The 115,343-nt window shown below is 72.4% G+C and carries 91 protein-coding genes and 6 pseudogenes (1 of these 97 running past the window's edge); 52 read left to right on the forward strand and 45 right to left on the reverse strand.

Annotation, left to right across the window (positions count from 1 at the left end):
* Positions 1-255: 255 nt before the first annotated feature.
* From ABGA99_RS06335 to ABGA99_RS06345, 3 genes are all read right to left on the reverse strand, one after another.
* Positions 256-420, reverse strand: coding sequence for a hypothetical protein (locus ABGA99_RS06335; RefSeq protein ID WP_347576334.1), 165 nt, complete (start codon positions 418-420; stop codon positions 256-258).
* A gap of 757 nt (positions 421-1,177) precedes the next feature.
* Positions 1,178-1,393, reverse strand: coding sequence for a hypothetical protein (locus ABGA99_RS06340; RefSeq protein ID WP_347576333.1), 216 nt, complete (start codon positions 1,391-1,393; stop codon positions 1,178-1,180).
* A 60-nt stretch (positions 1,394-1,453) separates the two neighbouring features.
* Complete coding sequence (locus tag ABGA99_RS06345) at positions 1,454-1,993, reverse strand: hypothetical protein (RefSeq protein WP_347576332.1); 540 nt, start codon at positions 1,991-1,993, stop codon at positions 1,454-1,456.
* Between the two features lie 25 nt (positions 1,994-2,018).
* Here ABGA99_RS06345 and ABGA99_RS06350 point away from each other — a divergent pair, with 25 nt between their 5' ends.
* The 3 genes from ABGA99_RS06350 (at position 2,019) to ABGA99_RS06360 (ending at position 5,888) form a co-directional block, all read left to right on the forward strand.
* Positions 2,019-4,397 (forward strand): SGNH/GDSL hydrolase family protein, encoded by a 2,379-nt coding sequence (locus tag ABGA99_RS06350; protein ID WP_347576331.1) that lies wholly within the window; start codon positions 2,019-2,021, stop codon positions 4,395-4,397.
* A 313-nt stretch (positions 4,398-4,710) separates the two neighbouring features.
* Complete coding sequence (locus tag ABGA99_RS06355; RefSeq protein ID WP_347582343.1) at positions 4,711-5,085, forward strand: transposase family protein; 375 nt, start codon at positions 4,711-4,713, stop codon at positions 5,083-5,085.
* Positions 5,082-5,888: an ISAs1 family transposase gene (locus ABGA99_RS06360; protein WP_347576329.1), complete on the forward strand. Its 807-nt coding sequence runs from the start codon at positions 5,082-5,084 to the stop codon at positions 5,886-5,888. The genes ABGA99_RS06355 and ABGA99_RS06360 overlap by 4 nt, the downstream gene beginning before the upstream one ends.
* 34 nt (positions 5,889-5,922) lie before the next feature.
* Here the strand turns inward: ABGA99_RS06360 and ABGA99_RS06365 are convergent.
* Both ABGA99_RS06365 and ABGA99_RS06370 read right to left on the reverse strand, forming a co-directional pair.
* Positions 5,923-6,407 (reverse strand): annotated as a pseudogene (locus ABGA99_RS06365) (transposase); the annotation flags it as partial.
* A gap of 120 nt (positions 6,408-6,527) precedes the next feature.
* Positions 6,528-9,299, reverse strand: coding sequence for an AAA family ATPase (locus ABGA99_RS06370; protein ID WP_347576328.1), 2,772 nt, complete (start codon positions 9,297-9,299; stop codon positions 6,528-6,530).
* A 192-nt stretch (positions 9,300-9,491) separates the two neighbouring features.
* On the opposite strand from ABGA99_RS06370, the gene ABGA99_RS06375 reads away from it, so the two are divergent.
* On the forward strand, positions 9,492-10,037 hold the full coding sequence (locus tag ABGA99_RS06375; protein ID WP_347576327.1) for a transposase: 546 nt from the start codon (positions 9,492-9,494) through the stop codon (positions 10,035-10,037).
* Positions 10,038-10,480: 443 nt separating this feature from the next.
* Here ABGA99_RS06375 and ABGA99_RS06380 read toward each other — a convergent pair whose 3' ends face one another.
* Positions 10,481-13,111 carry a BTAD domain-containing putative transcriptional regulator gene (locus tag ABGA99_RS06380; protein WP_347576326.1) on the reverse strand — a complete coding sequence of 877 codons (2,631 nt, stop codon included), beginning with the start codon at positions 13,109-13,111 and terminating at the stop codon, positions 10,481-10,483.
* A gap of 619 nt (positions 13,112-13,730) precedes the next feature.
* On the opposite strand from ABGA99_RS06380, the gene ABGA99_RS06385 reads away from it, so the two are divergent.
* Positions 13,731-14,321: an ROK family protein gene (locus ABGA99_RS06385; protein ID WP_347576325.1), complete on the forward strand. Its 591-nt coding sequence runs from the start codon at positions 13,731-13,733 to the stop codon at positions 14,319-14,321.
* Between the two features lie 20 nt (positions 14,322-14,341).
* On the opposite strand, the pseudogene ABGA99_RS06390 reads toward ABGA99_RS06385, so the two are convergent.
* Together ABGA99_RS06390 and ABGA99_RS06395 are read right to left on the reverse strand one after the other, a co-directional pair.
* Positions 14,342-14,772: pseudogene (locus ABGA99_RS06390) on the reverse strand (type II 3-dehydroquinate dehydratase).
* Positions 14,754-15,062 (reverse strand): hypothetical protein, encoded by a 309-nt coding sequence (locus ABGA99_RS06395; protein ID WP_347576324.1) that lies wholly within the window; start codon positions 15,060-15,062, stop codon positions 14,754-14,756. The pseudogene ABGA99_RS06390 and the gene ABGA99_RS06395 overlap by 19 nt, the downstream one beginning before the upstream one ends.
* Before the next feature lie 193 nt (positions 15,063-15,255).
* On the opposite strand from ABGA99_RS06395, the gene ABGA99_RS06400 reads away from it, so the two are divergent.
* Both ABGA99_RS06400 and ABGA99_RS06405 read left to right on the forward strand, forming a co-directional pair.
* The gene (locus tag ABGA99_RS06400) at positions 15,256-15,657 is read left to right on the forward strand and encodes an SRPBCC family protein (protein ID WP_347576323.1); all 402 of its coding nucleotides are present in this window, start codon (positions 15,256-15,258) and stop codon (positions 15,655-15,657) included.
* Between the two features lie 47 nt (positions 15,658-15,704).
* The gene (locus tag ABGA99_RS06405) at positions 15,705-16,991 is read left to right on the forward strand and encodes an acyltransferase (RefSeq protein WP_347576322.1); all 1,287 of its coding nucleotides are present in this window, start codon (positions 15,705-15,707) and stop codon (positions 16,989-16,991) included.
* 546 nt (positions 16,992-17,537) lie between these two features.
* Here ABGA99_RS06405 and ABGA99_RS06410 read toward each other — a convergent pair.
* From ABGA99_RS06410 to ABGA99_RS06420, 3 genes are read right to left on the reverse strand one after another with little or no spacing between them, the layout of a single operon-like run.
* Entirely contained in the window at positions 17,538-17,666 is a 129-nt protein-coding gene (locus ABGA99_RS06410) for a hypothetical protein (protein ID WP_347576321.1), read from the reverse strand.
* A gap of 39 nt (positions 17,667-17,705) precedes the next feature.
* Positions 17,706-19,859 carry an alpha-galactosidase gene (locus tag ABGA99_RS06415; RefSeq protein WP_347582281.1) on the reverse strand — a complete coding sequence of 718 codons (2,154 nt, stop codon included), beginning with the start codon at positions 19,857-19,859 and terminating at the stop codon, positions 17,706-17,708.
* 33 nt (positions 19,860-19,892) lie between these two features.
* The gene (locus tag ABGA99_RS06420; RefSeq protein ID WP_347576319.1) at positions 19,893-21,116 is read right to left on the reverse strand and encodes an ROK family protein; all 1,224 of its coding nucleotides are present in this window, start codon (positions 21,114-21,116) and stop codon (positions 19,893-19,895) included.
* Between the two features lie 142 nt (positions 21,117-21,258).
* On the opposite strand from ABGA99_RS06420, the gene ABGA99_RS06425 reads away from it, so the two are divergent.
* From ABGA99_RS06425 to ABGA99_RS06440, 4 genes are all read left to right on the forward strand, one after another.
* Positions 21,259-22,515 carry an extracellular solute-binding protein gene (locus ABGA99_RS06425; protein WP_347576318.1) on the forward strand — a complete coding sequence of 419 codons (1,257 nt, stop codon included), beginning with the start codon at positions 21,259-21,261 and terminating at the stop codon, positions 22,513-22,515.
* 158 nt (positions 22,516-22,673) lie between these two features.
* A complete protein-coding gene (locus tag ABGA99_RS06430) occupies positions 22,674-23,510 on the forward strand; it encodes a sugar ABC transporter permease (protein ID WP_347576317.1) in 837 nt (278 codons plus the stop codon).
* Positions 23,507-24,334: a carbohydrate ABC transporter permease gene (locus ABGA99_RS06435; protein WP_347576316.1), complete on the forward strand. Its 828-nt coding sequence runs from the start codon at positions 23,507-23,509 to the stop codon at positions 24,332-24,334. Before ABGA99_RS06430 ends, ABGA99_RS06435 begins: the two co-directional genes overlap by 4 nt.
* Positions 24,335-24,465: 131 nt before the next feature.
* Positions 24,466-26,841: an Ig domain-containing protein gene (locus tag ABGA99_RS06440; RefSeq protein ID WP_347576315.1), complete on the forward strand. Its 2,376-nt coding sequence runs from the start codon at positions 24,466-24,468 to the stop codon at positions 26,839-26,841.
* Positions 26,842-27,082: 241 nt separating this feature from the next.
* On the opposite strand, the gene ABGA99_RS06445 is transcribed toward ABGA99_RS06440, so the two are convergent.
* The 4 genes from ABGA99_RS06445 to ABGA99_RS06460 all read right to left on the reverse strand — a co-directional run bounded on the left by ABGA99_RS06445 (position 27,083) and on the right by ABGA99_RS06460 (position 31,336).
* Positions 27,083-28,576: a helix-turn-helix domain-containing protein gene (locus tag ABGA99_RS06445; RefSeq protein WP_347576314.1), complete on the reverse strand. Its 1,494-nt coding sequence runs from the start codon at positions 28,574-28,576 to the stop codon at positions 27,083-27,085.
* A 4-nt stretch (positions 28,577-28,580) separates the two neighbouring features.
* On the reverse strand, positions 28,581-29,375 hold the full coding sequence (locus ABGA99_RS06450) for an SAM-dependent methyltransferase (RefSeq protein ID WP_347576313.1): 795 nt from the start codon (positions 29,373-29,375) through the stop codon (positions 28,581-28,583).
* Complete coding sequence (locus ABGA99_RS06455) at positions 29,372-30,217, reverse strand: helix-turn-helix transcriptional regulator (protein ID WP_347576312.1); 846 nt, start codon at positions 30,215-30,217, stop codon at positions 29,372-29,374. The genes ABGA99_RS06450 and ABGA99_RS06455 overlap by 4 nt, the downstream gene beginning before the upstream one ends.
* A 720-nt stretch (positions 30,218-30,937) precedes the next feature.
* Positions 30,938-31,336 (reverse strand): transposase, encoded by a 399-nt coding sequence (locus ABGA99_RS06460; protein WP_347576311.1) that lies wholly within the window; start codon positions 31,334-31,336, stop codon positions 30,938-30,940.
* Between the two features lie 322 nt (positions 31,337-31,658).
* On the opposite strand from ABGA99_RS06460, the gene ABGA99_RS06465 reads away from it, so the two are divergent.
* The 9 genes from ABGA99_RS06465 to ABGA99_RS06505 all read left to right on the forward strand — a co-directional run bounded on the left by ABGA99_RS06465 (position 31,659) and on the right by ABGA99_RS06505 (position 43,533).
* The gene (locus tag ABGA99_RS06465; protein ID WP_347576310.1) at positions 31,659-31,901 is read left to right on the forward strand and encodes a hypothetical protein; all 243 of its coding nucleotides are present in this window, start codon (positions 31,659-31,661) and stop codon (positions 31,899-31,901) included.
* 10 nt (positions 31,902-31,911) lie between these two features.
* On the forward strand, positions 31,912-32,304 hold the full coding sequence (locus ABGA99_RS06470) for a hypothetical protein (RefSeq protein WP_347576309.1): 393 nt from the start codon (positions 31,912-31,914) through the stop codon (positions 32,302-32,304).
* Complete coding sequence (locus ABGA99_RS06475; RefSeq protein ID WP_347576308.1) at positions 32,298-32,948, forward strand: hypothetical protein; 651 nt, start codon at positions 32,298-32,300, stop codon at positions 32,946-32,948. Before ABGA99_RS06470 ends, ABGA99_RS06475 begins: the two co-directional genes overlap by 7 nt.
* Before the next feature lie 16 nt (positions 32,949-32,964).
* The gene (locus tag ABGA99_RS06480; protein ID WP_347582282.1) at positions 32,965-35,535 is read left to right on the forward strand and encodes a TIGR02677 family protein; all 2,571 of its coding nucleotides are present in this window, start codon (positions 32,965-32,967) and stop codon (positions 35,533-35,535) included.
* Positions 35,532-36,779 carry a TIGR02678 family protein gene (locus ABGA99_RS06485; protein ID WP_347576306.1) on the forward strand — a complete coding sequence of 416 codons (1,248 nt, stop codon included), beginning with the start codon at positions 35,532-35,534 and terminating at the stop codon, positions 36,777-36,779. Before ABGA99_RS06480 ends, ABGA99_RS06485 begins: the two co-directional genes overlap by 4 nt.
* Positions 36,776-40,933: a TIGR02680 family protein gene (locus tag ABGA99_RS06490; RefSeq protein ID WP_347576305.1), complete on the forward strand. Its 4,158-nt coding sequence runs from the start codon at positions 36,776-36,778 to the stop codon at positions 40,931-40,933. The genes ABGA99_RS06485 and ABGA99_RS06490 overlap by 4 nt, the downstream gene beginning before the upstream one ends.
* Positions 40,930-42,204 carry a TIGR02679 family protein gene (locus ABGA99_RS06495; RefSeq protein ID WP_347576304.1) on the forward strand — a complete coding sequence of 425 codons (1,275 nt, stop codon included), beginning with the start codon at positions 40,930-40,932 and terminating at the stop codon, positions 42,202-42,204. The genes ABGA99_RS06490 and ABGA99_RS06495 overlap by 4 nt, the downstream gene beginning before the upstream one ends.
* A gap of 179 nt (positions 42,205-42,383) precedes the next feature.
* Complete coding sequence (locus tag ABGA99_RS06500) at positions 42,384-42,527, forward strand: hypothetical protein (protein ID WP_347576303.1); 144 nt, start codon at positions 42,384-42,386, stop codon at positions 42,525-42,527.
* A gap of 91 nt (positions 42,528-42,618) precedes the next feature.
* The gene (locus ABGA99_RS06505; protein WP_347576302.1) at positions 42,619-43,533 is read left to right on the forward strand and encodes an NAD-dependent epimerase/dehydratase family protein; all 915 of its coding nucleotides are present in this window, start codon (positions 42,619-42,621) and stop codon (positions 43,531-43,533) included.
* Between the two features lie 24 nt (positions 43,534-43,557).
* Here the strand turns inward: ABGA99_RS06505 and ABGA99_RS06510 are convergent, their stop codons facing one another.
* The 4 genes from ABGA99_RS06510 to ABGA99_RS06525 are packed head-to-tail and all read right to left on the reverse strand — an operon-like array spanning position 43,558 to position 46,126.
* On the reverse strand, positions 43,558-44,136 hold the full coding sequence (locus ABGA99_RS06510; RefSeq protein WP_347576301.1) for a hypothetical protein: 579 nt from the start codon (positions 44,134-44,136) through the stop codon (positions 43,558-43,560).
* A 17-nt stretch (positions 44,137-44,153) separates the two neighbouring features.
* Positions 44,154-45,068, reverse strand: a complete 915-nt coding sequence (gene htpX, locus ABGA99_RS06515) for a zinc metalloprotease HtpX (protein WP_347576300.1) — start codon at positions 45,066-45,068, stop codon at positions 44,154-44,156.
* A gap of 6 nt (positions 45,069-45,074) precedes the next feature.
* Positions 45,075-45,353, reverse strand: a complete 279-nt coding sequence (locus ABGA99_RS06520; RefSeq protein WP_347576299.1) for a hypothetical protein — start codon at positions 45,351-45,353, stop codon at positions 45,075-45,077.
* Complete coding sequence (locus ABGA99_RS06525; RefSeq protein WP_347576298.1) at positions 45,350-46,126, reverse strand: PspA/IM30 family protein; 777 nt, start codon at positions 46,124-46,126, stop codon at positions 45,350-45,352. The genes ABGA99_RS06520 and ABGA99_RS06525 overlap by 4 nt, the downstream gene beginning before the upstream one ends.
* 479 nt (positions 46,127-46,605) lie before the next feature.
* On the opposite strand from ABGA99_RS06525, the gene ABGA99_RS06530 reads away from it, so the two are divergent.
* Complete coding sequence (locus ABGA99_RS06530) at positions 46,606-47,412, forward strand: alpha/beta hydrolase (RefSeq protein WP_347582283.1); 807 nt, start codon at positions 46,606-46,608, stop codon at positions 47,410-47,412.
* 87 nt (positions 47,413-47,499) lie between these two features.
* Here ABGA99_RS06530 and ABGA99_RS06535 read toward each other — a convergent pair whose 3' ends face one another.
* Positions 47,500-48,060, reverse strand: a complete 561-nt coding sequence (locus tag ABGA99_RS06535; protein ID WP_347576296.1) for a hypothetical protein — start codon at positions 48,058-48,060, stop codon at positions 47,500-47,502.
* Between the two features lie 620 nt (positions 48,061-48,680).
* Here ABGA99_RS06535 and ABGA99_RS06540 point away from each other — a divergent pair.
* Positions 48,681-50,369 carry a carbohydrate-binding module family 20 domain-containing protein gene (locus ABGA99_RS06540; RefSeq protein WP_347582284.1) on the forward strand — a complete coding sequence of 563 codons (1,689 nt, stop codon included), beginning with the start codon at positions 48,681-48,683 and terminating at the stop codon, positions 50,367-50,369.
* Between the two features lie 77 nt (positions 50,370-50,446).
* Here ABGA99_RS06540 and ABGA99_RS06545 read toward each other — a convergent pair whose 3' ends face one another.
* Positions 50,447-52,015: a DUF4246 domain-containing protein gene (locus tag ABGA99_RS06545; protein WP_347582285.1), complete on the reverse strand. Its 1,569-nt coding sequence runs from the start codon at positions 52,013-52,015 to the stop codon at positions 50,447-50,449.
* Between the two features lie 180 nt (positions 52,016-52,195).
* On the opposite strand from ABGA99_RS06545, the gene ABGA99_RS06550 reads away from it, so the two are divergent.
* A complete protein-coding gene (locus tag ABGA99_RS06550; RefSeq protein ID WP_347576293.1) occupies positions 52,196-52,630 on the forward strand; it encodes a DUF5959 family protein in 435 nt (144 codons plus the stop codon).
* Positions 52,631-52,689: 59 nt separating this feature from the next.
* On the opposite strand, the gene ABGA99_RS06555 is transcribed toward ABGA99_RS06550, so the two are convergent.
* Positions 52,690-53,454 carry a LysM peptidoglycan-binding domain-containing M23 family metallopeptidase gene (locus tag ABGA99_RS06555; RefSeq protein WP_347582286.1) on the reverse strand — a complete coding sequence of 255 codons (765 nt, stop codon included), beginning with the start codon at positions 53,452-53,454 and terminating at the stop codon, positions 52,690-52,692.
* Positions 53,455-54,073: 619 nt separating this feature from the next.
* On the opposite strand from ABGA99_RS06555, the gene ABGA99_RS06560 reads away from it, so the two are divergent.
* Positions 54,074-55,441: an MBL fold metallo-hydrolase gene (locus tag ABGA99_RS06560; RefSeq protein ID WP_347582287.1), complete on the forward strand. Its 1,368-nt coding sequence runs from the start codon at positions 54,074-54,076 to the stop codon at positions 55,439-55,441.
* 76 nt (positions 55,442-55,517) lie between these two features.
* Entirely contained in the window at positions 55,518-56,264 is a 747-nt protein-coding gene (locus ABGA99_RS06565; protein WP_347576290.1) for a sulfite exporter TauE/SafE family protein, read from the forward strand.
* An 18-nt stretch (positions 56,265-56,282) separates the two neighbouring features.
* On the opposite strand, the gene ABGA99_RS06570 is transcribed toward ABGA99_RS06565, so the two are convergent.
* Positions 56,283-56,570, reverse strand: a complete 288-nt coding sequence (locus ABGA99_RS06570; protein ID WP_347576289.1) for a metal-sensitive transcriptional regulator — start codon at positions 56,568-56,570, stop codon at positions 56,283-56,285.
* A gap of 84 nt (positions 56,571-56,654) precedes the next feature.
* On the opposite strand from ABGA99_RS06570, the gene ABGA99_RS06575 reads away from it, so the two are divergent.
* Positions 56,655-57,236, forward strand: coding sequence for a rhodanese-like domain-containing protein (locus ABGA99_RS06575; RefSeq protein ID WP_347576288.1), 582 nt, complete (start codon positions 56,655-56,657; stop codon positions 57,234-57,236).
* 11 nt (positions 57,237-57,247) lie between these two features.
* Here the strand turns inward: ABGA99_RS06575 and ABGA99_RS06580 are convergent, their stop codons facing one another.
* Both ABGA99_RS06580 and ABGA99_RS06585 read right to left on the reverse strand, forming a co-directional pair.
* A complete protein-coding gene (locus ABGA99_RS06580) occupies positions 57,248-57,907 on the reverse strand; it encodes a response regulator transcription factor (RefSeq protein WP_347582288.1) in 660 nt (219 codons plus the stop codon).
* A gap of 31 nt (positions 57,908-57,938) precedes the next feature.
* Positions 57,939-58,217: pseudogene (locus ABGA99_RS06585) on the reverse strand (two-component sensor histidine kinase); the annotation flags it as partial.
* A 259-nt stretch (positions 58,218-58,476) separates the two neighbouring features.
* On the opposite strand from ABGA99_RS06585, the gene ABGA99_RS06590 reads away from it, so the two are divergent.
* Entirely contained in the window at positions 58,477-59,700 is a 1,224-nt protein-coding gene (locus ABGA99_RS06590) for a hypothetical protein (RefSeq protein ID WP_347582289.1), read from the forward strand.
* Between the two features lie 25 nt (positions 59,701-59,725).
* On the opposite strand, the gene ABGA99_RS06595 is transcribed toward ABGA99_RS06590, so the two are convergent.
* A complete protein-coding gene (locus tag ABGA99_RS06595) occupies positions 59,726-60,733 on the reverse strand; it encodes a hypothetical protein (protein ID WP_347582290.1) in 1,008 nt (335 codons plus the stop codon).
* A 223-nt stretch (positions 60,734-60,956) separates the two neighbouring features.
* Positions 60,957-64,061 carry a BTAD domain-containing putative transcriptional regulator gene (locus ABGA99_RS06600; protein WP_347582291.1) on the reverse strand — a complete coding sequence of 1,035 codons (3,105 nt, stop codon included), beginning with the start codon at positions 64,059-64,061 and terminating at the stop codon, positions 60,957-60,959.
* 189 nt (positions 64,062-64,250) lie between these two features.
* On the opposite strand from ABGA99_RS06600, the gene ABGA99_RS06605 reads away from it, so the two are divergent.
* The 3 genes from ABGA99_RS06605 (at position 64,251) to ABGA99_RS06615 (ending at position 69,157) form a co-directional block, all read left to right on the forward strand.
* On the forward strand, positions 64,251-65,357 hold the full coding sequence (locus ABGA99_RS06605; RefSeq protein WP_347582292.1) for a helix-turn-helix domain-containing protein: 1,107 nt from the start codon (positions 64,251-64,253) through the stop codon (positions 65,355-65,357).
* Between the two features lie 435 nt (positions 65,358-65,792).
* Complete coding sequence (locus tag ABGA99_RS06610) at positions 65,793-66,644, forward strand: SAM-dependent methyltransferase (protein ID WP_347576282.1); 852 nt, start codon at positions 65,793-65,795, stop codon at positions 66,642-66,644.
* 272 nt (positions 66,645-66,916) lie between these two features.
* Complete coding sequence (locus ABGA99_RS06615; RefSeq protein ID WP_347582344.1) at positions 66,917-69,157, forward strand: glycosyl hydrolase; 2,241 nt, start codon at positions 66,917-66,919, stop codon at positions 69,155-69,157.
* 125 nt (positions 69,158-69,282) lie between these two features.
* On the opposite strand, the gene ABGA99_RS06620 is transcribed toward ABGA99_RS06615, so the two are convergent.
* The 4 genes and pseudogenes from ABGA99_RS06620 to ABGA99_RS06635 all read right to left on the reverse strand — a co-directional run.
* On the reverse strand, positions 69,283-70,491 hold the full coding sequence (locus tag ABGA99_RS06620) for an FAD-dependent oxidoreductase (protein ID WP_347576280.1): 1,209 nt from the start codon (positions 70,489-70,491) through the stop codon (positions 69,283-69,285).
* Positions 70,488-71,849 carry an FAD-dependent oxidoreductase gene (locus tag ABGA99_RS06625; protein ID WP_347582293.1) on the reverse strand — a complete coding sequence of 454 codons (1,362 nt, stop codon included), beginning with the start codon at positions 71,847-71,849 and terminating at the stop codon, positions 70,488-70,490. Before ABGA99_RS06625 ends, ABGA99_RS06620 begins: the two co-directional genes overlap by 4 nt.
* A gap of 113 nt (positions 71,850-71,962) precedes the next feature.
* Complete coding sequence (locus ABGA99_RS06630) at positions 71,963-74,143, reverse strand: molybdopterin oxidoreductase family protein (RefSeq protein WP_347582294.1); 2,181 nt, start codon at positions 74,141-74,143, stop codon at positions 71,963-71,965.
* A 131-nt stretch (positions 74,144-74,274) separates the two neighbouring features.
* Positions 74,275-74,493, reverse strand: a pseudogene (locus tag ABGA99_RS06635) (hypothetical protein); the annotation flags it as partial.
* Between the two features lie 151 nt (positions 74,494-74,644).
* Between ABGA99_RS06635 and ABGA99_RS06640 the strand changes: the two are divergent.
* The 11 genes from ABGA99_RS06640 to ABGA99_RS06690 all read left to right on the forward strand — a co-directional run bounded on the left by ABGA99_RS06640 (position 74,645) and on the right by ABGA99_RS06690 (position 86,893).
* On the forward strand, positions 74,645-75,490 hold the full coding sequence (locus ABGA99_RS06640; protein WP_347582295.1) for an IclR family transcriptional regulator: 846 nt from the start codon (positions 74,645-74,647) through the stop codon (positions 75,488-75,490).
* 200 nt (positions 75,491-75,690) lie between these two features.
* Positions 75,691-76,434 (forward strand): aspartate/glutamate racemase family protein, encoded by a 744-nt coding sequence (locus ABGA99_RS06645; RefSeq protein ID WP_347582296.1) that lies wholly within the window; start codon positions 75,691-75,693, stop codon positions 76,432-76,434.
* Between the two features lie 64 nt (positions 76,435-76,498).
* A complete protein-coding gene (locus ABGA99_RS06650) occupies positions 76,499-77,482 on the forward strand; it encodes a membrane dipeptidase (protein WP_347576275.1) in 984 nt (327 codons plus the stop codon).
* 94 nt (positions 77,483-77,576) lie between these two features.
* On the forward strand, positions 77,577-79,325 hold the full coding sequence (locus tag ABGA99_RS06655) for an NAD(P)/FAD-dependent oxidoreductase (protein WP_347582297.1): 1,749 nt from the start codon (positions 77,577-77,579) through the stop codon (positions 79,323-79,325).
* Positions 79,322-81,013, forward strand: a complete 1,692-nt coding sequence (locus ABGA99_RS06660; protein ID WP_347582298.1) for an ABC transporter substrate-binding protein — start codon at positions 79,322-79,324, stop codon at positions 81,011-81,013. The genes ABGA99_RS06655 and ABGA99_RS06660 overlap by 4 nt, the downstream gene beginning before the upstream one ends.
* A 50-nt stretch (positions 81,014-81,063) precedes the next feature.
* Entirely contained in the window at positions 81,064-82,080 is a 1,017-nt protein-coding gene (locus tag ABGA99_RS06665; protein WP_347582299.1) for an ABC transporter permease, read from the forward strand.
* The gene (locus tag ABGA99_RS06670; RefSeq protein ID WP_347576271.1) at positions 82,074-83,021 is read left to right on the forward strand and encodes an ABC transporter permease; all 948 of its coding nucleotides are present in this window, start codon (positions 82,074-82,076) and stop codon (positions 83,019-83,021) included. Before ABGA99_RS06665 ends, ABGA99_RS06670 begins: the two co-directional genes overlap by 7 nt.
* 12 nt (positions 83,022-83,033) lie before the next feature.
* Positions 83,034-84,038: an ABC transporter ATP-binding protein gene (locus ABGA99_RS06675; RefSeq protein ID WP_347576270.1), complete on the forward strand. Its 1,005-nt coding sequence runs from the start codon at positions 83,034-83,036 to the stop codon at positions 84,036-84,038.
* A complete protein-coding gene (locus ABGA99_RS06680; RefSeq protein ID WP_347582300.1) occupies positions 84,035-85,087 on the forward strand; it encodes an oligopeptide/dipeptide ABC transporter ATP-binding protein in 1,053 nt (350 codons plus the stop codon). The genes ABGA99_RS06675 and ABGA99_RS06680 overlap by 4 nt, the downstream gene beginning before the upstream one ends.
* On the forward strand, positions 85,084-86,568 hold the full coding sequence (locus ABGA99_RS06685) for an aldehyde dehydrogenase family protein (protein ID WP_347582301.1): 1,485 nt from the start codon (positions 85,084-85,086) through the stop codon (positions 86,566-86,568). The genes ABGA99_RS06680 and ABGA99_RS06685 overlap by 4 nt, the downstream gene beginning before the upstream one ends.
* Before the next feature lie 34 nt (positions 86,569-86,602).
* Positions 86,603-86,893, forward strand: a complete 291-nt coding sequence (locus ABGA99_RS06690) for a muconolactone Delta-isomerase family protein (protein ID WP_018839378.1) — start codon at positions 86,603-86,605, stop codon at positions 86,891-86,893.
* A gap of 24 nt (positions 86,894-86,917) precedes the next feature.
* Here the strand turns inward: ABGA99_RS06690 and ABGA99_RS06695 are convergent.
* From ABGA99_RS06695 to ABGA99_RS06705, 3 genes and pseudogenes are all read right to left on the reverse strand, one after another.
* Positions 86,918-87,085, reverse strand: a pseudogene (locus tag ABGA99_RS06695) (DUF397 domain-containing protein); the annotation flags it as partial.
* Positions 87,086-88,684: 1,599 nt separating this feature from the next.
* Complete coding sequence (locus ABGA99_RS06700) at positions 88,685-88,915, reverse strand: hypothetical protein (protein WP_347582302.1); 231 nt, start codon at positions 88,913-88,915, stop codon at positions 88,685-88,687.
* 314 nt (positions 88,916-89,229) lie between these two features.
* Positions 89,230-89,403 carry a hypothetical protein gene (locus ABGA99_RS06705; protein WP_347576266.1) on the reverse strand — a complete coding sequence of 58 codons (174 nt, stop codon included), beginning with the start codon at positions 89,401-89,403 and terminating at the stop codon, positions 89,230-89,232.
* A 249-nt stretch (positions 89,404-89,652) separates the two neighbouring features.
* On the opposite strand from ABGA99_RS06705, the gene ABGA99_RS06710 reads away from it, so the two are divergent.
* Positions 89,653-89,850: a hypothetical protein gene (locus ABGA99_RS06710; protein ID WP_347582303.1), complete on the forward strand. Its 198-nt coding sequence runs from the start codon at positions 89,653-89,655 to the stop codon at positions 89,848-89,850.
* Positions 89,851-89,861: 11 nt separating this feature from the next.
* On the opposite strand, the gene ABGA99_RS06715 is transcribed toward ABGA99_RS06710, so the two are convergent.
* From ABGA99_RS06715 to ABGA99_RS06730, 4 genes are all read right to left on the reverse strand, one after another.
* Positions 89,862-90,113, reverse strand: a complete 252-nt coding sequence (locus ABGA99_RS06715) for a DUF397 domain-containing protein (RefSeq protein ID WP_347582304.1) — start codon at positions 90,111-90,113, stop codon at positions 89,862-89,864.
* Positions 90,110-90,964 carry a helix-turn-helix transcriptional regulator gene (locus ABGA99_RS06720; protein ID WP_347582305.1) on the reverse strand — a complete coding sequence of 285 codons (855 nt, stop codon included), beginning with the start codon at positions 90,962-90,964 and terminating at the stop codon, positions 90,110-90,112. Before ABGA99_RS06720 ends, ABGA99_RS06715 begins: the two co-directional genes overlap by 4 nt.
* A 151-nt stretch (positions 90,965-91,115) precedes the next feature.
* Positions 91,116-93,599, reverse strand: coding sequence for an ABC transporter permease (locus ABGA99_RS06725; RefSeq protein WP_347582306.1), 2,484 nt, complete (start codon positions 93,597-93,599; stop codon positions 91,116-91,118).
* On the reverse strand, positions 93,596-94,402 hold the full coding sequence (locus ABGA99_RS06730; protein ID WP_347576261.1) for an ABC transporter ATP-binding protein: 807 nt from the start codon (positions 94,400-94,402) through the stop codon (positions 93,596-93,598). Before ABGA99_RS06730 ends, ABGA99_RS06725 begins: the two co-directional genes overlap by 4 nt.
* A gap of 568 nt (positions 94,403-94,970) precedes the next feature.
* Between ABGA99_RS06730 and ABGA99_RS06735 the strand changes: the two genes are divergently transcribed.
* The 3 genes from ABGA99_RS06735 (at position 94,971) to ABGA99_RS06745 (ending at position 98,476) form a co-directional block, all read left to right on the forward strand.
* A complete protein-coding gene (locus ABGA99_RS06735; protein ID WP_347576473.1) occupies positions 94,971-96,515 on the forward strand; it encodes a histidine kinase in 1,545 nt (514 codons plus the stop codon).
* A gap of 196 nt (positions 96,516-96,711) precedes the next feature.
* Positions 96,712-97,170, forward strand: a complete 459-nt coding sequence (locus ABGA99_RS06740; RefSeq protein ID WP_101426320.1) for an Rrf2 family transcriptional regulator — start codon at positions 96,712-96,714, stop codon at positions 97,168-97,170.
* Positions 97,171-97,249: 79 nt separating this feature from the next.
* Entirely contained in the window at positions 97,250-98,476 is a 1,227-nt protein-coding gene (locus ABGA99_RS06745) for a hypothetical protein (RefSeq protein ID WP_347576260.1), read from the forward strand.
* A 70-nt stretch (positions 98,477-98,546) separates the two neighbouring features.
* Here the strand turns inward: ABGA99_RS06745 and ABGA99_RS06750 are convergent, their stop codons facing one another.
* Positions 98,547-99,389, reverse strand: a complete 843-nt coding sequence (locus ABGA99_RS06750) for an NAD(P)H-binding protein (protein ID WP_347576259.1) — start codon at positions 99,387-99,389, stop codon at positions 98,547-98,549.
* 197 nt (positions 99,390-99,586) lie between these two features.
* Here ABGA99_RS06750 and ABGA99_RS06755 point away from each other — a divergent pair, with 197 nt between their 5' ends.
* Together ABGA99_RS06755 and ABGA99_RS06760 are read left to right on the forward strand one after the other, a co-directional pair.
* Entirely contained in the window at positions 99,587-100,435 is an 849-nt protein-coding gene (locus tag ABGA99_RS06755; protein ID WP_347576258.1) for an ABC transporter ATP-binding protein, read from the forward strand.
* A 3-nt stretch (positions 100,436-100,438) separates the two neighbouring features.
* Complete coding sequence (locus ABGA99_RS06760; RefSeq protein WP_347582307.1) at positions 100,439-101,773, forward strand: FtsX-like permease family protein; 1,335 nt, start codon at positions 100,439-100,441, stop codon at positions 101,771-101,773.
* A gap of 156 nt (positions 101,774-101,929) precedes the next feature.
* Here the strand turns inward: ABGA99_RS06760 and ABGA99_RS06765 are convergent, their stop codons facing one another.
* The 3 genes from ABGA99_RS06765 to ABGA99_RS06775 all read right to left on the reverse strand — a co-directional run bounded on the left by ABGA99_RS06765 (position 101,930) and on the right by ABGA99_RS06775 (position 105,076).
* A complete protein-coding gene (locus tag ABGA99_RS06765; RefSeq protein ID WP_347582308.1) occupies positions 101,930-102,691 on the reverse strand; it encodes a MerR family transcriptional regulator in 762 nt (253 codons plus the stop codon).
* 81 nt (positions 102,692-102,772) lie between these two features.
* The gene (locus tag ABGA99_RS06770; RefSeq protein ID WP_347576255.1) at positions 102,773-103,540 is read right to left on the reverse strand and encodes a PIG-L deacetylase family protein; all 768 of its coding nucleotides are present in this window, start codon (positions 103,538-103,540) and stop codon (positions 102,773-102,775) included.
* A gap of 156 nt (positions 103,541-103,696) precedes the next feature.
* Positions 103,697-105,076 (reverse strand): glycoside hydrolase family 18 protein, encoded by a 1,380-nt coding sequence (locus ABGA99_RS06775; RefSeq protein ID WP_347582309.1) that lies wholly within the window; start codon positions 105,074-105,076, stop codon positions 103,697-103,699.
* Between the two features lie 181 nt (positions 105,077-105,257).
* Between ABGA99_RS06775 and mgtE the strand changes: the two genes are divergently transcribed.
* From mgtE to ABGA99_RS06800, 5 genes and pseudogenes are all read left to right on the forward strand, one after another.
* A complete protein-coding gene (gene mgtE / locus ABGA99_RS06780; RefSeq protein ID WP_347576253.1) occupies positions 105,258-106,592 on the forward strand; it encodes a magnesium transporter in 1,335 nt (444 codons plus the stop codon).
* 240 nt (positions 106,593-106,832) lie between these two features.
* Positions 106,833-107,585: a GntR family transcriptional regulator gene (locus ABGA99_RS06785; RefSeq protein ID WP_347576252.1), complete on the forward strand. Its 753-nt coding sequence runs from the start codon at positions 106,833-106,835 to the stop codon at positions 107,583-107,585.
* Positions 107,586-107,780: 195 nt separating this feature from the next.
* On the forward strand, positions 107,781-107,975 hold the full coding sequence (locus tag ABGA99_RS06790; RefSeq protein WP_347576251.1) for a hypothetical protein: 195 nt from the start codon (positions 107,781-107,783) through the stop codon (positions 107,973-107,975).
* A 294-nt stretch (positions 107,976-108,269) separates the two neighbouring features.
* Positions 108,270-108,650 (forward strand): annotated as a pseudogene (locus tag ABGA99_RS06795) (ATP-binding protein); the annotation flags it as partial.
* Between the two features lie 217 nt (positions 108,651-108,867).
* Complete coding sequence (locus ABGA99_RS06800; protein ID WP_347576250.1) at positions 108,868-111,372, forward strand: SpoIIE family protein phosphatase; 2,505 nt, start codon at positions 108,868-108,870, stop codon at positions 111,370-111,372.
* Positions 111,373-111,432: 60 nt separating this feature from the next.
* On the opposite strand, the gene ABGA99_RS06805 is transcribed toward ABGA99_RS06800, so the two are convergent.
* The 3 genes from ABGA99_RS06805 to dacB form a co-directional block, all read right to left on the reverse strand.
* Positions 111,433-112,182 carry a PspA/IM30 family protein gene (locus ABGA99_RS06805; RefSeq protein ID WP_347576249.1) on the reverse strand — a complete coding sequence of 250 codons (750 nt, stop codon included), beginning with the start codon at positions 112,180-112,182 and terminating at the stop codon, positions 111,433-111,435.
* A gap of 93 nt (positions 112,183-112,275) precedes the next feature.
* Positions 112,276-114,399, reverse strand: a complete 2,124-nt coding sequence (locus ABGA99_RS06810) for a TPM domain-containing protein (protein WP_347582310.1) — start codon at positions 114,397-114,399, stop codon at positions 112,276-112,278.
* 520 nt (positions 114,400-114,919) lie between these two features.
* A protein-coding gene (dacB, locus tag ABGA99_RS06815; protein ID WP_347576247.1) for a D-alanyl-D-alanine carboxypeptidase/D-alanyl-D-alanine-endopeptidase crosses the window boundary here: on the reverse strand, positions 114,920-115,343 show its 3' end. 1,085 nt of this gene lie beyond the right edge of the window; the window shows 424 of its 1,509 coding nt (coding positions 1,086-1,509); the start codon falls outside the window, past its right edge — the gene reads right to left on this strand; the stop codon is at positions 114,920-114,922.

Below are 115,343 nucleotides of genomic sequence, written 5' to 3' on the forward strand. Positions count from 1 at the left end.
CTCCACGGCGTCGGGCTGCCTGGTTGTGCAGGTCCGGGTGGCATCGTCGGGTGGTTGAATCCGGTCGGACTTTCCCCACGGCTGGATTCTGGCTGGATCTGGAAGATACCTATGGGGGTATCTTGTGGCTCTGGCATGGCCGTTCACATGGACGCGTTCGGGGGCCTCAAGTACGGGTGGTCGAGAGGGGCATGCTCCATGCCGGAGCTGCCGGGGCGGGGCGATTGCCCGTCCCGGCAGCGCGGCCGCGGTTGGTCAGCCCAGGGCTTGGTAGTTGGTGAATTGTTCGGAGGCCACGGTGATGGCTCCGGGTCCGTCTGTGGTGAAGTCGGCGAAGAATCGGAGTCTGCCGCTGTTCGGGGTGGTGGTCCAGAGGTCGAATGTGCCCTTGTTGTTGGCGTCGGGTGCGGCGGTGAGCATCGGGACTGTGTTCGGGTCGAAGTTGTTGGCGATGAGGATTCTGTGTGTGGCGTCGACCTGGCCCGGCCACGTGGAGGTGTCGGGGTTGATGGCGTCGTAGAGGAATAGTCCGCTTCTGTCATTGTCGAAGCGGACGGTGAGGTCGGGGTGTCCGTCGGTGTTGAAGTCGCCGGCGCGGCCATGGTGATGTCGTCGAGAGTGTTGCTGCCGGTGCTCATGCCGTCGCCGGCGGCGAGGAGGACGGGGTCGCGGAAGGCGTCGAGGTACGCGCTTCCTTCCGGGTCGCCGTAGTAGAGCCACAGGTGCTGGCCGTCATTGACGAGGAGGTCGGGTGGCCGGGCGTGTCGATCTGGCCGTCGTCGTCGGGGTCGAGTGGGCCGTCGACGGTGAGTCGGTGATAGCCATGCACGCGCACCGACAGGGCCTCACAGTCCAGATGCGGCATCGGCTCCCGGGTATCCGGTTCCGGACCACAATTCCGGTCACCTCGGCCCTCCACCGCCGTGACCATCAGCGGGCGCCGGACCTGAGAACACTGTGCTCGCCCGTGAGCTGAGACCTCCACGCGACGTCAATGAGTACCGCGACGCTCCGTCACTACCGAATGTGAGACAGATCCGTTCTATTTACAGTCCCCCTACGCGAGTTACAGTCCCCCTACGCGAGGTTGGAAAAGGCTCAGTCCCGACGTGTGTCACGATGTCGTCGCTGTGTTTGCTATACGTGAGCCCGGGCGCACTTTGTCTTGAGCCATATGTCACGGATGGATGGTGCCTGGAGCGAGCCAGTCGCGAAGTGTGAATTCTGCCCCTTCCGGGAGATCATTGATGAACACCACGGCTAGGCCGCGCTGGGCTCGCGAGCAGCAGACGTAGAACAGGTTGCGTGACCGTCTGGCGCGGTCAGGTTTGTCGGTGCCGGCGAGCATCTTGCCGATGCTGTACCTGCTCCAGGCGCTGCCGTCGACCACCACGAGGACGTTCTCGAATTCGTCGCCCTTGACACCGTGCTGGGTGGAGAACGGGTGAGTTCGTCAATGAAGTGGGTGACGCTGATGACTTCCCGGTAGGGCACGGGGGCGGGTGCCGAGTAGTGCGGCCAGTTCGTTCAGCAGCCGGCGCTCGGTGTTGAGGTGGCGCAGGGCCCCGTGCCCGGTGAGGGCCTCGACACGGCGGAGGTTGGAGCCGATCGAGGATTCGGACAACAGGCGGAAGGTGCCGACCTGGGAACCGTGGGCGACATGCGTGCCGCCGCACAGTTCGCGGGAGAAGTCGCCGATGTCGACGATGCGGACGGTGTCGCCGTACTTCTCGCCGAACAAGGCGATTGCCCCGGCGGCCTCGGCCTCCGCCCGGTCGGCGTACCAGGCCCGTACGTCGGGGTCGTCGAGGATGTGGTCGTTTTCAGCAGCCTCGATGGCGCCGAGCTGGTCGGGGGTGAGAGCAGCGAAGTGAGTGAGGTCGAAGCGCAGCCGGTCGGGTTCGACCAGGGAGCCCTGTTGGCGGGCGCGTGAGCCTGTCGATGACCGTGGTGCTGCGGCAGCCGAGGTGCCGGATGCAACGCTTGACCGCACACCTGTCCCCCTGTAGGAACATCCCATGTCCTACCTCTGGAAGTTAGTGCTAACAGCGGGCGTGGCGCTGGCGCTGGGTGTGCCGGCCGTGACGAGTCCTGCTGCTGCGGAGAGACCCGAGACACCCGAGATATCCGGTGACTGGGTCGGCACCTGGGCGGCGTCCGCGTCCGGCACGGTGCCGGGCGTCGCCACCGGGTACGCGGACCGGACTATCCGGAACGTCGTGCACACAAGCGCGGGCGGGTCGCGGGTAAGGATCAAGCTGACGAACGTGCTGGGCACCGCGCCGGTGCGCATGGGTGACGTGACCGTCGCGGTGGCGGCACGGCCCGACGCACCGGACGCGGTCGCGGGCACGATGCGGTCGCTGACGTTCAGCGGTGCGTCGTCAGTCGTCATCCCGCCGGGTGGCGAGGTGCAGAGCGACCCGGTCTCTCTTGCCGTGCCGGAGGACGGCGACTTGTTGGTGAGTGTGTACACGCCGGAGCCGTCCGGCCCTGTGACTTACCACCAAGTGGCCAACCAGACCTCCTACCTCAGCGGCAGCGGTGACCATGCGGCCGCGGAAGCGGGCGATGCGTTCGCCGAGGAGGTTTCCTTCTGGCCGTATGTCAGCGGCGTCGACGTGGAGGGCAGCGCGACCGGCGCCGTGGTCACGTTCGGCGACTCGATCACCGACGGCAACAACTCGACCCGGAACGCCAACCACCGGTGGCCCGACTACCTCGCGGACCGGCTGATCGCGCGTCCGGGACCGACGGAGCTCGCGGTGCTGAACGCGGGCGTCAGCTCGAACCGGTTGCTGAACAACACCTGGAATCCCAACGCACTGGCCAGGCTGGACAGAGACCTGCTGACCGCGCAGGGCGCGCAGTCGGCGATCGTGCAGCTGGGCATCAACGACATCGGCGGACAGCCGCAGCACAAGGAGCCGTCGGAGATCGTGGCCGCGCTGCGGCAGGTGGCGACGCAGGCGCAGACACGCGGGCTGCGGGTCGTCGGCGGCACGCTCACGCCTTTCGAGGGCTCCAGCAACTACACCGATGAGCTGGAAGGCGTACGAGAGGCGGTCAACGACTTCATCCGCACCGGCGGCGTGTTCGACACAGTGGTCGACTTCGACGCCGCACTCCACGACCCGGCGAACCCGCATCGGCTCCGGCAGGACTTCGACTCGGGTGACCACCTGCACCCCAATGACGCCGGATACCAGGCCATGGCGGCGGCCGTGCCACTGGACCGCCTCGGTGCCAGGGGTCCCGACGGCTGGGTGGGCACGTGGGGGACGGCCATGGCCCGGCCCACCCCCGGCACCGAGCAAGGGCTCGCGAACACCTCGTTCCGCAACGTGGTCCACACCAGCGTGGGCGGCGACCGGGCGCGGGTCCGGCTGTCCAATGTGTACGGAACGGCGCCGGTGCGGATGAGTAGGGTGACGCTGGCGGTGGCGGCCCGTCCGGACGCGCCGGACGCGGTCGGCGGCACCATGCGGACGGCAACGTTCGGCGGTCAGGAGTCGATCACGATCCCGGCCGGTGCGGAGGTGGTCAGCGACCCGGTCTCTCTTGCGGTGCCGGAGGACGGCAACGTGCTCGCGACGGTGTACACGCCCGAGCCGTCCGGGCCGGTGACCGAACATCCCAGGGCGTACCAGACGTCGTTCCTGACCGTCGGCGACCATGCTGCGGACGAGGCGGGCACGGCGTTCACCCAGCAGACCGGCGCGTGGTCGTACGTGACGGGGCTGGAGGTGCAAGCCCGGGAGGTCCGCGGCGCAGTGGTCACCTTCGGCGACTCCATCACCGACGGGGACCGTTCGACGGTCAACGGCGATGTGCGTTGGCCGGATGTGCTGGCGGACCGGCTCGCGGCGGCGCCGGGGTCCACCCGCCTGAGCGTGCTCAACAGCGGGATCAGCGGCAACAGGATTCTCGACAGCGCGGCGGCCGGGGGGATCGGCGGTGAGAACGTGTCCGCCCGGCTGACACGGGACATGCTGACGCCGACGGGTACCCGTACGGCGATCTTCTTCGAGGGCATCAACGACATCGGCAACCTGGCCCACCCGGACCCGGAAGCGTTGATCGACGCGATGCGGCAGAACGTGGCGCGCGCCCACGCGCAGGGGATCCGCGTCGTCGGCGCGACGATCACCCCGTTCCGGGGCTGGCGGTCCTACAACGACGAACGGGAGTCCGTCCGCCAAGCCGTGAACGACGCGATCCGCACCGGCGGCATCTTCGACGCGGTCATCGATTTCGACGCGGCCGTCCGCGACCCGGCCGATCCCCGGCAACTGAACCCGGCCTACGACTCCGGTGACCATCTCCACCCGTCGGACGCCGGCTACCGCGCCATGGGCAACGCCGTCGACCTGCGCCTGCTCCAGCCGTTGCCGTGAAGAAGCTCCTGGTGGACGGGTGCAGGCGCACCTGCCCACCAGGAGCCCGGCGCGGCTGCGCGGTCATGGCCGGATCCAGCGGACGCCGACGCCTGCGGCCGCCTCGTCCCCGAAGCCTGGACAGCTGCTGCCATGCCCTCCCCAAAACCAGGGCTTGATCAAGTTTCGGAGTCGTGTGGCTGGTCCGGACATGACCGGTCGGGGTGCATAGCAAAGCAGGCACGGGCCTCGTGATCATTGGGGTGTCGAAGCTCAACGATCATGAGGTGGCCCGTGCCTGCCGCTGTATCCTCCCCCCATCCCCGCAGTGCTGGTGAAGCTGGGGCCGCTCGATCCAGACCGGGTCGCCGACCTGCGGCCTTACCTGGATCTGGTACCTGATCCGCGTGGGCGGCGGGGCCGCTGGTACTCGCTGACCGCCGTCCTGGTCGTCTGTGCCTGCGCCGCTGTTTCGGGAGCCAGGAGTCTCGACGAACTCGCCGAATGGGCGGCACGTGCTCCGGACACACTCCTGGCGGCCGTCGGCATCCGTCGTCACCCACTTCGTTGGCGGCGTACTCCCTCGCGGACCACGATCGGGCGGGTTCTGGGGGCCGTTGACGGTGACGCCCTGGACCGGGCGGTGGGCGCCTACCTCGCCGGTCTTCATGACGCTCCCCGCGAGCCGCGTCCGGACAGCGGCGCGTGATCGCCGTCGACGGCAAGGCGCTCAAGGGCTCCGCCCGTCTCACCGCCGCCCGCCGGCACCTGCTCTGTGCAGTCACCCACCACCGGGCCGTGACCCTCGCCCAGGCGGAGGTCGGCGCGAAGACGAACGAGACCGCACACTTCCAGCCCCTGCTGGAATCACTGGACCTGGACGGAACCCTCGTCACCTTCGACGCGCTGCACTCGGTCCAGGCGAACGTCACCTGGCTTGTCGAGGTCAAGAAGGCCCACCACATCTCGGTGATCAAGGCCAATCAGCCGACCGCACACCGGCAACTCGCCTCCCTCCCCTGGCGGGACATCACCGTCCAGCACGCCACGACCTCCACCGGCCACGGCCGCCGCGAGTCCCGCTCGATCAAGACCTGCGGCATCGCGGACGAACTCGGCGGGATCGCCTTCCCCCATGCCTGCCTGGCCATCCGTGTCCACCGTCGCCGCAGGCAGACAGGACGACGCGAGAGCCGTGAGACCGTCTACGCCGTCACCAGGCTCGACGCTCACCAGACCACCCCCGCCGACCTGGCCACCGCGATCCGCGGCCACTGGACGGTGGAGAATCTGCACCATGTGAGAGACGTGACCTTCGCCGAGGACGCATCCACCGTCCACACCGGGACCGCACCCCGCGCGAGGGCGACCCTCCGCAACCTCGCCATCGGCCTGCTGAAAACCCTCGGAGCCGACAACATCGCCAAAACCACCCGGGCGATCCGCGACCAACCCCAACGAGCACTCCCGCTCCTGGGCATCACCAACAACCCCGACACCTACGGAACTTGATCAAGCCCTGCCTTACAGGTCGGGGCGGCCTGTTCCTTTCCGAGTGGCAGGCGATCAGCGTGGCATCGAGGTCCAGAACCAGGCCGGGGAGTTCTCGTCCGCCGGCCCGAGCGGCAGGTATGCCCTGGTCGGTCTCGGCGGCCTGCATCCAGGCGACTTCCCGGGCTGAACCGCGGGCCGCTCGCAGCGAAGCGAGTGCAGCCTCGTCGGTATCGGCGAGCAACCGCCAAGCCGTGGGCGTGGAGGCGACCGGACCGAACACCTCACCCTGGTCCCGCAGCACGGCCAGATCCGCGATCGCCTCACCGCCGTCGGCGAGCATCACAGCGAGATCGGTGGCGACCCGGCCCGGATCATGCCCGGTCCCGCGCGGCCGAAGCGGCCTGAGCGCGGCGGAGTACGCGGCGGTCAGCCCGGCGGCATCAGCGAGATCCGCCAGCAACCGTGCTCCGGCATGCCCGACATCCCCGAACCATCCGCACTGACATGGACCTTGGGACGCAACCCGATACCCTGCACGGAGAAAGTGCCCTCGGCCTGGACCGACAGAACCCCTCAGCAAGGTTCATCGTCCCAGTTCAGGAAGGCACTTTCGCGTTTCCTCCCCCAAGCCAGCCGTACCCGAGTGAAACGGCGAGGTTAGCTAGCCACCTCGCTGTGCCAGGTCAGATCGCTGGGGAGTTCCTTGCGGCGATTGATCTTCAGCTTCCGGTACACCCGGGTGAGGTGCTGCTCGACCGTGCTCGCCGTGATGTAGAGCTTCCCGGCTATCTCCCGGTTGGTGTACCCCATGGCGGCCAGGGCCGCGACGCGCCGCTCGGAGCCGGTCAGCACCGCCAGCCTGTCGGTGTCGCCGCCCGCGGAGAGGAGGTCGGCCAGCTCGCTGCTCACCGAGAGCAGCTCCCGGGTCAGCGGCTCGGCCTGGCACATCTTGGTCATGTGCAGTGCCCGGCGAAAGATCATGCGGGCCCGGCGGTTCTCGTCCAGCGCGTGGTACGCCGAGCTCAGGTCGGCCAGGGTGCGTGCCTGCTCGTACCGGTCGCCGCAGCGCTCCAGCAGCTCAACGGCTTCTAACAGGAGTGAGGGCCGGCGGGAGGCCGGACTCATGGCCGCCGTCAGGCGCAGCGCGAGCGCCCGGGAGCGGGTGCCGCCGCTGCCGGGCCGGCTCAGCTGGTCGCTGACCAGGTGGCGCATCTGATCCTGGTTGCCGAGCCGCAACCAGGCCTCGGCCGCGCTGGCGCGCCACTCGACGATGCCCGCCAGGTCCAGCCCCCAGCCGCAGATCAGCTCACCGCAGGTGAGGAAGTCGGCGAGGGCCGCGTGGTAGTGGCGGGTCGCCAGGTGCAGATGGCCGCGGCCGTACAGATAGTGCAGACCGTGCCGGGACTGGAACATGGCGTCGGGCACCGGCTGCGCGAGAAGCGAGGTGGCCTCGTCGAATCGGCCCAGGCGCGAGTAGGCGAGCAGCAGGGTGCCGAGCGGGATGCCGATACCGACACCCCAGCCCCGCAGCGGCAGTTCGGCCAGCGCTGCCTCGCCGTGCCGGGCGGCTCCGGTCAGGTCGCCGCGGCCGATGGCGACCTGTGCCTGGGAGACGAGGATGATCGCCCGCCAGGGCAGGGTGCACCCGCCGGTCTCCCGCTTGATCAGCCGGTCGCACCACTCGATCACGGTGTCCAGGTGGTTCGCGCTGGTGAGGATCCCCAGCGACAGCAGGGCGGACTCGTCGCCCCAGCAGGTGTGCTGCCCCAGGTGCAGATCGCGCAGCGTCCCCTCGGCCCGGGCCACTGCTTCGGCCGACTGGCCGTGGAAGATCAGCGAGGCCAGCATCGCCGAGGACTGCAGCCAGGGGTCGGCCGTCGGCCGCACCGTCCGGCCTTCGCCGGCCGGCGGACCGGCCGGCAGCTGGCGGCGGCGGGCGAGCGTGGGGTAGGTGAACGCCAGCCATTGCTCCACATCGCGCATTTCGGCCGCGGTCTCAGTGGACCGCTCGGCGTGCGACCTGATCAGGCCGAGCAGTTCCGTGGCCTCGTCGCTGCGGCCGTGCCACAACAGGTGCCTGCTGAGGTTGAGTCCCTCCCGCAGTCCCAGGTGGCCGGCACGCAGCGCCTCGGTGAGCCGGGGCAGGTGGCGCCCCACCGAACCCGGGTTGATGGTCCACTCGGTGTGTGCCAGCCGGGCCCGTAAGAGAGCCGCGGTGCCGGGCTCCGTCTGCCCTTCGAGGGCGAGCTCCAGATATGTGGCGGCGCGTTCGAGGTGGTGGACGCGCAGCGCCTGCTCCGCCGCCTCCTGCAGCGCGGGCATCGCCCAGGCGGGCGGCGGAGTGCCCGCGCCGAGCAGATGGCCGGCCACGACGGCCGGCGGTGCCGCCGCGTCCGCGAGGAGCTCGGCGGCCCGGTGGTGCAGTACGGACCGGCCCTCGGCCGGCATCTGCTCCAGGACCGCGGCCTTCGCCGAATCCAGGCGGAACCCGTGGCCGTCGAAGACCCCGGCCTCGGTGAGCTTCTGGCGTACGCCCTCGACCTCCTTGACGTCGGCGTCCAGCAGCTGGTGCGGCTTCACCCAGTCGGTGTCCCGGTCCAGGACAGCCAGGGCCCGCGCCACGTCGAGCATGAACCGGTCGCCGCGCTGGAGGTAGCTGAGCACCGCGAGTTCGTAGCTGCCCATGCCGCCCTGGGCCGCACCGTGGTGATGGATGAGCGATTCGACCAGCAGCGGGTTGCCTCCGGTCGCCTCGTGCAGGTCCGGCGAGAGCCGTTCGGCGGCGGCACTCCCCAGCCGGTGGGCGACGAGTTCCCGCACACCGTCGGAGGAGAGCGGCGCGATGTGGAGATGGCGGAGACGGGGCTGACGGGACAGCTCGGTGTGGAACGGCGAGCGCAGCGCCTGCTGCTCGTCGTTGCCGGTGAGTACGACCATGATCTTGCCGGTGCTGCTGCGCCGGATCAGCTGCTTGAGGAAGTCCAGGGAGAGGGGGTCGGCGTACTCGATGTCGTCGACCGTGATCAATAACAGCCTGTCGCGTGCCACTTCACGTAACAGGAGGCACAGATCGTGGAAGAAGCACGTGAGCCGGGCGGACGACCTGCCAGCGCCGGCCGCTTCCGCCGTGGAGGCGGAGGCGTCGTCGAGCAGCTGTCCTATCTCCTCGGCCTGCGCACCGGGCAGGGGCGCCCCGTGCAGCAGCTGTCCGAGCATGCCCAGGGGGAGGTCACGTTCGGAACGATCACACATGGCGCTGAGCACGAGGGTGCCGCGCCCGCTCTGGCTGTCGGCGAAAGCCTGCAGGAGGGCGGTTCTGCCGGTGGCGTGCGGCCCCGTCAGCAGGGCGACCTGCCCCTGACCGGAGGAGGATCTTCGGGCCAGCTCTTCGAGGAGGGACAACTGTTGATGACGCTCAACCAGAATCATGTGAGCTCCCCCATTAGCGTCAAACACCTCGTGCCAAACGACTGCTGCAGGAACCTCGGGGACTTTAGCATGCAAACGTTCAGCGCCCGTTGCCCTTCACCCATTGATCGGCAATCGCGCCGTAACTGATTCCTATAGCCCGACTCTGGAGGGGATCTCGGTGTTTCCCGGTGCGACGTGTGATCAACGGGCATGCTCAACGGCACGACGGCGATATGGGTGCGGGATCGGCTGGGCGGGCTATGGCACGACGAGGATTTCGCCGGCTGGTACCCGCGTGACGGCCGTCCGGGTCTCTCGCCCGCCCGGTTGGCCACCGTGTGTGTGCTTCAGTTCTTGCTCGGTCTGTCGGGCCGGCAGGCGGCCGAGGCGGTCCGCTGGCGTATCGATTTCACGTACGTGCTGGCCTGCCTGAAGGAGGCCGGTCTGGTGCGCGAGCGCACCACCCAGCGCACCGACTCCGCTCCCGTCCTGGCTGCGGTCCGCGACCTGACCCGGCTGGAGCCCGCACCCAGTGCACCACCTCCCGTGAAAGCACCCGCGCCGTGGGCTTCCCCCCGCGAGAACTCCCGACCTGCAACTACGCGTCCGCACCGAGCAACAGACACCCGAGTGGAAGCCCCGTTACGCGGGCCGCTCCGAAGTGGAGGGCACGTCAACGAGTTCGCCCACGGCCACGGTATGCGCCGGGTGCCGCTACCGAGGACAGGGAAAAGGCCCACATCCAGCACGTCCTAACCGCCAACGCCATCAACATCGAGCGCCTCAGCGGCCTCCCACCGACCGAGGGAGCACCCCGGCCATGCCGACCGACCGCTTTCCAGACTCACCTCGATCAGCACGAGATCCGCCGGCCGAAGTTCCGTCGCACCCTGGGCACCTGACTTCGGCAACTCCAAGATCCCCGACAGGGCCGAGTTGAGAAGCCGTTGTCGTATCGATCACGGTGAGTTGTGGGTTCGAGTGCGGCGCCTCCTGTACAGCTCGTGGGTGTCGAAGTCCATGAGTAACACGAGGCGCCGCAACCAGCTGAAACCCCTGAACAGTTACCTCGCGCACGGGTATAGGGGGGTCTGCGGGGACGCCGCCGACCGGCCAGTTCCGGCCAGGGTCGTGGGCAGGAGTCGACCGAGAAGTGATCGTGTCACCGGGTGCCCGGGCAGGGGAGGGGGCGGCAGCAATTACCGGTGAGTGGACGTGAGGTTCCAGGCGTCGCTGTCCGGCGGGACGCGATATTCACCGTATGCAGGCGCCGTGAGCTGCTCCTTCTCCGTATGAAATTCCGGACGGTCTGTCTCATTTTGCCGCAGCCACGCGGCGACCCGTTGCCGCTTGGAGTTCTGAATCGCCCGGGGGATCTGGGAATGGGTGATTCCGCGGATCACGGAGTTCCGGAAAGCGTATACCGGCTCACCCTCGGTCCCCTGGCAGCTCGTCTCTCCCAGCAAGCCGACGCGTTCCAGCTCCGCGAGCCTGCGCCGGACATCCTCCAGGGTTAGTTCGCCGACCGCCGCCACCGCAGCCGCGACCACGCCCGCGTCGAACATGGCGACGTCCTGGAGCACCTCCTTGTCCCGTTCCGCCAGCGCATCCAGGCGTGCCGCGACCAGGTTGTACACCCGCTGCGGCACCGGCAGTTCGGTTTCCCCGCCCCCGGAGCGGACCGTACGGTACGAACTGAGCCCCGGCGCCGAGCGCTCCCACCACAGGGAGACGCCCTCGCGCAGGATGCGGGCGTACTCGACGGCGAACTGCGGGTGGCCCCCGATGGCCGTCAGCAGATCGGTCGTCAGCACATCGGATGTACGGGTGTGGCTCCCCGGCCGGCTGTCCTGCAACGGCAGACTCAGCTGGGCGTCGAAGAGTTCGGCGGCGTCCGCCTCCGGGAGGGGATCGACGGTGAGGACGTGCGATCTGAGCCGCCGCCGGCCCCAGTTCGGCCGCCGGGCCTGGAGCTCCGGCCGGGCGGTCGCGACGACCAGCACCGGCACCGTCCCCGAACTCACCACCTCTTCCACGAAATCCAGCAGGCTGTCGTCGGCCCACTGCAGGTCCTCAAGGACCACCACGAGCGGCGCCTTGTTCGCGATCTCCTCCAGGAACCGCCAGGCGGGAAAGGAGCGGCTCGGTGAGAGCACGGCCGCCACGCCCTCCTCGGGCAGTGCCAGCGGGGTGAGGTGGGCCAGCAGCCAATCGGCCACCCGCTCACTGTCGACAAGGCCGCGCACCGCCAGGTCGAGCTTCTTCCGCGCGGCGGCCGGGGAGTCCGCATGGGTGATCCCGGCGTACGAACGCACCAGGCCGCCGAGCGGGCCCGGCTCTCCGACCCTGGCGAAGGAGCGGGTGCAGCCGATCACCAGCCGCGGCCCGTCGGGTCGCTCACCGACCAGCCGCGCGAACTCGGCCATCAGCCGGCTCTTGCCCATGCCCGGCTCGCCCAGCACCGTGACCAGGCAGGGCCGGTGCCGGTGCTGCTCCAGAAGGCTCTGGAGCATGTCCAGCTCCTTCTCACGGCCGACGAAGGGCGCCTCGGCCTGCTGGTGACCGGCGCCCACGAGGTCGCCGGTCACCAGCCAGCCGCCCAGCTGATCGAGGGCGGGGGAGTAGGTGAAGGAGTGCCGGCTCGCCTCCAGGGTGACGTCGCAGACCCGGGTCGTGCCGGGCGAAACGAACGTCAGGAGCTGTGCGCAGCGGTCGAAGACGCCGCCCAGTAACTCCGTCCGCGGGGAGTCCCCGTTCGGTAGGTGCGCCATCATCGCCTCGCCCGTCGTCACCGCCGTGGCGGCGGACAGCCGGGAGACGGTCGGACCGAACGGGATGCCGGCGGCCATCCGCTCCTGCACGGCCAGGGCTGCCTGCGTCGCCCGTTCCGCGTCGTCCTCGCGGCTGTCCGGCGCCCCGAAGACGGCAATCCAGAGCGAGCCGATGACGCCGTGGATGACGCCGCCGAACCGCTGGACCTCGTGCCGGATCGCGGCGTTGGCCGCCTGGAGGGCCTCGGAGACACACTCCAGGTCCTTCAGTTCGGTGCGCAGGTCCAGATGCGTACGGATCATCAGCACGCTGACCAGCTTGCGCTCGACCATGCCGGGCGGGGTCTGGCCGGCGCCGGCGGGCGGTCCCGCCTGGGCGTGCCCGGCCGACGGACGCTCGTTTCGGGCCGTGTCCCCGAGCGGCAGCAGGAGCGCTTCTTCATGGTTGAGGATGGCCTGTTCGAGCCTGCGCAGCTCCCGCCCGGGGTCCAGGCCCAGCTCCTCCACCAGGGTGTCCCGGGCCCGCCGGTAGACGGTGAGGGCCTCGGCGTGCCGACCGGAGCGGTACAGCGCCAGCATCAACTGGCCGCACAGCCGCTCCCGGGTCGGCTCCGCCTGGACTTCGGCCACCAGCTCTCCGACGATCTCGTAGTGCCGCCCGGCCGCCAGCTCCGCCTCGACGCAGTACTCCAGGACGTCCAGGCGCGAACGCTGGATCGACGCGAGCTCGGGCCATTCGATCCCGGCCTCGACGAGGTCGGCGAGGACCGGGCCGCGCCAGAGCCGCATGGCCTCACGCAGCCGCCGGGCCCCGGACTCCCCGGCCCCGGATTCGACTTCGGCCCTGCCGCGCTCGACCAGGGCCTGGTGGCGATACCAGTCGATGTGGTCCTCGGGAACCCGCAGCAGATAGCCGGAGGCCTGGGTGTCCAGCGATATCGAGGGGTCGGGGGAACGTAAGGAGCGGCGTAATCCGGCCACCGCGTTCTGGAGTACCTTGCGCGCCGTCGGGGGCGGGTCGTCCCCCCACAGGGCGGTCAGCAGGCGGCCGGTGGGCACGGTCTTATTGGCGTGCAGCAGCAGAATCCCCAGGGTCGCACGCTGTCGGAGACCACCGATGGCAATCGGCCGACCGTCGTCTACGACTTCCAGGGGACCCAACAGATTGAACTGCACACCGGTGTCCTAAATTCAGCGCGGACGGTTTACGGCCGAACAGCAAATTCTTTGCTCTCCGGCCCGTTTGTGCTGGTTCTATTAGGGACCCGTACATTATCGACCGGCCGACGGGGACGGTCAACCCGAGTGGGCACGGCGCAGGGCGACCGCGAGTTCCGTGCCTGTGCGCTGAGTGGGGGGACCGGCACCGTACGGGCTGGCGAGTCGGCCGGCACCAAGGTCGCACTCCGGCTCGAAGGCGCCGAAGGGGCGGTGGGCCGTGATCCGCCTTGCCGGGAGGCAGTGTTCCACTGGTCGGGGCCCGGATCCGTGGAAGCGGAAACCCGGCCTCTCGCCGACCAGGTCCGTACCCTCCTTGCCCGCTGGCCGTCGCCGCCGGTCGCCATGGGGGTGGCCCTGCCCGGCGCGCTCGACGCCAAGGGCCGGGTCCCCCCTTGGCCCAACCGGCCCTCGTGGAACGGCTTCCCGCTCGCGCGGTGGGCCCGCAGCCAGCTCCCGTATGCACGGGTCCACTTCGCGGACGACCGCGACTTGGCGCGCCCTCGCCGAGGCCGCCGAGGCCGACTGCCCGGACGTCGTCTACCTGGGCGTGGGCACCGGCGTCGGCGGGGGGTGTGTCCTCGGCGGGCGGTCGGTCCCCGGCATTGCCCGGGGCTCAAGCGAGGTCGGCCACATGCTGGTCTACCGCTCTGGCCCGGTCTGCGACTGCGGCCGCCGGGGGTGCCTCCAGGCGGTCGCCTCCGGGCCCGCGACCCTGCGCAGGGCGGCGCAGCGGCGCGGCCGCGAGGTGACGTACGACGAACTGGCCGCGGCGGTGGGGCACGACGGGCCCTGGGCGCGGGAGACGCTGGCCGAGACCTGCTCGGCACTGGGCGCCGCCGTGGTCACGCTCGGCGAGGTGCAGCGCCCCGCCATCGCCGTCGTCGGCGGCGGCTTCACCACCGGGATTCCGCAGTTGGTGCCCGAGGTCATCACCCGCGCGGGCGAGCTGCGGCGCACGGGGGTGCCGGTCCCTGAGGTGCGGCCCGCCGCGCTGGACGGCCTCTCGTCGCTGGCAGGTGCGCTGCTGCTCGCGCGCCAGGACGACTGAGTGGCGGGGGCCGCCGGAGACTACGCGGCAGGAAGGGCCGCCAGGGCCTGCGCCGCCAGCCGGTAGCCAAGGGGCCGAGCCCGACGATGACTCCGTCGGCCAGCGGGGCGATCACCGAGTCGTGGCGGAACGACTCGCGCGCCCACACGTTGGAGAGATGGACCTCCATCCAGGGGCTCGGATAGTTCGCCAGTGCGTCACGCAGGCTCCAGCCCGCGATCATGAGTGCGCCCGGATTGACGATGGCGCCCACCGTGTCGTAACTGTCCTGGATCACGCCGATCAGTTCGCCCTCGGAGTCGCTCTGCAAGGCCCGCACCCGCCAGTCGCGCGCCGCCACCTCCTCGGCGACCGCTTTCTCGATGTCGGCGAGCGTGTCGGTGCCGTACACCTCGGGCTCACGGCGGCCCAGGATGCCCAGGTTGGGACCGTTCAGCAGCAGTTCGGGCATGGTCGGCTCCCTCGGCCGTCGACGGATCGTGCGTGCTGGTCGTCCGGGGGAATCGCGGCGAGCGTCGCGGCCACCACCTGCTCGGGGACGCCCGGCACCAGTTCGGCGCCGGACGGGCCGTCGAGGACGAAGGTGGACTCGTCCGTCGCCTTCTTGCCGAGCCGCATCAGCGCGATCAGCGCGTCCGCGCTCACCTCGGCGGGCAGCGCGGTGGGCAGCCCGTAGTCGGAGACGACGTCGAGATGCTCGGCCGCCCTCGCCCGGGAGATTCGGCCGAGTGCCCCGGCCACCGACGCGGACCTCTTCGCACTCGCGGACCGGGAGCTCGGCCTGTCCTGAGGCCCCGGCAAGCGGTCGGACATGGGTGAAAGAATCTCCCCGCCTTTGCCGGGCACTCCCACCTGGGCAGCCGAATGGGGAACGGGGTAAATAGGGGGTGGTAAGGGGTGTTGGTCGGGCGTGTTCATGTCACATCATCAGCACATGGCATCGATGATTCGTGAATTCGCCGTGCGCGCGGACGAAGAAGCCGCGTGGGCGGCTTTGGTGGATGTCGGCGCGGTGAACAAACTCACCTTCCTCGGCCCCGTCACGCTCGACGGAGACGTACGCACCGCCGACATGGGTGAGTACGGAACGACAGAGGAACTGATCGTCAGCGTCGACGACGAGCACCGTCGTATGTCCTACAGCGTACGGAACTCGCCCTGGAAATTCCTTCACCACCCCTCCGTGATGGAGATCCTTCCTCCCGAGGAGGGTGCGGTCGGCTCCCGGGCGCGATGGCTGGTCGACCTGAAGCCGGACTCTCTCACCGAAGAAATCGCCACCGGCATGGATGGTGCGGTCGAATCGATGAAGCAGTCACTCGCGGCGGTGATGTAATGGAGCCGGGATCACCAGGATTACCGGAATCCACCGGAACTCCGGGAGTGACGCCCGCGCTCCCCGCCGAGCGCAACGGCAAGCGCACTTCTGATCTCCCTTCTCTGACCGGCCTGAGGATCATCGCCGCGCTTCTCGTGTTCTTCGCACACGCCTCGATGCTCTACAATCCGCTCGATCTCGCCGCCCCCATCAATTTCTACGCCGACCAGGATGTGGCAGAAGGCATGGCGCACGTGTTCGCGCCGGCCGGGTTCGTCGGGGTGTCATTCTTCTTCGTGCTGAGCGGGTTCGTCCTCACCTGGTCCAGGCGCGACGGGGACCGGACCGGAGCGTTCTGGCGGCGTCGGCTACTCAAGATCTTCCCGAGTCACCTGGTCACCTGGGCCGTCGTCATGGTGCTTTTCGCGGCACCGTACACGCCGGCGCACGCCTGGCTGCCGAACCTGTTCCTGGTCCATTCGTTCATCCCGCAGCCCGAGACCTTCAGCAGCGTGAACGTACCGGCCTGGTCGCTCTGCTCCGAGCTCCTCTTCTACCTGGCCTTCCCCTTCATCATCCGGCCCCTGCTGCGCATTCCCGAGCGACGGCTATGGCCCGCGGCGGGCGCGATGGTGGCCGGCGTGGCGACTGTCGCGGTCCTCGCCAAGTACGTTGTGCCGGCCGGGATCTCCTACCCGCTGGGGCCGCTGCCCATGACGAAGATGTGGTTCGCCTACCTCTTCCCCCCGAGCAGGATCTTCGAGTTCGTCCTCGGCGTGCTGCTCGCCCGGATCGTGATGTGCGGCCGCTGGCCGCGCATCGGAGCCGTTCCGGTGGCCGCCATGGCACTCGTCGGTTACGCCGCCGCGGTCGAGGTCCCCGCGCCGTACAACTTCGCACTCACCACCGTGGTACCGATCGCCGCGATTATCTGCACGGCCGCCGCCAGCGACATCCGCGGCGAACGGACACTGCTGAACCGGCCGTTCACAGTGTGGCTCGGCACCGTCTCGTTCGGCTTCTACATCATCCAGGCCGTCCCGATCTTCTACGGGCGCCTGAAGATCTTCGGCGGCCGCACGTACGACAGCCTCACCGCCACCGCGCTCCTGTTCCTGCTCCTCGCGGGCACCCTGCTGCTCGGCTGGATGCTCTGCACCATTGTCGAGCTGCCGGTGATGCGCCGCTGGGGCCGCACCAGAGCCCGTACCGGGACGGCGGTGGCCGGTCCGGCGGGGATTCCCGCGCCTCGCCCGGGAATCGGCCCCGGCCCCGCCCAGCAGCTCCGCCACCCAGCCCGGCAGCGCAGGCTGCGTAAGCGGACTACCTCGAAGGCGTCGACCAGCAAGTAGGCGGGGTCGTCGTCATTGACCTCGAGAGGGAAGGGGGCGGCGCCCGCGGACGACCTTGCGAACGTAGCGCTGCTGGTTTCAGCTGGGCGGGGTTCGGCCGCTCGCTGGCAGGCCAGCGGACGCACGTATTCCACGGGCGTCAAGGTGGCCATTCGATCGCGTAGCGAATGTCGGACGGCACTTGGGGCGCCGGCTGGAACGGCAGCTGCTGCTGTCCACTGTCACCCAGCGTGGTGAAGACCCGGGGGGTGGGCCGCGCGGTACGGGCCCACCGCCCTTGGGCCACCAGCCCTCCGCGGTCAGGAGTACCGCCTGTGCCGGGGCCACAACGTCCCCTCGGGGGTTCGCGGCCGTGCGCGGCGGTGAGCCGGCCCACGCCGTGGCTTCCGCGTACCAGTCGAACGCCGGCGGCGCCGTGCCCGTGCGCAACTCGTTCTCCTTCGCGGCCAGATACTTCTCCCAGCGCGGCAGATGCAGCGTGCGCAGCAGCCCCGACCAGTCACGGTCGGCGTAGTTCTCCACCCAGCTCGGTGCGAGCCGGTCGCCTCATACAGAGATGAACCGGGCGGCGTCCTGGCGCATCGCATTCTCGTCGCCCCACCGCGCAGCTTGCCGCAGCCAGGGCTCGAGCAGGGAATCCGGGTGCGTCGCGAGCGTCCGGTCGGCCAGCTGCATCCTACGAACCGCTCTACCCACTGCGGTGGTTCCGCCGGATCAGACCACGTGCAGGTGGACCAGCGCCGCGCTCTGGGGTGCCCGCGCGGGACCGGGCAGCCCAAGTGCTCCCAGTGCCGCGCCGCCGGCCTGAATGTCCGTGACCTTCCAGGTCACCGACGGGTCGGTCGGAGAGACGAGCGAGGCGCGGTAGGTCCGGTCGGGGTCGAGTCCCGGGATGCGGAGCCGCGGTGGCACGGGCACGACCTCGTCGAGCTGGGCGTAAGAGAAGAGCGCCTCCGACCGGTCCTGGGCGACCACTCCATGCGCGAGCAGGCCGTCGGGCAGTTCGACGCGCGTCAGCCTGCCCGTGTGCAGGAGCGCGCGGTGCCGCTTGTAGAGGCTGGTCCAGCTCGCAAGGCGGTCCAGCTCATGGGCCGGCACCTTCGTGAGGTCCCACTGGACGCCGAACTGGCCGAAGAAAGCCGTGGCCGCGCGTAGGTCCAGGCTGCTGGTCCGGCCGGTCTGGTGGGAGACCGGTGCGGCGATGTGAGCACCCAGGTACTCCAGTGGGGCGAGTTGGGCGGTCCAGTGCTGGATCTGCTGGCGGGACAACGGATCGGTGACGTCGGAGGCCCAGGCGCTGTGGACCCGTTCGAGCACGTCTAGGTCGATTCGGCCGCCTCCTGAGGCGCAGGTCTCCCACGAGATGCCGGGGTGGCGGCGGGCCAGCTCGTCGAGGAGTTCGCGGAAGGCGAGGGTCTGCCGCCGTGCCGCGGGCCGGCCGGAGCCGCGCGAGTGACCGCCGTCGATCTGGTCGCGGTTGTGGTCCCACTTGACGAAGTCGATGCGGTGCGCCGCCGCCAGGGAGTCGAACACGTCGACCAGGTGTGTACGCACGTCGTCCCGGCCGAGGTCGAGCAGGTAGCAGTTGCGTTCCAGCACGGGGAGCCGGTCACCCGTGCGCAGGATCCAGTCGGGGTGGTCGCGGTAGACCGCGGAGTTCGGGTTGACGGCCTCCGGCTCCCACCAGAGCCCGAACTCCATTCCCTTCTCGTGCACCCGGTCCGCAAGCAGTGCCAGCCCGTCCGGCCACACCACCGGGTCCGGGGTCCAGTCGCCCAGGCCGTCGTCGAGGGACTCCCGGCCCGCGAACCACCCGTCGTCGAGCACGAATCGCTCGGCGCCAAGACCGGCCGATATGTCGACCAGGGCGGTCAGCTTGTCGAGGTCGTGGTCGAGGTAGACCGCCTCCCACGGGTTGAACATGACGGGTGCGGGCGAGGGCGGATGGGCAGCGAGCGACCGGACGTACTGATGGGTCGCGTCCGCCAGGCCGTCGAGTCCGCGCGCGGACGCGGCCACGTGCACCCAGGGCATCGTGTACGTCTCGCCCTCGGCAAGGACCAGCTCGCCCGGGTGCAGCAGCTCGCCGGCCCGGACGACGGCGGCACCGGAGCTGAGCCGCTCGACGGCGTACCGGTGGTTGCCGCTCCAGACGAGGTGGACGCCGAGCACCTCACCGGTGCCGTAGCCGAAGCCGGGGGTACCGACCACCACCAGGCCGGTGCCGTCGAGGCTGCGCATGCCGCGGCGGTGCTCCCGGACCCATTGTCCGTCCGCGAGGGCACGGCGCTGGGGCTGCCGCTCGCGGGCCCATCGCCCGGTGAAGTCGAGGATCTCGCCCGCGCCTGGGGGCAGGGGGATGACCACGTCGAGTGCATCGACCACGTAGGGCCCGGTGCCGGCGTTGGTCAGCAGGTGCCGGAGGCGGAGACCTCCCCCCGCGACCGCCTCGGCCTCGAAGCGCAGTTCGAGTCCCGCCGACTCGTCGCTGGCTTGGACGACGAGCGAGCCGTCGTCACACCACACGGTGCACGCACCGAATGCGGTGGACCAGTCGCTCCCGGGACCTTCGGGGCCGATGCGGTGGCCGAGCAGTGCGGGCCGTCCGAGGTAGCCGCGTGCGTGCTCCGGGAACACGGTGACCGGTGAGCCGATCAGCCAGGAGTTCCAGGCCGTGGTCTCGACCGAGGCCGGGATCGTCAGGGAGCGGACGTCCCCCGATGCCAGGGAGGGCCCCATCCACCCGAAGTCGGGCAGGCCGTCCGTGCGTGGTAGCAGGACCATCGTTGTGCTCTCGCTCCCGCCGGGACCCGAGAGGGACACGGGGGCGGTGGGCACGGGCACGGCGACGCGTCCCGGCTCGATCATGTCGGTGACTCCTACGTTCGTTGAGGGAGTGATTCAGGTCTGCACGGTGAGGAGGTGTGCCTTGAAGTCGTCGAGGGCGAGGCGGGCGGCGCCGAGGGCGACGGACTCGTCGCCGAGCAGGGACACGCGGAACTCCGGCGAGTCGAGTGTGGTCGCGCTCAAGTGCCGCTGGAACGGCCCGGCAAGCACGTCCCCCGTGCGCGAGAGACCGCCGCCGAGGACGACGTAGTCGGGGTCGATGGCGTGGACCAGGGTGGATGCGCCCAGGGCGAGTGCTTCGGCGACACGGTCGACGGTGCGCACCGCGGTGCGGTCGCCGTGTGCGGCCGCTTCGAAGAGTGCGCGAACGTCGTCTCCGGTGGACTCAGTGGCGGCGGAGCCTGTGAGTCTGCGGCTCTCGTGGTCGAGCTGCGCCATCGCGTCGGCCCATCCGAGGATCTTCATGGCGCCGACGGACGCCGCCAAGCCGTGGCGCCCGTGGTGGATCTGCCCGTTGATGACGATCGCGGCCCCGAGGCGGTGGCCGGCGTGCATGTAGACGAGGTCGCGTGCCTCGGTCGCGGCACCCTGCCACTGCTCGGCCGCCGCTGCGAGGTAGATGTCGTTGGAGATCAGCACGTCGCGCTTGAAGCGCCTCGATACCTCCGACACCACGTCGATCTCGTCGAAGCCCGGCAGTGAGTAGACGTCGAGGTCCTGACCCGCGGGAACTGCGCGGACGTCCCTGACCTCCGAGCCGTTGGCCGCCAGGCCCGTGATGCCGCAGGCCACTGAGTTGATCTGTTCCCAGCTCTTCCCGGCCTGCCGGACCGTCATCTCTGCCAGCCGCGCTACGGCGCCGATGCGCCTGGCCGCGCTGAGGCCAGGGTCCACGCTGCGCCTGCGCATGGCCACGACGTCCCCGCGCAGGTCGCAGATGACCACGGCCACCTTGTGGGCGCCGATGTCTACCCCGACGACGGCGAAGTCCTCAGCCACGACCTCGAAGCGCCGGCCGGGTCGTCCCGCGGGCCGCTCGCCGCTCGGGCGTCCGGACGTCTCGCGGATGAAGCCCTGGTCCAAGAGCGTGGCCAGCAGTTCCTCGGCGGTGGGCCGGGAGACCCCGACGATCAACCGCACGTCGCGGACGGACAGCGACGGGGTGTCGAGGAAGGCACGCATTGCGGCGGCGAGGTTGAGCTTGCGCAGCAGGCCGGCATCGCCCGCACGGCCGGCGGGAGCCGCACCGCGCCTGGTTTCACGGATGTCTTGACTCACGGCTGCACGCTATCTACATTGACGCCCCAACAGCAATATTGCCAAGTAACTTACCTATATAAACTCTCGGTCGAGCTGCCTCCTCTGTGGCCCCGACCAGCAGGGAAGGTGCTCGATGGGTAAGCGGACCAACGGTGTCGCGATGGCCACAGCACTGGGCGTCGTTGCACTGACAGGCTGTGCCGTCGGCGGCGAGGACGGGGGCGGGAGCGGTTCGCGCGGTGACGTGACGCTGAGTCTGCTCACCTTCGAGACCCCCAACCTCACCGCCGCGTACTGGGACGGCATCATCGCCAAGACCAGCGCCAAGGTCCCGGGGGTGAAGATCAAGAAGCTCGTCGCGCCGAGTGCCGAGCAGCGCAACGAATACGCGCGCCAGCTCGACTCGACCGGCGCACTGCCCGACATCATGGTCGCGATCGACCCCGCAGGGCTGGCGGAGGCGGGCAAGCTCGCCCAGTTCAGCGATAAGGAACTGGCGGACTGGGTCAGCCCGACCGCGAACAGCTTCGACGGCAAGATCTACCAGTTGCCCACCAACTCGCAGACCTGGCAGATCTACTACCGGAAGGCGGACTTCGAGAAGGCAGGCATCACCGCTCCCCCGAAGCGCTGGGACGACTTGCTCGCCGCCGTCGGCAAGCTCAAGGCGGCGGGGATCAAGCCGTTCGTCATCGGCGGCGGTGCACCGGACGGCCTCGGCCCGCGATGGACCTTCGCCCAGCTCGTGGCCGACGAGGTCTATGCCAAGGACCCGAAGTGGCTCGGCAAGCTCGTCGCGGGGAAGACCGACTTCAGCGACCCCTTGTTCGTCAATGCGGCGACCAAGATGAAGGCTCTGGCGAGCAAGGAGAACGTCGACAACCTGTCGGCCACCTACGCACAGGCGCAGGATGCCTTCCTCGCGGGCAAGGGCGCGATGTACCCGATGGGTTCGTGGTTCGCCGCGGCCCCGGACAAGGCGCAGCAGGAGCAGATCGGTGTCTTCCCCATGCCCACGCAGGACGGCTCGCTCGTCCTGCCCGTGTACACCGGCGGCGGGGTGTCGGTGAGCGAGGAGGCCGCCGATGTCGGCAAGGCGAAGCAGTGGGCCGTCGAGTTCTCCAAGCTGAATGCCGACGGCGGGGCGCGATTCGACGGCTTGTTCGTCGCCCTCAAGGGCTACAAGCCGCCGGCCGGATTGTCGCCCCTGTACAACTCGACCCTCGATCTCTACGACAAGGCCCGCTCCAGCGGCACTGTAACCCCGAGCTTCGGCAACGAGGCCGGCGTCCCGGCTCTGCCGTCGGGCTTCATACCCAAGGCCGACGCAGCACTGAACGATCTCCTCAACGGCCGTGCCGACGTCGGCCAGTTCGTCGAGACGCTCGACGAGAAGTTCGAGGAGCTCTCGCAGTGACGCACGCCTTGCGCTCCCGGACGGAGACTGTCGCCGGAGGAGGAATCCCGGGGCCCGGTCGGCCGCGGCCCCTTCCGGCCCCGTCCGGGCGCCCGGGCGGGCCACACGGGCGCCGCTCCTGGTCGTGGTCGTCGGCAGGAGCCTTCGCCGTCTTCGTGATGCCGACCCTCACGATCTTCACCGCGATGGTCCTGGCACCCATCCTGTGGACCCTGTACATCGGGATGACCGATGAGCGCGCCACCCGCCCGGAGACCTCGTTCGTGGGCCTGGACAACTACGGCTTCCTCCTGGAGGACGAGGAGTTCCGGCACTCCTTGTGGAACACCGTCGTGATCACCGTGCTCGTGGTGCTGCTGACGAACCTGTTCGGTCTCGCGATTGCCCTGCTGCTGCGCCGGCAGGGTCGGCTCTACAGCCTGCTGCGCGGCGTCTACTTCACACCGGTGATCCTCTCCGCCGTGGTGGTTTCGGTGATCGGCCGCTCGATCCTGGCGGATGACGGCCTGCTGAACAGCACGCTTGTCTCCATGGGGATCGATAATCCGCCGGGCTGGCTCACGGATCCCTCGTACGCGATCTACTCCGTCTCCGGGATCATGGTCTGGCAGATGCTCGGCTTCGCCGTCGTGGTCTACCTCGCCGGGCTCGCGGGGATCCCCGCCGAGCTGGAGGAAGCGGCGAGCCTCGACGGCGCCGGCCCCTGGCAGCAGTTCCGCGCGATCACCTGGCCGATGCTCGCACCCGCGCTGACGATCAACACCGTGATGCTGATGATCAGCACGTTCAAGGTCTACGACCAGATCGCCGTACTGACCAACGGCGGCCCCGGCACCGACGGCACGGCCACCGTCGCCTTCGAGGTGATCCGCACCGCCTTCTCCGAGCAGCGCCCGGGAATGGCATCCGCGATGGCCGGGGTCATGCTCGTTGTCGTCTCGGCCGCGAGCGTGACCACGCTGAAGCTCCTGCAACGACGCGAGGTGAACCTGTGAAGTCCCGGACGTCGTGGGTCCGCCCACTGCTGGCCATCGGCGTGGCGGCCGTCTTCTGCCTGCCGCTCTACGTGGCGCTGGTCAACGTCTTCAAACCCAGCACCGACGTCGTCGCATCGCCGCTGGCGCTCCCGGCTCCGCCGACCCTTGAGAACATCGAGCGGGTACTCGGGAGGCCGGACGGGTTGTTCTGGTACGGCCTCGTCAACTCCGCCATCCTGACCACCCTGACGATCGTCATCACCACCGTGCTGGCCGCGATGTCGGCATACCACCTGGTGCGATCGGGCCGCTGGTGGAGCCGCGCCGTCCTCGGCGTCATGCTGGCCGGCCTGATGATCCCGCCCGCAGTGATCATCCTTCCGATCACGCGGATCCTCGACGCCATCGGGTTGATGCACACGATGCCGGGCGCGGTGCTGGTTGACGTCGGGTACTACCTGCCGTTCGCGGTGTTCGTCTTCATGGGCTTCGTCCGCTCGGTTCCCCGAGAACTGGAGGAGGCGGCGGCGGTCGACGGCGCCGGTCGGTTCCGGACCTTCTGGCAGGTGGTCTTCCCGCTCCTGCGGCCGGCCTCGGCCAGCGTCCTGATCTTCCTCGGTGTCTGGGTCTGGAACGACTTCCTGACACCGCTGCTCGTCCTGGGCCCGGGGGCTGGGAACACCGTGACCGTCGGGATCTTCCGCTCCATCGGCCCTTACCAGCAGGACTTCGGGGCGGTATTCGCGTTCATGCTGCTGGCCACACTGCCCGTCCTCGCCTTCTACCTTGCGCTACAGAAGCACTTCGTCCGCGGCCTGACCGGGGGTGCCACGAAGGGATGACCTGCACGACCGTCCGGTCCATGCAAAGCCAGTCGAAATGTGACGGGAGACCTATCATGCAGTCGCCGAAGCCCACACCCGATTCCCAGCACACCCCGCGAAGAACCGTAATTCGCGGAACAGCCGGAGCCTTGGCGGTCACGCTGCTGCCCGCCGGCGCCCTGCAAGCGGCCGGCGCTCAGCCGGCACAAGCACAGCCGGGTGGGACGACTTCATCGATCGGGATACGAGCCGGCTATCTGGACCTCAAGCTCGACAGGGCGGGGACCGTCACAGGGCTGGTGGACGTCAGGACCGGGGTCGACTACCTCGCGTCCGATCGCGCGGCGTCCCTGGTCAGCCTGGTCGTCGACGGCGAGCAGCAACGACCGACCACGGTGGACCGTTCCGGACCTGGCGGCCAGATACTCTCGTTCCGGAACAGGGCGGCGAACTGGACGATCCAGGTGAAGGTGGCCAGCAAGGGCGGCTACGCCACATTCGAGGCGGTCGCCATCGACGCGCCCGGGGGCGTCGATGTGCAGACCCTGCTCTGGGGCCCACTGGCCACGTCGATCTCCTCGACGATCGGCACAGCGGTGGGCGTGGTCCGCGACGACGAATTCGCCATCGGGCTCCGCCCGCTGACCGACCGCACCGAAGGCGCCTGGCCCCAGGAGTTCAAGGACATGGGCTGGGAGAGCGAGGTCGACCACGATCCGGACCATGTAAGCGTGGGTTCTCTGGAGGAGTGGAGCGCGGCAGGCGTGACTCCCTGGGGCTCCGTACTGCGCGCCTTCACCTTCGACTACACCAAGGAACGCCACCGCGAGGTACACGGTTACCCGATCGCGGTCGGGCCGCTGCCCGGCCGCGACGGCAAGATCGCAGGCTCCAAGATGGCACTCTTCGGAACCTCGCCTGAGGCGACGCCGACGATCCTGTCCAACATCGCAGCGGGCGAGAAGCTGCCGTACCCAAGGCTGAACGGTCAGTGGCAGAAGACCTCCCAGGCGAGCAGCCAGTCATGGTTGGTGCTCGGCGACCTGCGGAGCGACAACATTCCGGCGGCGGCAGGATTCGCCCAGGCGGCCGGTATGGAGCGCATCTACTCACTTACCACCAACTACGGCCCTTGGGCGTCGAGCGGTCACTACAGGTTCGACGCGAGCCTGGGCGGGAGCGACGCCGGGGCCGCGGCGGCCGTGGACATCGCCAAGGCCGACGGTGTACAGGTCGGCGTGCACACCCTGTCGGACTTCATCGGCACCGGCGATGAAGCCTACGACTGGGCCTGGAGCCCGCGAGACGACTACGTCAGGGCACCCGCCGACGACCGGCTCGTGACCGGGGGCGGCGCCTCGCTCACCCGGCAGTTGTCGGCCGGCGACACCACCGTGTACCTCGACTCCGGCACACTGCTTGCTGCGGGCGTGTACCACAGCATATTGCGCATCGGGGACGAATTCGTCAGCTACGAAGCGGCCGAGCAGGTGGGGAAAGAATGGAAGTTGACCGGCCTGCGTCGCGCGCGTTGGGGATCGGTCGCGGCCTCACACGCTGCGGGCGACCGCGCCGCCAGAACCGTGGCCAACAGCTACGGCGGCGCGATCGGTAACCATGCCATCCTCGACGAGATCATCGACAGGCTGTCCACCGCATGGAACGCAACCGGTATCACCGGGATGTCCTGGGACGGTCTGGAGTCGGCATCGGAGTCCGGCTGGGGCGCTTACGGCATCGCTCACCTGGTGAACACGACGTATGCACGAACCGATGCCAAGGACCGGTTGATCTCCGAGACCAGCCGGATGACCTCGAACACCTGGGACGCGCTGACCCGTGCCAGTTGGGGTGAGGTCGGCAGTACCTCCATGGAGCAGGTGCTCAAGAACAATACGTACCTCCGGGCGAACTACCTCCCCGGAATGCTCGGTTGGATCAGCCTCAAGGGCTCGGACAGCCTGCTCATCATGGAGTGGAAGCTGGCGCGAGGCGCCGGTCTGAATGCCGGGGCAGGTTTCCAGAGCTCGGTTTCCAGCCTCGTGTCGGGCGGAGATAACACGAAGCGGCTGCTCGAGGCCATCCAGCAATGGGAGACGGCACGCAACCTGGGTGCGTTCACCACGGAGCAGCGGGCGCGCTTCCTCGACCTGACGACGAACTGGCACCTGACCGTGGTCAAGCCGGGCATGCGATGGTCTTTGCAGGAGCTGGACGCTGCCGGGAGCCCGGTCGGCGACCCCCAAGCCGTCGTCGCGCCGACCCCGGAGCTCGATGCCGGAGCGCTGCCCGCGGCGGCCAAGGGCGCCCTGTACGAGGCGGTCGTGAAGACCAATACGCCGGCGACCACGCGATATGCGGTGACCTCGGGAGCGCTGCCCGCGGGGCTCGCGCTCAACGCCGACACCGGAGGGATCGTTGGCACTCCGGTCAGGGAGGGAACTGCACGGTTCACGATCACGGCGTCCCAGAGTTACGGTCAGCCGCCGGCGCAGCGCGACTACGTGATCGACGTAGGCCGGTGAGCCGGGCGAGTCGCACGCCCTGAGCCGCTCCCTTGAAAGGAGGGGATGAGCGCGGACCGCGACGGGCCGGCACCCCGACGCCGGATGGCGAGTCTCCACCCATGCCGAGAGTGACCGCTGACGGCTGGACCACGGATCGGCACCTCATGGCGCGTCGGCCGGGACACCGCCACTCGACCCGCTGTCGGGCAGCGTACGCACTCCGGCGGGGGCGTGCGGTGGTCGAAAACCGGTCAGCAGGTCAGGATCCGGTCGACGGTTCCTGCGGTAGTGAACCCCGGTAGGTGCGGCCTCCGCGGCGTGGCAGTGAGGCAGGTACGTCGTCGGGGCCGGCGACCGTTTCGACGGCCAGATGCAGTTCCGCCCTGGCCGTGGCGGAGTTCAGGTCCAGGTTGAGCTTGTGGCTGCACCTGTCTAGCCACGCGGTGAGGGTGGAGCGGGCGAGTCCCAGCTCGGCGGCTGCGGGAGCGGTCCGGCCGTGATGCTGGAGCCAGCATCGCAGTGCGATACGCAGTGGCCTGTCGAGCGGTTCGAGCAGGGCGGATGCCCAGCTCTTGGCCTGGTGGGCGTTGAGGAGTTCGGTGGGCACCGGCGGGCCAGGAAGCGGGCGTGCCGGCGAGGTGGCCGGCAGAGGAGAGGGGGGGACTCGCAGCGCCAGCAGCAGTTGCGCTTGGACGGTGGGGTGGTCCAGGTCAGCCGCAAGCAGTGGGCTGATTTCTCGCAGTCGCGTGCGTACCGTGTTCTCAGAGACGCTGAGGACTGGCGCGGCAGCCTGAGCTGTTCCTGATCGCAGGTAAGCTTCAAGTGCCCGGCGCTGCTCGCCGTCCAAGGGCTGGAGGACGGCTGCGGACCATGCCACGAGCCGGGCGGGAGGCACGGCGCGGAGCAGCCCGAGTTCTGCCAGACCTTCGGTCGCGATCCTGAGTCGCCCCTTTGCCGCGCCCTTGCGCACAACTCCCGCTTCCGCCCACGCGAGGGGGGCCATGCCCAGCGGTGCCGGGTCGGCTGCGCCTCCGGTCAGCTGATGCCGTTCGGCCGTGCGGGCGGTGAGCGAGAGCGCCAGGTGGGGGTCGCCGTCGGCGCCGTGGAGGTCGACGACAACCAGTTCTGTCCCGTCGAGGCAGACCAGCCGGTGCGTCTGACTGAGGGCTCCGCTGAGCTGTGCAGTCCGCCACAACACCTGGTAGGCGGCGTGTGTAGCGCGGGGATTGCCGGTGAGCCTGTACATCGTGGCGTGCATTGGTGTGGTGCCGCCCAGCACGTCGGCGGCCAAACGGTGCTCGCCGCGCAGCAGGAGGCGCAGCACGGCCGTGTGCATCCGCTGCTCGATACCTCGCACCTTGTCCGCCTGTAGCGCCCGCACTCTCAGCAGCTCGACGGTGGTCCGCGCGATCAACGCTACTCGGGAGGCAGGCACCGATGTACCGGGACCGAGGACGAGCACGGCAGCACCAACCCGACGAATCGTCAAGTGCGGGTGGGCCTGGGGGTGGGCCGCGGCATGTACCGCGGCGCACCCGGCGGTCTGGAGGTCCCCCGAGAATGCGCCGGCCACGGGGTCCACCAGGACAGCCCAGCCGTCGGCCAGGGCAGCGGCTTCGTCGAGCAGCGAGGTGCCAGGGCGGGCCGCGGCGTGCGTGAGCCGCTGCACCACTCGGTAGTGCGTCATCTTCACAGAGGAGGCGGGCGGGCGATCCCCGAGGTGCTGCGCCTGGTCCGCGCTGTTCGTCGTCATGGGATCACGGGATCCGTGCCACGCCACCCCACCCCGCGCGCTCGGTGGTGCGGCCGGTATTCGCGTCGGGTCGCCAGTTTGGCCAGGACACGAAGCCGGGTTCGACCAGATCAAGGCCATCGAAGAAAGCCTTCGTCACCTCCGGTTCACGCATAATGTAAGGAATGGCGCCAGAGTTGTTGTATTCGTCCTGCACCTCACGATGCTTGGCATCGCTGGCGGTGGAGTGGCTCAGGGACAAGTAGCTCCCCGAGGGGACCCGGGCCACGAGGCGGCGTACCAGGCCCAAGGCTTCGTCCCAGTCTACGATGTGCCCCAGCACGTCATTGATGACCACGGCGATGGGCCGACTCATGTCCAGAGTCTTCGCGGCGCCGTCCAGGACGAGGTCGGTATCGCGCATATCCGCGAGCACGTAGTCCATAGCACCCTCTAAGGTGCTGTCGCCCATGGCGTGCACATGCAGCAAGACGAGGGGGTCGTGGTCGACGTAGACCACGCGGCTCTCGGACGCGATGCGCTGAACGATCTCGTGAGTGTTGTTGGCCGTGGGCAGTCCGGCACCCACGTCGAGAAATTGGCGCATCCCGCACTCTCGGGCAAGGTAGGTGACGGTGCGTACCAGAAAGTTCCGTGACTCCCGGGCCATCTGCGTCATGTCAGGGTACTTGGTGCTGTAGGCATCGCCGGCGGCCTTGTCGGCGGCGAACCAGTCTTTGCCGCCCAGCCAGTAGTTCCAGACACGCGCGCTGTGCGGGACGGACACATCGATCTCGTCCGGCTTTGTCGGCTCGGTCATGACAGTTCCTCTTTCCACTTGTGGGGATGGGACGCTGTGAGGCTGGAGTAGTCCAGGAGTGTGCGGTAGGCCGCCACGGTCTCGGGTTCATCCACGACGTCGGCGGAGCCGGCCGGGCCTCCCTGCCGTACCACGTGGTCTGGGATCTCGGGCACCTCGACCCGGTAGAGGGTCAGGCTCGGACATTCGGTCAAGACGTGTGGGGGTCCTTTGAGGGCGTGGACCTGCAACGTCACCTTGCGCCGGTCGGCGGCAGACCGCAATGCCTTCATCTGATCGGCCATGATCTCTTCACTGCCTACACGGGTGTGCAGCGCCACGGCCGACATCAGGGACCAGATATGTGTCTGCTGTGCGCGCAAACGCTCCTGCCGCTCCATCAGAAACTCCGTTCGCCGATCCCTGTCCGCAGGAGACAGAAACGGCCACAGGGCGTCGTAAACGGCGCGGGCATAGTCCGGTGTGCGCAGCAAAGCAGGAACAAGTGCCGGATCCCAGGTGCGGATCACACTGGCCGCGGATTCCACGCTCATCAAGTCGAGCTGCCATGAATCCATGACGGCACGCCACGGATGCCACCAGCCCGGCAAGTTGGCGGTCGCCAACTTGCCGAGGATCTCCTGGATCTCCGCAGGACCGGCCCCGTACGCCTGAAGCAGCGTGTGGACCTGGCCCTCATCCAGCGATGTCCGGGCCTGTTCGATTCGCCGAACGGTGGCCGGGTGAGCGCCGAGAACATCAGCCGCCTGCCCCGGCGAAAGCCCCGCACCCTCCCGCAAGTCCTTGAGCCGGGTGGCCAGGACGAGGTGCGCGACGGTCGGACCAGACCTCTCTCGGGCCACAGGACCCACCCTCTCCAGCACTCTCCGCAACTTGCGGATAACGGTCACTCTGCACCTTGCAATCCCTGCACGCAACCCGTTGAGATAGGTCCGACCACGACAAGTGGTCGACGACCTCGCGGTGTTGGGCCGCGATGTCCGTCGAGCGGTCGCTACGAGCTGGCCTTCTCGGCCGGCACCTGCGCGGGGCACAGGACCTGACTCACCGCCAGTTCTGCAGAGACGTGATTGACCCACAAGAGCAGGAGCAGAGAGGCGCGGAGATGATTGATGACGCGGGATCCGCCCAAGGCAATCCCGAGCGCCCCCACCGTCGACGAGGCGTGCGCAAGCCGCCGCGCCCACGAACACAACGAGACGAACCTGCCGTTGGCCCACGGCAGCCGGACGAACGCGTATGAGCCCGGCCGCCCCCGCCCGTTTCTGTCTCGACACCCGTCGTGCATGCCTCCGGCCGGTGCTCGTCGAGGACTTCGTCGGCGTCGGCGACGCGTTCCAGTTGGTGGCCCTCATGACCATCCAAGGGCACCGGGCCTGCGGCCGTGGGTGGCGCAGCGAACGCGGCGGCGGCACGCGGAAGGGCGAGTCGGTCGACAGCGGCTTGCCGCTGTTGGTGGAGCCCAGAGCCAGGCGCAGCATCAGCTCGGTGTTCTCCACCTTCAGCTCCGCGATCTCAGCATCCTTGGCCGCCAGCTGCAGCTCAAGGACCGTCTGCCGCGCCTACAGCTCGCCGATCACGCACACCGAATCGTCGTACGACAGGCGGCGCGATGCGGGGCAGCACGCCCACACCAACGAGGGGATCAGTCGCAGGTCACGCACATCGTGAGTAGTCGCGCCATGAAGAGAAGGATCAGCACCCAGCCACCGCACGGGGAGACAGGAGTTCACCCGCATGCCGCACAAGCGGATGCCGTTGATGACCTCCAGCCGCGATGCGGCCGGAAGCGGACCGTCCTGCCGTCCGTGCTCGCGCTCATACTGGCGCACCCACGTGCGAAGCGTCTCGGGGTGCATGTCGAGTTCCCGGGCGACGTGCGCGATCGGCTTGCTGGATTTCAGTGCCAGCTGGACCGCTTCTTCGCGGAACTCCGGCGAATACTTGCTCGGTGGCGCCACTGCTTCTTCCCTCGATTCCTTACAGGACAACCCTATTGGGTCCCTGTCCAGGATCTTCGGGGCTCCTCACTCTCTACGGAGGTGTTGGCCACAAACCCATGGGAGGCCACTGACGATGTCCGCGCTGGTATCTGCCGCACTGGCGCACCGCCGAACGGGCCAACCGCAGAAGAGGCAGCTCTCTCTTCCCCCAGGGGGCTAAAGCCATCTACGCCTGACCCTTCCCGGCGAAACGCAGGTCCGACTCGTAGTCGAAACGCAAAGAGATATTCACTCACCAGGGCAATCACGCACACATCACACGTCTCGGGAGCCGTGCGCCATGCCGGTACAGACAGAACAGCCGCCCGCACACCTGCTGCCCGTGCTGCGGCAGATGCTTGCGGGCACGCCGGACCTCGTCGCGAGCCGAGCCCTGCACATGTCGCCGCGGACTTACAGCAGGCGCGTAGCCGAGCTGCTGGCATCCCTCGGAGCGGACAATCGATTCCAGGGCGGCGTGGAAGCCGCACGACGCGGCTGGATCCCGCTCCCGCCCCGGCGCAGAGCAGACGCGGAGCACTGACCACGGCCGATTGACGAGTCACACATCGCACCACGAGCTCCCAGCGCCCGCAGTGGTGTGCGCGGCCGAGGTGCTGCGGCGGGAGGCCGTGGCGGCGGGCGACGGGCGGTGGGGCACCGCCCCGTTCCGTATCGGCCTGTGGGTGGGCACCTCGGTGTCGCCGAAGTGGTTCGGCGAGGCCCGCGAGCAGGACGCCGCGGCGGTCGACTCGGCCGACGACAAACACGCTCGCGTGATCCAGGTGCTCAGCTGCCCCTGGTGCGGTCAGGGGCTGAGCGCGCACCGCAACATGGACGCGGACGTGGGCCGGCGCCGGGTGCTGCTGTACTGCCCGCGCGGGGAGGCGAGGACCGCTGCCCCTTCTCCCGGCTTGCCGCGCCGGGGGAGGGCATTCCGGTGCTGACGGTCGACGAGGAGATCTACCGGCTCGCTCCGGCCATGCTGATCGCCACCGTCGACATGCTCGCCCAACTGCCCTGGAACGGCTACGCGGGGCTGCTCTTCGGCCGCGTCACCGAGTGGTGCCCCCGCCACGGCCTCCGCCACCCCGGCCTGGACGCCGAGACCGGCTGCGGCGGCCGGCACAACGCGAAGGCCCCGCTGCTCGCCGTCCGGTCCCAGCCGATGCCGCGGCTGCGCCCGCCGGACCTCATCATCCAGGACGAACTGCACCTCATCTCAGGTGGGCTGGGCACTACGGTGGGTCTGTTCGAGGCGGCGGTCGACCAGTTGTGCGGTTGGAGCCTGAGCGATTCGGACGGCAGCCGCCGTGAGGTGGGACCCAGGATTGTCGCCTCCACCGCGACCACGAAGCGCGCGGCCGACCAGGTACGCGGCGTCTTTGGCCGCAGGGTCGCCGTCTTCCCGCCGCAGGTACTGGACGTCGGCGACACGTTCTTCTCCCGTCAGGTCGAGCTGAGCGGCGACCATCCGGGCCGCCGCTGTCTGGGAGTGTGCGCCCACGGCACCCGCCTGAAGGCGGCCGAGATCCGTGTCGCCGAGATCATGCTGCTCGCCGGGCAGCAGCTCTTTCGACACGTACGGTGAGCCCGCCGATCCGTACATGACGCTGGTCGGGTGCTTCAACGTCGCCCGCGAGCTGGCCGGCATGCGGCGCTATCTGGACGACGACATCACCACCAGGGTGCGGCGGAACGGCTCCCGCAAGGGGCACGAGACCATCGCTGACCGCCTGGTGGGGACCGAGATGCTGAACATCCAGGAACTCACCTCGCGGATCTCCTCCGCCGATGTCGGTGCCACGCTCAAGCGCCAGGAGAGGGGTTTCGACCCCGAGTGGCACACCTCGAAGAGGCGGCGGGCGCTGCGGGCCGAATGGGCGGAGGCATACCGGGCCAAGCGCGAACCGCGGGTCGACCCGCCCAGAAGGGCCCAAAGGCCCGTGGACGCGGTGCTGGCCACCTCGATGCTGCAGGTCGGCGTCGACGTCTCGCGGTTCGGGCTGATGCTCGTCGTCGGCCAGCCGGAGAACACGGCGGAGTACATCCAGGCATCGTCCCGCGTCGGCCGCGACGTCCGCCGGCCCGGTCTCGTCGTCGCCCTCGACAACTGGTCCCGGCCCCGCGACCTCGCCCACTTCGAGGACTTCGAGCACTACCACGCCACCTTCTACCGCCAAGTCGAGGCGCTGTCCGTGACCCCCTTCATCCGCCGCGCGCTGGACCGGGGCACCGCTGCTGTTTACGTGGCGGCCTTGCGGCAGGCGGCGTGCGAGCACTCCCGCAACACCGACGCCCACACCCTCGACCTGGACGGCGACGTGGCCGCCGAGGCGGAGCGGCGGTTGCTGGAGCAGGCCGGGACCGTCGGCGGCGACCGGGCACGCCGCTACCTCAGCGAGCGCATCGACACCCCACCGGCGGCAACGGCGGTCTCGGTGGCGGTGAGCGCGATGTCGGCAGTCCGGCGGGTGACGGCGGCGAGCGGTATCGGCATCGGAAAGCGGTCGCGATGTGTGCAGATCCGGTCGCGGTTGCACCGACCCGGGGTCGCTCGGGAAGAATGCCCCGCGATGAGTGCACCCGAATCCGCGCGGCACGAGGCCGGGCGCGGCCCGTTCGCCCACCTCACGGTTCCCCATGCCGCCCTCTACCGGCAGGTGATGGCCGTCTTCACCGCGGCCAAGGAGCGCTTCGCGGTGCACCTGCGGCCGGAGGACGTCCACGCCGCGCTGCCGCCGGAGGAGCGGCCGGCCGAGGCGGAGGCCGTGGCCAAGGCGCTGGACCGGCTCGTGCAGTGGGGCAACCTGCGGGCCGACCCGGACACCTCGCGCGTGACCGCGGTCGAGGACTTCTACCGCAAGCGGTTCATCTACCAGCTCACGCCGGCCGGCGAAGCGGTGGAGCTGGCGATCGCGGCGTACGACGAGGCGCTGGGGCGGCGCGGCGCACTGCAGGCCGTCGCGCTGCACGACATCGTCACCCAGCTGCGGGCGCTGCTGGTGCTCGCGGCGGACGACGAGCCGGACGCGGCGAAGGCGCATCTGGCACTGGCCGCGCTCGCGGACCGGTTCGCGGCGCTGGCGGAGAACGCGCGGGCCTTCATGGGTTCCCTGCAGCGCACCATCGACCTGCACGGGGTCGAAGTCGAGGTCTTCCTCGCGTACAAGGACCGGTTGATCCAGTATCTGGAGCGGTTCATCCAGGACCTGATCGCCCTCGGCGGGCGGATCGCCCGGCTGATCGGGGAGCTGGAGCAGCAGGGCCGGGTGGAGACGCTGCTGCGGCTCGCGGCTGCCCGCGAATCGGCCGACGCCGCACCGGAGGAGGCCGAGACCGCGCAGGCGCAGGCGTACGAGCGCTGGGCGGCCCGGTGGTCGGGGCTGGCCTCCTGGTTCGTCTCCGCGGACGGCCGCGAGTCGCAGGCCCGGCTGCTGCGCGGCCGGGCGCTCGGCGCGATCCCGCAACTGCTGGCCGTGGTACGGCAGCTCAACGAGCGGCGGGCCGGACGCACCGACCGCTCCGCGGACTTCCGCACCCTGGCCCGCTGGTTTGCCGAGGCGCCCGACGACGCCGCCCGGCACCGGCTGTGGCGCGCCGCCTTCGGTCTCTATCCGGCCCGGCACCTGACCATCGACGCCGACACCCTGGCGGCGCGGGCCGCGGAGCCGGTGCCGCCCGCCACGCCGTGGGCGGCGGCGGAGCCGCTGAGGATCAGCCCGCAGCTGCGCCGGACGGGCAGCTACGAGCGGCGGGGCAAGCCGCGGCGGGTGCGGGACCGCTCCGCCGAGCGGCGGCGGCTGGCGGAGTACGCGGTCAGGCAGGCGGCCGAGACCGCCGCGGCCCGCGCCCGGCTGGCCACCGGCGGCGAGGTCCGGCTGTCACAGGTCGGCGAACTCGACCCGGTGGCCTTCGGCCTGTTCCTGCGGCTGCTCGGGGATGCGCTGGCCACCTGGCGCCCGGATACCCTGACCACCACCGCGACCAGCACCGACGGCACGATGGAGATCCGCCTCACCGCTCTGCACGACGGTGGACGGGCGGAAGTGCGCACGCCGGGCGGGGTGTTCCGCGGGCCGGACCACCTGCTGGAGATCACCGCCCCGGGAGGCGCCGCACCACTGGCCGTGGACGTGCCCGCAGACGTTCCCGTGGACACGGGTGTACGCGCATGAGCAGCCCCCTCGGCGAGTTCCTGGACGCCCACCGCGGCGCCGAGCTGCAGAAGGCGGCTCGCGCGCTGCTGCGGGAGCCCTTGCTGCTCGCCGGCGGCCCGCAGGCGGACAGCTTCCGGCTGGTCCGGCGCTACGCGGCCGAACTGCGCGAGTGGTTCGACCGCAACACCGGCTGGCCGCTGCGGGTGGACGCCGAGTCCGCCCGGCTGCTGCGCACCCCCGGCACACTGGCGGACCCCACGCATCCGGCGCGCGAAGTGAGCCGTTCGCGGGCGCCGTTCACCCGGCGCCGGTACGTGCTGCTGTGCCTGGCGCTGGCGGCGCTGGAGCGCGGCGAGGCGCAGATCGCTCTCGGCCGGCTCGCCGAGCAGGTCGTTCTCGACGCCGCCGACGAGCAACTGGCGGCGGCCGGGCTGGAGTTCACCCTGGAGCGGCGCGACGAGCGCCTCGACCTCGCGGCCGTGGTCCGGCTGCTGCTGCACCTCGGGGTGCTGCGCCGGGTCGCCGGGGACGAGGACGCGTACGTCTCCGGCTCCGGCGATGTGCTGTACGACGTGGAGCGGCGGGTGCTGGCCGGGCTGCTGGCCGCCCGCCGCGGTCCGTCGCTCGTCACCGCGGGGCGGTTCGCCGAGCGGCTGGCCGGACTCACCGCCGAGACCGAGCTGGACAGCGACGAGCTGCGCTTCCGCGCCATCCGCTACCACCTCACCCGGCGGCTCCTCGACGACCCGGTGCTGTACTACGACGAGCTGACCGACGAGGAGCTGGCGTACCTGACCCGGCAGCGGGCCTTCCTCACGTCCCGCATCACCGAACTGACCGGGCTGGTCGCCGAGGTGCGGGCCGAGGGCATCGCCATGGTGGACCCTCCCGGCGACCTGCGCCCGGGCGGCGCCTCCTTTGACCTCACCGACGTACGCATGCCCGAGCAGGGCACGTACGGCCACGTCACCCTGCTGCTCGCCGAGCACCTGGCCGCGGCAGACGGGCCCGTCGCCGAGGCCGCGCTCGGCGCCCGGGTGCGGGAGCTGGCCCGGCAGCACGCCGGGTTCTGGGCCAAGAGCGCCCGGCAGCCGGGCGCCGAGGCGGAGCTGACCGGCCAGGCTCTGGACCGGCTCACCGCGCTGGGCCTGGTGGTCCGTACGGCCGAAGGAGTCGTCCCACGGCCCGCACTCGCCCGGTACGCGGTGGGAGAACCCGTCGTGCGTCCAGTCCCCGACCCCCGAAAGGCCCCCGAGCAGTGACCGTTCTCCCGCACGCCGTGCCCGGTCGGTGGCGCCCTCTGCGCATCGGCCTGGTCGACCTCTTCTACTACGACACCGAGGAGTTCTGGTTCCGCGACGGCCGCCTGCTCCTGCGCGGCAACAACGGCACCGGGAAGTCCAAGGTCCTCGCCCTCACCCTGCCGTTCCTGCTGGACGGCGACCTGTCCGCGCGCCGCGTGGAGCCCGACGCCGACCCGGGCAAGCGGATGGAGTGGAACCTGCTGCTCGGCGGCGAGCACCCGCACCCCGAGCGGCTCGGCTACACCTGGATCGAGTTCGGCAGACGCGACACCGGCACCGGGCAGCCGCACTTCGTCACCCTTCTGTGCGGGGTGAAGGCGGTCGCGGGCCGCGGCATCGCCCGCCACTGGTACGCGGTCACGGACCAGCGGATCGGCACGGAGCTGAGCCTCGTCGACGCCACCGGCACCGCGCTGTCCCGCGACCGGCTCACGGAGGCCCTCGCGGGTCGCGGCATGGTCTACGACCAGGCGAAGGCGTACCGCAGGGCGGTCGACGAGGCGCTGTTCGGGCTCGGCGAGCGGCGCTACGCCGCCCTGGTCGACCTGCTCATCCAGCTCCGCCAGCCGCAGCTTTCGAAACGGCCCAGCGAGGCCGCGCTGTCGCGGGCGCTGACGGAGGCGCTGCCGCCGCTGGATCAGACGGTGATCGCGGACGTGGCGGAGGCGTTCCGCTCGCTGGACGAGGAGAAGGAGGAGCTGCGGCAGGCGGCCGAGGCAGAGCGGGCCTCCTCCGCGTTCCTCGATCACTACCGCCGCTACGCCCGCGTCGCGGCCCGCCGCCGCGCGCGGCTGCCGCGTACCGAGCACGCCCGCTACGAGCGGCTGGGCCGCGACCTCGGCGCCGCGCGGGAGGAGCTGGCACAGGCGGAGGCGGACCGGCAGGTGGCCGCGGCCCGGATCGCGGAGCTGGAGGAGACGGCCGTACGGCTGAAGGCGCAGGAGGAGGCGCTGCGGGCAGGGCCGGAGATGCGCAGCGCCCGCGAGCTGGAGCAGGCCGCGGACGACGCCCGTCGCACGGAGGCAGAGCTGCGGCGTGCCGAGGCCGACCGGGAGCAGGCAGCGCAGGACCACACCCGGGCGCTGGGCCGGCTCGCGGATGCCGTCGCCCGGCTCGGGGAAGCGGAGGACCAGCTTGCGCGGATCGTGGAGCAGGAGCGGGAGGTGGCCCGGGCCGCCCGGCTCACCGGCGGCCTGAGGACAGACAGCACCCCGGAAGCGGAGCTGCGCCGGGCGGCCGAGGAGGCGGTCAACCGTAGGCGGCGCACGGTGGACCACGTGGCGGACCTGGCGGCGCAGGCCGAGCAGGCCGCGGCCGAGCGCCGCGTCGCCGCCTGCCGCCTGGACGAGGCCGAGCGGGAGGCCGGGCACACCGCCGAGCGGCACGCCGAGGCCGAGGCGGCGGCTGCCGCGGCGGGAAGCGCGCTCGTCGCCGCCGTACGCGACCATCTCCGGGGCTGCGCCGAGCTGGCCGTCGACGACCCCGGGGGGCTGCTCGACGTCCTGACGGACTGGACGACGCATCTGACCGGCCCGTCACCCGCCCGCGAGCGCGCCGCCCACGCCCATCGCGTGCGCGCCGCGCGGCTGGCCGACGAGTCGGCCGCGCTGGGGCGGCGGCTGGCGGACCTCGGCGTCCGGAGGGAGGCGGCCGAGCGGGAGCTGGCCGGGCTCGAAGCGGGCGGCCAGGTCGGGCCGCCGGTGCCCCACACGCGTACCCCCGGTGTACGCGAGAAGGCGCCGGGCGTGCCGCTGTGGCGTCTCGTTGACTTCCGCGAGCATGTCGGTACGGAGGAACGCGCCGGTCTGGAGGCGGCGTTGGAGGCGTCCGGGCTGCTGGACGCCCGGGTGTGTCCCGACGGCACCGCGCTCGCGGCGGACGGGCACGACGTGCTGCTCGCCCCCGGTGCTCCGCTCACCGGGCGACCGCGCCTCGACGGGGCCCTGCGCCCGGCGGTGGACCGCGGCGACGCGCGTGCCGCCGCGGTGGGCGAGGCAGCGGTGGTTCGGCTGCTCGGGGCGATCGGTCTGGGCGACGGGCCGGGTGACGGCACCGGCACCGGCCACGGTGACACCTGGGTGGCTCCGGACGGCCGCTTTCGCGTGGGCGCGCTGACCGGCACCTGGGCGAAGGACTCCGCCGTGTACGTGGGTGAAGGTGCGCGCGAGGAGGCCCGCCGGACCCGTATCGCCGAGCTGCGCGGCGAACTCGGCGAACTCGCGGCGGCGCGGGCGGCACGTCAGACGCAGCGGGACGCGGTGGCCGCCCAGCGCCGCACGCTGGACGCCGAACTCGCCGCCGTCCCCGACGAGGCGGACCTGCGCCACGCACACGCGCAGACCGCCGTCGCCGCGGAGGCCGCCCACCGGGCCCGTAGCCGCCGCGACGAGCATGCCGGGACGGCCCGCGAAGCCGCCCGTGTGGAGGAGGCTGCCGCCACCGAACTGACGGAGACCGCCGCGGCCGTGGACCTGCCCGCCGACCGGCCGGGTCTGACCGCCGTACGGCAGGCGCTGGCCGACTACACCGCAGTGCTGGCCGCGCTGTGGCCGGCGCTGCGCGAACGCGCCGCCGCCGCGCGGGCCGCCGCCGAGGACCGCGGCGAGACCGAGCGGGCCGGGGAACGGGTGGCGGAACTGACCGTACGCGCCGAGGAGTCGGCCCGTACGGCAGCGGCGGCCGGGGAGCGCCACGCCACCCTGGGCAGCACTGTGGGCGCGGCCGTGGCCGAGCTCCAGCGGCGGCTGGCAGAGACCGCGGACGCACGGGACGCGTGCGAACGGGGTCAGCGGCAGGCGCGTACGGACCACACCTCGGCGGAGAAGAGCGCCGGGCGTGCGGAGGGGAGGATCGAGCAACTGGAGAAGGACACCCGGGAGGCCACCGCCGCCCGCGCCGAGGCGATTGCCGCGCTGCAACGGTTCGCCGCCACCGGGCTGCTCGCCGTGGCGCTTCCGGATGTGGCGGTGCCGGCGCAGGACGCCGGCGGCTGGGCGGCGAAGCCCGCCATCGCGCTCGCCCGCACCGTGGAGGCGGAGCTGGCGGAAGCCGGCGTCGACGACTCCGACGGCGCCTGGGAGCGCGTGCAGAAACGGCTCGGCGAGGAGTACAAGAAGCTGCAGGACGCCCTCTCCCGAGGCGGCCACAGCGCCAGCGCACGGATGACCGACGACGGCATGGCCGTCGACATCCTCTACCAGGGCAGGGAGCGGGCCGTGCCCGAACTTGCGGAGGCGCTGGCGGCCGAGGTAGCCGAGCTGCAGCGGATCCTGTCCGCGCACGAGCGCGAGATCCTGGAGACCCACCTGCTCACCGAGGTCGCCGGCACCCTCCAGGAACTGATCGCCGCCGCCGAGCTGCAGGTGCGGCGCATGAACGACGAGCTGGAACAGCGCCCCACCTCCACCGGCATGCGGCTGCGGCTGATCTGGCGCCCCTCCCGCAAGGCGCCGGCCGGCCTGGACCGGGCCCGTACGCGGCTGCGGCAGACCGCCGACGCCTGGGCACCGGAGGACCGGGCCGCGGTCGGGGAGTTCCTGCAGGCCCAGATCGCGCGGCAGCAGAATGACGAAGGGGAAGGAGGCGGGAAGGGCAGTTGGCTGGAGGTGCTCACCGCGGCACTGGACTACCGCTCCTGGCACGAGTTCGGCGTGGAACGCCACCAGCAGGGCCGGTGGGTGCCGGCCACCGGACCCGCCTCCGGGGGAGAGCGGGTGCTGGCCATGAGCGTGCCGCTGTTCGCGGCGGCCTCTTCCCACTACGCCACCGCCGCACAGGACGCCCCGCGGCTGGTCGCCCTGGACGAGGCGTTCGCCGGTGTCGACGACGACTCCCGTGCCAAGTGCCTCGGCCTGCTGCACGCCTTCGATCTCGACGTGGTGATGACGAGCGAGCGGGAGTGGGCCTGCTACCCGCAGGTGCCGGGGATCGCCATCGCGCAGCTGTCGCGGGTGGACGAGATCGCGGCGGTGCTGGTCACCCGCTGGGAGTGGGACGGGGCGATTCTGGACCAGGGCGTGGAGCCGGAGCGCACGGCGGCGGCGCAGGGTGGTGTCCCGGTGCCGCGGGCCGGTGCCGCGCAGGAGTCCGGTGCGGAGCCACTGTGGACGTGAGCGGGGACCTGCCGCCCGCCGGAGCCGAGCCGACCGGCGACGACGACGCGGTGCGTATGGACCCCGACCGCCTCACCCGCCTGCTCGGCGATCCGGGCCTCGGTTGGCTGGTGGAGCGCGTCCGCCGCCGGATGGCCCGCGGCGAGCCCTTGACCGGCGCGGTCACGCTCGCCTCTGCCACGGCCGCACAACGCGCGGCCACCGAACGCCTGCTTGGCCGCGCCCCTCGTCCGGGCCGCTCACTGAGCGTACGGCTGAACGAGGTCGACGCGGTGCTGCGCCGCTCACGTGTCAGCCCCGCGGGCCTGGCCGCCGCCGTGACCGCCTTGACCGGACCCGTGCAGGCCCTTGCAGAGGCCCGCGAGCGGGAGGCGCGGGCGTGGGAGGAGGCGTACGCACCACTCGCGGCCCTGCCCGCGGACCTGGCGGACTGGGCCGATGACATCCGCCGTGACGGCTTCGTACGCCGCCTCGCCCGCACCCCCGATGCGGCCCGCCCGCTGCTCGCCGCGACCGTCTCGGCGCTCGTCGCGCTCCCCGCCGATCCGGCCCGCTCGCTCGCCGAGTTCGCCGCCCAGACGCTCGGCGACGCCCATGCCCTCGACGACGGCACCCCGCTCGCCACCCTGGTCCGCTCGGGCATCCTGGCCCTGACGGGCTTCCCCGACGGCGAGGGCGCCGAGTGGCGCCGGGCGGCCTGGGCCTCGGCGGGCCTGTTGAAGGACGCCCTGTCCGCCACCGTGCTGGCCCTGGGTGTGCGCGGCACCGCGGCACTCGACGCGCTGGCCGACGCGGGTGAGCCGGCGGTGCTGACCCTGCGCCAGCTCGCCCGCGGCGCGCCCCTTTCGCCGGCCATCACCCCCACGGTGTACGTATGCGAGAACCCCGCGGTCGTCGCAGCCGCGGCCGATGCGCACGGCGCCGCCTGCGCCCCCCTGGTCTGCCTCCAGGGCCAGCCCTCGGCCGCCGCGCTCACCCTGCTGCGGCTTCTGCACACGAGCGGGGCGAGGCTGCGCTACCACGGCGACTTCGACTGGGGCGGCCTGCGCATCGCGGGCGGGCTGCTGCGCCGCGTGCCGTGGCGCCCCTGGCGCTACACCGTGGTGGACTACCGGGCGGCGGCGGCCACGATGCCGCTCGCACGCCCGCTGCGGGGCACCCCCGCGTCCGCCCCCTGGGACCCCGGGCTGACCGCCGCTCTGATCGAACTCGGGGTCCGTGTCGAGGAGGAAAGCGTCATCGACGACCTGCTCGGCGATCTGATTCGCTGAGCCCGCCGCCGGCCACCCGCCCACCGCGGATCAGCCGCCTGCTGAACACACCCGGGCGTGACAGGTGGCAGGCGTTCGATGAAACCGGCTGATCTGCTCACTGCCGGGGGCAGCGACGACCGCGTACCGACAGAGGTCGGAAACGGGCCGGGGCCGCGGTCGCGAACACCAACGTCACGGTGACCCGCAACGGCGTGGAGCCGGAGCGGGTCAAGACCCCGCTGCCGATCCAGGCGTTCCGGATGCCCGAGGACGAGGGCACCTGGACCGGCCCGCGTGCCGCCGGGCTCGCCGCGGCCCGATCCGGCGGAGGCATAGTCTGAACCTCCGGGTGTCCGGCAATCGGACCGTGCCATACGTCCGGAGGTTGCCGCACCCCGGCACTGAGCCCGCCCGCAGCCCATGGAGAAGCGCATGTCCCTCGCCGTCGTGGTCGGAGCCGGTGGCACCGGCGTGGCCACCGCACGTCTGCTCGCCGACGCCGGCCACCGCGTCCGATTGGTCACCCGCAGCGGCGGCGGGCCCGAGCACCCGTCGATCGAGCGCGTGGCCGCCGACGCCGCCGACGCCGACCGGCTCTCGGAGGTCGCCCGGGGCGCCGCCACCCTGTTCAACTGCGCCGCCCCGCCGTACCACACCTGGCCCAAGGCCCTCCCGCCGCTGGCCGAAGGGCTCCTCACCGCGGCGGAGCGCACCGGCGCCGACTACGTCATGCTGGACAACCTCTATGCCTACGGGCCCGTCGACGGGCCCATGACCGAGGACCTGCCCCTGGCCCCCTCCAGCGTCAAGGGCCGCGTTCGGGCCGAGGTCTGGCGGCAGGCCGACGCCGCGCACGAGGCCGGGCGGGTGCGCCTGACCACCGTCCGCGCCTCGGACTTCATCGGCGCCGGCGCGTACTCCGTCATCTCCCTCACCGTCGCGCCCAAGGTGCTGGCCGGCAAGCCCGCGTTGGTGCCGGCCGACCTCGACGCCCCGCATAGTTGGACGGCCACCCGCGACGCCGCCCGGGCGCTGGTGACCGTCGCGCAGGACGAGCGGGCCTGGGGCCGGGTCTGGCACGCGCCCACCCCACCGCCGCTGTCCGTACGCGAACTGGCCGCCCGGCTGGCCCGGCTGGCAGAGGTACGCGAGCCGCGGCTGCGCGCCATGCCGGGCTGGGTGCTGCGGGCCGGCGGGCTGTTCTCGCCTGTGGTGCGGGAACTGCCGGAGATGCAGTACCAGTTCCAGCAGCCGTTCGTCCTGGACTCCTCCCGCATCGAGGAGACGTTCGATCTCCACCCGGCTCCGCTCGACGAGACGCTCAGGGAAATGATCACCGCCGGCTGACCGCCGTGGTGCCCCGCCGCCCCTTCACAGGCCGGGGGCGCCCCACAGCGGGAACCAGCGGGTCAGGTCCTGCTCGATGCGCAGGTCGTCCTTGACCACTGCCTTGACCTGGAGTTCCAGTGAGTTGTCGCGCTTCTCGCCGGGCAGCGGAGCGAACGGGTAGAAGGTGCCGCGCTTGTAGAGGTAGACCATCGCCATGGGGCGCAGCTCGGCGTCGCGGAAGGAGACCAGGGAGCAGAGGAGTTGCGGACCGAAGCCGCTGTCCTGGAGCGAGGAGTTCACCGCGTGTACGTCGCCCACCAGCGCGGGCAGGTTGTCGGGATCGCGGCGGGAGAGCAGCCAGGAGTATCCGTAGTCGTCACGGCTGAACTCCACCGGCACACCGGCCCGTTCGGAGTCCGCGTCCAGCAGGGCCCGTACCTCCTGCTGGACCTGGGCGAAGGCCCCGCCCTCGATGGAGGCGAAGCACACCGAGCCCGCGCCGGTCGGGGTGAAGCCGATGGCCGCCTGGAGGGTGATCGCCGCGGAGGGGAGTCCGAAGAGCTGGTCGAGGTCGGGCCTGACGGGCTTGGACCGGCCGAACAGGGAATCCAGAAAGCCCACGAGGTCTCAGCTCCTTCTCACGGCGTCCCGCCACCCGGTTCGCCCAGCTCGGCGGAGATCCCCGCGAGGGCTTCCAGACGGCGTTCCAGGCTGGGGTGGGTGGAGAACAGGTTGGCCATCGGGGTCCCCGGGCGGAGGGCGGGGGTGAAGAAGAACGCGTTGAACGCCTGGGCGGTGCGCAGATCCTGGGTGGGGATACGGGCGATGTCCCCGCTGATCTTGGTGAGCGCCGACGCCAGCGCGGAGGGCTTGGCGGTCAGCATGGCTCCGGCTCGGTCGGCGGCGAGTTCGCGGTAGCGCGAGAGGGCGCGGATGAGCACGAAACTGATCGCGTAGACGAGTGCGGAGACCGCCATGACGGCGGCGAGGATGACGACGGTGTTCTGGTCGCGCTGGCGTCCGCCGAAGAGCTGGGAGTAGAAGGCGAAGCGGACGACGAGTCCCGCGATCACGCCCAGGAACGAGGCGATCGTGATCACCGCCACGTCACGGTGCGCTATGTGGGAGAGCTCGTGGGCGAGGACGCCTTCGAGTTCCTCGGTCGTCAGGCGGCGCTTCAGCCCCGTGGTGACGCAGACGACGGCGTGGTCGGCGTTGCGGCCGGTGGCGAACGCGTTGGGCAGGTCCATCTCGGAGACGGCCACCCGGGGCTTGGGCATGTCCGCGGTGGCGCACAGCCGGTCGATGATGCCGTGGAGCTGGGGATCTTCTTCGGCCGTGACGAATCTGCCGTGCATCGCGTACAGGGCGATCCGGTCCGCATACCAGTACTGCACGAACAGCACCCCGGCGGCGATGACGACCACCAGAACGACGGACTTGAGCAGTGCGATCAGCGCGGCGACGAATGCCACGTACACCAGCCCGAGCAGGAACATCGTGACCACCATGCGGGTGGTCAGCTGCCGATCGGGTGGAAAGCGGCTGCGCATCGGTCCTCACCCCGGGATCAGGCCCTCGTCGGACAGAAGTCGCCTCACCTGCGTGAGGCTGGTGCCCTCATCGGGCAGTACCAGGTCGGACGGCGTGATCTCCTCGTCCGGCAGCGGCCGGCCCACGCTGCGTACCCCGTCCAGAAGCGCCGACAGGGCGGTGGTGAACGCACCCTCGTCATCGGCGTCGGCGGCCGACTGCAGCGCGGAGTCCAGCCGGTTGAGCCCTGCCATGTGCTCGTCGGCGATCTCGTACTGGCCCTCGCCGACAATCCGAATGATCATGACGTCGCCTCCTCGTCCGAGCCGCCCTCCGCGGCACCGGGACCGTCCGTCGCCGTCGGGGCGGAAGCGGGGGGAAGCTGCGCCTTCATCCGGGCCAGCTCGATCTCCACGTCCTGACCCGCGCTCACCTGTTCGAGCTCGACCTGGATGTCGTCCCGGCCGGCCGGCTGCGTGGCGTCCTCCAACGCGCCGGAAGCGATCAGCTCGTCCAGCGCACCGGCGCGTGCCTGCATCTGCTCGGTCTTGTCCTGGGCCCGCTGGACGGCGAGGCCGACATCGCCCATCTCCTCGCCGACACCGCTGACGGCCTCGGTGATCCGGGTCTGTGCCTCGGCCGCGGTGTAGCTGGCCTTGATCGTCTCCTTGCGGGTACGGAAGGAGTCGACCTTGGCCTGAAGGCGCTGGGAGGCCACGGTCAGCTTCTCCTCCTCCGCCTGCAGCGACGTCTGCTGATCCTGCAGATCGGTGATCTGCGAGGCAGCGCTCGTCCGGCGGGTGAGGGCCTCGCGGGCCAGGTCCTCCCGACCGGCCGCGAGCGCCTGCTGCGCCTGGTCCTCCAGCTTGCCCGTGGACTGCTGCAACTCGTCGACCTGCAGCTCGATCCGCTTGCGGCTGGTCGCGACATCGGCGAGGCCGCGCCGTACCTTCTGCAGCATCTCCAGTTGCTGCTGGTACGAGTAGTCCAGGACTTCGCGCGGGTCCTCGGCGCGGTCGAGGGCCTTGTTGGCCTTGACCCGGAACAGGGCGCCGATACGCCGAGTGATGCTGGTCATGACGACCGCCTTCCTCTCGCCTCTCGACTCTGGGGGATGTACGAGAGACCGGCCGGGCGATTGCGGGTACGTGTACGACGCCGCGTGCCGCGCAGGGTCACAACCCCGACCGTGGCACTTCCATTGTCGCGCGCACCCTCCCGGTCCGGCATCTCCACCCGCCGGCGCCGGTGGGTGGAGGGGCGGATCACGGCATTCTCCGGCAGCGCGGTTTCGCCCTGAGGGGCATGGTCGTCACGTAGAGTGCCGACGAGGGCATGGGCGAGAGCTACGGCAGACGCTGCGGGGCGCGGTGAGCACGGCAGGCAGCGACACGACTCCGCCGGGTCACCGCCGACCATCACGGCCCGCCGGTCGACGCAGCAAGCAGCACCTGCGGCACATGCGACCCGTACAGCGGCGAGGCGCGGGGCCCCGCGCTGCTCTGCTGGTGGCGTAAGCGATCCCTGGCACCACGGCCGTCGACCTACCGTGGCCGCATGCACTCACCGATCACGGGCACCGCAGCCGGTGTGCCGTTCACCGCCCTGCCGCCGGCCGGCGGCGGCCCGGCACCATTGATCGTCACCTGGCACATGCTGGACCCGCCCAGGTCGAACGCCGCATTCGCCGCCGCGTTGCCGATGAACGACCTGCCCGCCTGGCGGGTGCACCTCGGTATGCCGATGTGCGGGGCGCGCATGGTCGACGGCAGCATGGACGCCGGTCTGGCGCTTGTCCGACAAGACGTCCTGATGGCGGCTCTCTACCCGATCCTCAGGCAGGCGACCGAGGAGTTCCCGGCCGCACTGGCGTCCATCCGTGCCCAACTGCCCGTCGACGACGGCCCGATCGGGGTGCTCGGCGGCTCACTGGGCGGGGCCGTCGCCCTGAGGATCCTCGCCGACACCGAGATTCCGGTCTTCGCCGGAGCCGTCGTGAACGGCGCCATCCGGATGCGGTCCGTCGTTGCCCTGTTCCCGGGCGACTACCCGTATGACGCCGAATCAGAGAAGGCGGTCGACAGCCTGGACTTCGTCGCCAGGTCGGGCGCCCTCGCCGGTCGCGCACCGCTGCTGGTCGTCAGCGGCGGGCTGGATCACCCGGCGCTGCGCGCCGACGCGTCGGACCTCGTCGACGCCGTGGGGGACCGGGCCGAACTGCTGCCGATCCCCGGGCTGGGGCATCCGCTCGCCGACGAGCCCGGCATCGAACCGGCACCACAGCTCCCGGCTGCTCGCGCGGTGGATGCCGGCCTGACCACATGGTTCCGAGGTCATCTCACGAAAGCGGGTCCGCAGGAATGATCACGGGTTCACGTCCCCGCCGCGGTGAGCGGCAGGACCGTGCCCCGTCTTCGTAGCGACGGCGGCTCCGTACCTGACGCGCCGGGTTCAGTCGGTGACGAACCAGTCGTCCTTGAGGTATTCCATGGTGCTGCTGCCGATCTCGTCCTCGGTGAAGGTGACGGAGGCCCTGACCGCTTCGGCCGGGATCTCGACCTTGGCGGGGGTGAGCACCGCGACGCCCTGCGGGTCGACCGTCGCGGTTTTCAGGGCTTCCTTCTTCTCCGGCGGGATCATCTGGAACACGGCGACGAACGTCGACTCACACGGGCCGAACCCCTCGTCCTCCGCCTGTTGGGCGGCGGGCCCGGCCACCTCGCAGATCGTGTCGATGTCCTCGCGGCCCACGGCGTGGAGGAACTGCTCGTACCGCTCGATCGCGCCCTCCTTCGTCTTCGGCGCGGGCTGGTCACCGGCCGGTCCGGCCGACGGCTTCTCGCTCGGGGCGGACGGGGACGGCGAGGCGGAAGGCTTCTCGACCTGCGTGGACGCCGTCGGCTCCGAAACCTTCGCGTCCGAGTCCTCCTTCGATTTGTCCGGACCGCACGCGCACGCCACCAGCGCCACACACCCCGACAACGCCACGCCCACCATCGTCCGAGCCCTCATTCGGTCCCCCTCACCCTCAGCCGGCAACACAGAGACGTCACGCAATTTCCGGCAGAACGGTTCCGGTCCGGGCGGAGCAATATGAGTCCGGGGAGCCGGAACGGTCTCGGTGCCGGACCGCCGCGGTGGCGGAGCACCGCGCGCGTGGCCGCGCCGGGGCCTGTCGGTCTCCCGGCTCGGGCGGTTCTGCGATCGAGTCTGCAATTTCTTGCGGAAACCCCCTGGGGTTGACCAGCCCCAACGGGTTCATCCCGGGCAAGGTCCCTACGATCGTGGCAGGCAGCGGCAGCAGGGTGGTGCCCCGAGGCGTTCTTCCAGGTGGCGGGCGTTTTCCTCCGGTCGGGGTGGAAGGTCGCCGGGCCGCCGCGTTCGCGGAGGAGAGCGTCGGCTCGGCGGCTCGTGCCGGCGAACGCGTCAGAACCCTTGACCGGCTGCGGGGGCGCCTCTACGTTCCTCTGTGCAATCCCTTTCAGAAAGCCTGCAAGAGCGTTCCCCGGGCTGTCGGGCAAGGCGCGTTGCCTTCGCGGCCTCACCCCGTCCACTTCCCAGGAGGAGTCTTGTTCGCTCGTCGCCAACGCAGACACGGAACTCCAGGCTGGAAGAGGCCCATCGGCGCGTTCATGGCCGGCCTCGTCGCCGTCTCCGGCAGCGTCCTCTCGATGACCGTCACGACCCCCACGGCCCAGGCGGCACCGCCCGGGGCCAAGGACGTCACCGCGGTGATGTTCAACTGGAGATTCGACTCCATCGCCCGCGAATGCACCCAGCGCCTGGGCCCGGCCGGCTACGGCTACGTCCAGGTCTCCCCGCCCCAGGAGCAGATCCAGGGCGGCCAGTGGTGGACCGCCTACCAGCCCGTCAGCTACCGCATCGAAAGCCGTCTCGGCAACCGCGACCAGTTCCGCAACATGGTCGGCACCTGCCGCAACGCGGGGGTCGGCGTCGTCGTGGACGCGGTGATCAACCACATGTCCGCGGGCTCCGGCACCGGCACCGGCGGCTCGAACTACACCAAGTACGACTACCCCGACGCGCCCTACAGCGACGGGGACTTCAACGGCTGCCGCCGCCCGATCGGCGACAACTACGGCGACCGCGGCAACGTGCAGAACTGTGAGCTGGTGGGCCTGGCCGACCTCAACACCGGCAAGGACTACGTCCGGGGCCGCATCGCGGGCTACCTCAACGACCTGCTCTCCCTGGGTGTGGCGGGCTTCCGCATCGACGCGGTCAAGCACATCCCGGCCGGCGACCTCGTCAACATCAAATCCCGGCTCACCGACCCGAACGCCTACTGGAAGCAGGAGGCGATCTTCGGAGCCGGAGAGCCGATCCTGCCCGACGAGTACCGGGGCACCGGCGACGTCCAGGAGTTCCGCTACGGCCGTGACCTGAAGCGGGTCTTCGAGAACGAGAACCTCGCCTACCTGAAGAACTTCGGCGAGGGCTGGAACTACATGCCCTCGGGCGGCAGCGCCGTCTTCGTCGACAACCACGACACCGAGCGCAACGGCTCCACCCTCAGCTACAAGAGCGGCGCCAACTACACCCTGGCCAACGTCTTCATGCTGGCCTGGCCCTACGGTTCTCCCGACGTCCACTCCGGCTACGAGTTCAGCAACAGCGACGCCGGCCCGCCCGACAACGGCGCGGTCAACGCGTGCTACCAGGACGGCTGGAAGTGCCAGCACGCCTGGCCCGAGATCGAGTCCATGGTCGGCTTCCGCAACGCCGCCCGGGGCCAAGGGGTCACCGACTGGTGGGACAACGGGGGCGACGCGATCGCCTTCGGCCGCGGCAGCGGGGCCTACGTGGCCCTCAACCACGAGTCCGGTTCCCTCACCCGCACCTTCCAGACCTCCCTGGCCGCCGGCACCTACTGCGACGTCCAGAGCGACCGTGCCGTGACCGTCGACGGCTCCGGTCAGTTCACCGCCACCCTGGGCGCGAACACGGCGCTGGCCCTGCACACCGGTGCCCGCGACTGCGACGGCGGCGGCGACCCCGACCCCGTCGGCGGCGCCTCCTTCCACGTCGACGCCACCACCCAGCCCGGCGAGAACATCTACGTGGTCGGCAACATCCCGCAGCTCGGCGCATGGAACCCCGCCCAGGCGATCAAGCTCAGCAGTGACAGCTACCCCGTCTGGAAGCACCGACTCGCCCTGCCGGCCGGCACCACGTTCCAGTACAAGTACATCCGCCGCTGGGATGGCCAGACCGGTGTGACATGGGAATCCGGCTCCAACCGCCAGGCCGCCGTCCCCACCGGCGGGTCCCTGACGCTCAACGACACCTGGCGCAACTGATACGCGCCTGCCCCGACCGGCCGGTGCCCTCCTCCCCGAGGGCACCGGCCACGCCGGACGAACGGGGCGCGGGTCACTCAGTGCTCGCAGAGGGAGAACTCCCGCTCGTAAAGCTGCTCGTTGTGTTCATTGACGAAGAACTTCCGCTCCTTCATGAGCTGTTCACGGTAGTCCTTGGCCTCTTCGAGCGTCATGGTCGACGTATCGGCCCACGGCTGCTGCGGTGGCACATCGGATGTCGAGACGATGTTCTTCGAGGGGTCGACCAGGAAGAACACGAGTATCTTGCGAAATCCCGGACGGGTGGGGTCCGCGAGGCGGAAATCGCCGACGCGGTGTTGCAGGACGTTCGGGAACGCCAGGCAGCGGCCCGCCGGGGTGGATACGGATCCCAGCTCCTGGTTCAGCGCGTCTTCGTTCTCCAGGCCGTAGACCTCGCGCACACCGTTGTCGTCGTTCTGCTCGTAGCTCGGATCGGCGAGTGCCGCCCGGAAACCCAGGCGGCTTTCGGTGATGTTCTCGCTGTCCCAGTAGTAGATGCCGGTCGAGACGATCCGCTCGTTCAGCATTCCCTCGACGTGCCAGGAACCGCCGGCGTACTCGGGCTTGTCCGGGGTGAGATGAATGGTGGCGAGCTTGACGATGACCTGGAGCCGCCGTCCGCGCAGATCGACGCGGGCGGACTCGTCGGGCAACCCGGGCGGGGTGAAGTCCGGGGCGTCCGGAATGACCGGGCAGCGGTTCGCCCACCAGTCGTCCTGGTCCTCTTCCCAGGCGCGGACGGCTTCTTCGTAGGCCGCCTTGTCGCTGTGATCCGACTCTTCCGGATATTCCGGCTCCGAGTCGTACCACCCGTACGGATCCGGCACGATCCGCAAGGGCCGCGGATGGCGCAGATCGGTGAGCACGTTCTCCAGCAGTGGCCGCAGGCGCGCGAACAGGTCAGGCAGGACGCCGGCCAGTTCGCGATGGGTCCCGGGGTGGATGTTGTTCACGTACGAACGGAAGGCGACCTCGCCGTCGGCGCTGACGTCGACGTCGGTGGGCAGCCACTGGAACTTCTCCGAGAACTCGTAGGCCGACCAGCGGTCCGTCGGATTCTCCCAAGCCCGCTCGGGCGCGCCACTCACCCCGTTCACCAAGCAGAACAGCGACGGATGCACCAGATCCAGCACCTGTCCGCCGGACCCGGGATGCCAGTCCAGTTCCTCTTCTGGAACCTGCTCCAGCACCCGGACCGCCTCCCGCAAGCGGGACCTCAAGTCGTCATCGACAAGCGCGTCCGAATGCCACACCCCGTCGACGGCGGAAACCTCCACGCCGCTGCTTTCGTCCCGCAGTGCGGCGTAATGCGCGAGCTCGGCGAGCACGTAACGAACCTGCGCTTCGGTAAGGCCCTGGGCGACCGCCTCTTGCGTCCATGTGGCGACGATGCCGCCGTCGTTCATCTTGTCGAACCAGTCCGGCTTCGCCCGGATGTGGGCGCTGCACTGCATCATCTCAAGTTCCCGCAACGTTCGAGGCTTCGCGAACGATAGGGAACGGGAGGTCTGAAACGGCAGTGGGAAAGCAGACATGCGACTCAACTCTTCTGTTCCTCCCCGTCGATGTGCGGTGGCCGGAAGGATACGGGAGCCCACTGACACCCCCTCACCACTTCCCGTCACCCCTGGATCCGGTCCTCGGGACCGGACCCGGGTACGTGGGTGACTCCCGCGGCTGCCTTGAACTCCCAAGCCCACGCGGCACCTTGGGCACCTCACCTGACCCCGTGTCGGTGCCGGCGATTAGTCTTCGGCGACGTGCGCGAGCAGGAAGGGGCAGTCATGGCTGAGGATCCGATCGACCTGATCCGCCTGGAGGGGGACGGCAACAGCGTCGTTCTCCGGATCACCGGGAAGGAGGAGCGGAAGCCTCCCGCCGAGGCCGATGCCCTGGCCGGAGAGTTCGTGGTTGACACAGCCTTCGTCCGCGGCACGCTCAAGACCTGGGTCTTCCCCGAGGACCTGCGGCAGTGGCAGCAGGCTCTGGACTCGCTCGACGGGGGCCAGGACATCGCCTGGCGTGAGGGAACAAGCGCTCCGTGGCTGTTCATCGAGCTCGACGAAGACGACGACGACCGCTGCCAGGTCACGATCAAGGACTCTTCCATGTCCCTGACGACGGTCACGGTCACCGTCCCCCTGGCCGACGCCTGGTTCGATGACGCGTACAGCCGCCTGGACCAGGTCTGGGAGACCTGGCCCATGACCGAGGACTGAACCTGGCACGTGGGCCCGGGCCGGGGTGGCCGGGCCCACGTGGTGGGCGGGGTGTGGTGCTAGGTCGTTACGCCGTGGTTCTCCAGCCAGGTGATCGGGTTCTTGGCCGAGCCGTACTCCGGGGTCGTGCGGACCTCGAAGTGCAGGTGCGGGCCGGTGACGTTGCCGGTGGCGCCGGACTGGGCGACGGCCTCTCCCATGCTCACGGAGTCGCCCACCGAGACGTCGATCTGCGAGAGGTGGGCGTAGTGGGTGTAGTCCTCGGCGCCGTGCTTGACGACGATCTGGTAGCCGAAGGAGTCGTCCCAGCCTGCTTCGACGACGGTGCCCTTGGCCGCGGCCTTGACCGTCGTGCCGACGGGCACGGACCAGTCCTGGCCGGTGTGGCCGTTCTCCCAGTTCGCGCCCGACGCCTCGTAACCCGCCGTGGGGGTGCTGCCGTCGACGGGCATGACGGCGGTCGGCTCGGCCGCGGCGGTGTCGGTGCCGTAGGAGGCGTTGTCGGCGTCGGTTGCCGAGCCCTCGGCGGGGCCGTCGAGGGAGAGTTCCATGCCGGGGGCGATCAGGTTCGGGTCGCCGCCGATGACGGACTTGTTGTTCTCGTACAGCGCCTTCCAGCCGCCGTCGACGTCCTGCTCCGCGGCGATGACGGAGAGGGTGTCGCCGGAGGCGACGGTGTAGGTGGTGTCCTCTTCGGCGAGGGCGGTGGATGCGCCGATGACCGGCAGGGCGAGCGTGGCGCCCGCCGCCGAGGCGCGAGTGGCGAGTTTGCGGGCGCCGCCGGGGCGGCGCGGCGCTCGGTGGCGGCCGTGAGGGGATGACATCTGACGGGCCTCTTTCTCCGGACGCCTGCGGGGTGAGCTGTCGGGTTCGGGCTGGAGATGCCCGGCCGCCGGCTTCGGCGGGCCTCACCCCGAGCCGTCGCAGGGACGGCGCGGTCCGGCGGTGGCCGGACCCGTGGGTCCCCCGCTCCTGCCCTGCGGTGCGAGCGATCGGCTGGTACCGCGGCGCCGGGGGCAGGATTCGGCGGTCCGGCGCGTAGCGGGCGTTCGCCTTTCGAACGGGCAGCCACGCTAGGGGGATCATGTGTTCGACGGCAAGGCCGTCGCGCATTCCGGCGGAACAATTGACTCCGCGTCGCGACGAGCTGACCTGGTGCAGCCGCCAGACCCGGGCAAGCGCTGATTTGCCCGTCGGCCCCTGACAAAGAGCGCGGCGAGCGGGGATGCGCCGACATGCCTGAAGCCGCTCGCGCCCGTGTCCCCGGACCCCGCCGCCCTTCTGGTCGCCGGGTGGGGGCGAGGGGCGGTGTCCGGGCGCCTGCGCGTCTCGTCGGGCGGTTTCCCGGGGTGTCCCGCGCTCCTGAAAATACCCCCCCGGGTAATTGTGTTACGGTCGGCCATATACCCCCCGGGGTAATTGGCCACTGGAAGGGAGTACGGCGTGTTCTTCGTCGACACGATCGAGGTGCCGGGGCTCGGCAACCGCAGCTATCTCGCCGGCGGTGAGCACACCGCCGTCGCCGTCGACCCGCCGCGCGACGTCGATCGCGTGGTCGCCGCCGCCGCGCGGCGCGGGGTGCGGATCTCGCATGTCGTGGAGACGCACGTGCACAACGACTACGTCACCGGAGGGCTGGAGCTGGCCCGGGTCACCGGGGCCGACTACCTCGTGCCCGCCGGCGCCCGCGTCGCCTTCCGGCGCGTGCCCGTGCGGGACGGGGACCGTACGGAGATCGACGCCGCCGGCCGCCTCGTGCTGCGGGCGCTGGCCACCCCCGGGCACACCCCCCACCACACCTCGTACGTGCTGGAGGAGGACGGCATCGCCGTCGTCGTGTTCAGCGGGGGGTCGCTGCTCATCGGGACCGTCGGGCGGCCCGACCTGGTCGAGCCGCGGCTCACCGAGGGGCTGGCGCGGGCGCAGCACGCCTCCGCGCGGCGGCTCGCCGACGAGCTGCCCGAGGAGACCGCCGTGCTGCCCACCCACGGGTTCGGCAGCTTCTGCTCCTCCGCGCAGGCGGACGGCAGCGACACCACCATCGGGCGGGAGAAGGCCGTCAACGACGCCCTCACCCGCGACGTCGACACCTTCGTCGCCGACCTGCTCGCCGGGCTCGACGACACCCCCGCGTACTACGTCCACATGAGCCCCGCCAACACCGCGGGCCCCGCCCCCGTGGACCTCACCCCGCCCGCGCCCGCCGGGGCCGGGGAGATCGCCGAGCGGGTCGCCGCGGGGGAGTGGGTCGTCGACCTGCGCAACCGCGTCGCCTTCGCCGAGGGACACGTCGCCGGCTCGTTCAACTTCGAGGCCGCCGGGCAGCTCGCCACGTATCTCGCCTGGCTCATCCCCTGGGGCAAGCCGGTCACCCTGCTCGCCGAGTCCGCCGACCAGCTCGCCGACGCCCAGCGGGAGCTGGTACGGGTCGGCATCGACCGCCCCGCCGCCGCGGCCACCGGCGCGCCCGCCGACTGGGTACGCGACGGGGAGAGGCCGGCTTCCTTCCCCCGCGGCACCTTCGCCGATCTCGCCGGGAAGGCCGCCGGGGCCGTCGTCCTGGACGTACGCCGCGACGCGGAGCGCCGGGCCGCCGGATACGTCGAGGGCTCGGTCCACATCCCCGTCCACACCCTGTACCACCGCCTCGCCGAGGTCCCCGAAGGCGAGGTATGGGTGCACTGCGCGGGCGGCATGCGCGCCGCCATCGCCGCCTCCCTGCTGGACGCCGCCGGCCGCGACGTCGTCGCCGTGGACGACTCCTTCGACTCCGCCGCCGAGGCGGGGCTGTCCGTACGGACCGGCCGGTGACGGCCCTCCGGCGCGCGATACGCCCCGGTGGGTCCCCGGCGTACGGGGCCCACCGGGGGCCCACGGGCGCCGTCCCGTGACCGCCCTCATACTCGCCCTCGCCGCCGGCGCCCTCATCGGCGTCGCCCTCGGCGCCCTGGGCGGCGGCGGCAGCGTCCTGGCCGTGCCCGCGCTGATCTACCTGCTCGGCTTCGGCCCCGCCGCCGCGACCTCGGCCAGTCTGGTCATCGTCGCCCTCACCTCGGCCGCCGCGCTCGCCGCCCACGCCCGCGAGGGCCAGGTGCGGTGGCGTACGGGCCTGCTGTTCGCGGCGGCCGGAGCCGGTCCCGCGATGCTCGGCGGGGCGCTCTCCGGCCACGTGCCCGGCGCGGTGCTGACCGCGGCCTTCGCCGTGGTCGCGGGGGCGGCCGCCGTGTGCATGCTGCGATGCCGCCGGCGCGCGGAGGCCGTCCCGGCGGTACGCCCCGGGCGGGCCGCCGCGGCCGGGGCCGGGCTGGGCGGGGTCACGGGGTTCGTCGGCGTCGGCGGCGGCTTCCTCGCCGTACCGGCGCTGGTCGGGGTGCTCGGGATGCGGATGAAGGCGGCGGTCGGGACCAGCCTGCTCGTCATCACCGTCAATGCGCTCGCCGCGCTCGCCACCCGCGCCGGCACCGTCGGAGGGCTGGACTGGGCGGTCGTCGGCCCCTTCACCGGCGTCGCGGTCCTCGCCGCGGCGGGCGGCAAGCGGCTCGCCGCCCGGGTCTCCGGGGACACGCTGCAGCGGATCTTCGCCGTCGCGCTGCTCGCGGTCGCCGCGTTCATGCTGATCGACGCGGTGGCGTGAGCCGGCCGCGGAGAGTGTTCATGCCAGCGACAGAAACAGCTTCTCCAGCCGGGCGCGCATCGCCTCGGGGTCCTCCCCGTTCTTGCGGCCGGACTCCATGCCGGTCACGCACTGCTGCAGCCCGGTCGCGATGATCGCGAACCCGGCGCGGTCCAGCGCCCGCGAGGCCGCGGCGAGTTGCGTGACGACGTCCTCGCAGTCGCGCCCCTCCTCGATCATCCGGATCACTCCGGAGATCTGGCCCTGGGCCCGGCGCAGGCGGTTCAGCACGGCCTTGAGGTCCGCGCCCTCCAGCTCCAGTTCCACGCTCACTCCTCGGAAAAAAATACCCCTAGGGGTACTGTACGTCCCGGCCCGGGACGCCGTCGAACAGTAAGGACACCACCCGCCATGACCAGCATTCCCACCACCCTCGCCACGGACCAGGCCCGTACCCGGCTCGGTGAACTCGTCGTGATCGACGTGCGCACCCCCGCCGAGTACGCCTCCGGCCACCTGCCCGGCGCCGTGAACATCCCCCTGGACCACGTCCGCCGCGCACTGGACGACATACGCGACGCCGCCGAGCGCCGCGACCTCCTCGTCGTCTGCGCCTCCGGAGCCCGCTCCGAGAGCGCCTGCAAGCTGCTCGCCGAGCAGGGCATCGCCGCCGCCACCCTCGTCGGCGGCACCGGCGCCTGGGCCGCGGCCGGGCACGACCTGGACACCCCCGTGGCCTGCGACACCCGGGCCGGCTGGAGCATGGAGCGCCAGGTGCGCTTCACCGCGGGCGGCGTGGTGCTCCTCGGTCTCCTCCTGGGCGTCCTCGTCCATCCGGCGCTGCTGCTGATCCCGGCCGGCATCGCGGGCGGCCTGGTCTTCTCCGCGCTGACGAACACCTGCGGCATGGCGGCCGTCCTCGGCAGGCTCCCGCACAACCGCCCGCGCACCGCCGACCTCGAAGCCGCCCGTACGGCGCTCCGCAGCCGCTGAGCGCCGCCGCGTCAGGTCACCAGGCCCTGCCGGTACGCGTAGACGACGGCCTGCACCCGGTCCCGCAGATCGAGCTTGGTGAGGATGCGGGACGCGAAGGTCTTGACCGTCTCGTGGCTGAGCTGCAGGGCCGCGGCTATCTCGCCGTTGGACAGGCCGTCGGCGATGAGGCGGAGGACTTCGAGTTCGCGCGGCGTCAGCGGGATGTCGCGCGGGGTGCCGTCGGCGGGGCGGATGCGGGCGGCGTAGCGGCCGACGAGCCGCCGGGTCACCTCGGGGTCCAGCAGGGCCGCGCCGGTGGCCACGGTGCGGATGCCGTGCAGCAGTTGGGCCGGCGGTGCGTCCTTGAGGAGGAAGCCGGCGGCGCCGGCGCGCAGGGCCTCGTAGACGTATGTGTCCAGGTTGAAGGTCGTCAGGACGAGCACCTTCGCCGGGCGCGGCACCCGGGCGCCCGCCAGCAGGCGGGTGGCCTCGATGCCGTCGAGCACCGGCATCCGCACGTCCATCAGCACGACGTCCGGGCGCAGTTCGCCCGCGAGGTCGACGGCGCTCTGCCCGTCGCCGCACTCGCCGGCCACCTCCAGGTCCGGCTGGGCGTCGATGATGGTCACCAGGCCCGTCCGGACCAGGACCTGGTCGTCGCAGATCAGGACGCGGATCGGCGCGGTCACGACGCGCTGCCCGCCGCCGCCGGGACAGCGGCGCGAGGGGGCGGCGGTGGCGCTCCAGATGGGCCCCCGCGCTCATCAGGGCGATGGCCTGGGCAGTGCCCGCGAGGGAGTGGTAGCCGCGGAGCTGGTCGACGGCGAAGCCGGCCGTCACCAGGGTGAGGCAGAGCAGCGGCCACCGGCGGCGCAGGGCGAGCGGCAGGCACTGGAGCGCGACGGCGACGACGGCGAGGGCGTCGAAGTCGCGGCCGGGGAGGCCGCCGAGCTGGGTGCCGTGGGTGTGGGACGCCGGCAGGAGGGCGGCGAAGAGGATGAGCGGGAATCCGGGCCGGGTCGCCGGGGCGCCGGGGCGGCGGGATGGCGGGTCGGCCGAGCGGCCGCACTCCGGTTGCCCAGAACGCCAGGGACCGGGCGGCCCCGGAACCGTCACCGCAGGGAGGACACCTGCGCGTGTAGCTCGCGCGGGGGACAGCGGCCCGGGAAGGACGGCGAGTTCGCCGTACGTGCTCTCCCCGGCGGCCGGTCGGGGAATGCCCGCCCGGTGCGCGGCGAGCCGGGCTACGCTCACGCGCATGAGCGCTGGGATACGTGCCGTCGGAGGGTTACTGCGGGGGCGGCTGCCCGTGGTGACGGGGATCGCCGGGCTGCTCGTCGGGGCGGCGGCGACGTGGCTGGTCGCGGACTCCGGCGCCGACGACCCCAACCCCGTGCTGGACTACGCGGGCGCCGACAAGGACCTGGTGCGTACCGCCGCCGACGCCTGGCGCGACGCACCCCCGGACGACCGCCCGCGCGGCGGGATATCCGTCGTCCACTCCGGCCGCACCGGCGACCGCGACGTCGTCGTCCTCCTCGACGAGACCGGCCTCGGCAGCGCCTACGCGCGCCCCGCGGAGGGCGAAGGGGCGGTGGAGTGGGTCACGCCGATCGGGTCGGCGGCGGACGACGGGACCCCCGCGCGGGTCGCCGCCGGGGCGCTGCTGCTCGGCCCCGCCGACGGGCCCGGCGACATCTGGATGGGCGGTCGCTCGTCGCCTACGGGCCTCGCGGCAGCGGTACTTGAAGGGGACGGCGTGCGGTGGCAGCCGGTCGACGTCGCGGACGGCGTGGCCCTCGACGTGCCGGAGGCCGGCCCGGACGGCTGCGGGCTGCGCATCGTCGCCGACCGGAGCCGCGGGCTCGTCCACGCCGTACGCTCCGGGCGCAGCCCCGTCGGGGCGGTGCTGCAGGGCGACGTACGGCCCCTGGACGCCTCCGGGCGCCGGCCGCCCGAGGACCGGCCGCGCGTGGGGGAGCGGGAACTGGACGCCGCGCAGGTGCGGTTGCTGTCCCGCCTGGCCTGCGTCGACAAGAACGAGACGCGGGAGCCGCTGACGGGCCTCTGGTACCTCTCTGAGCTGTGGCGCGGCGAACTGCCCGCGGGCGGCGGCGCTTCGCTCCTCACCCTGGGCACGGGCGAGGAGAACCTGCTGCTGCTCGCCTCGGACAACGACGACGACGGCGGTTCGGTCCTCCGCGGCGACGCGCCGGGCACGCTGTGGCGCGACGCCGCGGTGGCGTCGTGGTACGACCGGACGGACCCGGCCGAGGAGGGCCCGTACCGGCACTGGATCGTGGTCGCGGGCACCCAGGAGGTCGAGCGGATCGAGGTGGTCCTCGGAAACGGCGGGCGGATCACCGGGCAGGGCCGGTATCTGGCCGTCGACCTGGAGAAGTACGGGATCGACAGCGGCACCACGTCGTACGAGGTGACGGCGGTGGACGGCGACGGGGACCCGGTGCGGGTGCTGCGGTAGCCGGCCGCCGCCCCGCCGCCGTGCGTCAGCCGCGGGCCATGGCGATGACGCCGGAGAGGCGTTCGCCGGCCTCGTAGATCATGTACGGCACGCCGCGGTCGGTGCCGAACGCCGGGGCCGCGGCGCGTCCGTTCTCGGGCCCCGTGGCGCGGGAGTCGTAGAAGACGCCGAGGTGGTTGCGGCGGGAGAAGTCGGCGCCGACCTCGGTGATGAGGATGTTCCCGCCGCTGCCCTTGTCGGTGTGGTAGACGACGTACGCGCTGCCGCCCCGCTCCAGCAGATGCGCGCCGGAGACGTCGGAGGCGCCGACGGCGGCGTGGTCGATGAGCGGCGCGGGGTCGAACGTCCAGGTGCGGCCGTCGGCCGACCAGCCCCAGCCGATGTCGCGGTGGTTGGTGCGGTCGTTGCGCATGAACAGCATGACGTAGCGGGCGCCGCGGCCCGGGAGGTCGTAGGGGAAGACGCGGGCGTAGGAGGTCTCGGTGGTGCCGGCCGGGAGCATCGCGGTGGTCAGCACGGTCTTGTCGTACGTGAAGCGGATGCCGTCCGTGGAGCGGGCGAGGCGGGTGGTGTTGTTCTCGCCGTGGAAGTAGAGCCACAGCTCGCGGCGGCCGGCGTGCCACATGACGTGGGGCGAGGAGACGTGGCTGACGCTGTAGTGCGGGGACCAGACGTTGCCGACGAGCGGGTTGCGCGGGTACTCGGTGAACGGCCCCTCCAGGGAGTCGCCGTAGGCGAGGCAGATGCCGCCGGGGTTCTCGTGGGGGGCGTAGTAAAGGTAGTAGCGGCCGAGCGGGGCGGAGAGGCGGTCGTAGACGCCGCGGACGCAGGGGAAGATGATCTCGCCGCTGGGGTTGTAGGAGAGCTGCCCGGGGACGAGCAGCGTGCGCACGTACCGGTAGTCGGGAAAGCCCCCGGGCGCGGCGGCCGCCGGGGCGGCACCGGGCCCGCCGAGGGCGAGCACGCCACCGCCGGCGGTGACGGCGGACGCGGCGGAGGCGGTGCGCAGGAAGCGGCGGCGGTCGAGCGTCATGGGGGCTCCTCTGTCGGCTGCGGTGGGGGTGGGACGGCTGCGCGACGCGTACTGCTCATACGCATGAGCACGGAGCAGGCACCGGAAGGGCGGCGGCTAATGCGTATTACCGGGACTGTGCCGCCACCCGCGGAAGGCCGTCAAGGCAACCCGCAAACTAATCACGGGTAATAACCGGCGCCCCGTACGAGGACCGCAGAACCGCGGAACCCCCTTCGCCGCGTCAGGCGTTCGGGTTCGGGTGGTAGCCCGTCTCACGTTCGATGCGGTGGGCTTCTGCCGTGTGGTCGGCGGCCCTGTCGGGGGCGTTCGTCGCGTGGGCGATCGCCGCCAGGGCCGTCAGGGCCCGGTGGGCGGTCAGGGGGAGGTCCAGTTCGCGGGCCGTCGCCAGGGCGAGTTCCGCGTGGTCCGCGGCCGTGGCCACCTCGCCGGTGGCCAGGTGGAGGGGGGCCAGGGCGGCGTGGACTTCGGCCTCCTGGTGGCGGAAGTCGCAGCGGCGGGTGATGGCCAGGGCCGCCGTGAGGTGGTCCGCGGCCCGGGTGGGATCGCCGCGCAGGCGGTGCAGGCGCGCGAGGGTGATCAGGGCGTCCGCCTCCTCCGTGGGGTCGCCGACCTCGCGGGCGGTCCTGAGGGCCTGTTCGGCGTGGGGCTCGGCGATGTCGGGGCACCCCTTGCCGAGGTGGGCGCGGGCGACGGCCTCGTGGGCGTCGGCCTCGTTGTGGCGTTCGCGGTGCTTCCGGCACAGGCGCAGCGCTTCCCTGGCGTCCGCCAGGGCCTCCTCGTAGCGTCCCAGGTGGTGGAGGGCGAGGGAGCGGTTGATCAGCGGGCTGGTGGCGCGCGAGGCCTGCCCGTGGCGCAGACAGATCTCGATCGACTCCGTGGTGCACGCGAGCCCGCGCTCAAGCTGCCCGAGGTAGATGTGGATCAGGCCCAGGGTGTTGAGCGAGCTCCCCAGTTGCACCGGCAAGTCCAGGGAGCGCAGCACCTCCATGCCCAGGTCCTGCCAGTGCAGCGCCCGGCGCATCTCGCCGTGCTGGCCCGCGTGTACCGCCAGGTTGCTGAGAATCGCCGCCTCGCCGCGCCGCCGGCCGGTGAGGCGGTAGTCGTCCAGTGCGCGGAGCAGGGCTTCGAGCGCGGCGTCGGGGTCGCCGGTGCTCTGTCGTAGCAGCCCCAGGCTGTGGTACATCGCCCCGCGCGCCAGCACCTCGCCGTGCTCCTCCGCCGCTCGCAGCGCGGCCGTGGCCGTCGCCAGCCATTCGGGCTGGTGGCGGCGGTAGAAGAAGAACATCCGCAACTGGTCGGCCAGTTGCCAGGCGATCTCGTACGGGCCGGCCGCCGCGGCGCGGGTGACGACCGCGACGAGGTTGGCCCGCTCCTCGTCGAGCCAGGTGAGCGCCTGCGGCCCGTCGCGGAACCGGCCGGACGTCTGACGGGGGCGGGGAAGCTGGGCCAGACCCGAGAAGTTGACGGCCGTCGCGGCGTCCGCCGAGGCCAGGTACCAGTCGCACAGCCGCCGCCACGCGGCCTCGTGGCCCGGGTCCGCCGCCGCCCGCTCGGCGGCGTACAGGCGCAGCAGGTCGTGGAACTGGAACCGGTCGGCGCCCGTGTGCTGCACCAGCCCCGCGGTGGCCAGCCGGTCCAGCGGCTCCTGGGCCGCCGCGGGTGCGCAGCCGAGCAGCGCGGCGGCCGACGCCGCCGTGAAGTCCGGCCCCGGATGCAGCCCCAGCAGGCTGAACAGCCGGGCCGCGGCGGGCTCCAGGGCGGCGTAGGAGTGGTCGAAGGCGGTACGGACCGCGGCCTCGCGGTCGCCGGCGATGGACAGCTTCGCCAGCCGCCCGTCGTCCGCCAGCTCGTCCGCGTACGCCTCCAGGGAACGCCCCGGCCGCGCCGCGAGGTTGGCCGCGGCGATCCGCAGCGCCAGCGGCAGCCGGGCGCACAGCTCCGCCAGCCGCTCCGCCGCCGCGGGCTCCGCGGCGACGCGCTGCTCGCCGAGGATGCCGGCGAGCAGGTCGTTGGCCTCGCCGGGGCGCAGGACGTCCAGCGGTACGGGGTGCGCCGCGTGGCTGGCCGTCAGGCCCCGCAGGTCGGAGCGGCTGGTGACGAGCACCGCCACGCCCGCGGTGCCGGGCAGCAGGGGGCGTACCTGCTCGGCGTCCGCGGCGTCGTCGAGCACCAGCAGCACGCGGCGGTCGGCTACCCGGCCGCGGAACGCCCCCGCGCGGTCCTCCAGCGACTCGGGGACGGCGGCGGCGTCCTCGCCGGAGACGCGCAGCAGGCCGGCGAGGACGTCCGCGGGGTCCCGGGGGCGTTCGCGGGTGCCCTGCAGCCGTACGTACCACTGGCCGTCCGGGAACGCCTGCCGCAGCCGGTGGCCGAGGTGGACGGCCAGCGCCGACTTGCCGACCCCGGGCGAGCCGGAGACGACGACGGGCGCGGCGTCGGGGGACTCCAGCAGCTCCGCGAGGCGGGCGACGAGGTCGGTGCGGCCGGCGAAGCCCCGTACGGCGGGAGGCAGTTGGCACTGGGCCAGCCAGGCGGGCGGCGCGGACGCCGGCCGCCGTGCCGAAGCCGTCCCTGCGGACTCCGGGACGCTCGGCTCCGGGTCGCCGCCCAGCACCGTCTGGTGCACCTGCTGCAGGTGGCGCCCCGGATCGATGCCCAGTTCCTCGGCGAGCAGGCGGCGGATGCGCCGGTAGTGGTCGAGCGCGTCGGCGGGGCGGCCGCAGCGGTGGAGGGCGGTCATGTACTGGGCGGCCAGCCGCTCGTCCAGCGGGTGCGCGGCGCTGCGCTCGGCGAGCACGGTCAGCAGCGCGGCGTGGTCGCCGAGGCGCAGCCGTACGTCGGCGCCGTCCAGCTCCGCGGCGAGCAACTCCTTGGCGAGGGCGTCGCGTACGCCGTTGAACCACGGGGTGTCGACGCCGGGGCACGGCACGCCGCGCCAGAGCGCGAGCGCCTCGCGGAAGAGGTCCGCGGCCCCGGCGTCGTCCGTCGCGGCCCGGGCCCGGGTGAGGAGCAGGCGGAAGCGGTGGACGTCCACCGAGTCCGCGGCTCCGACGGCCAGTTCGTAGCCGTCCGGGCTGCGGGCGAGGGTTGCCTGTGAGCCGGAGAGGGTACGGCGTAGGCGGGACAGGTAGCTGTACAGCGTCTCCCTGGCCCGTTGCGGCGCGGTGTACCCCCACACCCGGTGGACGAGCTGGGCCGTGGGCACCGCGCGGCCCTCGTCGAGCAGCAGCGCGGCGAGAACGCTCCGCTGCCGTGCGGGCCCGAGGTCGACCGGGCGGCCGTCGGCCGCCACGGCCTCGATCCCGCCCAGCAGGTGAAACTCCATGCACGTCCCTCGTCTGCCAGGCCGCCCGCCCGGCGGCGCCACCAGGGGATTCTAGGTGCCTGCAAGGTTCGTGCCAGGTCCGTTCCGCATCGTGGAGGACGTCACCGGCCGCGGGGGCCGTCACACGGGGGACGGCCTCGCGATCGACGATGCCCGCGCAGGCCGGGTCTCATCGATCGGGGGACGATCATGCTCCGCATTCACTTCCGCGACGCCGACCTGGCCAGGACGCGCGTCGCCGACGCGCCGGATCCGCTCTGGGAGATCGCCGTCAGCCTGCACCGGCTGCAGACGCGCAAGGGCCGGTACGTCCACGCCGCGTGGTACCGGACGGCGCGCCGGATGCTGCGCGAGAGGGGTCTGGAGCGCGCGGTGCGCGAGACCCTGCTCCCGCTGTACCCGCGGGCGCGGTACTTCCCGGACTTCCTGACGCCCGGTCAGGCGCCGGGTGCGGCCGTCTCGTCGTTCCGCGAGGGCGCGGAGCTGCTGCTCGCCGCGCCACCGGGCCGGGTGCGCGGCGAAGTCGGCCGCCTCGCCCGTACGGTCGGCGCCCCGGCGTGGGCGCCGCGGCTGGCGGAGCCGGCGGAGCGCGGGGAGTTCGTACGGCTGCTGCGCGCGTACTACGAAGCCGTCGTCGAACCCTGGACCGACCACATGCAGGCCCGGCTCGAAGCCGAGCGGACCGCCCGCTTCCGCGGGCTGCTGAGCGGCGGCGCCGACGGCATGCTCGCGGGCCTCGCCCCGGCGATGCGCTGGCGCGCGCCGGTGCTGGAGGTGCGCTACCCGGCCGGGGTGGACCGGGACCTTCGGCTGGACGGGCGGGGTCTGACGCTCGTGCCGTCGTACTTCGCAGCCGACGCCCCCGTGAGCCTTGCGGACCCCGAACTCCCGCCTGTCCTCTGGTACCCGGTCCACCACCGGCCGGCCCCCGTACCCCCCGGTCCCGGTCATTCCTCGGAGCAGCGGCTCGCCGCTCTCCTCGGCCGGGCCCGGGCGGCCGTCCTGTACGCCACCGCGCACGGCGCGACGACGGGTGAACTCGCCCGTACCACCGGCGTCTCCGCCTCCGCGGCCAGCCGCCACGCGGGCACGCTGCGCGACGCGGGCCTGATCGCGACGGTCCGCGACGGCGGTTCGGTGCTGCACACGCTCACCCCGGCGGGCGCGGCGGTGCTGCGCGCGGCGGCGGAGGCCGCCGGGGCCGCCGAGTCCGCGGAGGTCCCGCGGGGCGCGCGGCGGGCGGCGGACCGGCGAACGGCCCGGCAGCCGGCCGCGGTGCGGCGTCCGCCGGGCTGACCGGCAGACCGTGCGGGCTCCGGCGTTCCGCAGCCCGGCGCCCTCGCCCGTGGTGAGCCCGGCCCGCTTCGCCTCGCATGGTACGAATCTCCCGTTCGTGCACTCCCCGCGCGGTCCCGCACCGGGCTGCAACGGAAGGGCCGGGCCGTGTCCACCCGGCCCTCCGCGTTGCGCCACCACGATCACCCGCCGGGCCCCGCGCGAGCCAGCCTTTTGCCCCCCACCGCAAACCCCCCGGTCAACGCCCCGTGCCCGGTGCCCGGCACCTCCGGCCGCCCTTCGCCGCGAGGGAGGCCGCCGGCCTCCGCGCGCGGTGCCGGGCGTGGGACTTGAGCGGCGGCCGGGTTCCGGTGGTCGGGGTGGGCAGAAGCGGATAGTCTCAACTTCCGTCGTACGTAGGTATGTTCGGCCGTGACGAGACGAGGAGAGTGGGCAGTGACGCCTGCTGAAGGACCCGCGATACCCGGCATCCCGACCGACCGCCCCACCTCCGCCCGCGCCTACGACTGGATGCTGGGCGGCAAGGACAACTACGAGGTCGACCGCGACATGATCCGCGCCGGGCTGCCGCGGTTCCCCGAGGGCGTCGACATCACCCGGCAGAACCGGCTCTTCCTCTACCGCGCGGTGCGCTACCTCGCGCAGGAGTGCGGGATCCGGCAGTTCATCGACATGGGCTGCGGCCTGCCCACGAACAACAACGTGCACCAGGTGGCGCAGGAGTTCGACAAGTCCACGCACGTCGTCTACGTCGACATCGACCCCATCGTCCTCGCCCACGGCCGCGCGCTGCTCGCCGACGACGACTCCACCGTGGTGATCACGGCCGACATGCGCGACCAGGAGGTCGTCCTCGGCCACCCGGACCTCCAGCGGCTCATCGACTTCAACGAGCCGCTCGCCATCTTCTTCCTCTCCGTGCCCCACCACCTGGTCGACGCCGACGATCCGCGCACCATCCTGCGTACCGTCATCGACCGTGCCGCGCCGGGCAGTTACCTCGCGCTCTCCCAGGTCGTCACCGACGACGAGGACCACGCCCGGGTCACGTCCGAGTACATGAACAACAACCGGGTCCCGTGGCAGACCCGCACCCCCCAGCAGGTCGACGCCTTCACCGACGGCCTGGAGCCGGTCCGCCCGGGCATGGTGAACCTGGCCGAGTGGCGCCCGGACCCGTCGCAGCCGCCGCTGCCGCCGGTCCCGCCGGAGCTGACGGAGTACGTGGGCATCACGAAGGAGAGCAACAGGCTGTACGAGTACGGCGGTCTCCTCCGCAAGCCCTGACGCGGACCGCACGACGCCTTCGGCCCGGCTGCACGGGAGGTTCCCCCTCCCGTGCAGCCGGGCCGGCTTCGTCCGCACCGGCCCGCGATGCTGCGTTCAGAAACTGAACGCGCATGAGGGGACGTCGGGTTGAGTCCTGACGAGAGGTGTTGACAGCGGTTTCAGACGGCTCTAGTTTCTGCGACGCCCCTCTGAGAGCGCTCTCACCCTCCTCTGTCCCCCACTCATTGCGAGGTACGCAGCTCGTGGGACCACATCCGAAGCGCAGACGCATCCTCCTTGCCCTCACCGCCGCCGCCACCGTCGCCGCCGGGACCGCACTGCCCGCCGGGCCGGCGGCCGCCGCCGAGATACCGGTCGGGCGGGGGAGCTACTCCGACACCCGGCCGCCCGGCACCTCCGGGCCCGTCGACAACGCCGGGCAGCCGGTGTCGCCGAAGGTGACCGAGCGGGTCGCGGACCGGCCCGTACCGACGAACGACTGGTGGTCGTCGCTCGCCTTCCAGCGGGCCGCGGACAATCCGTACTCCCTGCCCATGTTCGGCCACCCGCTCAGCTACCGCGCCGTGGCCGGCGGTCTTGAGGTCGGGTACGCCACCGAGCACGTCGTCGTCGGCGGCGGCGTGCAGTACGAGTTCCAGCACAAGGCCGACCTCACCCTCGGCGTCGCCGGCCTCAACTCACCCGACGCCAAGGCGGACGGCTGGTCCGACTGGACCGTCAGCCCCTACTGGGCCGGCGGCGGCCGCACGTTGCGCGCCACCATCGGCCACGGCAGCCCGTACGTCTACGCCGAGGCCACCGGCGGCGCCGCGCAGATCACCGCCGCCGCCACGCCCCAGGTCTTCGCCGACGACGGCAACGCCCTCGGCATCACCGTCGGCGGCAAGCACTACGCGCTCTTCGCCCCCACCGGCAGCGACTGGACCGTCTCCGGCAGCACCCTTGCCGCCGACCTCGGCGGCAAGGACTACTACTCCGTCGCCGTCCTGCCGGACCCCGGCGCCTTCGAGACCTTCAGCCGCTACGCCTTCAGCTTCGTCACCGGCTCCCGCGTCGACTGGGACTACGCGCAGGACCAGGGCCGGATGAACGCCACGTACACCCTGCAGACCGAGGCCCGCGAAGGCACCGAGACCGGCACCCTCCAGGCGCTCTACCCGCACCAGTGGAAGCACACCTCCGACCGGCTCACGGCGTACGAGTACGTCTCGCCGCGCGGCACGATGAAGGTCCGCGAGGGCGCCTCCTTCACCACCTCCCAGGACGTCACCGGCGTCCTGCCCGCACTGCCGAAGTCGGGCGGGGTGGACCAGGGGCGGGTGACCGCCTTCGTCGACGAGGTCGCCGACACCGCCGCCATCGGCCGCGCCGACACGTACTGGACCGGCAAGGCGCTCGGCCGGCTCGCGCAGGTCGTGCCGATCGCCGACCAGGTGGGCGCGGTCCAGGCGCGGGACAAGATCCTCGGGGTGATGAAGTCGCGGCTGGAGGAGTGGTTCACGGCGGGCGGCGAGACGGAGTTCTCGTACGACGCGGTGTGGAAGACCCTCACCGGCTACCCGGCCTCGTACGGCAGCGACACCGAGCTGAACGACCATCACTTCCACTACGGCTACTACGTCATGGCCGCCGCCGTCGTCGCCCAGTACGACCCCGCCTGGGCCGCGGACTCCGCCTGGGGCGGCATGGTCCGCGAACTGATCGCCGACGCCGCCAACCCGGCCCGCGACGGCGACCGCTACCCGTTCCTGCGGGGCTTCGACGTCTACGCCGGCCACAGCTGGGCCGCAGGACACGCGGGCTTCGCGGCGGGCAACAACCAGGAGGCGTCCTCGGAGTCGGTCAACCTCAGCGCCGGCCTGATCATGTTCGGCGCCGCCACGGGCGACACGGAGCTGCGCGACCTCGGCGTGTATCTGCTGACGACGGAGTCCGAGGCGGTACGCGCCTACTGGTTCGACGCCGACGAGGACGCCTTCCCGGCGGACTTCCAGCACAACACGCTGGGCATGGTGTGGAGCGCCGGCGGCGCGCACGCCACGTGGTGGACCGGCAACCCGGAGGAGATCCACGGCATCAACGTCCTCCCGGTCACCGGCGCCTCGCTGCACCTGGCCCGCGACAAGGCGGCGATCGACCGCAACCTCGCGGAGATGGAACGCGAGAACGGCGGCCCGGCGGTCGAGTGGCGCGAACTCCTCTGGGAGTTCCAGGCCCTCAGCGACCCGGCCGCGGCCCGCCAGGCGTACGCGGCGGGCGGCGGCGGCACGTACGCGCCGGAAGCCGGCGAGTCGTGGGCGCACGTCTACCACTGGATCCACACCCTGGCGGCGACGGGCGCCCCGGACACCACGGTGACGGCGGACAGCCCGACGGCGGCGGTCTTCGCGACGGGCGGCACGAAGACGTACGCGGCCCACAACTACGGCGCCACCGAACAGACGGTGACCTTCTCCGACGGCAGGACCCTGAGGGTCCCGCCCCGCTCCTCCGCCACCGGAACCGGCTGACCGAGTCAGCCCCCGCCCGTGCCCCGCGCCGCCCCGAACCCCGACCCCGCGGGCGGCGCGGGGCGCACCTCGGGGGAGGGAGACCCGGACGCGGGCTGCGCGTGCAGGTCTGAAGCCGTCCGGGTTCAGGTGAGGAGTTGTTCTGCGGGGGCCGGGAGTTCCTGGCCTATCAGGGCGTGGAGGCGGGGGTAGGCCTGTGGGTGGCCCAGGAGGATGGCTGCCTGGAGGGTGTTCGCTTCCGGGTCCAGGATGAGTTTGGCGTAGCGCGGGGTGGGGGCGGGGTGGGCGTAGGTGAGTTCTATCGTGCCGTCCCCCGTGGCGTGGGGGTTGCCCATGCTGGCCACCTCTACGCCCGGGAGTTTCAGCACCGTCGAGGGTTCCGCGGGGGACAGCGGGGGTGGCGGGGTGGGGTTGTCCAGGAGGTGGCCGGCCACTGTTGCTGCCATGTGGTAGCCCGGGGCCACCGTGCCCGTGCGGCGGCCGTGGATCGCCGCGCAGTCGCCGATCGCCCAGATGGCCGGGTCCGGGGTGCGGCAGTCGTCGTCCACCAGGTAGCCGCCCCTGTTGCCCCGGGGGAGGTCCGCGCCCGCCGCCAGGTCGTCGCGGGGGCGGGTGCCCGCGGTGAAGATCACCAGGTCTGCCCTGAGGCGGGTTTCGTCCGCCAGGGTGACGCCCGTCGCCGCCCCGTCCGGCCCCGCGTCGACGGACTTCAGCGGCAGCCCCGCGTGGAGGTGGATTCCCCTTTTGCTCAGGCCCGTTGCCAGCAGGTCCGCCGCCGTCGGGTCCAGTTGCGCCGGCATCAGGTGGCGGGCCGCCTCCACCACGTGGGGGCGTACGCCCAGGTGGCGGCGGAGTGCCTCCGCCGTCTCCAGGCCCAGGAGGCCCCCGCCCACGATGACCGCCCTTTTCCCGGGTGCGGTCTCCGCCGCCCTGCGGATCGCGTTGACGTCGTCCAGCGTCCGGTAGACGTAGCAGCCCCGCAGCTCCGCCCCCGGCAGCGGCGGTCTCGCCGGGGTCGCCCCCGTCGCCAGCACCAGGGCGTCGTACGGCAGGCGTTCGCCCTCTGCCGTCACCACCTCGTGTGCCCGTCTGTCGATCGCCGCCGCTCTCGTGTGCGTACGGACCTGGACTCCCTGGTCGTCCTGGCCTCCCAGCTTCAGGTCCGCTTCCCGTACGCCCCGCAGTCTGTCCGTCAGCCCTATGCGGTTGTACGCCCCGTGCCGCTCCTCGCCCAGTACCACGATCCGCCAGCGGTTCTTCCGGTCCCGGGAGCGCAGTTCCGCCACCAGGCGGTGTGCCGTCATGCCGTAGCCGATGACCAGCAGGCGGTTCATGGTGTGCTTCCCGCGAACTGCGTGCACATCTCGCGGACCTCCTCCGTGCACGAACCGCACCCCGTCGTCGCCCTCGTCGCCTCCGTCAGCGCCTCCGGCGTCCGGGCACCCTCCTCCCACGCCTCCGCCAGCGCCCCCTTGGTCACGTTGTTGCACCGGCACACCACCGCCTCCGGCGGCAGTTCCGGCAGCGGGCCCGTGCGCGGGGCGGGGCGGCCCAGGAGGAGGGCGAGGCGGCTTTCCGGGAGGGGGGTGTCCGTGGCGTAGAGCTGGGTGAGGGTGGCCAGGGCCTGGGGGAGGCCGGCCAGGACGGCCGTTCTCAGGCGGCCCGTGGTGTCGAGCGACAGCCGCGCGTAGCGGCCGCGGGCCGGGTCGCGGTACGTGACGATCTCGTCCCCCGCGCCGCTCTTCCCGTCGCCCAGCACCCCCAGCGTCAGCCCCGGCACCCGCAGCCGGAACACCGGCCGGCGCCGGCCGGAGAGCCCCTGCGGCGCCGGGTTGCCCGTCAGCGATCTCGCCACCGCCTCCGCCTGCTCCCAGCCCGTGAGCAGCGAACCCGCGGACTCCGTACAGTCGCCGACCGCGCGGATCGCCGGGTCGTTCGTGCGGCCCTCGTCGTCGGTCAGCACCCCGGTCCGTACCGCCAGACCCGCCGCCTCCGCGAGCCCCGTGCGGGGGCGGACCCCCGTGCAGCACAGGAGGGTGTCCCAGGCCAGCGGCCATTCGTCGTCGAGCACGACCTTCCCCGGCTGCACCTCGGCGGCCACCCGGCCCAGCTCCAACTCGACGCCCAGCCCCGCCAGATGCCGCGTCAGCAGCTCCCCGGCCTCGGCGTCGAGGCGGTCGTCCAGCGGGTACGGGCCCGGGTGCACCAGCGTGACCCGGCGGCCGCCGCGGCGCAGCGCCGCCGCGGTCTCCACGCCCAGCGGGCCGCCGCCGAGGACGACGGCCTCGTCGCCGCGCACGCGCGTGCAGTCCGTGAGCGAACGCAGCCCGGTGACGCCGTCGATCAGCCAGCCCGAGGCGTGCCGCAGGCCGGGGACGGGCGGGAGGTGCGGGCGTGCGCCGGTGGCCAGCACGAGGGTGTCGTACGGGAGCCGGTCGTGTGCGGTCGTACGCACCTGCCGCAGGCGGCGGTCGACGCCGGCCGCGGAGACGCCGTGGCGGAGGGTGACGTCCGGGAGGTCCGGCAGCCGGAGGTCGGCGGGAGTGAGGCTGCCGTCGAGGAGGGAGGGGAGGAGGACGCGGTGGTACGCGGGGCCGGGTTCGGCGTCGAGGAGGGTGACGGGTCCTTCGTGGCCGTGGTGGCGCAGGCGTTCGGCGACGCGGTGGCCCACGGGGCCGCCGCCGACGATCACGATGCGGGCCGGGGCGCTCCCGTCGGTCCGGAACCGGCCTTCCCCGGCCGCGGGTTGCGCGCCTCGGTCGTCGCCCGCCGCCCGTCGTCTCCTGCGCCCCGTCCCCGTACCCCTCATCCCGCCGCGCCCCGCACCGCCGGCTCCCGCACCCGCTCCGGCAGCTCCACCGGCTCCACGCTCACCGCGCTCACCTTGAACTCCGGCATCCGGCTGCGCGGGTCCAGCGCCGTACCCGTCAGCAGGTTCGCCCGCCCGTGGCCCGGGAAGTGGAACGGCAGGAACACCGTGTCCGTCCGCAGCGTCGCCACCAGCCGCACCCGCGCCAGCACCGCCCCGCGCGCCGAGCGCACCCGCGCCAGCTCGCCCTCCGCAAGGCCCGCGCGTGCCGCCGTGTCCGGGTGGATCTCCACCGTCGTCTCCGGCGCGGCCCGTACCAGCTCCGGCACCCGGCGGGTCTGCGCGCCCGACTGGTAGTGCGCGAGCTGCCGGCCCGTCGTGGCCCACAGCGGGAAGCGGTCGTCGCGCGCGTCGGCCGGCTCGCGGTGGTCGACGTCCTGGAAGCGCGCCTTGCCGTCCGGGTGGGCGAAGCGGTCGAGGAAGAGCCGCGGGGTGCCGGGGTGGGGGGCCTCGCCGTCGGGGGTGGCGGGGCAGGGCCAGTGGAGCGCCTCGCCGGCGTCCAGGCGGTCGTAGCTGACGCCGCTGTAGTCGGCGGTGCCGCCGCGGGAGGCGCGGCGGAGTTCGTCGAAGACGCGGCGCGGTTCTGCCGGGAAGCGGTCGGGCGGCTCGCCGAGGCGGACGGCGAGGTCGTGGAGCACGTCCAGGTCACCGCGTACGCCCGGCGGCGGCGTCACGGCGCGGTGGCGGCGCAGGACGCGGCCCTCCAGGTTGGTGAGCGTGCCCTCCTCCTCGGCCCACTGCGTCACGGGCAGCACGACGTCGGCCATCGTCGCGGTCTCCGACGGCACGAAGTCCGCGACGACCAGCAGGTCCAGCTCCGCCAGCCGGCGCTGGACCCGCGCCGCGTCCGGCGCCGAGACCACCGGGTTCGAGCCGAACACCAGCAGCGCCCGCGGCCCGCCCGGCGTGCCCAGGGCGGTCAGCAGCTCCGCGGCGCTCAGCCCGGGACCCGGCAGGCTCTCCGGAGCCACGCCCCACACCTCGGCGACGTGCGCCCGCGCCCCGGGGTCCGTGATGTGCCGGTAGCCGGGCAACTGGTCCGCCTTCTGCCCGTGTTCGCGGCCTCCCTGCCCGTTGCCCTGCCCGGTCAGGCACCCGTACCCGGAGCCGGGCCGCCCCGGCAGCCCCAGCGCCAGCGCGAAGTTGACGAACGCCGCCACCGTGTCCGTGCCCTTGCTGTGCTGCTCGGCGCCGCGCCCGCTGAGGACGTACGCGCGCCGCGCCTCGCTCAGCAGCCGCACCGCCTCCCGCTGCGCGTCGGCCGGGACGCCGGTCACCAGCTCCACGCGCTCCGGCCACCAGCCCGCCGCCCGCCGCCACGCGGCGCGGAAGCCGACGGTACGGGCCAGGACGTACTCCTCGTCGTGCCGCCCCTCGGTGACGGCGATGTGCAGCAGCCCGAGCGCGAGCGCGAGGTCGGTGCCGGGGGCGGGGGCCAGGTGGAGCGCGGCCCGCTCGGCGGTGGCGGTACGGCGCGGGTCGATGACGACGAGGGCGCCGGCCTTGTTGAGGTGGCGCATCAACGGGGGCATGGTCTCGGCGGGGTTGGCGCCGGCGAGGAGGACGGTGTCGGCCTCGCCGAGGTCGGTGACGGGGAACGGCAGCCCGCGGTCCAGGCCGAAGGCCGCGACGCCCGCCGCGGCGGCGGAGGACATGCAGAACCGGCCGTTGTAGTCGATCATCCGGGTGCCGAGGGCCACGCGGGCGAACTTGCCGAGCAGGTACGCCTTCTCGTTCGTCAGTCCGCCGCCGCCGAAGACGGCGACGGAGTCGGGGCCGTGCGCGGCGCGTATCTCCGCCAGCCGGGCGGCGACGGTGTCCAGAGCCTGGCCCCAGCCGGCGGGGGTGAGACGGCCGGTGCGGTCGCGCAGGAGAGGGGTGCGCAGCCGGTCGGGGGCGCGCAGGACGGCGGGGGCGGTCCAGCCCTTCTGGCACAGGCCGCCCTGGTTGACGGGGAAGTCGGCGTCCGGCTCGACGTGCAGCGGTTCCGCGGGGGTGGCGCCGGGCCGCAGGCGGGTGCCGCACTGCAGTGCGCAGTACGGGCAGTGCGTGGGCACCGCGGGCCCGGGTGGCGGGAGCGGGGTCGGCGAGTACGGTGCGCGCGAGCCACTGCCCATCCGGATACCCCACTTCAGGCGTCACCGCTTCGGAGCCGTACGGGCATCATCGCCCGCGAAGGGCGCGGGCGGGAATTGACAGCTTGCTGCTAATTCCCGCCCACGCCGGGGGAGATCGGGCATTCCGGGAGCTAGGCGCCCGCCGGTTCCCGGCGCTCCGCGTCCCGGACCTGCGCGGGCTCGGAGACCTCGACGGAGACCGGAGCATCGGTGGACTCCGGGGTTCCGGCCGGCTCCGTCCCCTCCGCCGACGCCGCCTTCGGCCCCTCGCTCAGCCCGATCTTCGCGTGCAGCCTGCGCAGCCCGGCCGGTGCGTACCAGGCGGACCGCCCCAGCAGCCGCATCGCCGCGGCGCCCGCCGCCCCGGACCCGGACGCCCTGACCCGGACCGCCGCCCCGCTTCCCCGGGGCGGCCGGGACCGTGAAGTGACTGCTCACGGGGCCCTGTGTGATACTTCCTGGCGGTGCAGAGAGCGCCCGCGAGGGAGAGGACCGGGCTCGATGGCGACCGGACAGGCGTCGGAGCCGGCGGCCCCGGCCGGGCAGGGCGGCGCGGAGGCGGCCGCCGGCGCGGGACGGGGTGCGCAGGGCGCGCAGGGGCCCGGGACCGTACAGATCGTGGACCACGCGCTCATGGTGCTCAAGGCCATCGCGGAAGCCGACCGCCCGCGCGGCGTGCGTGAGCTGAGCCGCGACCTCGCGATCAGCAAGAGCTCCACGCAGCGCATCCTCGCCTCCCTGGAGAAGGTGGGGCTGGCCGTCGCGGACGAGGCCACCCGCAAGTACGTCGTCGGGCCCGCCGCGCTCACCCTCGCCTGGAAGCACGCGGACAACAGCGACCTGGTCAGCGCCGCGACCGGCACCACCGCACGGATCGCCGCGGTGACCGGCGAGACCGCCTGCATCTCCACCATCGTCGACGGCCGCCGCGTCACCGTGCACGAGGCCGAGAGCTCGCAGCCGCTGCGGCTGATCACCGGCGTGGGCCGGCCCTACTCGCTCTTCTCCGGTGCCACCGGCCGGGTCCTGATGTCCCTGCTGCCCGCGGACGAACTCCGCCGGCTGGTGGGGGAGCACGTGGCCGAAGGCCCGGACGAGACGGCCGCGGACCGGATTCTGGGACAGGTCGCCGAGGTCGGCGCGAACGGTTACGCGCTGAGCCGCAGCGAGTGGATCGCCGGCGGCTGCGGCGTGGCCGTCCCCATCGGCAGGCAGGGCAGCCTCGTCGCCGCCCTCAGCATCTACGGGCCCGAGGCCCGGCTCACCGACGAGCGCATGGCGGAGCTGGTGCCGGCGCTGCAGAAGGCGGCGGCGGAGATCGCCCTCCGCTGGCGCCAGCCCGCGTAGCGCGCCGCCCCCCAGCACCGCACCCCCAGCACCCCCGTACCACCCGCGAGTTCCGGCCGGTCCGGCGCCCCGAAGGCGTCTGACCGGCTTTTTCGTGCCCGCATCCTTCTACTGTCACCCCATTGACCTGCCCAAAAGCTGAAGGTACGGTGTCCCAATCAGTCTTGGTACAGTGTCCCAGAACTTGAGGTGAGCCCCTGATGTTGCTCGGCTGGCGTGCACGAATCGGGCAGATACGCCCCGCGACGGCGATCGAAGGAGCGGAGGAGTGGCGTGAAATAGCGCCTACGGGCGTGGCGTTCGCCGACGCCCGGACCATCGTCCCGCGCGTCGACGCCGCCGGGCTGCGGGAGATGATGAGCCAGGTCGTCGAGGCGTCGCGGCAGTTGGCCACCGCGAAGGTGGACCTGATCGTGCAGTGCGGCGCCCCCGGCACCTTCATCCCGGGTCCGGGCACCGACGAGAAGGTCACGGGCGAGATCACCGCCGTCACCGGCGTACCGGCGATCACCATGCAGCAGGCGGCCAACGACGCCCTCCGCGCCCTCGGCGCGACGAAGGTCGCCGTGGGCACCATCTACACCGACGAGGTCAACGAGTCCCTGCGCACCTACCTCACCGCCCTCGGCTTCGAGGTGGTGGCGATGGAGGGCCTGCAGCTCACCGACCCGTACGAGGCCAGCGTGCACGACGCCGACAGCGCCTACCGGCTCGGCCGCCGGCTGCACAAGGCGGCGCCCGACGCGGACGCGCTCCTCATCTCCTGCGGCACGTTCCGGACCTTCGAGGTGCTGCCGTACCTCGAACTCGACACCGGGATCCCGGTCGTGACGAGCAATCAGTCCTCCCTCTGGCGGGCCCTGCGCCACCTGGGGCTGCGGGACGAGCTGCCGGCCCTCGGCCGGCTCGGCGGCATCCCGGACCTCTCCGGCCTGCCCGGCTGAGCGCACCCCGCCGGCCTGTCGGCCCGTCGCACCACACCCCACCGCACCGCAGAGGAACAGGACCGTGCTCGTAGACGCACTGCAGTTCAACAAGCCCGCCCGGGAACGCTTCGAGGAGTGGCGCGCCGCCGGCCTCACCGCCGTGCACGTCACCGTGGCCATCTGGGAGGACTCCACCGAGACCATGCGGGAGGTCGGCCGCTGGCAGCGGCATCTCGCCGAGCACGCCGACCTGCTCTGCGAGGGCCGCTCCGCCGACGACATCCGCGCCGCGGACCGCGACGGCCGCACGGCGGTCGTGCTCGGCTTCCAGAACAGCAGCCCGTTCGAGGACGACCTCGACCTCGTCGGCGCGTTCCACCAGGCCGGTGTGCGGATCGCCCAGCTCACGTACAACACCCAGAACTCCGCCGGGGCCGGCTGCTGGGAGGCGGACCACGCGGGGCTCTCGCGCACCTACGGCGTGAACCTCATCCGGGAGATGAACCGGGTGGGGATGCTCGTCGACATCTCCCACTGCAACGAGCGGACCTCGCTGGAGGCGATCGAGACCTCCGAGCGGCCCGTCATGATCACGCACGCCAACCCGCGCGCGTTCGTCGGCGAGGACGTCGAACTCGCCTTCCGCAACAAGTCCGACACCGTGCTGAAGGAGTCGGCACAGCAGGGCGGGGTCGTCGGGCTGAGCATGTACCCGCGGCTGGCGCCGAACGGGCAGGCCTGCACCGTCGCCGACTTCTGCGACATGGTCGCGTACACCGCCGAGCTGATCGGCGTCGAGCACGTCGGCCTCGCCTCCGACTACTACGCGGGCCAGGGCGACGAGGAACTGCACTGGTGGCGCCAGGGGCGGTGGAGCCGCAAGCCCATGGTGCCGATCTCCGGCCAGGTCGACTTCCCCGAGTGGTTCGCCGCGGGCAGCGGCTACGCCGACGTGCTCGCGGAGCTGCGCCGCCGCGGGTTCGGCGAGCGGGAGACCGAGCTGATCTCGGGCGGCAACTGGGTCCGGGTCTTCGACGAGGGCTTCCGGCCGGGACCGCAGGGCTGACGCGGCCGCGCGGCGGCCGGCACGACGACAGCAGGCCGGCACGACGACAGCAGGACGACGGAACGACAGGACGACGGAGGGGACGTGGTGGGCGATGAGGCGCTTTGACGCGGTCGTCGTGGGCGGCGGCCACAACGGTCTGGTGGCCGCGGCCTACCTGGGCCGGGCGGGGCTGCGCGTCGCGGTAATCGAGGCGCGCGACCGTCTCGGCGGGCCGTGCGGCCCGTACGAGTTCCTGCCGGGACGCACCCTGTCGTTCACCAACTCGCCCGGCTCGCTCAACCCCGCGGTGGTCCGCGAGCTGCGCCTCGCGGACCACGGCCTGCGGTTCGTACGGGCCGATCCCACCGTCGTGCACCGCTTCGCCGACCGCAGCTTCGTCGGCTGGCGCGACCAGGCCCGCGTGGACCGGCAGCTCGACGCCCTCGCCGCCGGCGAGTCCCGCCGCTACCGCGAGCTGATCGCCGGGCTGGACCGCCTCGGCGCCGCCCTCGGCGTCTCGCTGGACGAACCGCCGCCGGCCCTGGACGAGTTGCGCGGCCGGCTGTCGGACCCGGACGACCTCAAGCTCTTCACCGCCGTCTTCGACGGCAGTCTCCGCGGGCTGCTGGCCGAGCGGCTGCACTCCGAGCAGGTCGGGGGACTGCTCGGGATGCTGGCGCTCAACGCCCAACTCGTCCCGCCGTCGGCGCCGGGCACGGCGATCGGGCTGATGATGCGCCCCTTCGCCCGGGCGTCGGCGGCGGGGCTCAGCGGCCCCGGCGACGCCGAGCGCGTGGCGCTGCGCGGTTCCACGGGTCTGCCGGTCGGCTCGATGAGCGCCATAGTCGACGCGCTCGAAGCGAGCTGCCGCGCCCACGGCGTCGAGTTCCGCACCGGCACGCCCGTATCCCGCATCCTGTACGACGAGCGGGGCGGCGGCGTGCGCGGCGTGGTCACCGCGGCCGGCGAGGAGTTCGCCGCCGACCGCGTCGTCGCCGCGGTCAACCCCGTCCACCTCTTCCGCGACCTCCTCGACGACGGTGCGCTGGGCGCGGACGTCCGCGCGGAGGTGGCGGAGCAGCTGATGCGCGGCTCGGCGTTCAAGCTGGTGCTGGAGGTCGACTCCCTGCCCGCGTACGCCGGTCTGCCCGACGACGCCGATGCGGAGGCGGCGCGCGCCTGCCAGTTCCGCTTCGGCGACTCCCTCGGCCACATCAAGGAGTCCGTCACCGCCGCCCTCGCCGGGCGGGCCTCCGAACGCCCCCTGATGTGGGGGCTCATCCCCACCCTCACCTCGCCGGGGCTCACCCCCGGGGACACCCACCTCATCTCCGTCAACGCCTGGCATGCGCCGTACGCGCCGGAGGACGGCGGCTGGGACGGGGCCCGCGTCGAGGCGTTCGGGCGGCGTTGCGTCGCGGTGCTGGAGGAGCTGATGCCGGGCCTCGGCGACCGGATCACCGACCACCGCTTCCTGGGCCCCGTCGAGATCGAGCGCGAACTCGGCCTGCCGGAGAGCAACATCACGCACGGCGACATGCTCCCCGCCGGTCTCTTCGGCGCCCGCCCGCACCCCGCCGTCGCCGGCTACCGCACCCCGCTGCCCGGCTTCTACCTCTCCGGCGCCGGCACCTGGCCCGGCGGCTACGTCACCGGCACCCCCGGCCGCAACGCGGCCCGCGCCGTCCTCACCGACCTGCGCGAGGGCGGCGGTCCCGGCGACCGGAACGCCGCCCCGGGCCCCGGCACCGGCGACGGCCTACGACCCGCCCCGGGCCCCGCCCTGCGACCCACCCCTGGCGCCGGGCTGTGCGACCCGGCCCACGACCCGTCCGACGACGAGCAAAGGCGACAGGCATGAGGTTCACGCACCGTCCCCGTCCGCCCCGTCCGCGCCGCGCACCCCGCAGGGGCCTGCGCGCCGCCGCCGGCTGCGCGCTGGCCGCCGCCCTCCTGCTCGCCGGCTGCAGCGCCAACCCGTCCTTCGGCCGCGACTCCGGCACCCTGGTCATCGGCGCCGAGGGCGAGATCCCGCCGCTCGACCCGCACCGCATGTCCGGCACCGTCGGCCTGCGGATCGTCGACGCCCTCTACGACCCCCTCATCCGCGAGGACCTGAGCGCCCGTACGGACCGCGCCCCGGCCCTGCGCCCCGGGCTCGCCGAGTCCTGGAAGTCCGCCTCCGACGCCCGCAGTTACACCCTCGAACTCCGCGAGGGCGTCACCTTCGCCGACGGCGCGCGCCTCGACGCCGACGCCGTCAAGCTCAACTTCGACCGGATCATGGACGAGGACTCCCCGGTCCATGACGCCACCGCCGCGGGGAACATGACGTTCCTGACCCGCTGGATCGAGCGCGTCGAGGTCACCGGGCCGTACCGGCTGACGCTGCGGCTCTCCGAGCCGTACCGGCTGACGCTGCGGCTCTCCGAGCCGTACGCGGGACTTCCGCGGCTGCTCACCGACCGGCGCATGTCGATCGTCAGCCCGAAGGCGCTGAACGCCGGCAAGCCCGACGACATCGGCCTGCACCCGGTGGGGACCGGACCGTTCACGCAGCGCGCCGCCGACCACGGCCGGCGCATCACCCTGGAGCGCAACACCGGCTACTGGGGCGGTGAGCCGCGCACGCCGACCATCGTCGTCGAGTCCGTCACCGACCCCACCACGCTCGCCATCGCCGCCGAGACCGGCGAGGTGGACGCCATCCTGAGCGCCGGCGCCCAGCAGGTGCACCAGCTCACCCACGACGACGCGATGAGCGTGCAGTACCCGGACGCGGCGAACCAGTACTTCCTGCGGCTCAACGCCCGCATCGCCCCCACCGACGACCCGGAGTTCCGCCAGGCGCTCAACTACGCCGTCGACCGCAAGGCCATCGCCACCCTCACCCAGGGCCAGGTCGCGCCCTCCACGGGCCCGCTGCCGCGCGGGAACGAGGCGTACGACGAGGCGGCCGCGGAGACGGACGGGGCGGGCAGCTCCCCGTACACCTACGACCCGGAGCGTGCCCGGCAGCTCATCCGCGAGAGCGGCGTCGAGACGCCCGTACGCATCACGCTCCTCGCCCCCGACAGCGGTCCCGGGTTCTCGCAGGCGACCGAGATCATGGCGCTGCTGGAGCAGGACCTGAAGGCGGTCGGGGTGTCGCTGAAGGTGCGGTACATGGAGTTCGCGTCGCTGGTCGCCGAGGAGGGCAACGGCTACGACGACCGCACCCACGGCTCGTTCAACGGCTGGACCACGGGCGCCGACGCCGCCGACTTCCTGGAGCGGATGTTCAGCGGCCAGGCGCACCCGCCCGCGGGCGTCAACCGGGGCTGGTACGCGAACGACGAGGTCGACGCCCTGTTCGACCGGGCCAGGGGCGAGCCGGACACCGCGAGCCGCATGGGGCTCTACCGGCAGGCCGCCGACGAGATCGCCGCCGACGCCCCCTGGGTCTTCCTCTACCAGGACCGCCTGCCCCGGCTCCTCGCCGGCAAGGTCGGCGGCGTCGCGCCCGCCGCCTCCGTGTACGTCGACTACACCACCATCCGCCGCCGGTGAGGAACGGGAGAAGTGAGACAGGTGCCGAGAGAAGTGAGGGGAGAACAGCCATGAAGGCCACCGCGGCAGCACCCCCGGGAGCCGCGGGCGCGCCCGTCGCCCGCCCGCCGGCGCGGACCCGCACGCGCGGCCGGCTCGCCCGGCTCTCCGCCGGCAACGCCACCGCGTACCTCGGCGGCGGCATCGTCGCCGTCACCGTCCTGGTCGCGCTGCTGGCGCCCCTCATCGCCCCGCACGACCCGCTGGACACCGACCCCGCGGCCCTCGGCCTCGGCCTCTTCAGCGACGGCCACCTGCTGGGCACCGACGAGGTGGGCCGCGACATCCTCAGCAGGCTCATGTACGGGGCCCGGATGGCGCTGCTCGTCGCGATCCTGCCGACGCTCCTCGCGCTGGCGGTCGGCGGCTGCATCGGCCTGTTCTCCGGCTACGTCGGCGGCTGGGTCGACAGCGTGCTGATGCGGGTCTTCGACGTGATGTTCTCGTTCCCCGGCATCCTGCTGGCGCTGGGCATCGGCGTGGCGCTGGGGCCCAGCACCACGTCGCTGATCGTGGCGGTGGTGGTCGTGACGATCCCCGAGTTCGGCCGGATCGTCCGCGGCAACGTCGTCTCGCTGCGGCAGGAACAGTACGTGGAGGCGGCCTCGGCCCTCGGGTACGGGCACCGGCGGATCGCGTTCCGCCACATCGCCCCGAACCTGCTGGGCGGCCTGGTCGTCTTCGCCACCCTGCAGACCGGCCGCAACGTCATCCTCAGCGCCAGCCTCGCCTTCCTCGGCCTCGGCGCCCAGCCGCCCACGCCCGACTGGGGCCAGATGCTCAGCGGCGGCCGGGCGCTGCTGGTGACCTCACCGCACGTCGCCACGCTCCCGGGCCTCGCGGTCGTGGTCCTGGCGGTGGGCTTCAACCTCCTCGGCGACGGCGTACGGGACCGGCTCGACCCGCGCTCGCGGCGGTCGCGGGCGGCGAAGACGGACGACGCCGGGACGGACGACGGCAGGGCGGACGACGGCGGGACGGCCGCCCCGGCCGCCCGCTCCGGCAAGACGGGAGACGCGGCATGCTGACCTTCATCCTGCGCCGCGCGCTGCAGATGATCCCCGTACTCCTCGGGGTGACCGTCGCCACCTTCGGCCTCGGCCAGATCATCCCCGGCGACCAGGCCACCGCGCTTCTCGGCCCGACCTCGTCCGAGGAGGACCGCGCGGCGCTCCGCGCCGACCTCGGCCTCGACGAGCCCGCCGTCTCGCGGTACTTCACCTACCTCGGCAACCTCTTCAGCGGCGACCTCGGCCGCTCGCTGTCCTTCGGCCGCCCGGTCTCCGAGGTGCTGTCCGAGCGGCTGCTCAACACCCTGCTGCTCTCCGGCACGGCCATCGTCGTCGCCGCGGTCCTCGGCGTGGCCATCGGCACCTGGGCCGCGCAGAAGCCCGGCTCCGTACGCGACCGCGGGCTGACCGTCGGCGTGCTGTTCCTCAACTCGGTGCCGTCGTTCTGGCTCGGCCTGGTCCTGATCGTCGTCTTCTCGCTGCAACTGCGGATGCTGCCGGCGACAGGCATGACCTCCATCGCCGGCGGCGGCGCCCTCGACACCGCGGCACATATGGTGCTGCCCGTCATCACCCTGGCCGCCTGGTCGCTGGCCGTCATCGCCCGCATGACCCGCTCGGCGGTGCTGGAGGTCATCGACAACGACTACGTGCAGACGGCCCGTTCGCGCGGCATCGGCGAGTTCCACGTCGTCGTCCGGCACGTGCTCCCGAACGCCATGCCCTCGGTGGTCACGGTGATCGGCCTCCAGGCCGGGTTCCTGCTCAGCGGGGCGGTGCTCACCGAGACGGTGTTCTCCTGGCCGGGCGTCGGGCTCGCGCTCCAGCAGGCCATCTCGTCCCGCGACATCCCCCTCGTCCAGGGCGGAATCCTCGTCATCGCCGTCGCCTTCGTGCTGATCAACCTGCTGGTCGACGTGGCGCAGGCGTACTTCAACCCCAAGATCAAGCTCGCGTAGGGAGGCACCACCGTGAACGTGCTGGACGTAGCGCACCTTGAGGTCAGCCACCCGGGCCACGACCACGACTCCTCGCTGACCACCGTCCGCGACGTCTCCTTCCGCGTCGCCGCCGGCGAGTCGCTGGGCGTCGTCGGCGAGTCAGGGAGCGGCAAGAGCCAGACGATGCTGGCGGTCCTGGGCATGCTGGGGCGGGGCGGCGCCCGGGTCTCGGGCCGGGTGACGTTCGACGGGACGGACCTCACCGCGCTCAGCCAGAAGCAGTTGCGCGCGGTCCGCGGCTCCGGCATCGGGCTCGTCTCCCAGGACGCCCTGTCCGCGCTCAACCCCGCCATGAGCGTCGGCAAGCAGATGGCGGAGCCGCTGATCCGCTACGACGGCCACAGCCGCAGGTCCGCCGCGGACCGCTGTACCGAACTGCTCCAGCTCGTCGGCATCCCCGCCGCCCGCGAACGGCTGCGCGCGTACCCGCACCAGCTCTCCGGCGGCATGCGCCAGCGCGTCCTGATCGCCATGGCGATCAGCCGCGAACCCAGGCTGCTCATCGCCGACGAGCCGACCACCGCGCTCGACGTCTCCATCCAGTCCCAGGTGCTGCGGCTCATCGACCGGCTGCGCCGGGAGCTGGACATGGCGCTGGTGCTCATCACCCACGACCTGGGCGTCGTCGCCGGGGTCACGGACCGGATCGCCGTGATGTACGGGGGGATGATCGTCGAGACGGCGTCGACCGCCGAGCTGTTCGACGCCCCGGGCCACCCGTACACGCGGGCGCTGATGCGGTCCGTACCGCGGATGGACAGAAAGCCCGGCGACCGGCTCCCCGCCATCCCGGGACTGCCGCCGCACCCGTCGGCGCCGCCGCCGGGGTGCGCGTTCCAGCCGCGCTGCACGCTGGCGCGGGCCGAGTGCGGGGACGGTGTCCCACTTCTGGCGCAGCCGGACCCGGCCCGCGCCGGGCACCTGGTCCGCTGCCCGGTCACCGCCCCCGTCCCCGCGGAAGGAGCCCGCACATGAGCGCCGCCGAGAACACCGCGCCGCCCGCCGCCGTCGTGGCGGACCTGCGGGTGGACTTCCCCGTACGCACCGGGCTGCTGCGCCGCGTCACCGGCACCACCCACGCCGTGGCCGGCGTCTCCTTCACCGTCCCCGCGCGCAGCATCGTCAGCCTCGTCGGCGAGTCCGGCAGCGGCAAGACCACCACGGGCCGCGCCCTGCTCGGCCTGTCGCCCGTCACCTCCGGCAGCGTGCGCCTGCACGGCCGGGAGCTGGGCGAGCTGCGCCGCGACCGGACGCTGCCGCGGGTGGCGCAGATCGTCTACCAGGACCCGTACGCGAGCCTCAACCCGCGGATGACGCTGCGCACCATGCTCCGCGAAGTCCTCACGGTGCACCGCACGGTGGCGCCGGGCGGCGTCTCCGCGCGGGTCGCCGAACTCCTCGACCAGGTGGGCCTGCGCCCGCAGTTGGCCGGCCGCTACCCGCACGAACTGTCCGGCGGGCAGCGCCAGCGGGCGGCGATCGCGCGGGCGCTGGCGGTGGAGCCGCGGTTCATCGTGTGCGACGAGATCGTCTCGGCGCTCGACGTCAGCATCCAGGGCCAGATACTCAACCTCATCCAGGACCTGCGCCGCGAGCGGGACGTCAGCTTCCTGTTCATCTCGCACGACATGGGGGTGGTCCGGCACCTCTCCGACCACGTCGTCGTGATGTACGGCGGGAAGGTGATGGAGAGCGCGCCGTGCGACGAACTGTTCGCGGCGCCGCGGCACCCGTACACGCGGGCGCTGCTGCGCGCGGTGCCGGTACCGGACCCGCGGGCGGCGGGTGCGCGGGACGCCGACCTCACGGATGTGGACGGACCGCGGGCCGAACCCCCGGACCCGTCGGCCCCGCCCCCCGGCTGCCGCTTCCAGATGTCCTGCCCCTTCGCCACCGCCGCGTGCCGGGAGGGCGACTCCCCGCCGCCCGCCACCGTCTCGGCGACCGGCCACTTTGTGGCCTGCCACCACCACGACACCCCGGCCGTGCGCGCCGCCCTCGCCGAAAGGACCCCCGCACCATGACCCCCGCCACCCCGGCCGCCGCCGAGTACACCTCCCACACGGAGGGCCGCCGGCGCGCGCCCGCGGGCACGTCCGTACCGCTGACCGACCCGGCGACCGGCCGGGTCTGGGCGCTGGCCCGCCTCGACCCGGACGCCGTGGACGACGCGGTGCGCGGCGCCTCCGCGGCGTTCCACGAAGGACCATGGGGCGCGCTGCCCGCGTACGCCCGCGCCGACCTCCTCCACCGGCTCGGCGACGTGATCGTGGAGCACGCCGACGAACTGGCCCGGCTGGAGACGCTGGCGAACGGCAAGCCGCTGGCCGCCACCCGCGGCGAGGTGCGCGCGCTGGCCCGTTGGTACCGCTACTTCGCCGCCGCGGCCGAGACCCTCGACGACCGCCACCGCACGCTCAGTGCCACGACCGACGCGCTGATCCGGCAGGAGCCGCTGGGCGTCGTCGCCGCGTTCACGCCGTTCAACGGCGCGCTGTCGCTGGGCTCGTGGAAGCTGGCCCCGGCGCTGGCCGCGGGCAACACCGTCGTTCTCAAGCCGCCGCCGCAGGCCCCCGCGTCGTCCGTACGGCTGGCGGAACTGGCCCTCGACGCCGGGCTGCCGCCCGGTGTCGTCAGCGTCGTCATCGGCGGCGCGGAGGAGGGCGGGCGGCTGCTGGACCACCCGGACGTCGCGATGGTGACGTTCACCGGCAGCACCGCGGTCGCCCGGACCCTCGGGGCGCGCGCGGCGAGCCAGATGAAGCGCTACGTCTGCGAGGCGGGCGGCAAGTCCGCCCACATCGTCTTCGCCGACGCCGACCTGGACGCCGCCGTCACCGCCGCCCGCCAGGGCGCGTTCTCGGCAGCGGGCCAGACGTGCGTCGCGGGCTCGCGGGTCCTCGTACAGCGGGAGGTGTACGAGGAGTTCCTGAGCCGGTACGCCCCGGCGGTGCAGCGGCTGCGGGTGGGCGACCCGGCGGACCCGGCGACGCATGTGGGCCCGGTGGCCTCGGCGGCGCAGTTGGAGCGGATCGAGGGGTACGTGGACGAGGCGCTGGCGGGCGGAGCCCGCGCGGTGGCGGGCGGACGACGGGCGCCGGTGGAGGGGGATCTGAAGGAGGGCTACTGGTACGAGCCGACGGTCCTCGTCGACACCGCCCCCGACGCGGCGGTCTGCCGCGAGGAGGTCTTCGGCCCGGTCGTCACCGTCCACCCCTTCGACACCGACGACGAGGCGGTGGAGATCGCCAACTCCGTCGAATACGGCCTGGCCGCCGGCCTCTGGACGCGGGACGCCGCCCGCGCCCACCGGGTGTCCCGCCGCCTCCAGGCGGGCGTGGTCTGGGTGAACACGTACCGGCTGCTCCACTGGAGCGTCCCCTTCGGCGGCTACAAGCAGTCCGGCCTGGGCCGCGAGAACGGCGTCGAGGCAGTGGCCGAGTTTCTCCAGACGAAGTCCGTGGTCACCGAACACGGCACGCCGGCCGACCCGTTCGGCGCCTGACGCTTTTCCCGCACGACGAGACGACAGGAACCCCATGGAATTCCTCATCAACATACGCATCACCTGGCCCGAGGGCATGGACCCGGAGTACAAGGACTCGGTCTCCCAGGCCGAACGCCGCCGCGCGGCGGAACTCGCCGAGGCGGGCCACCTGGTCCGCATGTGGCGCGTCCCGGGCCGCACGGACAACTGGGGCCTGTGGCGGGCGGCGGACCCCACGGAGATGCACGCGATCATCTCGTCGCTGCCGGTGTGGCCCTGGATGGACGTCACGGTCCACGCCCTGGCCGTCCACCCGGTGGACCCGAAGGCGGCGGAGGTGTAGGGGCCAGGTCTGGTGGCGGCGGGTGAAGGCGACGAAGTCGGCCCAGGCGTCGGGGGTGAAGGTGAGCTGGGGGCCGGTCTTGTCCTTGGAGTCACGGACGTGGACGGCGGACGGGCAGGCGGCGACCTCGACGCAGTCGCCCTGACTGCCGCTGCTGTGGCTGGACTTGCGCCAGGAGACGGCGACTTCCACGCAGTCGCCGTCGGGGCTGTTATGGGGCGAGTTCGACGTCCTCGGGGTGCGGGGGCGAAGGCCGGTGCCGGGGTTTGATCCGCTTGCGGGCGTTCCCGGCGTCGGGGTGGGAGCCCGGTGCGTGGTGGGGCGGGGGCGGGATGTTCTCAGTGCCGGGGGCGGCGGCGCGGTGGGGGCCGGCTCTGGTCGCCGGAGTGGCCGGTGTCGTGGGGAAGGCGGGCGTCGGGGTGGGCGGTGTCGTAGGCGAAACGGCCTGACGTGGGTTGTGGAGCATTGACCCCCCAGGCCGGAGCCCAGCTGCGTCCCCGAGGGAACCGGCTCGGGCCGCAGCGGCGATTGCACGCAAGAACCCGCGCCCGCCAGCACCCGGAACGAGCCCACCCGGGGAATCAACGCCCAACGCCTGCATGCAGGGGCGTGCGTCCGCCCGGCGACCGCCCGCCGGGGGGAGCTGCACCGCCGGTGCGGAGAAATCGGGCCGTAAGTAGCGGTAACACCCCTGGGCATGCCCCGAATCAGCCCCAAACGCAGACTTTCGCCCACCCAGCCGCACCCACTCGGCCATCCGCCCCTCCAGGCGACTCGGAATGCACTCGGTAGAGACGAACTCCCGGCGGCCCACCCCGAAAACCAGCCCAAATCACCCAGGGGCCGCGACTTTTGCCCATCGAGGCGCGCCACCCCCCGCCCAGGCCGCCCCGATGGACCGCAGGCGGGCGAAACTCGCGGCACCCCCTCCTCCTAACCGGGGCACCCCCCCGGCGGGCCCGACTTTCGCCGCCAGGGGCGCCAGCCCTCACCTGGGCCACCTGGAGCGAACGCCACTGCGACAAACCCATGGCGGTCGACGAACGAAAGTCGCCCAAACCGCCCTCCTGGCCGGACTTTCGCTCACGCGCACGCACTCGCCGCCCCCGGGCGGACCTACGGGCGCAAGGTCGCGCCGAACGACGAGGATCGAGCGAAACTAGCGGCAACCTCCCAGCGAACCGGGCAAATCGCCCCCGCGGTCCGACTTTCGCCCATCGACGCGCACGCAGCCGCTCCGAGGCCGGGCAACCGCCATCCGCAAGCCCCGGGCGGAGGGATCGGGTCGTAACTCGCGGTAACCCTCCCGGATCCGGGCCGGATCGGGCCCCAGGGCCCGAGTTTCGCCCCGCGGCACGTGCACACTGCCCACTCGACGCCGCACAGGACCCCGGCGCGCGCCGTCGCCGTGTGGGCGAACGTGGTGCGGCGGGGGAGTTGGGCGCTGCTTCCCCGGGCAACACAGGTTCCGGGTGCTGGTGGGCGCGGCCTGTCCCGTGTGATCGCCGCTGGGCCCGAGCCGGGCTCCCCCGGGGACGTGGCTGGGCTTCAGCGGCCGGGGGGCGAAATGCTCCAAATCCCACGTCAGGCCGTTTCGCCTACGACACCGCCCACCCCGACGCCGGTCTTCCCCCACGACACCGGCCACTCCGGCGACCAGGGCCGGCACCCCCGCGCCGCCGCCCCCGACGCCGGGAGCATCCCGCCCCGCCCCGCACCGGGCTCACGGATCGCGTCGTTGCCCCACGTCATCGCGTGGATCCGTGAGCTGAGCCGTCCTTCGCTTGTCCTTCATCTTCGGCGGTCGGAGGCTGGGTCGGGCGGGCCCATGAAGGCGTCGAGCTCCTCGATGATCTTGCGGAGTTCGCGGGCTCCGCGAGGCGACATCGCCCGGATCACACCGTCGAGTAGGGCGCGGCCTTCGTGAGGGTTGCCGCAGCAGTACCAGTGCACGTTGCCGAACTCGTCGTCGTGCCAGAGCTCGCGGGCAGGCCGGTGGACGTAGTCCTTCCACAAACGCAATGCCGAGCTGATGTCCCCCGGTTGGAGGTAGTTCCGCGTGCGTTCAAGACGAACGATCTCGGACAGCGCCCGCGGCGAGAGGCCGTCGATGGCCGGCTTCGGGCGGTGTGACTGCTGACGGTCCGGAATTCCGGCCCGGGCGTGTCCTGGCCGTCTACGCGGCACGGGCCTTTCGGTTGGTCGTCATGCCGCACATGGTGTCACAAGGTCGAACGGCGTCTTGAACGGGTTCGCTCGCCTGGAGTTGGCCTGTGGCGTTGGCGCCCATGCCGTGGACGCGGCCGTCGTTGCGTTCCGCCGCGCCGTTCCTTCTGTCAGCCGTAGTACTTGACGACCTGGGAGGGCGGTTCCCCGTCCTTCCGCCACTGACGCCTGATAATGCTGGAGATCAGGGCGAACTCCTCCCTCCTGAGCTGGGAGAGCACAGCGTTCGGTGCGTCGACGTCGCCGATCGGTCTCCCCTCCGGGGTCGAAGGGAAGATCTCCATCTGTTGCAGATCAAGAACTACGAAAGCAAGCCGGTCGCCTCCATCGAGGATGACGCGATAAAAGTGTGAGCCCTCTTCATGTCCGGTACGTTGCGCGCAGAATGACATCATTGCCGTGAGCCCACTCCTCTACCGGCCCCGCCGGAAGCCGAGGAAGGGTTCCAGGCCGTCCAGCGGCACTACGCTGGAAGGATGGCCTGGTACTGGTGGCTTGTTGTGTTCTTGTGAGCGCCCACGGTCCTCGGCTGGGTGTTTGCCGTGTACGTGGGTGCGGTTGCGGGCTTCTTTCAGTTGCTGGCGCGACTGTTGTTCGGAGTCAGCAACGACGAGGCGAAGAGCGTCGAGCGGCAGCGCCGTCACGATCACGCCGAGTATCTCAAGCAGAAGCGACGCGAAGCGAAGTCGGCGCAGCGCTTGCAGAGAGAGCGTGACCGGCGCGAACGGTAGTGGTGTAGGGGTCAGAGCTGGTGGTGGCGGGCGAAGGTGACGAAGTCGGCCCAGGCGTCGGGGGTGAAGGTGAGCTGGGGGCCGGTCTTGTCCTTGGAGTCACGGACGTGGACGGCGGAGGGGCAGGGGGCGACCTCGACGCAGTCGCCTTCGCTGCCGCTGCTGTAGCTGGACTTGCGCCAGGAGACGGCGACTTCCACGCAGTCGCCGTCGCCGCTGCTGCTGTAGCTGGACTTGAACCAGGCCAAGTCGCTGGGGCTCATTGCGCTCCTCGCATTCGCTGGAGCAGGCTCACTGAGTCCTCGGGGTTGAGGGCCTGCGCGCACATCCTGGCATACCGGAGCTGGAGCACGCTGATCTCTTTCGGGTCCGAGACGAACAGACCGCCACGCTGTGCTTCGTTGTAGGCGTACCACCGGTTCTCCGGGGTTTCGAGTAGCTGCATCGGTCCTGCCAGACCCGCGTGCGTTACCCGCATCTGCGGCATGACCTGAACCTCGACGTTCCGTAGCTCCGCGATCGCCAACAGATGGTCGATCTGCTCGCGCGTGATCTCTGCCCCGCCCATCTGCCGTAGGAGCAGATGCTCCTCCAGGATGAAGCTGAACGCTGTGCTCGGGCGCTCTCGTAGTAACCGCTGCCGCTCTGCGCGTGCTTCCCACTGGACCTCGATCTGCTCATCGGTGAGCGGTGGCAACTCGTTTCCGAAAAGGGCCCGCGCATACGTCTCCGTCTGCAACAGGCCCGGGATCAGCCGACACTCGTACGTAGAGAGCCTGATCGCCTCCCTCTCCAGCCTCGCCCACTCCCGGAACCACCGTGCCAGCCCAGGCCGCCGGGCCAGATGCGGCACCGACTTCCGCAGCGCCCCCGTGTCCCCCAGCACCGGCTCCGCCCGTTCCACGAAGTCCGGCGGCGGCATCCGCCGACCGCGCTCGATCGACGCCACCGTGTGCTTCGAGTACCGCACGTGGTCGCCGAGCTGCTCCCGGCTCAACCCCGCATGTTCTCGCAGCGCTTGGACCATCGCGCCGAACGTCCGCATGCTGTCCGACGGCTCCGGCTCACTTCCGCAGCTGCCGCCACCACCCGTCTCCACCGTGCCATCGGCCATCCTGGCCACCTCTCGCGCACCCGCCCCGTACCTCACACCCAACGCACCCATGCTCACGGAAAGTCACGAGTACTGTCCACCCTGCGTGCGCGTACGCTCGCACAGCGTACGCGCGCGCAGGGTGGCCAAGGGGACTCCCTTCCGGGGTCCGTCACTCCGAGCGCAGGGCCGTTGCCGTGCGGGTGGCTGCTGCCCAGGTGGCGGGGAGCAGGGCGCCCGCGGTGGCTATCGCCACGCCCGCCAGGGCCAGGAGGAGCAGGTGCGCGGGCGTGTAGATGTCGACCAGGGCGTCCGGGATGTTCGTGCCGACCGAGCGGCCCATCTCCGGGACCACATAGTGGTGCAGTGCCACGCCCAGGGGGACGCCCGCCGCGCCCGCGGCCAGGCCGATGCCCGCGACCGAGGTGAGGACCATCGCGACCGTCTGCCTCGGGCTCATGCCCAGGGCCTTGAACACGCCCAGGTCGTGGACCCGTTCGCGGGTGTCGAGGACCACGGTGTTGAGGACGCCCAGGCAGGCCACCGCCACCAGCATCGCCGTCAGCATGGCGATCAGCGCCTGCATGGCGACGATCACCGGGGACTCCTCGTCGTTCTCGGAGAAGGTCCCCTCGGCGCCCAGCGGTTGCAGGTCGGCGTTGAGCGCCGTGAGGTAGGCGCTCCGGTCGGTGCCCGGGGTCAGGTCCACCGCCCACTCGTCGGGTTCGAGGTCGGGGACGAGGGTGGCGACGGAGGCGTACGCGGTGCGTACGGCCATGCCCTCGTCGCCCAGGTCGAAGACCTCGCCGACGATGCGGAGTTCGGTCGTGCGGGTGCCGTCCCGGAGGGTCACGCTGTCGCCGATCCGGGTGTCGGTGGCCTCCAGGAAGCGGGCCGGGGCGACCGCCTCGCCGGGGGCGGCGAACCAGCGGCCGGCGGCCAGGCGGTGGCCGCCGGCGGGGGCTTCGCCGTGGTACGTCACCAGGGGTACGGCGCCCTTCCGGCCGGCGACCGTCACGTCGGCTTCGGCGGTGGCGAAGTAGTGCTCCGTCTCCGCGCGGGCCCCGATCGCCGCCGCGATCTCCTTGGCTGGGGCGGGGGAGGGGGGCGTCGCCGAGGGGTCCGGTTCCGCGCCCGGGGGTGCCGCTCCCGGCTCGCCCGGAGCGCCCGGAGCGCCCGGAGCGCCCGGAGCGCCCGGAGCGCCCGGAGCGCCCGGAGCGCCCGGAGCGCCCGGGGCACCCGGTGCGCTCGGGCCCATCATCCTGTGCACCATCACGTCCCCCGTCGCGTCCGGCGTCCCCTCCTTCTGCAAGGCGATCAAGGACGTCCCCAGGCCCACCGCGAACGTCACCGCCAGCGCCCCGAACGTCACCGCCGCCGCCATCGTCGCCGACCGCGCCGGCCGGGCGAACGGGCCCGCCAGGCCCAGCCCCAGCGCCCGGGGCAGCGGCAGCCGGCCCAGCAGGTGCCGTACCCGGCGGCCCCGTGCCGCGCGCGGCGTGCGGCCGACGCTGAGCGCCGCCGTCGTGCGGAGCCGGGCCGCGCGCAGCGCCGGGCCCAGGGCCGTCGCCGCGACGAGGGCGAGGACCGCCGCCGGCACCGCGAGCGAGACCCAGAGCGGGATGAGGATCCGCCCCGTGCCGTACGCAGTCGCCACCTCGTCCATCAGAGGTACGGACAGCACGTTGCCCACGACCGCGCCCAGCGCCGCCCCCAGCGCCGCCGGGATCGCGGCCTGCGCGACGTACGCCCGCGCGACCTGCGGCGGCGTGAAGCCCAGCGACTTCAGCACGCCGATCCGCCGCGTCGCCGCGCCCACCGCGCCGCTGACGACGATGCTCACGATCAGCACCGACATCGCCAGCCCCAGCAGCGCGAAGGCGGTCACGAACGGGATGAAGGCGGCGGTGTTCTCGTCCGCGAGCTGCTTGACGTCCAGGTACGACTGCGACCCGGACAGCGCCCCCGCGGGCGCGGCGGCGGCCACCGCCTTGCGTCCCGCCGCGACGCCGGCGCGCGAGCCGGCGTCGTCGAGGCGGTAGAGCATCTGGCGGTCGGGGCGGGGGCCGTCGGGCGCGGTCAGCTCCCCGAGCTGCTCCGGCACGACCCATCCGTCGGCGCTCTCGCCGATCGATTCGGCGATCCCGACGACCTTCAGCGTCGGGCCGCCCGGCAGGCCGTCGACCTGCACGCGCGCGCCGAGCACCATGTCCGGGGCCCGCGCGCCCGATTCGATCACGATCTCGCCGGGCGCCCGTGCCCAGCGGCCCTCCGTGACGTCCAGGTCGTCCACGGGACCGCCGGCCGACTTCCGCCCCGCGACCGTCAGCGGCGGCGACATGGCCCCCTCGGGCGCGGTGGTGACGCGCAGCCGCAGCGAGGTGATCCCGTACGGGCCGGAGGCCGCGGCGACGCCGGTGGCGTCCGCGGTGGCGCGTACCTGCGCGGCCGTGGCCTTCGCGGCGTCGAACTGCCCGGTGAGGTGGGCGCCGTGCTGCCGGGCGAAGGCGTCGTCGAACGGTGCCCGCGAGCCGACGAGCAGCCCCGTCGCCAGCACCGCCGCGGCGACGGTGAGCAGCGTGGTCAGCACCATCACCGTGGTCTGCACGCGCCGCCGCCCGACCCCGGCGCGCACCACCCGGCCCAGGGCGCTCATCGGGCGGCCCCGGGGGAGGTGCCGTACGCGGCGGAGGTGTCGTACGGAGTCGCCGTACCCCCGTCCGTACCGCCGTTCCCGCCGCCGTCCGCGGTGTCCCGCGCGATCCGCCCGTCCACCAGCTCCACCGTCCGCGTCGCGCACGCTTCCGCCAGCGTCAGGTCGTGCGTGACCAGCACGATCGTCTGCCCGTCCGCGTGCAAGTCCCGCAGCAGCTCGCGGACTTCCGCCCCCGAGGCGGTGTCCAGCGCGCCCGTGGGCTCGTCGGCGAGCAGCAGCGGCGGGCGGTTCATCAGCGCCCGCGCCACCGCCACGCGCTGCCGTTCGCCGCCCGACAGCCGCCCTGGGTACGCGCGGGCGTGCCGCCCGATGCCGAGGTACGCGAGGAGTTCCGCGGCCCGCGCGGCGGCGCGGGCCCGGGGCATCCCGGCCAACTGGGCCGGCAGCAGCACGTTGTCGGCCACGGTCAGGTCGTCGAGCAGGTTGAAGAACTGGAAGACCATCCCGACCGACGCCCTGCGGTACTTCGCCGACGCGCTCTCGCTCAGCTCGTCCACGCGCAGCCCGTCGACGGTGACGGTGCCGGTGTTCGGCCGGTCCAGGCCCGCGATGAGGTTGAGCAGCGTCGACTTGCCGCTGCCGGACGGGCCGAGGACGGCGAGCGCCTGCCCGGTGGGGACCGCGAGGGTCAGGTCGTCCAGCGCGGGCGGGCCCTCGTCGTACGTCCTGCTGACCCCCCGCAGGTCGATGAGTACCTCGGCGGTGTCGCTCTCGGTGCGGCGGGTGTGCGGTGGTGCGGCCATGTCGCGGGTCCTCCCCGGCTCGGCGGTCGGCGTGCGGCAGCCAGACGCTAGGCGTGACCCGGGGGCGGGCACGTCGGCCGCGGTATGGAAGGTCCGTACCGCATCCGGCCGACGGCGGGCGGCGTCATCCGCGCGAGGTAGTCGCGGGAGGGACGGGGGGTGGGTCTCGCGGGGGATCCGGCGGCGGGGGCGGGGTTGGCACACTGAGGCGGTGACGTGGGCGGGCGGGGTCATCGGGCGGTACGGGCGCGGGGCGGGCCGCGCGGCCGGACGCGCGCGCGGGTGGTTCGTGCGCGGGGGCACGGGCCGGGAGGCGCCGGCGTACGACAACGGCGGCGGGGGACGGCCGGCGAGCGGCGGGACGGGTGAACGGCGGCCGGTCGGCGGTCCGGTCACGGATCCGGGCGACTCGGCCGCCCCCGGCGCTGGTCCCCGGACCCGGCGCGCGGTGGCCCGGGCGCTGCGACGTGCCGCGAGCCGCCCGGCCGGCCGCCGGGCCGGCGACGCGGGCGGCGCCCCCCGCGGCGGATCCCGCCGGCCCGCCGCAGGCGGGGTCGCGCCGCCGCGGCTGTCCCGGTGGGCCTGGACCGCGGACGTCGCCCTCGCCCTCGTGCTGTCCGTCGGCACGGTCGTCGCCGACCTCGACCGCTCCTTCTACGAGCCGCGCGGGGACGCCCCGCAGGAAATCGCCCCGCCGCGGCCCCCCTGGCCGGGTATCGCGGAGCCCGGCTCGCCGCTGTTCCCGGAGCCCGGCTCCCCGCGGGTGCCCGAGCCCGGTACGTCGCTTCTTCCGGAGCCCGGTTCGCCGGGGGTGCCCGAGCGTGGCGAGGCCGGGCCGCAAGAGCCGCCTCACGAGCAGAAGTACCCGCCGCCGCCCGTCATCGAGCACGTGCTCCCGCCCGTCCGGGGCTGGGAGTTGGTCCTCGGCGCGCTGACCGCCGTCCCGCTGGTCGTACGGCGCCGCTACCCGCTCGTCGCGTTCTGGGCGGTGCTCGGCGCGGCCATGGGGTTCCACCTGGGCGAGGTCGCCAAGGGGGCGACGGCGTTCGCGTTCGCCGCCGGGGTGGTCGCGGCGTACAGCGCGGTGATGTACAGCCCGCACCGCAGGAGCGCGCTGGTGACCCTCCTCGCGGGCGTGCCGCTGTTCGCGGTGGCGGGGGTGGTGCCGGAGGTGGGACGCGGGTTCCTGCCGCTGCTGGTGCTGCTGCCGGTCGGGCTGGCCGCCAACGCGATCCACACGTGGCAGCAGCGCGTACGCGCCCTCCAGGAGCAGCAGGCGGTGGCGACGCGGCTGGCGGTGGACCAGGAGCGGTCGCGGATCGCGCGCGAACTGCACGACGTGGTCACGCACAACGTCAGCATGATGACGATTCAGGCGGGGGCGGCGCGCAAGGTGCTGGACACGTCGCCGGAGCAGGCGCGGGAGGCGATGCGCGCGGTGGAGGCCGGCGGGCGGGCGGCGATGGCGGAGCTGCGGCACGTCATGGGACTGCTGACGATGGCGGCGGCGGGCCCGGAGGGGGCGTCGGCCGAGCCGACGGCGGACCCGACCGCGGACCCGGTGACGGGACCCGGCCCCGACCCGGCGGCGTACGGCAAGCCGGACGGCAGGACGGCCGCCCGGGACGCGGACCGCACCCCCGATGCCGCACCCGGCGCCGTCAACCCCGCCCTCGCCGTCGACCTCGCCCCGCAACCGGGCCTCGGCCAACTCGCCGCCCTCGCCGGGCGCGTACGCGACACCGGCGTCCCCGTCGAGCTGTCCGTGACCGGCGCCCCCGAGGCCCCGCTGCCGGCCGGCGTCGACCTCGCCGCGTACCGCGTGGTGCAGGAGGCGCTGACGAACGCCGTCAAACACGCCGCGGGCGCCTCGGTCACCGTCTCCGTGGCACACGCCCCCGGCGAGCTGCGCGTCGAGGTGACCGACACCGGCGGCCCGCCCACCGCCCGCGCCGCGGCGGGCAGCGGCCGCGGGCTCATCGGCCTGCGCGAACGCCTCGCGGTCTACGGCGGTACGCTCCACGCCGCCCCGCGCCCCCGCGGCGGCTACCGCGTCCGCGCCCTGATCCCGCTCCCGGACCGGCCGCCCGGCACGCACACCCAGGGCCTGTAGTTCGGGTCTTCGCCAGGCCCGCGCGTGGTCGTGGTCGACGACGCGCCGCGTCGCCTCCTCCTCCGCCTTGCGGTGCACAGCACCGGCCGCCGCTCCCTGATCCGACAAGACCCGAACGACAGACTCCGACGCCGGAGTGCGGGGACGCGCATGCCCCTGGCAGAGCCGGGGGCGCCGTGCAGACATAATGACCGGCATGCGGATCTCGGCACGAGCAGACTACGCGGTGCGCGCGGCACTGGAGCTGGCGGCGGCGACGGAGGACGCCCCGGTCAAGGCGGAGGCCATCGCGGACGCGCAGGGCATTCCGCACAAGTTCCTGGAGAGCATCCTCGGCGACATGCGCCGCGGCCGACTGGTCGTCAGCCAGCGCGGCGGGCGCGGCGGCTACCGCCTCGCCGCGCCCGCCGACGAGATCACCATCGCCGACGTCATACGGGTCGTGGAGGGTCCGCTGGTCTCCGTGCGCGGCGCCCGGCCGCCGGAGCTGTCGTACGTGGGGCCCGCGGAGTCGCTGCTGCCGCTGTGGATCGCGCTGCGCGTGAACGTACGCAAGATCCTGGGGGAGGTCACGCTCGCGGACGTGGCGTCGGCGCGGCTGCCGGGGTACGTGCACGAGCTGGCCGAGGACCCCGACGCGTGGACGAACCCCTGAGGGCGTAGCGCACGCGCCGCCGCCGTGCGACAGTGACTCCCGCGTCTCCCCCCACGGACACCCGACTCCGAGGAGAGACGTGCCCGAGAACCGGCACATAGGCAGGCGAGCGCTGCTCGCGGGCGCGGCGGCGGGAGGCATCGCCGCCGTCATCCCGCAGCCGGCGGCCGCACGGGGCCGCCGCGTGGTGGCCCGCCCGCTGGCCGACCCGGACGGCTCGCTGCCGATGACCTTCCTGTCGTACGTCCACCCCGCCGGCCGGGCCGTCGGCCGCGCGCTCGGGCCGGACGGCGAGGAGGTGCAGGCGGCGTGGCACGGCTCGCGGGTCCGGCGCCCGCGCGCGCTGCACGCCTCCGGTTCGTACACCCTCCAGGGCGTCAACGGGCGCGGCGCGCTGATCGGTTACCACTTCCTGCCGGACGAGAACCGCACCCACGCCGTCGTCTGGACCCGTGCAGGCGCGCCCCGGCGGGTGCTGGCGGGCGACGACCACCGCGCGTGGGGCACGCACATCGACGACCGCGGCCGGGTCCTCGTCCAGACCCAGACGGAGTTCCAGGCCGACCCCGAACTCCCCCCGCGCGGCGGCCTGTACGTCCTGCGCCCCGCCACCACCGCCGCTCCGGTGCGCCTCACGCCCCCCGACCCCGAGGCGGTCAACGCCGCCCCCGACGCACTGGGCAACGGCGGCCATGTGGTCGCCGGGCAGGTGCGCTTCATGGCCTGGTCGCGGGACCCGTTCCTCTGGCACGACGGCACCGTCACCGAACTCACCCGCCTCACCGGCGCGTACCGCCCGGTCTTCGGCGCTGGCGTCAACGCCCGCGGCGTGGTGGCCGGTTCCGCGGAGGGCGACACGGGGGAGTGGCGGGCGTTCGTCTGGGACGGCGACCGCCTCACGGACTTCACCCGCTTCGACGGCGGCGCCAGCAGCGTCCCCCTCGACGGCCGCTTCCTCAACACCGGCGGCGAGGTCATCGGCCGCAGCACCGCCACCGACGGCCCCTTCCTCTGGTCGCCCCGCCGTGGCCTGAAGCCCCTCCCCACCCTCCCGGAAGCCCTCTACGGCACCACGGCCACGGCCCTCAACGACCGCGGCGACGTGGCGGGCCACTGCTTCACGGAGGAGGGCCGGCGCGCGGTCTACTGGCGCCACGGCCGCGTCGTCGACCTGGGCCTGCCGCCCGGCGCGGTGGAAAGCGAGGCGAGCTGGCTCACGCACACCGGCGAAGCCCTCGGCACCGCGTCCTTCCCCCACCCCTCGGGCGGCACGGTGACCCGCTGCTACCGCTGGACGGTCCACTGACCGCCGGAGGCGGACGGGACACCGCGACCGGCCCGGCGCGGCGGGGGCATCGGCGCCGCGAGCCGAGGGGTCAGCCGCCGAAGTCCGCCGCGTGGTCCCTGGCCCACTCCGCGAACGTGCGCGCCTTGTGGCCCGTCACCTCCGCCACCGTCTGCGTCACCGGCTCCGGGTGCGCCACCAACTCCGCGTGGGCCGCCAGGATCCCGTCCGCGAACGACGGGGGCAGGCCCGCCGACACGTACGCCTTGCGGGCCACCTCCGGCGCGGACTCCTCGAAGCGGACGTCGCGGCCGAGGGCCTCGCCGATCGTGCGGACCTGCTCGGCCTGCGTGAGGGTTTCGGGGCCCGTCAGGTGGTACGTCGCCCCGGCGTGGCCCTCGTGGGTCAGGGCGCGGAGGCCGACCGCGGCGATGTCGGCCTCGTGGATGAGGGAGCGGCCCGCCCGGCCGTACGGGGCGTGGACCACGTCGCCCGCGCGGATCTGGTCCGCCCAGTGCAGGGTGTTGGCGGCGAAGCCGCCGGCGCGCAGGAAGGTCCACTCCAGCGGTGAGGCCCGCAGCAGGCGCTCGATGGCGGTGTGGAAGCCGAGGATGCCCTCGGGCTCCTCCGCGGGATCGTCGGACGCGCCCCAGGCGGAGACGTACGCGATACGGCGCACACCCCCGGCGATCGCCGCGTCCAGGACGGCGGAGGCGGTGTCGGCGGTCGGCAGCGGCCAGACGAGGAAGACCTCCGAGACGCCCGCGAAGGCCGGGGCCAGCGTCGCGGGGTCGGCGAGGTCTCCGCGGACGACCTCCACCCCCGCCGGGAAGTCCGCGCGGGCCGGGTCGCGCACCAGGGCCCGTACGGGCAGACCCGCCCAGTGCGCCTGCGCAACCGCCTGACCTCCTACTCTGCCCGTTGCTCCGGTCACCAGGATCACGGTTTTTCCCCTTTCGTCGGTGGCTCTCCCAGCCTCCGACTTCAACCGCACTTGAGGTCAAGTCGACCCGGCAGGGTGCACGTAACACCACCCCCCATTGGGGTCGTGCGCCCAGTGCCCGCGCCCGTCACCGTCCGTAGCTTCGTGGTCAGGCACAGGGAGTGCCGCGACAACGAGGGGTGAAGACGATGTTCGGACGCAAGGAGCGCCACGGGAGGGCCGCGGGTCCCGTCGCCGGCGGTGCGCCGCACGAGGCGCTGCGGCTGGTCAAGGTGACCAAGGTCTACGGGACCGGGGGCGCCGAGGAGGCCGCCGTCACCGCGCTCGACGGGGTGACGCTGAGCCTGCCGGCCGGGTCCTTCACCGCCGTGATGGGGCCCTCGGGATCCGGGAAGTCGACGCTGCTGCAGTGCGCCGCGGGCCTGGACCGGCCCGACAGCGGCGTGGTGATGGTCGACGGCGCGGAGATGACCGGGGGCAGCGAGACGGAGCTGACGAAGTTCCGCCGCGAGCGGATCGGGTTCGTCTTCCAGCAGTACAACCTGCTGCCCACGCTGAACGTCGCGCAGAACATCGTGCTGCCGCTCAAGCTCGCCGGCCGCCGCGTCGACCGCGCCCGCGTCCGCGAGGTGCTGGCCCGCGTCGGCCTCGCCGACCGGATGCGGCACCGGCCCGACCAGCTCTCCGGCGGTCAGCGGCAGCGCGTCGCCATCGCCCGCGCGCTCGTCGCCGCGCCGAGCGTGGTCTTCGCCGACGAGCCGACCGGTGCCCTCGACACCCGCAGCGCCCGCGACGTACTGGGCCTGCTCCAGGAGACCGTGCGCGTCGACCGCCGCACCGTGGTGATGGTGACGCACGACCCGGTGGCCGCCTCGTACGCGGACTCCGTGCTGTTCCTCGCCGACGGCCGGCTGGTGGGGCGGATGAACGCCCCGACCGCCGACGCCGTCGCGGAGCGGATGACCCACCTCGGCGACATGTACGAAGCCGATGCCCCGCACCACGACCCGCGCCACTCCGCGCCGATGGGGGTCTGACCGGTGTTCTCGCTCGCCATGCGCTCCATCCGGCAGCGGCCCGGCCGCTTCGCCGCCACGCTCCTGTCCGCCTTCCTCGGCGCGACGATCATCATGATGTTCAACTCGCTCCTCGACACGGCGGGCGCCAAGGGCGTCGACGACGTCAGCTCGGAGTCCCTGTCCACGGCCGCCATGGTCGTCGGCGGCTACGGCTCGCTGCTGGTGTTCTTCGCCGTCGCCTCCACCCTCACGGTCGCCGTACGGCAGCGCACCACCGAGATCGACCTGCTGCGCTCCACGGGCGCGACGCCCGCGCAGATCACCCGGATGATCGTCGGCGAGGCGGCGGCCGTCGGCCTCGTCGGCTCGCTGCTGGCGATCGTCCCCGGCATGGTCGGCGGCCGGATCCTGCTGGACATGTTCCAGGACAGCGGGCAGGTCGCCGGCGACGTCGACCACGCCTTCGGCACCATCGCGCTGATGTCCGGCATCGACATCACGCTGCTGGCGTCGGTCGGTGCCGCGTTCCTCGCGGTGCGGCGGGCCACCAGGGCGCGCGAGCAGCACGCCCCGCGCCGCCGGCTGCGCACCTGGGGCGGCTACGCCGCGCTGGGCCTGGGCGGGGCGCTGTGCCTGACCACCTTCGCCCTGGGCGACGGGGGCCCGGAGGCCATGGCGCCGCCGGCGTACGGGGCGATCCTGTTGTCGGTCGGCTTCGCGGCCTTCTCGCCGGCGCTGCTCGGCGGGCTGCTGCGGCTCACCGGCGGGCTCCTGACGGCGTTCGGCGGGGGCAGCGGCTACCTGACGGTGCACGGGCTGCGGCAGCGGGCCGCGCAGTTGTCCGGGGTGCTGATGCCGATGGTCCTCTTCGTGGGCATCTCGGTCGCGACGCTGTACATGCAGTCCGTCGAGAACGACCACATCGAGGCCGCCGGGCTGACGCAGTCGGTGGACGACAAGAACCTGGAGACGCTGAACTTCGTCGTCGTCGGGATCATCGCCGTCTTCGCCTGCGTGATGCTGATCAACACGCTGTACGCGGCGACCTCGTACCGCAGCCGCGAGTTCGGCCAGCAGCGGCTGGCCGGCGCGACCCCCGGCCAGGTGCTGGCGGGCGTCGGTCTTGAGGGGCTGCTGCTGACGGTGACCGGGGTGTTCTTCGGGACGCTCGCGGCGGTTGCCGGGATCGTGCCCTTCACGGTGGCCCGTACGGACGACGTGCTGCCCGGGGCGGGGTACGGGATCTGGCTGGCGGTCGTGGGGGTGGCCGCGGCGGCGACCATGGTCACCGCGCTGGGCACCGCGCGCCGGGTGCTGCGGACACCGGCGGTCGAGACGGTCGCGCTGGCGGCATGAGGGGGCGCAGGGAAGGGCCCGCCGACGGGGTCGGCGGGCCCTTCGGCGTACGTACGGGCCGGAGGGAACGGGCGCACGGCGTACGGGCGTCAGGGGCGCGCGGGCCGAACCGCACCTACGGCGTACGGGCGTTGCGCCCGCTGCCGGCAGGCGGCCCTACCTCAGGTTGCGCTCCGCGTACACGCGCATCGCGTCCCGGACGAACACCGCCGTCCCCTCCCCGCGCGCGTCGTAGTGCGCGCCGAACCGCGGGTCGTCCACGTACATCTGCCCCAGCCCGGCGAACGCCTCCGCCGACGGCTCCTGCCCCTGCCAGCCGGCGCTGATCCACTCGTACTGCCGCTGCGTGATCTCCTGTGCCACCTCGCCGTCCGGCGCCTCGCCCGCGGCGTGCGCCGCGGCGAAGTCGCGGGCGACGTCCTGCTGGCGGCGCTGGAAGTCCCGCCGCTGCTCCTCGCTCAGCGCGCGCCACCACCGGTCGCCCCGCTCGTACGCCGCCTTCCCCCAGCGCCGCGTGACCTCCTCCTCGTACCGGGTGTGGTCGAACCCGTCGAGCACTTCTTCCGCCATGAGCGGCTCCCCTTCCGTCAGCTTCCGCAGTGTGGTCCTCACCGACGCGATCTGCCGCCCGATGCGCCGCCGCTCCTGCTCCAGCAGCTCCAGGTGCGTGGCGAGCGCGGCCGCGGTGTCCTCGGGGCCGCCGCCGGCGTCGAGTACGCCGGCGATGGCCTGGAGGCCGAGGCCGAGTTCGCGGAGCAGCAGGATGCGCTGCAACCGGACGAGGGCGTGCTCGTCGTAGTAGCGGTAGCCGTTGGCCGCGACGCGGCTGGGGCGGAGCAGCCCCACCTCGCCGTAGTGGCGCAGGGTGCGGCTCGTGGTGCCCGCGGTGCGCGCGATCTCCTGGATGGACCACTCCATGACGGTGCAAGCTCCTCGGTCCGTCGTGCCCGGTCGGCCGGTCGGTGTGCTTTCACCGTAGAAGTTGACGTTGCGGCAAGGTCAATCGTCGAAGCTGTGCGGCACCAGCTCGAAGCCCACGGCGAGGTCGGCGCCGCACCGCCTGCCGGTCTCGGTGAGCATCTGGCCGGTGAGTTTGCGGGCGTACTCGCGGGGGTCCTCCTCGCCCAGGCCGAGGATGTACGCCCGGTGCTCGGTCAGCGACGCCACCGCCCGCTCCATGGCCGCCTCGGTGACGTCCTCGGCGTGCGTGGGGTACGGGGAGCCGGCGACGGCGGTCCAGCGGACGCCGCCCCATGGCAGGAGGCCCTGCTCCAGCAGGTCGGGGAAGATCCAGCGGTTGCCCGCGTCGCCGACGGCGTCCAGCACGCCGCGGCCGACTGCCCGGTGGTCGGGGGTGTTGCGCGGGGCGCCGGGCCCCGGCCCCCAGGTGTCGTGGTGGTTGAGGGTGATGATCAGCTCGGGGCGGTGGCGGCGGATGGCGGCGGCGAGGTCGCGGCGCAGCGGCAGGCCCTCCTCGATGACGCCGTCGCGGTGGTCGAGGAACTCCAGCGCGGTCACGCCCACGACCGCGGAGCTGGCCCGCTGTTCCTCCTCCCGCACCCGGGCGCACTCCCCGGGCTCCATCCCGTCGATCCCGGCCTCGCCGCGGCTGGCGAGCACGTACGCGACCTGCTTGCCCGCGTCGGTCCACTTCGACACCGCGGCGGCGGTGCCGTACTCCAGGTCGTCGGGGTGGGCGACGATCGCGAGGGCCCGGTGCCAGTCGTCGGGGAGGGGCGCGAGGGTCGCGTGCGCGGTGTCTGTCATGCCGCCATGGTCACATGACGCGGTGTCACGTCCCGGCCCGGCCGCGGGTCCCGCGGGGGACCGCCGGGCGAACGGCGGGGCGGGCGGCGGTGCGGCGGGGCGAACGGCGACGAGGCGGTGCCGGGCCCGGACCCGGCACCGCCTCGTCGGGGCGGGTCAGTCCAGACCGCGGTCCAGGACCCGGTACAGCTCGCCGTCGTCGTCGCCGTCCAGCGACCAGACCATCGCGCCGCCGAGGTTGCGGTCGTCGATGTACTCGGCCTTCTGGGCGATGACCTTCGGGTCGTCGTACGTCCAGAACGTGCTGCCGTCGAAGAGCCAGGCGTGGCCGCTCTTCTTGTCGCGGTACACCTCGTACTCACCCGAGGCCGCGAACTCCTTCAGGACCTTGTAGTCCTCGAAGCCCGCCTCCCAGGTGCCCGGCGCCGCGCCCGCGGCGGGCTGGTTGAAGCCCGTGCCGCCGCCTTCGACGCCCTTCCAGCCGCGGCCGTAGAACGGGATGCCGAGGACCAGCTTGTCCCGCGGCGCACCGCGCAGCAGCCAGTCGTCGACGACCTGCTGCAGGCTGTCGTCGGGGGAGTGGATGGCGGACTGCTGGTTGGTGTTCTTCTCCCAGGCGCCGTGCAGGTCGTAGCCCTGGAGGGTGGCGTAGTCCAGCTGGGGGAAGAGCTTGCGGGTCTCGTAGCCCGCGTCCATCGCGTTGGCGTTCGCCGGCAGGAACGCGGTGAGCAGCAGGTGCCGTCCGCGGCCCTCGCGCGAGCGCTCCACCCGGTCGAGCTGCCGCCGGAACTCGGCGACGACCGCGGTGAAGTTCTCCTTGTCCTCGGGCCGGTAGATCGTGTCGACGTCACCGGGGTAGTTCGGCCACTCCCAGTCCAGGTCGATGCCGTCGAAGACGCCCGCCGCGCTGCCGGGGCCGCCGCGGCCGTCGATCCGCGGCAGGTTGCCCTTGATGAACAGGTCGATGCAGGAGGACACGAACTCCTTGCGCGACTCGGGCGTACGGACCGCGTCCGAGAAGTACGTGGACCAGGCCCAGCCGCCGAGCGAGATCATGACCTTCAGATCCGGATACCTGGCCTTCAGTTCGCGGATCTGGTTGAAGTTGCCCGCGAGCCGCTGCCGCGACGAGTCGGCCCGGCCGTCGACGGACTCGGCGCCGGTCATCGTCCGCTGGTAGTCGGTGAAGGCGTCGCCCTCGCCCGGGATGTTGTCCTCGAAGCACGTGCCGTCCGGGCTGACGTTGCCGAAGGCGTAGTTGAGGTGGGTCAGCCGCGCGGCGGTGCCGCTGGTGACGAGGTCCTTGACGAGGAAGCCGCGGTCCCGGGTACCCCACTGGGTGAAGTAGCCGACGCGCCGGGCCTCGTCCCGGCCGCCCCGGTCGTCGTCGCCCTGACGGTCTGCGGCGGCGGGGGTGGGGCGCGGGGCTTCGTGCGGGGTCGCGGCGGTGGCACCGGCCGTGGTGAGACCGGGGGTGACCAGGAGGGACAGCGCACAGCCGGCCACGGCCAGGCGGCGCACGAGTCTTCGGTGCATGGAAACCCTCTTCTCGGGAGATCGCGCTTCTCTCGGGTGCGCCGAACGCTATTGGCCTAGACCAATAGGGGTCAAGGGTTCGTACGGTACGGCGCACCCGGTTGCACGCCCCTGCTCACCGCGATAATCGCCACGTTCTAGGGTGAAGCCGGACAGCGGCCCGAGCGGAGGGAGTACGGGCATGACCGTGGACACCGACCTCGGCGCCCTCCTCGACGGCAACGACGTCGCCGGGCTGCAGGCGTGGCTCGCCGACCACCCCCCGCACGTCGTCGCCGACGAACTCGCCCGCGCCGACGAGGTCACCGCCGTCTTCTGCTTCCGGCTGCTGGAGAAGGACCGCGCGGTCGAGGTCTTCGAGGAACTGGGCGCCGGGGACCAGCAGAAGATCCTCGAAGGGCTGCGCGACCAGACGTTCCGGCACGTCGTCGAGGAGATGGACCCCGACGACCGCGCCCGCCTCCTCGGCGAGGCGCCCGCCAACTTCACCCAGCGCGTGCTGGCCGGCCTGAGCCCCCGCGAACGCGCCCTGACCGCCCCGCTGCTCGGCTACGAACAGGACGCCGTCGGCCGGTACATGTCGCCGGAACTGGTGCGGCTGAAGGAGCAGTCCACCGTCGCCGAGGCGCTGGAACGGGTGCGCAGCCAGGGCCCGGACGCCGAGACCGTCTACACGCTGCCCGTCGTCGACGACCGCCGGCACCTGGTGGGCGTGGTCTCGCTGCGGGAGGTGGTGCTGGCCCCGCCCGGGCGGCCGCTCATCGACCTGGTGGACACCGAGTTCCCGCGGGTCTACGCCACGGACAACGCCGAGGCCGCCGCCCGTCTGATGCAGGAGGCCAACCTCCTCGGCCTGCCCGTCGTGGACAGCGAGGACCGGGTCGTCGGCATCCTCACCGTCGACGACGCCATCGAGCTGATCGAGGAGGCGGACACCGAGGACGTGGCCCGGCAGGCCGGCGCCGAGCCCGTCGAGGGGCACTATCTCTCGGTCGGGGTCTTCCGGCTCGCCCGCGCGCGCATCATCTGGCTCTTCCTGCTGATCCTCGCCGCCACCCTCACCGCCGGCGTGCTGCAGGCGTTCGAGGGGGAACTGGAGGCGGTCACCGCGCTGGCGGTCTTCATCCCGCTGCTCGTCGGCACCGGCGGCAACGTCGGCGCCCAGGCCGCGACCGGCGCGGTGCGCGCGATCGCGGTCGGCGAGCTGCGCCCGGGCGACGTGGCCCGGGTGGCGTGGCGGGAGTGCCGGGTGGGGTTTCTGCTGGGCGTGGGGCTCGGCATCGTGGGCATCGTACTGGCGACGATCATGACGGACGGCCGGATCGCGTTGACCGTGTCGCTGTCGCTGGTGGTGATCTGCTCCTGGGCCGCGTCGGTCGGCTCCGTGATGCCGCTGCTGGCCAAGCAGTTGGGGATCGACCCGGCGGTGATCTCGGCCCCCCTGGTGACCACGCTGGTCGACGCCACGGGGCTGGTGATCTACTTCCTCCTCGCCCGCGTGGTGCTCGGTCTCTGAGGGGGCGGTGAGGCGGCCGTGGGCGGGCCTGTGAGGCGCACGGTGAGCACGCGGGCGTACGCCCCGGAACCCCCGCGCACACCCGCCGGTGAACGCGCTCCGTAAAGCTCTCCCCCGGGGTTGCGGGCCACGGTCGCAGATTGCCAGGCTTTCGCGCGTACTCAGGCCGGAACGGCGCAGGCGGCCGGGGGCCGGCGCGGACCGGGACGGCGACTGCGGTGACGGGGGTGTGAAAAAACGGTGCCTCTAGGTGAGCAGCCCGCCTATCTGCGGGTCGCCGCGGACCTCCGCCGGAAGATCGTCAGCGGCGAACTGCCGCCACACGCCCGGCTGCCCTCCCAGGCCCGTATCCGCCAGTTGTACGGGGTCTCCGACACCGTCGCGCTGGAGGCGCGCAAGGTGCTGATGGCCGAGGGCCTGGTCGAGGGCCGGTCCGGGTCCGGTACGTACGTACGCCCGCGGCCCGAGCCGCACCGGCTGGTCCGTACCGGCTACCGCGGCCTCGCCGACCTCACCCCCTTCCGCCAGGAGCAGGCCGACGAGTCGGTCACCGGCTCCTGGGAGTCGCGCAGCGCGCAGGAGCACGCGTGCGGGGCCGTCGCCGCCCGGCTGCACCTGGGTGCCGGCGACCCGGTGATGCGTACGCGCTACGTCTTCCGCTCGGCCGGTGAGCCCGTGCTGCTGTCCACGTCCTGGGAGCCGCTGGCGCTGACCGGCCGCACGCCCGTGATGCTGCCCGAGGAGGGGCCGCTCGCCGGCCGCGGCGTGGTGGAGCGGATGGCGGCGATCGACGTCGTCGTGGACAACGTCGTGGAGGAGGTCGGCACCCGCCCCGGGCTGGCCGACGAGTCCCACGCGCTGGGCGCCGTGCCGGGGCAGCCGGTGCTGTGCATCCAGCGGACGTTCTACGCCTCCGGGCGGGCGGTCGAGACGGCGGACGTCATCGTTCCGGCCGATCGTTACCGGGTCAGTTACCACCTGCCCGTCAAGTAACCCGAGCCCCGGGCCCCTTCTCCCGTCTCAGCCGATTCGAACTTCCGGCCGAGAATGGTACTTCTCGTGTAAAGCCGTATGCGGGGAGTGAATGCCGGGCGTAAGCTCTGGCATATTCGAAAGGCAAGCAGGCGTCCGGGACCGCAGTCGTCCCGCGTGCGGCCTGGGCAGACATGCATACCTGGGGTGGGCTTTATGGGTGCGGGTGACAGTGGCGCCGCACGCCCGTGGGTCATCGTTCGCGAGGACGACAACGGCAACCATTACCGCGTCGGCCGCTACGCCACGCGGGACGAGGCCGAGCGCGTGGTCTTGCGTTTCGGGCCCGCCGGCCAACGGCAGATATACCGGGTGGAGCGCGTCGGCGGCGGGGATGCAGGCCTCGTGTAGCTTCCCCTCCGCATGCAGGTGATATTTTCAATCAAAGCGGGTATGTACCTACCAATCCTCCCAAGTCGGGCAAATCCGACAGAACTCCGCTGGGATGTGGTAGGCGTGAGCAACCCCCCGCACTCCCGCCACGCCGCCGTGACGCCGTTCTCCCCGCTCCCCGACCCCGCCGCGTTCCCCGGCTTCCCCGATCCCACCGGCACCGCCGGGACGCCCCCCTCGGCCGCCCCCTCCGGCCCCGCCGCCCCGCCGGGCCTCGCCGGCTCCGCCGGTCTCGCCGACGCCCCCGGTCTCGCCGAGTGGAGCTTCCCCGCGGACCCCGGCTGCGTGCGCACCGCCCGCGCCGTCGTCCGCGACACCCTGCGCACCTGGCGCCTCGACCCCGTGACCGACCTCGCCGTCCTGCTCGTCAGCGAGCTGGTCACCAACTCCCTGCGCTACGCCTCGGGGCCCGTCGGCCTGCGCCTGCGCCCCGTCGGCGGACCCGACGCCGTCGGCGGCGTCCGCGTCGAGGTCTCCGACACACTGCCGGTGCCGCCGCTGCTCCGTACCGCCGCGCCGGACGAGGAAGGCGGCCGCGGGCTGCAGCTCGTCGCCAGTGTCGCGGTGCGCTGGGGAACCCGGTGCGGCGGAAGGGGCAAGACGGTGTGGTTCGAGCTGGGGCCGGCTGGTTAGAACCTACGAGGGAGGATTCTTCGGCGTACGGAAGGGGGCGTGCGGGGGCGTAGCGCCGGGTGCCGGGCGGGCACCACTTCGCAGACGCAGCGGTTACCGGGACCGGAAGCGGTGGGGCGTTCCGAACCCGTGACCCGACGACCATGTTCCGGATACGGATCTTCCCGCATACTCTGCGGTGCGTACCCGGAGCAGGATCAGCAAAGGGGGCGGTCGCGTGGGAGCACCGTTCTGGCAGAGCAGTGCGCCGGGCTCCATCTACGACCACATCAAGGTGGCCTCCTTCGCCCTTGACGCGGAGGGGCACATCGAGCAGTGGAGTGCCCGTGCCGAGGACCTCCTCGGCATCTCCGCAGCCGAGGTGCTGGGCCGCGACGCCGTCGAGGCGCTGGTGCCGGAGGAGCTGCGGGCGGACGTGGGAGAGAAGGTCGTCGAGATCCTCGACGGCCGTGAGTGGACGGGTCTGCTGCCCTACCGCAGACCGGCGGGGCCCGACGCCGTCGGGCACCCCGCCGTCGACGGCATCGCCGAGCTGTACGTCATGCCCACCACCGGCGTCGGCGGCACCCGCGGCGCGCTGTGCCTCACCGTCGACGCGTACGCGCTGCGCCGTATCGAGACCGACCTCGCCGCCTCGCAGGCCGTTTTCGGCCAAGCGCCGATGGGCTTCCTGCTGTTCGGCACCGACCTGCGGCTCGTCCGCGTCAACGAGCGGGTCGCCGCCGCCTTCGGCGGCACCGTCGCCTCCCACGCCGGCCGCGCGCCCCGCGACTACCTCCCGCGCCCCGAGGCCGAGCGCGTCACCGCCGCGCTCCAGCAGGTCCTCGACACCGGCGAGCCCGTCACCGACATGCAGATCCTCGGGCCCACCCCCGAGGAGCCGCAGACCGGCTCCGTCCCGGGCCAGCGCGAGGGGCAGCCGGGCAGCCTGCGGTGGTCCATATCGCTGTACCGCGTCCACAGCCGTACGGGCCGCCCCATGGGCGTCGCCGCCATCGTCTCCGACGTCACCCGCCGCCGCCACGCCGAGAGCGAGGCCGCCAGCACCCGCCGCAACCTCGCGCTGCTCAACGAGGCCGGCGCCCGCATCGGCAACTCGCTCGACCTGGAGACCACCGCGCGCGAACTGCTGGGCGTCACCGTCCCGCAGTTCTGCGACATGGCCTGCGTCGACGTCTACCAGAGCCTCCTCGACGGCGACGAGGGCCGCCCCGGCCTCGCCGACGGCAGCGCCGAGCTGCGCCGCGTCGCCTTCGCCAGCGCCGTCTCCGACGCGCCCGTCACCGCCGTCGGCTCCACCCACCACTTCGACTTCCACTCCCCGCACGCCGCCGCGCTGCGCACCGCGCAGGTACGCCGGGTGCCGGGCGGCGACAGCGGTCTGGTGCAGACGACGCTCGCCGTGCCGCTGCTCGCCGGGGACACCGTCGTCGGGCTCGTGCAGTTCTCCCGGGCCCGCGGCAGCGAGGACTTCGGCGAACGCGACGCCGCCCTCGCCGCCCAGCTCGCCTCCCGCGCCGCCGTGTGCATCGACAACGCCCGCCTCTACCGCCGCGAGCACTCCCGCGCCCTGATCCTCCAGCGCAGCCTGCTCCCGCCCGGCGACCCCGAGGCCGCGGGCCTCGACATCGCCTGCCGCTACCTCCCCGGCAACACCGCCACCGAGGTCGGCGGCGACTGGTTCGACGTCATCGAACTGCCCGGCCACCGCACCGCGCTCGTCGTCGGCGACGTCATGGGCCGCGGCCTGCGCGCCGCCGTCGCCATGGGCGAGCTGCGCAGCGCCGTACGCACCCTCGCCATGCTCGACCTGGAGCCGGCCGAAGTGCTCGCCGCCCTGGACGAGATCGCCGGCGGCCTCGGCGGCGTCTCCGACGAGGTCTACCTCGCCACCTGCTCGTACGTCGTCTACGACGCGGTCACCCGGCGCTGCACCTTCGCCAACGCCGGCCACCTGCCGCCCGTCGTCGTCGAGCCCGGCGAGCCGCCGCTGCTGCTGGAGGTGCCCGCGGGGATGCCGCTCGGCGTCGGCGGCGAGCCGTTCGAGGAGGTCGAGGTCGAGCTGCCCGACGGCGCCCTCCTCGCGCTCTACACCGACGGCCTCGTGGAGTCCCGCGACCACGGCCTGGACGAGGGCCTGGAGGAGTTCCGCAAGGCGCTCTCCGACCCCGCACAGCCGCTGGAGGACGTCTGCGACCACGTACTCGACACCCTCTACACCCGGCACGGAGAGGACGACATCGCCCTGTTGATGGCCCGTATCCGCGGACTGCCCGCCGACACCGTCGGCGACTGGCTGCTGCCCGCGGAGCCCCGTTCGGTCGCGCTGGCCCGTGAACACGCCCGTACGCAGCTCGCCGCCTGGCACCTGGAGCCGCTGATCGACACCACCGAGCTGCTGGTCAGCGAGCTGGTGACGAACGCGCTCCGGCACGGCGAGGGCGGGCGCAGCGGCGGCGGCGAACCGGAGATACGGCTCCGGCTGCTGCTGGACCGCACCCTGGTGTGCGAGGTCTGGGACAGCAACCTGGTCCAGCCCCGCCGCCGCCGCGCCCGGGACACCGACGAGGGCGGGCGCGGTCTGCAACTGGTCAGCCTGCTCAGCCGGAACTGGGGCAGCAGACGTACCCACCGGGGAAAGACGGTCTGGTACGAACTGGCCCTGCCGGGCAGCGGCCCGGGCAGGGAACTGGACGAGGACGCACTGCTGTCGGCGTTCTGAGCCCGGCGCGCGGGGCTCAGCTCGTGCGGTCGCGCCGGGTCCGGACCGCGGGGAGGCTGCTCAGGCAGCCGCCCGGTCGCCGCTGAGCGGGGGTGCTCCGGCGTCCTTCAGGACGGCCAGCCGGGCGTCGACCTCCGCCTGGTTGCCCAGGTCGTCCAACTGCTCGAACTGCGCGTCCAGGGACGAGTCCGCCAGCTCCGCCCCGCCGGTCGCGCGGGCCTCCTCGCGGCGGATCTTCGCCTCGAAGCGGCCCAGGTCGGCGGTGGGGTCGGTGACGTCCATGCTCGCGACGGCGTCGAGCCTCCGGTTCCGCGCCTCCGCCGTCCCGGCGCGGGCGACGAGCCGGTCGCGGCGGGATTCGAGGTCGGTCAGCTTCTCCCGCATCGCGTCGAGGTTCCGTTTCAGCTTCTCCACCACCTCCGTCTGCGCGGCGATCAGCGGCTCGGCGGCCGCCGCCTCCTTCTCCGAGGTGATCTGCCGCTCCAGCGCCTTGCGGGCCAGGTTGTCGAACCTCTCGGCCTGCGCGGCGTCGCCGGCGGCGCGTACCTCGTCGGCCTTGCGGCTGGCGACGAGGGCCTTGGCGCCCCACTCGTCGGCGGCGCCGGTGTCCTTCTTGTGGTCCGCCTCCATCAGGCGCAGGTTGCCGATGGCGGTGGCGACGGCCTGATCGGCCTCGCGGATGTTGTTGGAGTAGTCGCGGATGAACTGGTCGAGCATCTTCTGCGGATCCTCGGCCTGGTCGACGAGGGCGTTGACGTCGGCGCGGGCGAGCTGAAGGGTGCGGCCGAGGACGGTCTGCTTGCCGGTCACGGGGGTCTCCTTGGGTCAGGGGGCGGTGCGGTGGCGTTCTGGCGGGGGTACGCGCGGGCGTGCGCCGTCGCGTACCTCGTACTCCGGGAAGCTCTAGAAGCGGCCTCCACCACCCATCCGCCCCCGCGTGCCCCCGCCGCCGAAGCTGCCGGGGCCGCGGCCCAGGCCGCCCCCGAAACCGCCGCCCCGGCGTCCCTCGAAGCCCTCGCCGCCGAGCATGCCGCCGAGGATGATCCCGGCGAGCATCCCCGTGCCCATGCCGCCCGGTCCGCCGCCGCCGTAGCCGCTGCCGTACCGGCCGCCGAAGGGGCCGCCGCCGTACGAGCCGTCGAAGCCCCCGACGTCCTGCTCCGCCAGCCGGAGCGCCTCGCGGCCGAGTTCGTCGGCGCGCTGTGCGTGCCGCAGGGCGCCGGCCGCGTCGGTCTCCGCGTGCTCCACGGCCTGCCGGAGGTGGCGCTCGCCCTCGCCCAGGCGGGTACGGGCCGCGGGGCCGATGCCGCCGCGGCGGGTGGTGACGAAGTCCCGGGCGGCGGCCACCGAACCGCGCGCGCCGAGCAGCGCCCGGTCCAGCAGCCGGCGTGCCCGCCGCTCGGCCCCGTCCCGCTCCCGGGCGCCGGCGAGCGACGCCTCCAGCGCCGCGTCCGCCTCCGTCACGCGGCGCAGCGCGGCCGGCGGGTCGTACCTGCCCCCCGCCGCCTCCTGTCCCACCTCCGCCAGCACCTTCTGCGCCCGCGCGACCCGGCCCCGCAGCTCGGCGCCCGACTCGTCCGCGGCGGTCTCCCGTGCCACGCCCTGCGCGTCGGCGAGGTCCTCGCGGATGTCGCGCAGCGCGTCGGTGAGCAGCGCGGCGGCCTCGCGCAGCTCGTGCTCGCGGCGTCCGACGGCCGCGACCAGGGTGCCGGCCTGGTCGAGGGCGCTCTCCGCGGCCCGTACGTGGACGGCGGCGGTGGCCGGGTCGTCGGTGCCGAGGGCGGTGCGGGCATGGGTGAGGTTCTCCCCGGCGAACTGCAGGCGGTCGCGGGCGGCGGCGGGGTTGCCGGCGACGGCGGCGAAGGAGGCGGGGGCGAAGCCGTCGGCCAGCACGGTGAGCGTGCCCTCGGCGGCGCCGATACGGTCCGGGAGCCGCCGCGCGGCGTCTTCGGCGGTGGCGAGGACCTGCGGGGCCCGGGCCGCCATCGCGCGCAGCCGGTCGAAGGCGTCGGCCTCGGCGTCCAGCCGGGCGTTGGCGTCGGTGCAGCGGGCGACGATCTCCTCCAGCATGTCGCGGCGGGCGTCGTCGTTCTCGGGGTACGCGTCGTCGAGTGCCTGCCGGAGGCGGAAGGCGGCGGTCAGCTCGGCCTGGGCGTACCCGACGGCCTCGGCGAAGGGCCGGGTGGCCTCCTCGCCGAACCGGGCGGTGGCGATGCCGAGTTCCTCCCGGCTGGTGTACAGCGCGTCGTCGGTCTCGACGAGGAGTCCCTTGGCGCCGGCGTCGAGGTCGGGGGTGCTGGTGCCGTCGTGGGGCCAGTGGGGCGGCCCTCGGCGCTTGGCCCTCCGCCGCCGGGAGAAGAACAGGGCGGCGGCCAGCGCGACGGCGAGCGCGGCGCCGACGGGCACCACGAAGTCGGTGGGGCTGACGTCACCCGCGGCGGACTCGCCGCGTGGTCTGCCGCCGGGGTCGGTGGGCCCGGGGGTGACGTCGGCGGGGGGCACCTGCCGGTCGTCGAGCACGGCCGCGTACCCGTCCGCCGCGCCGACGGCGGCGCCCGCCCAGTCGTTCTGGCGCAGGGCGGGCTCGATGGCGCGGGAGCCGACGGCGTCGACGTCGCCCCGGGAGATCCCGGAGCCGGCGCGGGCGGAGACGGCGAACCGGCGGTCGCCGGTGGCGACGGCGAGGAGGACGTCGCGCTGCCCGAGCCCGTTCTTGCCGGCGGTGGCGTCGGCCCAGTCCCGGGGGGAGAAGTCGGAGAAGTCACGTACGTAGGCGACGAAGAGCCGAACCCGGTGCTCCCGGTCGAGCCGTTCGAGCGCCCGGACGACGTCGGCCCGCCGGTCGCGGAGGGCGTCGACGCGATCGGTGATCCGCCCGTCCCGGTCGAGGGGGAGGGGGTCGGTGAGGGGGGCGGAGGGGGCGGGCACGGCGGACGCGACGGGCAGGGCGGGGGTCGGGACGGCGACGGGCAGCAGCGCGAGGACCCCGGCAGCGAAGAGCCGGGCACCGAGCCGCCGAGTCCACATGCGTACGCCTCCGCACCACCACGCGCCGCCGTCCCGGCGCGCCCTGTACGGGAGGTTATGTGCCTTTAAGGCGAATCGCACCCGGACTCGACGCGAGTGTCTCTCCCCGGCGTCTCCCCATCCGGGCCCTTCGTCGGCGTGCTGCAATCCCGAGTTCCCTGTGCCCGGGTGGAGCAGGTTAACTGTCAAGAACTGCCTGCGGGGCATACGGGGGAAAAGCTGCGAATCCACTTCACGAGCCAGGACCTGGAGCGCATCCGGATCGCCGATCGGCCGGACCCGCTCGGGGAAATCACCTGCAGCGCCTGCCGTCTGCAGTCCCGGGAGGGACCGCAGTTCTTCGACCTGTGGCGGCGCGGGGTCCGCGGTCGACTGAGGCGCGGGGGCGCACTGCTGTCCGTCGAGTTCCGCGTGTGTGCGACAGGCATCCAGTGCAGCCACGCCTGGGTGTACGGAACGGCCTGAACGCCGCCGCCGGGTGGACCGCGGGGCCCCGCAGGGCCCCGCGGTCAGGCCGGTCTCAGCAGCCCTTCGGCTTCTGCCACGCGCACTCCACGTCCGCACGGCGTTCGGCGTTCCGGTTCGTCTGCGACCGCGGCTCCGCCGCCTGGCCACCTTCGCCGTGGCCCGCCAGCGTCGTGACCACCGCGTCCTCGATGTCCTTCACCGAGCCCGCCAGGTAGTTGTTCAGCACCACGCTGAACACCAGCTCCCTGCCGTCCGCATCCGTCACGTACCCCGACAGCGCCGACGCCCCGGTCAGCGAGCCCGTCTTCGCGCGGGCGTTGCCCTCCGCCGGGGTGTCGCACATGCGCGTGCGCAGCGTGCCGCCCACGAAGCGGTCGGCGTCGCAGGCCACCGGCAGCGACTCGTACCAGGCGTCGAACCACGGTTCGTCCTGGACCGCGGTCAGCAGCTTGACGAACTCCCGGCTCGGGATCGTG

Origin of the sequence: Streptomyces sp. B5E4 (genome assembly GCF_039871555.1) — a bacterium.
Lineage (GTDB): Bacteria > Actinomycetota > Actinomycetes > Streptomycetales > Streptomycetaceae > Streptomyces.

Coding starts and splice junctions, on each gene's coding strand:
- ABGA99_RS06425 (WP_347576318.1), top strand. CDS start 21,259: ATGGCCACAGCACTGGGCGTCGTTGCACTGACAGGCTGTGCCGTCGGC.
- ABGA99_RS06620 (WP_347576280.1), bottom strand. CDS start 70,491: ATGAACCGCCTGCTGGTCATCGGCTACGGCATGACGGCACACCGCCTG.
- ABGA99_RS06715 (WP_347582304.1), bottom strand. CDS start 90,113: ATGAGCCCCAGCGACTTGGCCTGGTTCAAGTCCAGCTACAGCAGCAGC.
- ABGA99_RS06725 (WP_347582306.1), bottom strand. CDS start 93,599: ATGAGCGCCCTGGGCCGGGTGGTGCGCGCCGGGGTCGGGCGGCGGCGC.
- ABGA99_RS06525 (WP_347576298.1), bottom strand. CDS start 46,126: ATGACCAGCATCACTCGGCGTATCGGCGCCCTGTTCCGGGTCAAGGCC.
- ABGA99_RS06430 (WP_347576317.1), top strand. CDS start 22,674: ATGCCGACCCTCACGATCTTCACCGCGATGGTCCTGGCACCCATCCTG.
- ABGA99_RS06730 (WP_347576261.1), bottom strand. CDS start 94,402: ATGGCCGCACCACCGCACACCCGCCGCACCGAGAGCGACACCGCCGAG.
- ABGA99_RS06480 (WP_347582282.1), top strand. CDS start 32,965: ATGACGCTGGTCGGGTGCTTCAACGTCGCCCGCGAGCTGGCCGGCATG.
- ABGA99_RS06445 (WP_347576314.1), bottom strand. CDS start 28,576: ATGACGACGAACAGCGCGGACCAGGCGCAGCACCTCGGGGATCGCCCG.
- ABGA99_RS06640 (WP_347582295.1), top strand. CDS start 74,645: ATGGCGACCGGACAGGCGTCGGAGCCGGCGGCCCCGGCCGGGCAGGGC.
- ABGA99_RS06790 (WP_347576251.1), top strand. CDS start 107,781: ATGGGTGCGGGTGACAGTGGCGCCGCACGCCCGTGGGTCATCGTTCGC.
- ABGA99_RS06520 (WP_347576299.1), bottom strand. CDS start 45,353: ATGATCATTCGGATTGTCGGCGAGGGCCAGTACGAGATCGCCGACGAG.
- ABGA99_RS06555 (WP_347582286.1), bottom strand. CDS start 53,454: ATGTCATCCCCTCACGGCCGCCACCGAGCGCCGCGCCGCCCCGGCGGC.
- mgtE (WP_347576253.1), top strand. CDS start 105,258: ATGACCGTGGACACCGACCTCGGCGCCCTCCTCGACGGCAACGACGTC.
- htpX (WP_347576300.1), bottom strand. CDS start 45,068: ATGCGCAGCCGCTTTCCACCCGATCGGCAGCTGACCACCCGCATGGTG.
- ABGA99_RS06385 (WP_347576325.1), top strand. CDS start 13,731: ATGCACGGGTCCACTTCGCGGACGACCGCGACTTGGCGCGCCCTCGCC.
- ABGA99_RS06775 (WP_347582309.1), bottom strand. CDS start 105,076: ATGCACCGAAGACTCGTGCGCCGCCTGGCCGTGGCCGGCTGTGCGCTG.
- ABGA99_RS06810 (WP_347582310.1), bottom strand. CDS start 114,399: ATGTGGACTCGGCGGCTCGGTGCCCGGCTCTTCGCTGCCGGGGTCCTC.
- ABGA99_RS06335 (WP_347576334.1), bottom strand. CDS start 420: ATGCTCACCGCCGCACCCGACGCCAACAACAAGGGCACATTCGACCTC.
- ABGA99_RS06770 (WP_347576255.1), bottom strand. CDS start 103,540: ATGACAGACACCGCGCACGCGACCCTCGCGCCCCTCCCCGACGACTGG.
- ABGA99_RS06370 (WP_347576328.1), bottom strand. CDS start 9,299: ATGATTCTGGTTGAGCGTCATCAACAGTTGTCCCTCCTCGAAGAGCTG.
- ABGA99_RS06680 (WP_347582300.1), top strand. CDS start 84,035: ATGAGCGCCGCCGAGAACACCGCGCCGCCCGCCGCCGTCGTGGCGGAC.
- ABGA99_RS06595 (WP_347582290.1), bottom strand. CDS start 60,733: ATGACGCTCGACCGCCGCCGCTTCCTGCGCACCGCCTCCGCCGCGTCC.
- ABGA99_RS06465 (WP_347576310.1), top strand. CDS start 31,659: ATGCCGGTACAGACAGAACAGCCGCCCGCACACCTGCTGCCCGTGCTG.
- ABGA99_RS06530 (WP_347582283.1), top strand. CDS start 46,606: ATGCACTCACCGATCACGGGCACCGCAGCCGGTGTGCCGTTCACCGCC.
- ABGA99_RS06400 (WP_347576323.1), top strand. CDS start 15,256: ATGGCATCGATGATTCGTGAATTCGCCGTGCGCGCGGACGAAGAAGCC.
- ABGA99_RS06755 (WP_347576258.1), top strand. CDS start 99,587: ATGTTCGGACGCAAGGAGCGCCACGGGAGGGCCGCGGGTCCCGTCGCC.
- ABGA99_RS06540 (WP_347582284.1), top strand. CDS start 48,681: ATGGCCGGCCTCGTCGCCGTCTCCGGCAGCGTCCTCTCGATGACCGTC.
- ABGA99_RS06630 (WP_347582294.1), bottom strand. CDS start 74,143: ATGGGCAGTGGCTCGCGCGCACCGTACTCGCCGACCCCGCTCCCGCCA.
- ABGA99_RS06410 (WP_347576321.1), bottom strand. CDS start 17,666: ATGCAGCTGGCCGACCGGACGCTCGCGACGCACCCGGATTCCCTGCTC.
- ABGA99_RS06740 (WP_101426320.1), top strand. CDS start 96,712: ATGCGGATCTCGGCACGAGCAGACTACGCGGTGCGCGCGGCACTGGAG.
- ABGA99_RS06415 (WP_347582281.1), bottom strand. CDS start 19,859: ATGATCGAGCCGGGACGCGTCGCCGTGCCCGTGCCCACCGCCCCCGTG.
- ABGA99_RS06575 (WP_347576288.1), top strand. CDS start 56,655: ATGACCAGCATTCCCACCACCCTCGCCACGGACCAGGCCCGTACCCGG.
- ABGA99_RS06375 (WP_347576327.1), top strand. CDS start 9,492: ATGCTCAACGGCACGACGGCGATATGGGTGCGGGATCGGCTGGGCGGG.
- ABGA99_RS06590 (WP_347582289.1), top strand. CDS start 58,477: ATGAGCGCTGGGATACGTGCCGTCGGAGGGTTACTGCGGGGGCGGCTG.
- ABGA99_RS06645 (WP_347582296.1), top strand. CDS start 75,691: ATGTTGCTCGGCTGGCGTGCACGAATCGGGCAGATACGCCCCGCGACG.
- ABGA99_RS06600 (WP_347582291.1), bottom strand. CDS start 64,061: ATGGAGTTTCACCTGCTGGGCGGGATCGAGGCCGTGGCGGCCGACGGC.
- ABGA99_RS06720 (WP_347582305.1), bottom strand. CDS start 90,964: ATGGCCGATGGCACGGTGGAGACGGGTGGTGGCGGCAGCTGCGGAAGT.
- ABGA99_RS06350 (WP_347576331.1), top strand. CDS start 2,019: ATGTCCTACCTCTGGAAGTTAGTGCTAACAGCGGGCGTGGCGCTGGCG.
- ABGA99_RS06690 (WP_018839378.1), top strand. CDS start 86,603: ATGGAATTCCTCATCAACATACGCATCACCTGGCCCGAGGGCATGGAC.
- ABGA99_RS06535 (WP_347576296.1), bottom strand. CDS start 48,060: ATGAGGGCTCGGACGATGGTGGGCGTGGCGTTGTCGGGGTGTGTGGCG.
- ABGA99_RS06660 (WP_347582298.1), top strand. CDS start 79,322: ATGAGGTTCACGCACCGTCCCCGTCCGCCCCGTCCGCGCCGCGCACCC.
- ABGA99_RS06505 (WP_347576302.1), top strand. CDS start 42,619: ATGTCCCTCGCCGTCGTGGTCGGAGCCGGTGGCACCGGCGTGGCCACC.
- ABGA99_RS06605 (WP_347582292.1), top strand. CDS start 64,251: ATGCTCCGCATTCACTTCCGCGACGCCGACCTGGCCAGGACGCGCGTC.
- ABGA99_RS06485 (WP_347576306.1), top strand. CDS start 35,532: ATGAGCAGCCCCCTCGGCGAGTTCCTGGACGCCCACCGCGGCGCCGAG.
- ABGA99_RS06665 (WP_347582299.1), top strand. CDS start 81,064: ATGAAGGCCACCGCGGCAGCACCCCCGGGAGCCGCGGGCGCGCCCGTC.
- ABGA99_RS06705 (WP_347576266.1), bottom strand. CDS start 89,403: ATGGAGATCTTCCCTTCGACCCCGGAGGGGAGACCGATCGGCGACGTC.
- ABGA99_RS06670 (WP_347576271.1), top strand. CDS start 82,074: ATGCTGACCTTCATCCTGCGCCGCGCGCTGCAGATGATCCCCGTACTC.
- ABGA99_RS06450 (WP_347576313.1), bottom strand. CDS start 29,375: ATGACCGAGCCGACAAAGCCGGACGAGATCGATGTGTCCGTCCCGCAC.
- ABGA99_RS06685 (WP_347582301.1), top strand. CDS start 85,084: ATGACCCCCGCCACCCCGGCCGCCGCCGAGTACACCTCCCACACGGAG.
- ABGA99_RS06765 (WP_347582308.1), bottom strand. CDS start 102,691: ATGGAGTGGTCCATCCAGGAGATCGCGCGCACCGCGGGCACCACGAGC.
- ABGA99_RS06550 (WP_347576293.1), top strand. CDS start 52,196: ATGGCTGAGGATCCGATCGACCTGATCCGCCTGGAGGGGGACGGCAAC.
- ABGA99_RS06655 (WP_347582297.1), top strand. CDS start 77,577: ATGAGGCGCTTTGACGCGGTCGTCGTGGGCGGCGGCCACAACGGTCTG.